Genomic DNA, 111084 nt, shown 5'->3' with positions numbered 1-111084 from the left:
GCGGACCAGCGGGTGGGCGGCCACGTCCTGACGCACCGCCTGACCCTGCAATTCGCTGTAAAGCAGGTCGCGAAATTCGGCCGGGCGCAGATCATGCCCCTGATCGGCATGGGCGGCGAGATGGTCCAGCACGCCGCGCGCCAGCCCGCCCGAGGCCTTGGCCCACAGCTCGGATGCATCCGCATCGCCACCCGGCCCGGCCGCCAGCGCCTCGGCCAGTGCGCGCAGATCCGCGAGCCGCGCGCGCAGCGGGCGCGGGCCGCGATCCTCGGCCAAAGGCAGGATCCGGTCCAGCAGACCGGCCAGCCACAGCGCCCAGGGCTTGCTTTTCTCATCCCCCCTGTCGGCCAGATCGCGCAGGGCGGCGCCATCGGGAAAGACCGGACCATGCGCGCGCAGATGCAGTTCCAGATCGCGCGTATGGCGGTTGTGTTCGCGCCGGTAATCGCGGCCCAGCCCGGTCGCCGTGACCGGGTGTTTCAACAGCACCAGAACCGCGTCCAAAGTCAGCGCCCGCCCGTAAAGATCGGCGATATGGCGCAGAAACAGGCCCGGCGCGGTCAGGGGCAGCGGCTGGCCGGCGGAATCGTCGGGAATGATGCCCCAGCGGTCCAGCGCCGATTGCACCCGCCGCGTCAGCATGCGGTCGGCCGCGATCAGGGTGACGGGCCGCGCCTCTTCCACCGCCTCGCGGATGATCAGCGCGATGGCCTCGGCCTCTTCGCCGGGCTTTTCGGCCTCGATCAGGGTCAGCCCCTCGGTGGCGGGGATCAGCGGGCCAAGGCGCGGCCCTTCCTCGATCCACTGATCGGTGACCGGCGCCGGCCGCAGCGCCAGCGATATCAGCCGGTTGCGCGCCGGGTCGGGCGCCGCATCCGCCACCCAGTCGGCGGGCGGCCCGAATTCGGCCAAAAGCGGCGCATAGCGGGCCTGGGGGTGATCCTCGGCCCGGGCGTCCAGACCGTCCCAGACCGCCTGTGGCATGTCGGGGTCATAGCCCGGCAGCACCACCGCACCCATGGGCAGGCGCGCGACGGCGCGGATGAAATCCCGCGTCGCCCCGTGCGATCCGGTCGAGCCTGCGACGATCACCGGCCCATCGGGCAGCGCCTCGCCCCGCGCCCAGCGCGCGGCCAGCGCCTCGGCCTCGGCGCGCTGGCGGGCTTCGCGGTCCTGGGGCGGGTCGGTCAGGTAATAGCCCGCGGCGATTTTCAGAAAAGCCAGCGCGCGCGCCCAATGCTGGGCGTGATCGCGGGCGTCGATGGCATCGAGCGCGGTGACATCCAGCCCCTCAAGCTGCATCTCGGCCATCAGCCCGGCCAGCGAGGCCGCCAGTTCCGGCACCGACTGTCCCTGCGCCAGATCGGGATCGGCGCGCAGCGCGGCATCGATCAGCCGGCCCAGCTCCAGCCGCCGGGCAAGGGCCGGGGTGGCCGCCCCGCCGCCCAGATCGGCGATCAGCCGCAATTGCGGCAGGATCAGCGGGCCGCGCCAGATCAGCGCCTCGCGCAGCGCCATCAGCGACTGGCCGGAATTGGCATAGACGGTCACCCGGGCCATGTCCTGGGGTGGCCTGCCGCGCATCCGGGCGATCAACCCATCAGCGAAAGCCCCGGCAAAATCGGCCCCGCAAGGCAGCGCGAAAAGGCCGTTTTGCCAATCAGCCATCCAGCAATGCCTCGGCCAGCGGGATACAGTCGGGGCGCCCGACATCGCACCATTCGCCCCCGTGGATCAGGCCATGGGCGCGGCCCTCGGCGATCATCAGATCCCAAAGCCGGTTCAGCGAAAACACCTCGTCCCCGATCCCGGCCAGCCGGTCGGTGCGGATGATCTGTGCCCCGCCATAGACCAGATCGCCCTTGCGGATCAGGCGGCCCGCCTGATCCAGGCTGAAATCGCCGCCACCCTTGCGGCCATGCGTATGCGCCAACGGCACCAGCATCAAAAGCGCGTCCATCCGGTCGTCCCAGGCCGCAAGCAGCGCCGCGAGCGGGTTCGACCCGGTCCAGATCACATCCGGGTTCATTGTGATCACAGGCCCCGGCCCCAAGAGCGGCAGCGCCTTGCGCAGCCCCCCGCCGGTTTCCAGCAAAAGGTCGGATTCGTCGGAAATGGTTATATCCGGTCCGGTCGCCAGTCCGGCGATGTGATCACGGATCTGACCGCCCAGATGATGAATGTTGACGACCACCCGGTCCAGCCCGGCCCCGCGCCCCAGATCCAGCGCCCGGTCCAGCAGCGTCCGGTCGCCCACCCGGATCAGCGGCTTGGGCGTCACATCGGTCAGGGGCGCCATGCGCGTGCCCTTGCCCGCGGCAAAGATCATCAAAGGCAGGCTCATGCTTGCGCGATCCTGTCGGTCACCCGGGCCGAAGGGGCGGGCACCCCCTCAAGCGCGGCGGCCAGCGGCGCCAGCGCCGGATGGGTCAGGTTGCGCTGAATGGCGTCCCAGACGCGCGGCATGAAGGCCAGATAGCGCCGCTTGCCGTCGCGCTGCGCCAGCCGGGTGAAAATCCCCATGATCCGCAGGCTGCGCTGTGCGCCCAAAAGCGCATAGGCGGCGCGGAAACGGTCGCCATCGACCCCGGTCGCGGCGATATAACGGGCGATCTCGGCCGCCTCGATGGCGGGGTCGACATCGCGGCGGGCATCCTGCAACCCCGAGACCAGATCATAGGCCGGATGCACGGCCACCGCGTCCTGAAAATCCAGCAGGCCCAGCGGCGCGTCCCCCCGCCAGACAAGGTTCTCGGCATGGAAATCGCGCAGGCCAAGGACGGCGGGCATGTCCTCGGCCAGTTCGGCATGCAGCGCCTCGATCACGGCGGCCACATCCGCGCCCTTGCCGGGCGCGCCGGCGGCGGCGGGGTAATATTCGGCGAAAAGCCCGACCTGACGCGCCAGCTCCGGCCCGTCCAGCCGCAGCACCCAATCGGGCGGCGCATGGCCGTGCAGTTCGATCAGAAGGTCGGTCATGCGGCCATAGATCCGGGGCGCCAGCGCCGGCTCGGCCGCCAGTACGCGCGCCACCAGATCGTCGCCCAGATCCTCGATCAGCAGCAGCCCCTCGACCTGATCGGCGGCGATGATTTCCGGCGCATGCAGATCGCGGTGGCGCAGCCATTGCGTCATCGCCACATAACTGTCGGTCGTGCCCGGTGCCGCATCCATCAGGACCGCGCTGCGATCCCCGTCCTGCAGCCGGAAATAGCGCCGCGACGAGGCATCGCCCGCCAGCACAATCAGCCGCGCTTCGGCCCATTGCGCGCGATGGATCAGCCGCGCAATGGCGGGCAGGCGGGCCATTCCCCCCCAGCGCGCATCCGATCCCGAAAGCGCGATCCGGCGCAGATCGGGAAAACCGGCGATGGGTTCAAGCCCAAGGATCAGCGGATCGGACAGCGGGCCGCCATGATCGGGCCATTCGATCAGGACGATGCTGTCGCGCATCGCCTCGTCCAGACCCAGCTCGACCAGCTCGTCGGGGTGGCTCAGGCGATACAGGTCCGCATGCCAGATTTCGGTGCCCATGGGGTCGTCATAGGTCTGAACCAGGGTAAAGGTCGGGCTGGGCACGTCCTCGGCCGCCGCGCCCTGACGCGCACGGATAAAGGCGCGGGCGAAATGGGTCTTGCCGGCGCCGACCGCGCCTTGCAGCGCGATCACGTCACCGGGTTTCAGAACCGCCGCCATCACCCGCGCCAGACAGGCGGTCAGATCGGCATCGGCATGATCAAGCGTCGCAAGCAGGGTCATGGCACGAATTTATGCCCCCAAAGGGTCAAAGTCCAAGCACATCGGCCATGTCATATTCGCCCGGCCCCTTGTCCTGACCCCACAGCGCCGCCCGCAACGCGCCGCGCGCGAAAATGGCGCGGTCGGTCGCGACATGGCGCAGGATCACGCGCTCCCCCGCCGTGGCAAAGATCACGTCATGTTCGCCGACGATATCGCCGCCGCGAATGGCGGAAAATCCGATGCTGCCCGTCTCGCGCGCGCCGGTGATGCCTTCGCGGGCGGGGGTGCGCAGATCGTCAAGGCTGTGGCCGCGTCCTTCGGCCGCGGCCTCGCCCAGCATCAGGGCGGTGCCCGACGGCGCATCCACCTTGCGGCTGTGATGGGCCTCGACCACCTCGATATCCCAATCCTCGCCCAGGGCGGCGGCGACCTTGCGGGTCAGCCCGACCAGCAGGTTGACGCCAAGGCTCATATTGCCGGCACGGATGATCGGGGCGTGGCGGGCGGCGGCCTTGATTTTCGCCAGATCGTCAGGCTCCAGCCCGGTGGTGCCGATCACATGCACGGCGCGGGCCTGCGCGGCCAGTTCGGCGAATGCGACCGTCGCGGCCGGGCTGGTGAAATCGATCACCGCCTGCGCCGTGGCAATCGCCTGAACCGCATCATCGGTCACGGTGATGCCAAGGGGGGCGCCGCCCATCGCCTCGCCCAGATCGCGGCCGATCCATGGGTTTCCCGGACGCTCGATGGCGCCGACCAGACGCGCCTGATCCGAGGCCAGAACCGTGCGCACCAGCATCTGTCCCATGCGCCCCGAGGCGCCCGTGATGACAATTCCCGGTTTTTCCATGTTGAAACCCCCGCATTCCCGGCTTTGCCCCCTCTGTAGCCCGTTGCGGCGCGGGCCGCGACCCCCTACATCTGCGACCATGGCACAGAACCGCTTTCATTCCGGCACCGGCCCCTCGCAGCGACAGCTGCGCGTGGGGGAGTTGATCCGCCGCACCCTGTCCGACGTGCTTTTGCGCGCCGATGTCCATGACCCCGACCTGAACCGCCATTCGATCACGGTGGGCGAGGTCCGCACCTCGCCCGATCTCAAGGTGGCGACAGCCTATGTGCTGCCCCTTGGCGGCCATGACGCCGAGGAGGCGCTGGCCGCGCTGCGCCGCAACGCGCCCGAGCTGCGCCATCTGGTCGCCAAGGCGATGACGCTGAAATACGCGCCGCAGCTGCGTTTCGTGCTGGACGAAACCTTCGACCGCATGGACGACACCCGCCGCCTTTTGTCCGAAGACCGCGTCCGCCGCGACGTCGAATCGCCCGATGACGCGGACGATGAGGATTGATCTGAAGCGCCGGCTGGGACTGGCGTTCGGCGCGCTGATCGCGATGACCCTGCCGGCGGTGGCGGATATCTGCGAAAGCCGCGATTTCGATGGACAGGGATATGTCATCTGCACGCTGAACGCGGCGCAGGAACCGGGCCTGCGGCTGTGGCTGAACGGGCCCGACGGGCAGGTGCTGGGTGATTTCACCGCCGTGCGCCGCACGCTTGGCGCGGGCGAGGTGCTGGGTTTTGCGATGAACGCGGGCATGTATCATGCCGATTACAGCCCCGTCGGGCTATATCGCAGCGATGGCGTCACGGCGGGCGAGCTTGTGACCGGGGCCAGCAACGACAATTTCGGCATGCTGCCCAATGGCGTTTTCTGCACCGGCGGGGCGCGCCCCTATCAGGTCGTGGAAAGCCGGGCCTTTGCCAAGGCCAGCCCGGATTGCCGGTTGGCCACGCAATCGGGGCCGATGCTGGTCATCGACGGCGCGCTGCATCCGCGTTTCCTGATCGACAGCGACAGCCGCTATATCAGGAACGGCGTCGGCGTCTCGCCCGACGGACAGACGGCCTGGTTCGCGATTTCCGACCGCGCGGTGACATTCCACGAATTCGGCCGGCTGTTTCGCGACGGCCTTGGGGCGCGGGACGCGCTTTACTTTGACGGCTCGGTCTCGCGGCTATATGCGCCTGCGCTGAACCGGGCCGATTTCGGCCGGCGGCTGGGGCCGATCATCGGATATACGGAACAGAAATAATGGCACGCAAAAAGGGACGCGAGATCCACGGTTGGCTGATCGTGGACAAGCCCGCAGGCATTGGCTCGACCGATGTCGTCAGCAAGGTCCGCTGGGCGCTGGACGCGAAAAAGGCGGGCCATGCCGGCACGCTGGATCCCGATGCGACCGGGGTTCTGGCGGTGGCCTTGGGCGAGGCGACAAAGACCGTGCCGATCCTGACCGACGCGCTCAAGGCCTATGACTTCACCGTCAACTGGGGCGCCGAGACCACGACCGACGATGCCTCGGGCGAGGTTGTTCAATCCGCAGAAAACCGGCCATCTGCGGATATGATCCGCGATGCGCTGCCCGCATTTACCGGTGAGATCATGCAGGTCCCGCCGACCGTTTCCGCCGTCAAGGTCGATGGCGCCCGCGCCTATGACCTTGCCCGCGAGGGCGAGACGGTCGAACTGGCCGCGCGCCCGCTATGGGTCGAATCGCTGGAATTGCTGGCGACGACCCCGGATAGCGCCGATCTGCGCATGGTCTGTGGCAAGGGTGGCTATGTCCGCGCCATCGCCCGCGATCTGGGCCGCAAGCTTGGCTGTCTGGGCCATGTCGCGCATCTGCGCCGGATCTGGTCGGGGCCGTTCGATGCCGAGGGCGGTTTCGCCTTTGACCGCATCGACCGCGCCAATCAGGCCGAGATCGAGGCGGCGATCCTGCCGATCCAGTCGGCCCTGGCCGACCTGCCCGAGATGGCCGCGACCGAAATCGGCGCGACGCGCATCCTGAACGGCAATCCCGGTCAGGTGCTGGGTCACGCCGAATTCGGCGAAGAGGTCTGGGTCAGCCGCAATGGCCGGGCGCTGTGCATCGGCCGCTATATGGGCGGCGAGGTCCAGCCCTCGCGCGTCTTTAATCTGGGCTAGGCCATGCTGCGCCGCATCCATCACGCCGCGATCATCTGTTCGGATTATCAGCGGTCAAAGGATTTCTACACCCGCATCCTTGGCCTGCGCATCATCGCCGAAAACCTGCGCGCCGCGCGGCAGTCGTGGAAGCTGGACCTTGCGCTGCCCGATGGCGGCCAGATCGAGCTGTTTTCGTTTCCCGCCCCGCCGCCGCGCCCCTCGACCCCCGAGGCGCGGGGTCTGCGGCATCTGGCATTCGCGGTGGACGATCTGGACGCCGCCTGCGCGCATCTGGTGGCGCAGGGCGTCACGGTCGAGCCGATCCGGGTCGACGAATTCACCGGCGCCCGCTTTACCTTTTTCCCCGATCCGGACGGATTGCCGCTGGAACTTTACGAGGTCCGACAGGCCGTGCCTGTCACTTGCTCAGGGTGATCGGCTGATAGGGGGCCAGCACCTCGGTCCAGACCCGGGCAGCCGGGGATTGCGGGTCCAGCCTTTCCATGTGCGCAAGAAACTCCAACGGCACGCTTTTCCAGACGTCCATGATGCCGGTGTTCCCCAAGACCAGACGCGGCTGGCCAAAGGTCGCCTTTGCCAGCGCGGTCTTCAGATCGCGCCTTGCGGCCTCGTCCCGGCCAAGATCGGCGCGGGCAATGCCGCGCTGTGCATAAAGCGGCGCGCGCTTGTATTCTTCGCCGATGAACGGGGTCAGGACGGTCAGCGCCAGCGCGCAAGAGACGATCTGTGCACGGCCGGGATGCGATGCGCCCAAACAGGCCCGCGACGAGGCCATACCGATCAATGCGCAGGAAAATGCTATGAATATCAGTGTCTTGGCGATGGCGCCATATCTGATATTGGCCAAAAAGCTGACAAGGCGATCATGACGGGCGGACATGATCGCCTGATAGGATGCGCCGCCGGGCCGTGTCAATCAGCCCCGCCGCGCCAACGGGTCGGGCCGGCCCACCCGGGGACAGGCCGGCCGGGGATCAGCCCGCGAATTGATAGGTCGCCGGAACATAGCGGTATGACCCCTGACCCGCCGGGGCGATGAAGCCAAGCGCCGGAAAGGGCATATGATAGCCGATGCAGGGAATGCGTTCGCTGGCCAGTCGCGCCAGCACCTTGGCCCGCGCGGCCGCGCCCGCATCCTTGTCGATGTCAAAGCGCACATGCCATTCGGGATGTTCGACCGAATAGACATAGTGATTGAAGCTGTCCCCGGTGATCAGCAGCTTTTGCCCGTCGCTTTCCAAAAGATAGGTGGTGTGGCCGGGGGTATGGCCATAGGCGGCCTCGGCCCGGATGCCGGGCAGCACCTCATCGCCATCGGCGATCTGGCGGGCGCCCTCGACCAGCGGGGCGACATTGGCGGTATAGGCCTCGCTGGGATTGGCGGCCCAATGGTCGTTTTCGACCTTGGGAAAGATCAGCTGGGCATTGGGGAAATTCCGCGCGCCCCCCGCCATCAGCCCGGTGATATGGTCGGGATGCATATGCGTCAGAACGAGATGCGTCACATCCCCGGGCGCATAGCCGGCAGCGGCCAGCGAGGCCTTGTTGTTTTCGGGGGTCATGCCGGCGTCGAACAGGACCAGCGCATCGGGCGTCTTGACCAGCGTCAGGGTAAAGGAACTTCCGCTGCGGTCGGCGGGAATGAAGTTTTCGGCGCTGACCCTTTCGAATTCGGCCGGATCGACGCCAATGCCAAAGGTCGCGATCGGATCCTCGCGCATGCTTTCGCCGCCCAGAAGCGTCGTCACCTCGAACGCGCCCAGCTTGATGGTATGGGCCTGACCGGGAAATTCGGGGGCCTTGGCCGCGGCGGTTTGCGCCTGTGCCGGCAGGGCCAAGAGCACGGGCAGGCCGCCCATCATAAGGGCTGCGCGGCGGCTGATCTGGATATCCGTCATCTCTATCGCTCCTTTGGTTGTGACGGGTGCAACCTTAGGCAGTGTTGGCGGGTTTCGGGATGAAACCTGCGTGACCGGCGGCTAGAACGGGACGGACGCCACGTAATTGTGGCTGATGCCGGTTTCGGGATGCTTGAAGCGCAGCGACTCGGCATGCAGCATCAGGCGCGGGAAATCGGCCGCCGCGCCGCTGGCATAAAGCGGATCGCCCAAAATCGGGTGGCCCAGTTCCGCCATATGAACGCGCAGCTGATGGCTGCGCCCGGTCAGGGGCATCAGCCGCACCCGGGTCTCATTGTCGTCGGCGCGGATCACCCGCCAGTCGGTCTGGGCCGGGCGGCCCTGATCGTGATCGACCTTTTGGCGGGGCCGGTTCGGCCAATCCACGATCAGCGGCAGATCGACGGTCCCGGTGCGCGGCTCAAGCCGGCCGGCAAGGCGGGCGACATAGACTTTTTTCGTGCGCCGCTCTTCGAACTGTTTGGACAGATTGCGCTGCGCATGCGGCGTCAGGCCGAACACCATCACCCCCGAGGTGTCCAGATCCAGCCGATGCACCAGCAGTACGGTCGGAAACGCCCCGCGCAGACGCTCGATCAGGCAATCGGCGCGATCCTCGCCCCGGCCCGGCACCGACAAAAGCCCCGAGGGCTTGTTGACGACCAGCACCTGATGATCCGCATGGATCACCTCTGCCTCGTCAGAGGTGGGGATATAGACGAAGCTCACTTTGCGACAAGCCGGATGGCAAGTCCCGCAAACATGACCGCCGCGATCTTGTTCAACAGGCCCAGACGCTTGCCCAGCATATGGCCGGCATAGCCCGCGACCACGCCGTAACCCATGGTCACCAGCGTGCCGGTGAACGCGAAAATCAGGCCAAGGCCCAGGATCTGTTGCCAGATCGGACCATAGGCGGGATTGGTGAACTGCGGCAGAAACGCCACCAGAAACAGCACCGGCTTGGGGTTCAGGATATTGGACAGCGCGCCACGCCGGATGATGCTCCACGGCCGTCGCGCGCCCTGCGCCTGTGGCTCGACCGGCCCGGCGGTCCAGCTTTTCCACGCCAGATAAAGCAGATAGGCGGCCCCGATATATTTGATCGCCGACAGCGCGCCGGGATGGGCGGCAACAATCGCCCCAAGACCCGCAGTCGCCAAGGTCAGGTGAAACAGCACCCCAAGCCCGACGCCGAAACCGGCCAGCGCACCGGCGCGCGGCCCGCCCTGAATGCCGCAGGCGCTGGCAAAGAACACGTCCTGACCCGGCGCGAAATTCAGCGCCAGCCCGCCAAGGACAAAGGCGATCAGTTGCGCCACGGGAATATTCGCAAGCGTGTCCCAGATCATGTCAGCCAACCCAGTTGATGGTAATCGCCCCGCAATCGCGGATGGCTGTCCGAACCAAGCCGCAATCCCGTCGGTGCATCCAACGCCCCGGCGGAAACGTCAACCCTTGCGCCGCCGTCGCGGCGCCAGAACAGCGGCGATCCGGATCACTCTTGCGGGTCCTGGGGCAGGCCATCGGTAATGTCGTAATAGTCGCCCTTGTCCGCGACAAAGATATGGCCCAGCAGCCGCAGCCCGGTCGGGCTGTCGATCGCGCCGGCCGCCACGTCGATGATGGGCGATCCGTCGCGTTGCCAGAACAGCGAGGATCCGCAATCGCCGCAAAAGCCGCGCCGCGCGAAATCCGAGGCGCGATACCATTTCGGGGTGCCGCCAATCTCCAGCGAGCTGGGCAGGATCGCCGCCCAGATATGGCCCGACCAGCGCCGGCACTGTCCGCAATGACAGGCCTGCAAGTCGTTCGTGGCGTCATAGGTGCCGCGAAAGCTGATCTTGCCGCACAGGCAATGTCCGGTGAATTCGGTCTCTGCGGGCTGGGTCATGCGTAAGCCTTTCCTGCCGGTCGGTTCTGAATTGCCCGGCAAAGTCTGACGCAGATCGGGAAGGCTGTCCAGAAAACCCGGACAGCCGTGATTATCAGCCGGCGACGCGCCAATAGCTCATCGGCATCCGCACCAGCGGGGTCAGCGCACAGCCCGCCGCCGCCATGCACAGCACCGTGCGCATCTGATTGAACAGCGACCAGTCGCGCAGATAGTCAAGCCAGACCCCCGCGCCATGCGCCGATTGCGGCGACAGCACCGCCAGCTCGTCGCTGAGCGGCGTGATCACCACCAGGCTCAGCAAAACCCCGCCGATCAGGTAAAGCATGCAGCCCGTGAATAGCGCCACCCAGCCCTCGCAGCGCGAGGTAAGCGCAAGCGCGGCACTGACCAGCGCCAGAATCGCACCGCCCCAGAACCCCAGACCGAACAGGGGATTCGCGCCGAACTGATTGAGCGACTGCATGATGGCCATGCCGGTGCTGCCGGGCACCATTTGCAATCCTGGCATGACGGCAATCGAAAAAGCGAAGAAAAAACCCGCCATTACGGCGAACCACAAACCGCAGAGTATGGAAAGGATACGCATATATACACCACGATAAAATAGACAAATCTGGGCAAGAACGATCCAGAGCGACGCCCTTGACGGCGGCGGAAGGCAGCTCAGGCTGGATACCGTCTAACGTGTAGCATGGTTAATAATCCGGGGCAAATCGGCAAGCAAGATTCCGCCACCCCCCGGACGCCAGCCCAGTCGGGACAGCCGCGCACATATCGGACGTTTCAAAGCCGAAGCATCCGCCCGCTCGGGCAAGGGCGTCCCGCACCCCGTCAGGCGGGCCACCGCCGCCAGCAGATCGCGACGATCCAGCACCAGATCGCTGATATTGTAACTTGAACGCATGTCCGGGTCGTTCAGCACCAGCATCGCGGCGGCGCCAAGATCGGCGCCATGCACCTCGGTCGCGACGGCGGGGGCGGGGGTCGTGCCGGCCAGAAAGCCGTCGATCAGCCCGGCCCATTTCTGCGGCGTGCCGGGACCATAGACGCCGGTCGGCCGCAGGCTGGCCGTGCGCAGGCCGGGGCCGGCCATGTCGGCCAGCGCGGTCTCGGCCATGGCCTTGACCTCACCATAAAGCGTTGATGGAAAAGGAGAAAGCTCATCGGGCAGATCCATCCCCGGCGGATGCCCGTCATGGACCGCGCGGGATGACAGAAAGATCACCCGCCCGACGCCACTGTCCCGCGCCGCCCGGAACAGGGTCAGCGTGCCGTCCAGATTGGCGCGGATGAACCCTTGCGGATCGTCGCCTTCGCCGCCGCGATAGCGGCCGGGAACGTGCTGAAACGCGGCATGGACAAGGGCGTCGCAACCGCGCAGATCCGGCGCATCGCCCAGCGCCCAATCCGGGCGGGACAGGGCCCGCACCTGATGCCCGGCCTGGCGCGCGGCGGCCGCAATCCACCCCCCAACCAGACCCGAAGCCCCGGTCAGCGCGATCTTCATGCCCGCCCCGGACCCGCCCCGGGCGGCGGCGGAAGGGTCGCGGGATCGGGCACCGGACCATCGCCCGCATGCGCGCGCCACAGCTCGATCAGCACGTTCAGATCATCAACCTTTGCGTGTATCTGCCAGGGCTTTTCATATTGAAAATGCAGAATGCGGATATCCTGCCAACGCCACAGATCCGGCAGGTTCATCCAGACATATTGTAGCATATTGTCAAAGACCGGCAGCCCGTGCCAGTTCGGGAAATAGCTTTCCAGAAAGGTCTGATCGGTGCGCCGCCAGAACTGGCCGGGGCGGTCCAGATGCGCGAGCATGGCGTCAAAGGTTGCGGCCCCCGGGCGCGCCGTGAACACCCCCGAATTCAGCCGGTGAAAGTCGCCCAGCGATTCATAGACATTCGGCGCGGCCGAAAATTCCGGGTAATCGAACAGCCGGTCGATGTTTTGCAAGACAATCGCATCGGCGTCGATAAAGACCACGCGCTCATAATCCAGCTGCCAAAGCCGCAGCTTGGCGAAATTGTCCAGAGGCGTGTGAAAGGGCGGCTTTTCCCCCTTGGTAAAGGGTGCCGCGCCATGCAGCCGGTCGCGGCCATGCAGCGCGTTGAACGCGTCCGAGGTCGGCAACAGATCCACCTGTACCAGCCGCGCGCCCAGCGCGGAGATACGCGCCAGATCACCCCCCGGCAGATCGGTATACATCACCACCAGATCGGCCGTGGTGCCCGTCCGGCGCAGCGACCGGATCAGCGCCGCCGCCCCGATGACGTAATCGGAATTGGTCGCCAGCGTGACAAAGGCGCGGTTCGACCGCGCCCTGCCATCGGCCCGGATGCCGCCGGTCACGACACCGAACGCAGCCGCTTGCCCTCGGGGTCGTGCTCGACCCGCGTGGCGATGTCCTTAGTCCATGCCGACACCGCCGGCACGCGGGTCCGGTCGATGCGATGGGCGTATTTGCGCGCCACCTCGACCACCTCGGACAACAACCCGTCGGCAAGGGTGATCGGTTGCAGGCCCAGCGCCAGAAACTGGTCGTTCCTGACGATCAGGTCGTTCTCATCGGCCTCTTTGCGGGGGTTGGGCAGATAGGCGACCTTGGCCCCGGTCAGCCGCGCCACCATCTCGGCCAGATCGCGGACGCGGTGGGTTTCGGTCATCTGGTTGAAGATGCGCACCCGTTCGCCCGATTGCGGCGCATCTTTCAGCGCAAGCTCGATACAGCGCACAGAATCCTGGATGTGGATAAAGGCGCGGGTCTGGCCCCCGGTGCCATGCACGGTCAGGGGATAGCCGATCGCCGCCTGTATCAGGAAACGGTTCAGCACGGTCCCGTAATCGCCATCATAGTCGAAACGGTTGATCAGCTGTTCATGGCGCCGGGTCTGGTCGGTATGGGTGCCCCAGACGATCCCCTGATGCAGGTCGGTGATGCGCAGCCCGTCATTCTGGGCATAGAATTGGAACAGGATCTGATCGAGGCTCTTGGTCATGTGATAGACCGAGCCGGGCCGCGTCGGATAAAGGATCTGTTGGTCGCGCGGACCGGTGGGCGTGTCGATCCGAATGTCGAGATACCCTTCCGGGATCGGCGCCCCGACCGAGGAATAGCCGTAAACCCCCATCGTGCCCAGATGGACCAGATGCGCGTCGATGCCGGTTTCCACAAGCGCCGCCAACAGGTTATGCGTGGCGTTGGTATTGTTGCTGACGGTATAGACCTTGTGGCGGTCGGTTTTCATCGAATAGGGCGCGGCGCGCTGTTCGGCGAAATGGATCACCGCGTCGGGACGCTGTTCGGAGAGCCAGCCTTTCAGCCGCTCATATTCGGTGGCCAGGTTCAGCAGGTGGAAATGGATGCGCTTCCCGGTTTCCTGATGCCAGATGCGGCAGCGTTCCTGAATCGAATCCATCGGCGTCAGCGATTGCACACCAAGTTCGGTATCGATCCAGCGCCGCGACAGGTTGTCGACGATATGAACGTCGTGACCCAGATCCGAAAGATGCAGTGCCGTCGGCCAACCGACAAAACCATCTCCGCCAAGAACTGCTATGCGCATGATCTTCTCCTTCTGCTGCGCGGCAGGAATGCGCAGGGAATGTGTCAGAACCGTGACGCTTTGGCGATAGTTCCTTGGCAATGCAGCGCCAAGCGCGAAATTCTGCCGAAAGCGTTGCAGAACCGGCGCGCGCTGACTAAGGATTCACTATGATCTCTCAGAAAACCAAATACGCCATCAAGGCCTTGATGACGCTCGCGGATGAGGTGGCAGCCGGCGGAAACGCGCTGACCATCGAGGAAATCGCGCAACGCTCGGGCGCCCCCAAGCGGTTTTTGGAACATATCATGCTGGATCTGCGCAATGCGGGCTATGTCGGGTCGCGCCGGGGCAGGGCCGGGGGCTATGTTCTGGTCGCGCAGCCCAAGGATATTTCGCTGGGCACCTTGCTGCGTCAGGTGGACGGTCCGATTGCGCCACTGCCTTGTTTGTCGCGCCATTCCTATCAGCGCTGCGAGGATTGCAGCGACGAGGCCAGCTGCCGGCTGCGCAAGATGTTCGGACAGGTGTTCTGGTCCTATCTGCTGCTAATCGAATCGCTGACGCTTGAGGATGTGCTGAACACCGGCGAGCTGCCCGAGATCGGCGTGCCATGATCGCATCCCGGGGTGACATTCCTGCCATGTCGCCGCAACGCAGTGACCAAAGCGGCTTGACCCCGCAGCGGGCGGGCGGCACTTGTCAATCCCAGCCCGAGCCCGCCATTCCGGGGTCCGGGCCCCTCGACCGCCATGATCGCCAGCCCCGCCAAGACTGACACGCCATGACCGACACGACCCAGCCACCGCAACCTCATCACGCCCCGATTGCCGGGGTGATCGGCTGGCCGATCGCGCATTCGCGTTCCCCCCGGCTGCACGGGCACTGGCTGAAACGCTATGGCATCAACGGGCATTACCTGCCCCTGCCGGTCATGCCCGAACATCTGGCCGAGGTGCTGCGCGCCATGCCGCGCATGGGCTTTGTGGGCGCCAATGTGACCCTGCCGCACAAGGAATCGGTGCTGGTGCTGGCCGATGTCGTGACCGATCGCGCGGCGCTGATCGGGGCGGCGAACACGCTGATCTTTCGTCCCGATGGCAAGATTCACGCCGACAATACCGATGGCTATGGCTTCATCGCCAATATCCGCCAGAATGCGCCGGGCTGGATCCCCGATCTTGGGCCGGCGGCGGTGATCGGCGCGGGGGGCGCGGCGCGGGCCGTCGTCGCCTCGCTTCTGGAAAGCGGGGTGCCCGAGCTGCGCATCGCCAACCGCACCCGCATCCGGGCCGAACAGATCAAGGCCGAATTCGGCGCCAAGGTCGTGGTCTATGACTGGGCCCAGGCCGGCAATATGCTGGAAGGCGCGATGACCGTCGTCAACGCCACCTCGATGGGGATGGAGGGCAAGCCACCGCTGCGCGTGCCGCTTGACGCGCTGGCGCCGGGCACGCTGGTCACCGATCTGGTCTATACGCCGCTGATCACGCCCTTTCTGGCCGAGGCGCAATCGCGGGGATGCGAGATCGTCGATGGGCTGGGCATGCTCTTGCATCAGGCCGCGCCGGGATTTGAACGCTGGTTCGGTCAGCGCCCCGAGGTGGACGACGCCCTGCGTCAGGCCGTTCTGGGATGAGCTTTCGGCTGGGCCTGACCGGCGGGATCGGCATGGGCAAGTCGACCGCCGCACAGATGTTTCGCGAGCTTGGCCATCCGGTCTGGGACGCGGATGCGGCGGTGCATGAACTTTACGCGCCCGGGGGCGGTGCGGTCGCACCGGTGGCGGCGGCCTTTCCGGGCACCGAACGGGACGGCGGCATCGACCGCGCCGCGCTGCGCCGGGCACTGGCCGCGGACCCTTTGGGGTTTCAGCGGCTCGAAGGGATCGTGCATCCGCTGGTCGCCGCCGATCGCGCGGGTTTTGTGGCCCGTCATGCGGATGCGCCCATCGTCGTGCTGGATATCCCGCTCATGTATGAAACCGGCGCCGATGCGGCCATGGACGGGGTCGCGGTGGTCTCGGCCCCCGCAGGGGTACAGCGCGCCCGCGTCATGGCCCGCCCCGGCATGACCGAGGAAAATTTCCAGATGATCCTGTCGCGCCAGATGCCGGATGCGGAAAAGCGCCGGCGCGCGGACTGGATCATCCCTTCGGACACGATGGCGGATGCGCGGGCGGCGATCATGGACATCTGCGACCGCATCATGGCAGAAAAGCCCCATGCGTGAGATCGTTCTTGATACCGAAACCACCGGCTTCGACCCCGAAACCGGCGACCGCATCGTCGAAATCGGCGCGGTCGAGTTGATGAACCACCTGCCCACGGGCCGGACCTATCACCAATATATCAATCCCGAACGCCCAATGCCGAAAGAGGCATTCGACGTTCACGGGCTGGGCGACGATTTCTTGCGTGACAAACCAAAATTCGCGCAGATCGTTCAGGATTTCGTCGATTTCATCGGCGATGACGCCAAGCTGGTCATTCATAACGCCCAGTTCGACATGAAATTCCTGAACGCGGAACTGAAATGGGCGGGACACAGGGTGATGCCCTATTCCCGCGCCGTCGACACGCTGGAAATCGCCCGCAGCAAGTTTCCCGGCGCACAGAATTCACTCGACGCGCTGTGCCGGCGGTTCCGCATCGACAACTCGAACCGGACGCTGCACGGCGCGCTTTTGGACAGCGAGCTGCTCGCCGAGGTCTATCTGGCGCTGATGGGGGGTCGTCAGCCGGGACTGGTTCTGGATGTCGGGGCCGGTCTGGGCCTTGGCGATGGCGGGCGCGGCGGGGCAGCGGGGGCGACACCCCGCGGGCCGCGTCCACGCCCGCTGGACGTCCGCCTGACCCCGGCCGAGGCCGAAGCGCACGCAACGTTCATTGCAAAAATGGGCGACAAGGCGGTGTGGCTTCGCTACAAGTCGGGCAAGGCCTGATGCCGCATAAAGACGGCGAAACCATCAAGAGGCCGCCCCATGGGCAGGTCGGTCGGGTAAAGGTCGGTCGGGCAAAGACGGAGGCAGGCGGTTGATCCGGGATATCTGGCTGTTCATTCAGGCGATATTCGAGCGGATGGACAAGATCCATATCAGCCTGATCGCCGCCGGGATCGCCTTTTACGCCATGTTCGCGGTCTTTCCCGGGTTGGCGGCGCTGTTCGCGCTATGGGGGCTGTGGCTCGATCCCGCGCTGATCGAGGGCTATATCCACACCACCGACGAATTCATCCCCGAAGGCGCGGGCCAGATCATCTATGGCCAGATCAATTCGCTGATCGCGGCGGGGCGGACGCAACTGGGCTGGACCACGGCCATTTCCTTTCTGATCGCGACCATTTCGGCGCGGCAGGGGGTCGGCGGGCTGATCCAGGGGTTGAACGCCGCGCATGGCGTGCGGTCGCATTCCACGGTCACCGGTTTCATCCTGGCCTATGTGCTGACGCTGGCGATTGTGGGGGTGATCGTGCTGGGGCTGGTGACGATCATCATCGTGCCCATCGCCTTTAACTTTCTGCCCGAAACGCCGATGCGGGACTGGCTTCTGGGGTCGCTGCCATGGATGGCGGTGTTCTTTATCGTGATGGTGGTGATCGGCATCATCTATCGCTATGGCCCGAATGTGAAAGCGCCGCGCACGCCGATCTTTACCTGGGGCGCGCTGTTCGCGGCGCTGGCCTGGGCGGTCGTGTCCTATGGGTTCTCGTCCTATCTGAGCAGCTTCAACAGCTATAACCGCATCTATGGTTCGATCGGGGCGGTCGTCGCCTTGTTGATGTGGTTCTTTCTGGGCGGGTTTTCGGTGCTTCTGGGGGCGCTGATCAATCTGGAACTGGCCCGCCGCCGCCGCTTTATCGCCGCGCGCGCCCTGCGGCAGGGGGCACGGGAAAGCGCCGGGAAATAGCCGCTAGCCGGCGCCCCCCGACAGACCAAGCTCGGCCCGCACCCAGTCCAGATATTGCCCGATCGCGGCATCGTCGCGTTTGCAATAGGACCATTTCAGATGCCGGCGCACGGTGATGAACCCGGCCTGACGCAGAATATCCAGATGCCGGCTGGCGGTCGGCTGGGTCACGGTCAGCGCCTCGGCCAGCAAGGTCATGCAGACACCGAATTCGACCGGATCGGCCGATTGCTGATGACCGAAATGCCGCCCCGGCGCCGCCAGAAGGCGCAGGATCTTCATCCGGGGCGGGCTGGCCATGGCCTTGATTTGGGTTGCTCTGTCCATGTCTTTCATCATATCGTTAATTAGCTAAATGACAATGTGATTCCCGCCATGCTGGATCTGCCGAACACGACCGTCATCGACGGAAATGCCATCCGCTGGGGCAGGATCGGGGCCGGCCCGCCGCTGGTTGCCATTCACGGCACACCGTTTTCGTCGCAAGTCTGGCGCCGGATCGCGCCGCAGCTCGCGGATCGCAGGACGGTCTATTATTTCGACCTTGCCGGTTATGGCCTGTCCGAGATGCGCGACGGACAGGATGTGTCGCTTGCCGTGCAGAACCGGCTGCTGGCGGCGCTGTTCGCGGAATGGGGGCTCTCTCGGCCCGATGTTCTGGCCCATGATTTCGGCGGGGCGACGGCGCTCAGGGGGCATTATCTGAACGGGCTGGATTATGCCTCGTTGACGATCTTTGACGCGGTGGCGCTGGCGCCATGGGGTTCGCCTCTGGTTCGTCATGTCCGCGCGCATGCGGCGGCGTTTTCGGGAATGCCCGATTACATGCATCGCGCGGTGCTGCGCGCCTATCTGCAAACGGCCGCGCATCACCCCCTGTCCGACGAAGCGATGCAGATCTATTCCGCGCCGTGGCTTGGCCCGGTCGGCCAGCCGGCATTCTATCGCCAGATCGCCCAGATGGATCAGCGCTATACCGATGAGGTCGAAAACCTGTACGGACGGATGGATTTTCCGGTCACCGTTCTTTGGGGGGAACAGGATGGCTGGATCCCCCATGCGATGGGCGAAAGGCTGGCGGCCAGAATCTCGGACCGCGCCGCGATCCGGATCCCCGAGGCCGGCCATCTGGTCCAGGAGGATCGCCCCGAGGCCATCGTCGCGGCGGTTCTGAAACAGATCGGCCCGCCGCCCGGCTAATGCCGCGCCCCCGGCCGCGCGGCCGAGGTCAGCACCACCTGCGCGGGTTCCGCCCCATCGCCGCGCGGATGCGGATGATCGACCCCGAACCGCAGCCGCAACAGGAAACGGCCATCGGCCAGCTCATGCTCGGCCTCGCCCTCAAGCTGGGTGGCAAAGGCCTCGATCAGCTGGCTGCCAAGGCCCGTGCCCTCGGCATCGGGGCTTTCGGCGACCGAGTTCTCGACCTCGAGCACGGCGGTCGACGGCCCCTCCATCCGCAGGGTGACCCGCACCCAGGGCTGGGCCTCGGGGTCCGAGGCGCCGGAATATTTCAGCGCATTGGTGATCGCCTCGGTCGCAAGCAACGTCAGCGGCACCGCCTGATCGGGCATCAGCACCAGCGGCGCGAGCTTGGTGTCGATGCGCAAGCCCGCGCCCGGCCCGACGGATGCATTGGCCATCTGGTTGATGATGTCACCGATCAGCCGGTCGGCCTCGACGGAATCCAGATGCTCGGCCTGATACAGGTTGCGATAGATGGTGGCCAGCGACGCCACCCGATCCTGAACTGAGCGCAGGACCCGCTTGGCATCGGCATGGTCGATCACCCGGATCTGCATGTTGATGATCGAGGCGATCAGTTGCAGGTTGTTCTTGACCCGGTGATGGACCTCTTTCAACAGCACGGTCTTTTCGTTGACCGAGGCCTCCATCGCCTCTTCGTCGCGGATCAGGATGCGGGCCATGTTATGGAAGGTCTGGCTCATGTCCTCGATCTCGGCGGGGGCGTCGGCCAGCACCGGCGGGGGCGTCGAACGATCGCCGATGGCAAAGCGCCGCATCTGGCCGCGCAGCTCGCGGATATGGCGCAGCACCAGCCGATAGACCGCGAAATAGGCCACCACCAGCGAGGCCGCCCACAGGATCAGCGGCAGGATCAGCGCCGTGCGCCGGGTGATGTCGATACCCCCGATGCCGCTATCGGCGCGGTTCCACGATCCCAGCGCATAGACCAGCCCCGGCACCACCGGGACCACGCTGAACACCCGCCTTTCGCCGGAATTGGACATGTCGCGAAACGCCGTCTCGCTGCGCGACAAAAGCGAGGGCAGGGTTTGCCCCTTGGGTAGCACGCTTTCCAGATCCTCGGGGCTGTCGCTGTCGGATGACAGGATCTGTCCCTGGCTGTTGAAGGTCAGAATGCGCGCGCCCTCGGTCCCCATCCCCGAGACATGCGTCGAACGCAACAGGTCATGGGTCATCGCCACGCCGATATAGCCCAGCAGATCGACCCCGCGATAAAGCGGCTGGATCACCACGACAATCGAGCGGTCGGTGATCAGCCCGTCGGTGCTGGTCGTCACCAAGGTGCCGGGGCTGGCGATGAACTGTTTATAAACCGCGTCCTGCGACAGGTCATAGACCCCGGGAACCGACGAACATTCCGTCGTCCCGTCCAGCCGGGTGAACCCGGCATAGACGAAATTCACCGTGCGCTGGACAAAGCCGCGCATGATGTCGGAACAGGCCTTGGGCTTGTCCATGGTTTCCAGAACGGCCGGACCCAGCGCATCGGCGGTGCCAAGCGCGCCTTGTAACAGCGCGCGTTCCCCCGCCGCCGCCGTCGCCGTCCGCCCCAAAAGCGCGATTTCCGACGAGCGTTCGTATTCGCGCGACAGATGCAGCGTCTGAATGACCGAAATCAGGCCGATGGGCAGGATCGCCACCGACAACAGCCCGCCCAGGCGAAAGCCCAGCCTTTTGGTGAATTCCAGTCGGTCGAACAATCGCCGCAGCACGACGGCTTTCCCTTCAGCGCATGGTCGGGGCGTTTTGCGCCATGACCGCCAGCGTGGCGCGGTCGGTCATCTCAAGCTCTTCGCCATCCTCAAGGTGCAAAAGCTCGGCCAGACGGCGGCGGCCGCGATTGGCGCGCGACTTGACGGTGCCCACGGCGACGCCGGTCATCGAGGCGGCCTCCTCATAGGAAAAGCCCGAGGCACCCACCAGGATCAGCGCCTCGCGCTGTTCATCGGGCAGCTTTTCAAAAGCGGCGCGGAAATCGTTCAGCGCAAGACGGCCGTCATGTTCGGGCCGCGTCGCCTGACGGGCGGCATGGATGCCGTCGCTGTCGCTGACCTCGCGGCGGGTCTTGCGACGGGCGGAATAAAAGGTGTTTCGCAAAATCGTGAACAGCCAGGCCCGCAGATTGGTGCCGGGCTGGAATTTATCGATATGCGTCCATGCCTTGACGATGGTGTCCTGCACCAGATCGTCGGCCGATGCGCCATCGCGCGTCAGTGACAGGGCAAAGGCGCGCAATGCGGGCAGGTGCTCGACCAACTCGTCCCGGGGATCGCCATGGTCACCGGCACGCGCGGCTTGCGCCGCCTTACGATCAGTCATGCAGTTCACTCCTGCTCGCGCAATTTGTCGAGCAATTGCAGAAATCGATCGGGGATCTGCTGCGTTGTCTCTTGCTCATAAACCCGTCGCAAATTCTCGTCTATCTGCTTTTCGATGGCCGCTCTCTTGCGTTCCTTACGCCTGGTATTCATTTTTTAGTTATTCCCGAAATCTTGTGCGCACGTTGTGTAACGGATAGGTATCCGAAGAGGTTCCAACCTAAGACGCTTTTTTGAGGCCACCATGACCGCAGATCTCGCCCAGTCGATCAGCCGGGAGCTGCCCTATCTTCGCCGCTATGCGCGCGCGCTGACCGGCAGTCAGACCGCCGGCGACAACTATGCCGCCGCCACGCTTGAGGCGATCCTCAGCGATCGCAGCCTGGCCGAGGGCGCAGAGATGCGCATCGCGCTGTTTCGCACCTTTCACGCCATCTGGCAAAGCTCGGGCCAGCCGGTCGAACAGGGCGCCCAAGGCACCCGCGAGGCGCGCGCCCAGGCCCATCTGCAAGGGCTGACCCCGAATTCGCGCGAGGCGCTGCTTTTGCGCACCATCGAGGAATTGCGCTATGACCAGATCGCGCTGGTCATGCAATGCCCGCAGGCCGAGGCCGAAGAACTGGTCCAGATCGCACTCAATGAAATGGGTCAGTCGGTGTCCGGCAAGGTCATGGTGATCGAGGACGAAACCATCATCGCCATGGATCTTAAGGGCATCGTCCAGACCCTGGGCCATGAGGTGACCGGCGTCGCCCGCACCCACAAGGCGGCGGTCGAACTGGCCCACAAGATCCGGCCCGACCTGATCCTGGCCGATATCCAGCTCGCCGACGGCTCGTCCGGGATCGATGCGGTGAACGAATTGCTGGCCGATATGGGCGAACTGCCGGTGATCTTCATCACCGCCTTCCCCGAGCGGCTTTTGACCGGCGACCGGCCGGAACCGGCCTTCCTGATTTCGAAACCCTATTCCGAGGAACAGGTGCGTTCGGCGGTCAGCCAGGCGATGTTCTTTGCCTCGACCGAGGGGCTGACGGTCTCGTAACCCGGCACCCGGCGGATAAGCGAAAAGCGCGGCTTTGGGGCCGCGCTTTTTTCGTTCGGGATATGGCGGCATGTCCGCTTTGCGGGACGATGCGGACGGTCATCCGAATTGTTGACGCTATAGCTGTGTGTAACCTGTTTCAGTTGCCGCGCCGGTGACTTTGGTGATCATCGCCCCGGTGTGGATCGTCGAATAGATCGGCTTTGGGGGGCGCATCATGTCGTCGACGCTGCGGCGAATCCACGATCGCTCTTCCATGGATTGCAAGGACTGCGACAGCGCGCGATCCGAGATGGTCAGCAGACGCCGCTTGATCTCGGTGAACTGGCTTGGTCTGTGCAGGACGGTCAGCACCGGGACCGTCCATGACCGCCGAAGCAGGTCCTGATTCTCATCCCCCGACAGGTGCTGGATTCTGCTCGCCAGTTCGGCCACGCCCGCCCCTTGCTTCGTCAGGCGGAACTCGGGACGCAGCGGATGTCCGTGGCCGGGATTGCGCTCCAGAAGACCGATATCGATCAGGTGATCCATGCTTTGCGCAAAGGCGGTCCGGCTGGCGCCCGTGGCTGTCAGCAAGGGGGCCTGACGACCCGGAACCCCGTCATGCAGGCTTGCCAGGATCGGCAATGCCCATGCGCGCGAGGTGACATTGACAAGAAATTTTATGTCCATTAAGTATAGTTACTAAATTTAGTTTTTAAAGGGAAGCCATGTCACTTGTCAAATTGATGGACACGATCACAATCGCGATATCAGTCACGGACAGGCACGCAAGCGCAAGGTGGTACAAGGACATGCTTGGGTTTGAGGCGCTGTACCATGCCGATGATGCCGGCTGGTCGGAATTGCAGACCAATACCGCCGGTGTCACGATTGGCCTTGGCGAACACACCAAGCCGGCGCCGGGCAACAGTGTCCCCGTCTTCGGCATAGCCGATCTTGTTTCGGCCCGGCAGCAACTCGAACAGGCCGGGGTGCGGTTTGACGGCCCGAACGACGTGATCGAGGGCATGGTCCAGACGGCCACCTTTTACGACCCCGATGGCAACGCACTCATGCTTGCCGAAGATCTGACGGGGCGCGCGTGATCATTGCGCGCTTGTCCAGAACTGCGGCGGCTCTTCTGGCGATGACCGGATTTGCGGCGGCTGAGCCCTTTCAGGAAGTCACCGTCGGCATCCCGGTCGCCGACCTAGCCAAGGCTGAGGTCTGGTACGCAAGGCTTCTTGGCCCGGGCGCTGAAATCCTGCGCCCCTATCCGGGCGCTACAGAGTTCAAGGTCGCGCCCGGGGTCTGGCTTCAGCTTTTTGAGCCAGAGGGTGATTTGGCCGCGAAACACGTTTTGCGCTTCATGGTGGACGATATCGCAACGGTGCAGGCGGCGCATGCCAGTATGGGGATCAATTCGGGCGAGGCCATCAAGGTGCCCGGTCTGGTGACATTCTCGGAATTCAGCGATCCCGACGGAAACTTGCTGGGTCTTTACGACCTTCCATAGAGATGCTGCCGCAATCCCGGCAAGTGGCCGCGTCGGGCTGATCGCCGCCCATCACATCGCCGCAACTGCCGCCTTGGCCGCCGCATATTCCCCGGCCAGCCGGTCCACCAAGGCACCCGCCGGCACGACATCATGCACGGCGCCGATGCCCTGACCGGCGCCCCAGATCTGGCTCCAGGCTTTGACCGAGGTCATGCCAAAATTCATCGAGGACGCGTCCGCCCGGTCCAGATTGTCGGGGTCCAGCCCGGAATTCTTGATCGACTGCGCCAGATAGTTCCCGGAAACCCCGGTAAAGAGCGACGTGGTGACGATATCCATCGCCCCGCTGTCCACGATCATGCGCTTGTAATCGGGCTGGGCGTTGGCTTCTTCGGTCGCGATGAAGGGGCTGCCGATATAGGCCAGATCGGCGCCCATCACCTGCGCCGCCAGCACCGCGCGCCCGGTCGCAATCGCCCCCGACAACAACAGGGGGCCGTCGAACCATTCGCGGATTTCCTGAATCAGCGCGAAAGGCGATTGCGGGCCGGCATGGCCGCCGGCACCGGCGGCAACCGCGATCAGCCCGTCGGCACCCTTTTCGATCGCCTTTTTCGCGAAGGTGTTGTTGATGATGTCATGCAGCGCGATGCCACCGCAATCATGGGCGGCGGCGTTCACCTCGGGGCGGGCGCCAAGGCTGGTGATCCAGATCGGCACCTTGTGGCGGTGACAGATTTCGATGTCGCGTTCCAGCCGGGCATTGGAACGATGCACGATCTGATTGACCGCAAAGGGCGCGGCGGGGCGGTCGGGATTGGCCTGATTGTGGCGATCCAGTTCCTCGGAGATGCGGGTCAGCCATGCCTCAAGCTGCACCGGCTCGCCATCCTTTTCGCGCGCGTTCAGCGCCGGAAAACTGCCTACGATCCCGGCCTTGCACTGGGCAATGACAAGTTCCGGCCCCGAGACGATGAACATCGGCGAGGCAACAACGGGAATGCGCAGATTGGCAAGGATGGGCGGCAGCATGGGTTCTCCTCCGATCAGATGGCGGCAGACTGCATTCGCCATGCCCACCTGCCAATCCGTTCCGTTACGTCGAATCAGAAGGGCCAGGGATATTCGCGGTGAAATTGCGAAATCCGCGACAGCGCCTCATCCGTCAGCCGCAGGCTCAGCCCGGCCAGAATATGGTCCAGCTGCGGGATATCGGTCGCACCGATGATCGGGATCACGGGGAACGGCCGCTGCCGGGTAAAGGCGATTGCGGCATGGACCGGGTCCAGCCGCAGATCGGCCATCAGCTTGTGCCATGCCGCGACGGCCTCTTCGGCGCGACGGGTGCGGCGGCCGCCGATATTGCCCTGACCGCCATTGGCGCGGTCGACGGCGGCGCGGCTGCCGGCCGGTTCGGCCCCGCGCAGATATTTCCCGGTCAAAAGCCCGCCGGCCAGCGTCGAATAGGCCAAAAGGGTCACGTTCTCATTCACCGCCAGTTCCGCCAGATCGGTGTCGAACTGTCGGTAGAGCGCCGAATATTCGTTCTGGATCGCGACCACGCGCGGCGCGCCGATACGCTCGGCCACGTCGATCCAGCGCGCGGTCCCCCAAGCGGATTCGTTGGACAGGCCAAAGGCGCGGATCTTGCCGGCCTTATGCGCGTCGGCCACCGCCTCAAGGACATCGGCCATATGGTCCAGCGTCCGCGCCTTGTCCTGGCGCGAGGGGTCGAAATTCCAGTTCTGGCGAAAGGCATAGCTGTCGCGCAGCGGCCAGTGCAGTTGGTAAAGATCGATCACATCGGTTTTCAGCCGTGCCAGCGACTGGTCCAGCGTCTGACGCAGGATGCGGCCGCTATAGCCTTCGCGGCGGACCATATCGCCCGGGCCGCTGATCTTGGTCGCGATCTGAACCCGGTCGCGCACCCCGCGCGCGGCGATCCAGTCGCCGACGATTTCCTCGGTCCGGCCGATGGTTTCGCGCCGCACCGGGTTCACCGGATACATCTCGGCGGTGTCCAGGAATGTGATGCCGGCATCAAGCGCGCGGTCCATCTGGCGATGGGCATTCTCGGCGCTGGTCTGGTTGCCGAAGGTCATCGTTCCCAGACAGATATCGCTGACCGAAACCCCGCTATCCCCAAGCATCATGCCTTGCATCTGTGTCCTTTCCCCGGGTCCGGTCGCCCGACCTCTTTTCTAGGGTTCACGCCTAAGACCCGTCCGGCGTGAACAGGTCGATCCGGTGGGGATTGATGCGCCGAAGATCGCCACGACGCAAGGTCAGTCCCAGCCGGTCAAAGAAATCCAGCGCCTGAATCGCGACCTTTCGCCCGTTCTGCAACCGATCACGAAAACCCGGCGCGGTAAACCATCCCTCGGGCGCGGCGGTGGCAAGCTCACGCAGGATGGCGACCATTTCGACCGTGGTCGCGCGCAGAAAGAAATGGTCATGCGCGATCTGATCCACGCGCCCCTGTCGCGCCGCCATGCGCAGGATGCGGCGCAGATCCGTCTCATCCGCCGCCAGATTCCCGGCCAGATCGCGCACCCGGGGCGGGCGAAAGCGTTCCTCGCCGCCCAGCCGGGGCAGAACCTGCGCCAAAAGCGCCTCATCCGTCGGGGTAAGCTGGGGGATATGACCGGGCAGACGGACGAACGCCCCGTCCAGCGTGATGCGCCCGGCCTCGGCCTCGGCGCGGATGAAGCCGGCAAAGCCCTCGCGCGGCAGACGCGGGCGCAGCATCAGGCGCAGACGCTCGCGGCCCAGCCCCTGAAGATCGGGGTTCTCGTCGTGAAAACCCGCAAGCCCCGCCTGCACCCCATCCCGCAGCGCCATCAGCGCGGTCGGCGCCAGCGCAAGCCGCGTGCCCGCGATCACCGCAACGGCGGAATCGGCAATGGCACGGTCCAGCTGGGCCGGGGCCATGGCGCGGTCATGGGCGAAATCGTCCAGATCGACGGGCGCGTGACCGGCCAGTTCCGCCAGCGCCCGGGCCGGATCTGAAAGCGCCATGGCCCGCAGCGCAGCCAGCCGTTCCGGCGCGGCGCGGCGGCGCAGGGGCGCGCGCAAATCGACGACCCGGCCGCCGCCGATGGTGCGCCGGGCCGATATGTCGCGCAGAATGAAACGGTCGCCCACATTGGCGGCGATGGGATGATCCAGCGCGATCTGGGCCAGCCCCGCCCCGCCGGGCAGCAACGGCCCGTCCAGCGCGATCACCCGCGCGCTGGTTTCGGCCGCGCCCAGATGCAGGTGGACCGGTTGCCAGGGTTGCAGCGCCCGCGCCTCGGTCGCCAGCAGCCGCAGCTCGACATCCATGCGCTGGGTGGGCGCATGCAGGGCCGGATCCAGCGCCACCTGACCGCGCGAGATCGCATCGCGGCTGATCCCGTCGCCGGTCAGGTTCAGCGCACAGCGCTGGCCGGCAAGCCCCTGTTCCGCCTTGCGATTCTGGGCATGAATGCCGCGCACCCGCGCCGACAGGCCCGAGGGGCTGATCAGGATCTGATCCCCCAGCGCCACCTGTCCCGAGAGCACCGTTCCGGTGACCACGGTCCCGGCACCGGTCAGGGTAAAGCTGCGATCCACCGCCAGCCGGAAGCGGCCATCGCTGGCGCGGCGGATCGCCTGTGCCTCGGCCTGCGCCAGCGCATCGCGCAGATCGCCGATCCCCGCCCCGCTCAGCGCCGAGACCGGCAGCACCGGCGCCCCCGCCAGCGTGGTCGGCGCCAGCAGCGCCGCGATCTCGGCGCCAAGCGTCGCGATACGCGCGGCATCGGCCAGATCGGATTTGGTCAACGCGACAATGCCCCGCCCGATCCCCAGCAGATCGAGGATCGCCAGATGTTCGCGGGTCTGCGGCATGATCCCGTCATCGGCGGCAATGACCAACAACGCAAGATCGATACCGCCCGCCCCCGCCAGCATCGTATGCACAAAGCGTTCATGCCCCGGCACATCGACAAAGCCAGTCACCGCGCCGGCGCCCAGATCGGCATAGGCAAAGCCCAACTCGATGGTGATGCCGCGGGCCTTTTCCTCGGCCAGGCGGTCGGCATCGGTGCCGGTCAGCGCCTTGACCAGCGCGGTCTTGCCATGGTCGATATGGCCGGCCGTGCCGACGATCATGCGCCCAGGGCGTCCAGAAGCGCCGCGTCATCGGGCAGACAGCGCAGGTCCAGGATCAGCGCGCCGTCATGGATGCGGCCAATGACCGGGGTGGCCAGCCCGCGCAGGCGCGCGCTCAGCGCCTCGGCGCCCGGGGTCAGGGCCAGACCGGCGCTGGCGATGTTTTCCGTGGGCAGCGCGCCCGATCCGATCTGGCTGGCGCAATCGCGCACCGCCACCTGACAGTTCAGCAGCGTCGCGACGCGCGGGGCCAGACGCTCGGCCTGGGCGCGGATTTCGGCCTGCGGGCGGGCCAGCATGCGCAGCGTCGGCAGACGTTCGGCCAGCCGGTCGGGGTCGCGATAAAGCCGCAGCGTCGCCTCGGTCGCGGCAATGCGGATCTTGTCCATGCGCAGCGCGCGTTTCAGCGGATTGGCGTTGATTTTCGCAATGATCTCGCGCCGGCCGACGATGAAACCGGCCTGCGGCCCGCCCAAAAGCTTGTCGCCCGAAAAGGTCACCACATCCGCGCCCTCGGCCACGGCCTCGGCGACGGTGGGTTCGGGCGAAAGCCCCCAGCGCCGCAGATCGACCAGCGTCCCCGAGCCCAGATCGTTGACCAAAGGCAGCCCCGCCTGATGCGCGATTTCGGCAAGTTCGGGGGCCAGAACCTCTTTGGTAAAGCCCTCGATCCGGTAGTTCGAGGTATGCACCTTCATCAACAGGCCGGTTTCGGGGCCGATCGCGGCGCGGTAATCCTTGGCATGGGTGCGGTTGGTGGTCCCCACCTCGCGCAGGCGGCAGCCGGCCTGTTCCATGATCGCGGGCATGCGGAATGCGCCGCCGATCTCGATCAGCTCACCGCGCGACACCACCGCCTCGCGGCCAAGGGCCAGCGTGTTCAGCACGATCAGCACGGCGGCGGCGTTGTTGTTGACGATGGTGGCGTCCTCGGCCCCGGTCAGCTCGCAAAGCAGTCCGCGCAGATGATCGTCACGCTGACCGCGGCCGCCGCCATCCAGATCGAATTCCAGCGCGGCGGGCGCCCGCATGGCGGCAATCGCGGCATCAACGGCGTCATCGGCCAGCAGCGCGCGGCCCAGATTGGTGTGCAGCACCGTCCCGGTCAGGTTCAGCACCGGCCGCAGGGCGGAACGCGCCCGATCCTCCAACGCCGCCGATACGCGGGCCAGAATGCCCGCCATATCGGGCAGGGGGTCGGGACGGGTGGCCCGGATCGCCGCCAGCTCGGCGCGCAGCGCATCCGTCACCGCCGCACGGCCATGCCGGTCCAAGATCGGCCCGCCGGCGGCCAGCAGCCGGTCGACCGAGGGCAGCCCCCGCAAATCGCCCATCAATACCCCATCAGGAACGGGTTATAGCCGCCGCGTTCCCATTCCGTGTCCCGCATCAGCATGTCCAGCCCAAGGCTGGCGACATCGTCGGCAATGGGTTCCAGCGTCGGGTTCTTGTTCTGATACAGGATCTTGACCCATTTGCCGCATTCGCGACAGCATTCCGCCTTGACCGTCGCCTCGCCGGTTTCGACCGAGCGATAGGTGATCCCCTTGGTCGAGCCGCAGCAGGTGCATTTCACCCGCACCTCGTTCCAGAGCGTCTGGCAGGTGGCGCAGGAACAATAGCGCGCGCCCTCGGCCCCGATGTTTTCGGTCACGAGCGAGGCGGCGGCACGACCGCCGCAGGCCGGGCAGATGCCGGTGCGGATCGGCACCAGCCGGTCCAGCGGCAGGGTGGCGGCGGCCATCGCGGCATGGACTTGCAGCGCGGCGGCGGCAAAGAGATGCGGCGCCACGCTGTCGGCGGGAATGGTGTCGGTCAAGACATTGGTCAGCACCCAGTCGCGATCCTCGGGCGTGGCGTCGCGCAGCGCGACCAGCGCAAGGCGCGCCGGCTCGGGCATGTCCAGACCCGCCAGCCGGTCCAGCAGCGCATCCAGCGTGGCCGAAAGCCCGGCCCGCATCTGATTGCGGTCCAGCGGCGGCATCCGGCTTGAACGCGCAAGTTCGATCCGTTCGGCCGGCAGCGGCGCGGGGGCGGGCAGATCGCGCACCAGCCCGGCCTGAACCCGGCTGATCGCGGCCAGAAATTCCAGATAGGGCGCAAGATTGGGGTTATAGCCGGCCAGAAAGGCAAAGCGTTCGGCGCGGGTTGCAAAGACCGCCTCGGGATCGGGCAGGCGCGCCAAGGGAACCTTGGCGACGCCACCGATGATCGAGGGGTCGGGTTTCAGACTTGCAGACATGTCATCCTTTGGGCCGACCGGCCACTTGTGGGTGTCGGGCGCTACTCTGCCGGGCCGCGTCCTTCGCGTCCAGCCAGTTCACGCAACCATTTGCGATGGTGCCGCCATGCCCAGCCACCGGTGACGGTGCCGCGCGTCATGGCGCGGATCGTGCCCCGGGTCCAGATCGCCGCATAGACATGCAGGATAAACACCAGGATGATCGCCACCGCCGCCAGCGAATGGACCAGAACCGCCCAGCGCCGGACCGGAATGGTGACCAGATCGGGGAAATACTGTTCCCAGATCATCACCCCCGAACCGATCAGGATCAGGATCAGCCCCGCCATCGCCCAAAAGATGAATTTCTGCCCGGCATTGTATTTGCCGATCTCGGGCAGCTTTTCCTCATCCCCCTTGATGACGTCGCCGATATTTTCGACCCAGGTCACATCCTCGGGCTTGGGCAGGTTCAGCCGCCAAAGCTGAAGGAACAGGATGAGGAAGCTGAAAAACAGCACGATGCCCACGATCGGATGCAGCCAGCGCGTCGTCTGGCCGCCACCGAACAACCCGGTCAGGAAATAGAGATAGGGCGAAAACAGCGCCATGCCCGACAGCAAAAGCACGATCAGGCTGGCCGCGGTGACCCAGTGATTGGCGCGGGTAAAGCCGCGATAGCGGCTGACGATCACCGGATCGATTTCCTCGATCCGGTCGCCGCTCTGGGAATAGTAGCGTTTGGCCATCACCCCCTCCTGTCTTCGGTTGGAAGGCTGTTTTCGACCAGCTCCTCGGCCTCGTGATCATCCTCGGCCGAGACGGTATTGGGGCGCGCAAACAGCCCGTGCAGCACCGATCCGATGGCCGCGACGCTAATCGCGGCAAGGCCGATGGTCTTGGCCGGCCCCTTCCAGCCCTCGACCACACCCGAAATCTTGGGATCGGCGGGCAGGTTGGAATAGAGCTGCGGCTTGTCGGCATGGGGCAGCACATAGAACACATGCGTCCCGCCCACGCCCTGGGGATCATAGATGCCGGCATTTCCATAGCCGCGCGATTTCAGATCCTCGACCCGGGTTTCGGCATGGGCGACCATGTCGTCCTTGGTGCCGAAAACGATGGCCTCGGTCGGGCAGGCCTTGGCGCAGGCCGGCCCCTGACCCACGGCGACCCGGTCCGAACAGAGCGTGCATTTCTTGCTGACATGCGCGGTCTTGCTGATGCGGGGGATGTCAAAGGGACAGCCGGTGACGCAATAGCCGCAGCCGATGCAATTGTCGGAAATGAAATCCACGATGCCGTTCGAATATTGCACGATGGCGCCGGGCGCCGGGCAGGCCTTGAGGCAGCCCGGATCGGCACAATGCATGCAGCCATCCTTGCGGATCAGCCATTCGAACTCCCCGGTTTCGGGGTTTTCGTATTCGTTGAACCGCATCAGCGTGAACATCTGGTCCGACAGGTCGGCCGGGTTCTGATAGCTGCCGACATTTTCGCCGATTTCGGGATGGGTGTCGTTCCATTCCGCACAGGCCGATTGGCAGGCCTTGCAGCCGATGCATTTGCTGACATCGATCAGCTTGGCGACCGGCGTCAGTTCCCGTTCCGGCGCCGGCAGATCGGGCATGGCCGAGGCGCGGACGACATCGCCCGGCCCCAGATTGGCCTTCATCGGCTGGATCGGCGGGTTCGATACCGCCGTGCGCGGGCTGTCAAGGTTCGGATCGGTGCTCATGATACCGCCTCCCCGGTGCTGGGTTCGATATTGATCAGGAACGCCTTGTATTCCGGCGTCTCGATATTGGCGTCACCCAGGAAGGGCGTCAGGCTGTTCGGCCCGAAGCCCTTTTTCGCCGCACCCATAAAGCCCCAATGCAGCGGGATGCCGACGACATGGACCAGCTTGTCACCGCATTGCAGCGGTTTGATCCGCCCCGTCACCAGCGCCTTTGCCTTGACCGATCCGCGCTTGGACCAGACCCGCACCCAGCCGCCATTGGTGATGCCGCGTTCCTCGGCCAGCTGATGGCTCAGCTCGACGAAGAATTGCGGCTGCAAGGCCGAGTTGATGCGGTTGTGCTTGGTCCAATAGTGGAAATGCTCGGTCAGCCGGTACGAGGTCGCGACAAAGGGGAACTCGGCGCTGCCGGTTTCGGCCAGCTGCGCGGCATCATCGGCAAAGACCCGGGCCACCGGGTTGCCGCGCAACTCGGGGTTAAGGGCATTGGCCAGCGGGCTTTCGAACGGCTCCATATGGGTCGGGAAGGGTCCGTCCCGCATCATGCCGCGCGTGAACAGCCGCGATACGCCCTCGGGGTTCATGATAAAGGGCATGACCTCTTCGGGTTTGGCGGTCACGGCGGTGTCGGGCACGTCGTAACCGACCCATTTTTCGCCGTTCCATTCGATCAGCTTGCGCGTCGGATCCCAGGGCTTGCCCTGCAAATCCGCCGAAGCGCGGTTATAGAGGATGCGCCGGTTCAGCGGCCAGGCAAAGGACCAGCCCAGATAGGCGCCGGTCTCATCGGGATCGGCGGTATCGCGGCGGGCCATGTTGTTGCCGTCTTCGTTCCAGCAGCCGGAAAAGATCCAGCAACCGGCCATGGTCGAGCCGTCATCGCGCAGCTGGCTGAAATTCAGAAGCTGCTTGCCACTGGCGGCGACGACCTTGGTCGCATCCTTGGGATCATAGACATCCGAAAGCGCGCGGCCGTTCATTTCCTTGGCCAGTTCCTCGGCCGTGGGTTCATGGGGATCGGCATAATCCCAGGTCAGATTCAGGATCGGATCCGGGAAAACCCCGCCCTCGTCCTGATACAGTTTTTTGACCCGGTTAAAGATGCCGGCCATGATCCAGGTGTCGCGCTGTGCCTGACCCGGGGGGGTTCCCGCAGCCCAGTGCCATTGCATCCAGCGGCCCGAATTGACCAGCGAGCCGTCATCCTCGGCAAAGCTGGTGGTGGGCAGCTCGATCACCTCGGTCTGGATCGAGGCCGAATCCACGTCGTTGAATTCGCCGTGGTTTTCCCAGAAATGCGCGGTCTCGGTTTCCAGCGGATCCATGACGACCAGCAGCTTCAGCTTGCTCAGCGCCGAGGTCAGCTTGCCCCGGTTCGGGAAAGACAGAAGCGGGTTGAAGCCCTGACAGAAGTACAGGTTCACCTCGCCCTTGGCCATCATGTCGAACATGCGCAGGATGTCATAGCTGGGCACGTCCAGCTTGGGCAGGTAATGATAGGCCCAGTCGTTTTCGACGGTTGCCGCATCGCCCCACATGGCCTTCATGAAGCTGACCATGAATTTGGGATAGTTCTGCCAATAGCTGATCTGACCGGGCCGCAGCGGCTTATAGGTCCGGCTGGCCATATAGGTCGTCCAGTCGGCTTCCTTTTCGGTCGGGATGTTCAGATAGCCCGGGATCAGGTTCGACATCAGGCCAAGATCGGTCAGGCCCTGAATGTTGGAATGCCCGCGCAGCGCGTTCATGCCGCCGCCACGCACCCCGATATTGCCCAGGATCAGCTGCAACATCGCCATGCCGCGAATGTTCTGCGAACCCTTGGAATGCTGGGTCCATCCCAGCGCATACATCGAGGTCATGGTCTTGTCGGGCGCCGAGCATTCGCCGATCATTTCGGCGATATGCAGGAACTTGTCCCTGGGCGTGCCGCAGATCTGTTCGACCAGCTCGGGCGTATAGCGCGAGACATGCTCTTTCAGCAGGTTCCAGACACAGCGCGGATGCTGCAATGTCGGGTCGACCTGGGCAAAGCCATCCGCGCCGATGACGTAATCCCAGCTGGATTTGTCGTAATCGCGCTTTTCGGCGTCATAGCCGGAAAACAGCCCGTCGCTCCAACCGAATTCGTCTTTCACGATGAACGACGCATTGGTGTAGTTGCGGACATAGTCCCACTGCACCTTGTCGTTCTGGATCATCCAGTTGATCATCCCCATCAGGAAGGCGATGTCCGAGCCGGGGCGGATCGGGGCATAGTAATCCGACACCGCGGCCGTCCGCGTGAACCGCGGGTCGACGACGATCAGCTTGGCACCGCGATGGGCCTTGGCCTCGGTCACCCATTTGAAGCCGCAAGGATGGGCCTCGGCGGCATTGCCGCCCATGACGATCACAAGGTCGGTATTCTTGATATCAGTCCAGGAATTCGTCATCGCGCCGCGACCGAACGTAGGAGCCAAACTGGCCACCGTAGGTCCGTGTCAAACGCGTGCCTGGTTATCGAAACCGACGATCCCCATGGACCGGACCGCTTTATAGGTCAGCCATGCGGTTTCGTTGGTGGTTGCCGATGCTGCCAGAAAGCCCGTCGTGGTCCAGCGGTTGACGGTCACGCCCGCCTCGTTCTGCTGGATCAGGTTGGCGTCGCGGTCATCCTTGAGGGCGCGGGCGATCTTGTCGAGCGCCTCTTCCCAGGTGATTTCCTCGAACCGGTCGGAACCGGGCCGGCGGATGCGCGGCTGGGTCAGACGGGTCTGCGAATGCACCGTATCTTTCAGCGCCGCACCCTTGGGGCACAGCGTGCCACGGTTCGTCGGGTGATCGGCATCGCCTTCGATATGGACGATCTGGGCGGTCTCGCCGGCGGCAAGATCGCCGTCGGAATAGATCAGGATGCCGCAGGCGACAGAACAATATGTGCAGGTGTTGCGCGTTTCCGTGGTGTTGAACAGCTTGAAGGCGCGCACATGCGCCTGTTCCGCCGCCTCAGCCCCGCCGAAGCCCAAGGCCCCCAGCGATGTCGCCGCAACCCCCGCACCCGCAAGCCTTAGAAAGCCGCGCCGCGAGAGGTCAATGTTCATCATGCCCTCCTGCTGCCTGTCAAAAAGATAGGTACGCGGAAAGGATGCGCCGTGCTGCGACATCTTGTCAAGCAGCCAGATCGGCGCATCAATCACATCTTTGCGGTTAGAACTTTATGATTTTCTTTGTTTTTAACGGATCACACCTCGACCGCGACCGCACCGATCGGGTGCGAACAACAGGCCAGGATATAGCCTTCCTCGATATCCTCGTCCGAGATGCCGCCGTTATGGACCATATGCACCTCGCCGCCGGTTTTGCGGATCTTGCAGGTCCCGCAAAGCCCGAAGGTACAGCCCGAGGGGATGTTCAGCCCATTGGCCTTGGCCACGGCCAGAACGGTATCGGTTTCATGGCATTTCGCCGTCACGCCCGAGACGGCAAAGGTGATTTCGGCGCGCGTATCCTCATCGGGGACGACATCCTCGATCACCGGGGCCTCGGCCTCGTTGCGAATCGGGGCGCCAAAGCTTTCCTGGTGATAGTGCTCCATATCGAAGCCCAGCGCGACCAGCATGTCGCGCACCGCCTGCATGAAGGGTTCGGGCCCGCAGCAGAACACCTCGCGTTCCAGATAGTCGGGCGCCATCAGGCCCAGCATGATCTGGTTCAACCGGCCCTGATAGCCGTGCCAGGTGCGAAAGGGATCGCCCTCTTCGACGGTAAAGCGCAGTTGCAGGCCGGGCACGCGGTCGGCCATCCCCTCAAGCCGCTGGCGAAAGATGATGTCGCTGGGCGTGCGCGCGGCATGGACGAAAACGATGTCGGGCATTTCGCCCGAATCCCAGGCCCAGGTGGTCATCGACATCAGGGGCGTCACCCCCGACCCGGCCGAGATGAACAGGTATTTCGGCGCCTCGTGCCGGACAAAGCTGAAAATCCCCGCAGGACCGTAAGCTTTCAGCCGCATGCCGGGGCGCAGATGGTCGATCATCCAGCGGCCGCCCACGCTGCCCGGCTGGGCCTTGACCGTGACCGAAATCGACAGCGGCCGCGACGGGCTGGAACTGATCGTATAGGTGCGCTGCACATTTCCGCCGGGCGTGGGCAGGTCCAGCGTGATGAACTGTCCGGGTTGATAGTCGAACCATGCCCCCGAGGGCGCGCGGAATGTGAAGGTGGCGGTGTCCGTCGTTTCGGGCACCACCATCGCGCATTCCAGCGGCTCGTCATCCTTCCAGGGCGTATCGCCAAAGGCCTTGATCAGCGTCGCCATTATTCCGCCGCCATCGCCGGACGCGGGGAAAGGCGGTCCTGCATGGTGCGCACATACCAGTCCACGAAATGGATCACGCCCTCTTCCTGATTGGGGGAATAGGGGCCGGGCTCATAGGCAGGCGAGCGGATGCCCTTCTGGTTTTCCTCGACCACGCGGCGATCTTCGTCATTGGTGTTGATCCAGACCTCGGTCAGGGCCTTCAGGTCGTAATCCTTGCCCTCGACGGCATCCTTGTGGACCAGCCATTTGCTGGTCACCTCGGTCTGGGTCGGGCTGATCGGCAGCAGGCGGAAGACGATGGCGTGATCAGGCAGGAAGTGGTTCCAGCTCGACGGGAAGTGATAGAACATCAGGCTGCCGGCATCGTTCCACGGGATCGTGCCCATACGCCGGTTCACCGCCGCCTTGGTCGACATGGTAAAGCTTTCGGCATTGTTCAAAAGCGGCACCCGCGCGAACCGCCATTGCATGCCCGGATCGTTGACGAAACGCGCCGCCAGCCCGGCCTTGTCGCAGCGGTCCCAATGGGAAAGGATTTCCGGCGAGGCGGCATTCGGCCCCTCCATCACCGTCATCAGCGGGTTGTCGGAATAGGTCCGGCAAAGCGAGGGGTGAGAGCCGCCGCAATGATAGCATTCGCGGTTGTTTTCGATCACCAGCTTCCAGTTGCCCTGTTCGACGATGGTCGAGGTAAAGGCGACCTTGGCATTCGACAGGTCAGAGGCGCCGACATAATCGTCCATGAAGCCGCCGAGACGGTCGAATGCCGGCGGATCCTCGGCCAGACAGACATAGACCAGCCCGCCCCGGTCCTGAACGTGAACCGGTTTGAGGCTGAATTGCGAGGCGTCGAAATCCGCGCCCATGTCGCGCGCGAACAAAAGCCGGCCGTCCAGATCATAGGTCCACTGATGATAAGGACAGACCAGCTTGGGCGAGGATCCGTTCTCTTTGGGGCAAAGCCGCTGGCCGCGATGGCGGCAAACATTGTGGAATGCCCGGATCTGGCCGTCGGCGCCGCGCACGATCACGATGGGATAGGCGCCGATCTGCAAGGTGGCATGGTTGCCGGTCTTGGGAATGTCGCAAGACGGGATCGCGAACACCCATTCGCGATACCACAGGTTTTCAAGATCGGCCTGATAGACGCCTTCGTCGCAATAAAGATCGCGGCTCAGCGAATAGTTGCGGCGACGCTGGTCAAGTTGGGTCAGGATATCGGCAGTGTTCAGCATGGCTGGGGTTCCGGTGGCTGTCTGGGTCCGCTTTCATGCAGGATTGCACGCGTTTGGCCCCGCACAATCCTTCAAATGCGACGCTCGGATGACGGAAACGAACCTTGTCTGTCACAGCGGTGCGACCACGCGCGTCAGGGCAAAGGCAAAGCGAAAGATCGTACAAGGTTGTCTTGTGGGCGCAGCAATGTCTAACCTGCCCCAGAAGAGCAAAGCAAAAAGGGGAGTAATCCATGTTCTCGAAACGCATTCTTGGTATCGCGGCCGCGATCGCCGTCACCGTGGGCGGATTTGCCAATGCCCAGGAAATGAGCTTTTTCCGCATCGGCACGGGCGGCACGGCGGGCACCTATTATCCCATCGGCGGCCTTCTGGCCAATGCGATCTCGGCGCCGCCCGGCTCGCGCGCCTGCGAAGATGGCGGAGCCTGCGGGGTGCCGGGTCTGGTTGCATCGGCGCTGGCCTCGAACGGATCGGTTGCCAATGTGAACGCAATCGAGGGTGGAACGCTGGAATCCGGCTTTGTTCAGGGCGACGTCGCCGCATGGGCACAGACCGGCACCGGCATCTGGGACGGCAAGCCCGCGGCGGAAAAGCTGCGCGCCATCGCCAACCTTTATCCTGAATCGATCCATCTGGTGGCCAGCAAGGAATCCGGCATCGCCTCGGTCGCCGATCTCAAGGGCAAGCGGGTCTCGCTGGACGAGCCGGGCTCGGGCACGCTGGTCGATGCGCAGATCATCCTGCAAGGTGCGGGCCTGACGGAAAAGGACATCACCGCCGAATATCTCAAGCCCGATCAGGCGGCCGACCGCATGAAAGACGGCGCCATGGACGCCTTTTTCTTTGTCGGCGGCTATCCGGCCGGCGCCATTGCCGAACTGGCCAGCCAGCATGAGGTGACGATCGTCCCGATCGACGGCGCAATCGCCGACAAGATCACCGGCGATTACAAGTTCTTTGCCAAGGACGTGGTCCCCGCCGGCACCTATGAGGGGCAAGAAGGCGACGTGAACACCATTTCGGTCGGCGCGCAGTGGATCACCTCGGCCGATCAGCCCGAAGAGCTGATCTATGGCATCACCAAGGCGCTGTGGAACGACAATACCCGCAAACAGCTGGATGCCGGCCACGCCAAGGGCAAGGTCATCGTCAAGGAACACGCGCTGGACGGGCTGGGCCTGCCGCTGCATCCGGGCGCCGAGCGATTTTACAAGGAAGCAGGGCTTCTGAAGTAACGATCAACGGGGGCGCGGCGCATGAGCCGCGCCCCTTCCATCAGCAGGGACAACAATAATGGCTGAAAACAAGCGACCTGAACATTACGATGAGCCCGATCTGCTGAGCGCCGATCAGCTTCAGGAAATCGAGGAGAAATTCGATCCCGAACTGCGGTTCCGGGATTTGCTGCGGCCGGTCGCCATTCTGGCCGGGGCCTTGCTGTTTCTGCTGTCGTGCTATCACTTCTATACTGCGGGCTTCGGCATTCCGCAGGCGGTGGTGCATCGCGGGCTGCATCTGGCGGTGACGCTGTTTGTCGTCTTTCTGTCCTTTTCCGCCTTTGGCCGTTCCGAGGTGGCGCGCGGGCCGCTGGCCTTTCTGGGGCTGCCGCTGGGCGACTGGGCGCTGGCATTCGCCGGTGCGATCACCGCGCTTTATGTGCCCTATATCTATGATCAGCTGGCGTTCCGGGTCGGCAATCCGATGACCATCGACATCATCATGGGCACGATCCTGATCGTCGTCCTGTTGGAGGCGGTGCGCCGTTCGATGGGCTGGCCCTTGCCGGTCATCGCCATTCTGTTCATGGCCTATGCCTATTTCGGGCAATACATGCCCAGCATCTTTGTCCATCCGGGCGCCAGCTGGTCCAATATCGTCAACCACCTCTATCTGACCAGCCAGGGCATCTATGGCACCGCGCTGGGGGTGATTGCGACCTATGTGTTCCATTTCGTGCTGTTCGGCGTCATGGCCACGCGCATCGGGTTGGGACAGCTGTTCATCGACGTGGCCAGTGCACTGGCCGGGCGTTATGCGGGCGGGCCGGCCAAGGTTTCGGTCCTGTCCTCGGCGCTGCTGGGGTCGATCTCGGGGTCGTCCATCGCCAATACGGTCACGACCGGCGCGCTGACCATCCCCGCGATGATCCGCGTGGGATATCCGCGCCATTTCGCGGCGGCTGTCGAGGCCGCGTCATCCACCGGCGGACAGATCACACCCCCGGTCATGGGCGCCGTCGCGTTCCTGATGATCGAATATCTGGGGGTGCCGCTGACCACGATCCTGACCGCCGCGCTGGTCCCGGCCTTCATGCATTTCTTTGGCGTGCTGGTGCAGGTCCATCTTGAGGCAAAGCGTCTGGGTCTGCGCGGTCTGCATCCCAGCGAATTGCCCAATGCCTGGCGGGTGTTCAAGGCCGGCTGGCTGTCGGTCCTGCCGTTGATCATTCTGGTTGCGGTGCTGGTGTCGGGCTATACGCCCTTTGCCGCCGCCTTCTATTCGATCACCGCCTGTATCGTCGTGCTGTTGATCCAGGAGGTCATCGCCCGTGGCATTCCCGAAGGGATCAAGGCCGCCGCCCATGGCGTCTATGAGGGCTTTGTCCTTGGCGCCAAGCAATCGCTGTCGGTGACGGCGGCGGCGGCGCTGGTCGGCGTGGTGATCGGCGTGGTGACGCTGACGGGTGTCGGCTTCAAGATCGCCTATATGGTCACCGGACTGGCCGCCGGCTGGGCGGAATCGGTCCATGCGGCGCTGGCTTTCCTGCCCTTTGAGGTGATGACGATCCCGAACTGGACGCTGCTTTTCACGCTGTTGCTGACGGCGGTGGTCTGCGTGCTGATGGGTTGCGGCATTCCGACGACCGCGAACTATATCATCATGGTCGCGGTGGCGGCGCCGATCCTGGGGCTTTTGGGCGTGCAGGACATCGTCGCGCATTTCTTCGTCTTCTATTACGGCGTGCTGGCGGATGTGACACCGCCCGTGGCACTGGCGGCCTATGCCGCGGCGGGGATTGCCAATGCCAATGCCTTCAACGCCGGCAATACCGCATTCCGGCTGTCCATGGGCAAGGCGCTGGTGCCATTCGTCTTTGCCTTCCAGCCGGCGCTGTTGCTGGTCACCGACGGCTTTACCTGGTCGGCCTTTTTCCTAGCGGCCGGGGGCGCGGTTCTGGGCATCTGGGCGCTGTCCGCGGCCATCACCGGCTGGCTTTTCGGGCCGCTATGGCGGACCGAACGCGCGGCATTGGTGATCGCGGCGGTTCTTTTGGTGGCGCCGCAGCTGATCGCGACATTGATCGGCATCGCCATCATGGCCCCCATCGCGGCACGTCAGCTGATGGGGGAACGGCGCAGCACTGCATAACTCTGTGGATAAACAGGGGCGACTCAGGGGGCGGGATCTGTGGGGATCCCGCCCCCTTTTTCATGCCTGTGGACGAGCCCCCGGAACAGGTCAGGAACGCGGACCACTCTTCCACATGTCCAAAACTGCGACAATCTTGCCCACAGGCTGTGGACGAATCATCACTCCACAAACTTATCCACAGAGGATGTTCCTATATTCATTTGAAACACATGAGAAAATTCAGATTCTGAATAATTCGCGAATCTTATGCACAGATGGGGTCAGTCGTGGATTTCATGGCTGAAACCGGGTTTTCCAGTCATCCACAGGCCCAACAACAACATCATCCTTCTTTATCTTCATCTTATTTTAAGAGAGGTAAGGCACAGAGGTGCCCATGAGCGATTTCCTGAGCCTGTCCTATCCCTGGATCAAAGCCTTTCATGTGATGGCGGTGATTTCCTGGATGGCGGGGCTGTTCTATCTGCCCAGATTGTTCGTCTATCACGCCGAACGCGGACAAAAGGGCGCTGAACCCGCAGAGTCGTTCCAGATCATGGAAGACAAGCTTCTGCGCCTGATCATGAACCCGGCCATGATCGCGACCTGGCTGGCCGGTCTGGCGCTGGTGATGACGCCGGGGATCGTCGACTGGTCGCAGATCTGGCCCTGGACCAAGGCGGTGGGTGTCCTTGGCATGACCTGGTTTCACATGTGGCTTGCCGGACAGCGCAGGGCGCTGCGTGACGGGCGCGGGCTTGGCGGGCGGCAATACCGGATGATGAACGAGGTGCCGACGCTGTTGATGGCGGTGATCGTGCTGTCGGTGATCGTACGCTGGTAGGGCGTCTGGATCATGAAACCGGCTTGGAATTGACTCGGGCGCTGGAAATCCCTATCTGATGCGCACCCGCCGTCCGGCGAGGTTTTTCCTGATACAGTTTCCCGCGCGATCCGAACCTGTCGGAGCATTGCGCCCATAGGTCCAAGCATGAGCGAAGAACGCCTTAACCTGTCCGATCTGAAAGCCAAGAGCCCGGCCGACCTGCTGGCCATGGCCGAGGAATGGGAAGTCGAGAACGCATCAACCATGCGCAAGGGCGAGATGATGTTCTCGCTGCTCAAGGAACATGCCGAAGACGGCTGGGACATTGGCGGCGACGGCGTTCTTGAGGTGGTGCAGGACGGTTTCGGTTTCCTGCGCTCGACCGAGGCGAATTACCTGCCCGGCCCGGACGACATCTATGTCAGCCCCGACATGATCCGTCAGCACAGCCTGCGCACCGGCGACACGGTCGAGGGTGTGATCCGCGCGCCCGGCGAGAATGAGCGTTATTTCGCCCTGACCAAGGTCGAAAAGATCAATTTCGAGGACCCGGAAAAGGCCCGCCACAAGGTCGCCTTTGACAACCTGACGCCGCTTTATCCCAATGAGCGGCTTAAGATGGAAATCGAGGATCCGACCATCAAGGACCGCTCGGCCCGGATCATCGATCTGGTCGCGCCCATCGGCAAGGGTCAGCGTTCGCTGATCGTGGCGCCGCCGCGCACGGGTAAGACGGTGCTGTTGCAAAACATCGCCCATTCGATCGAAAAGAACCATCCCGAATGCTATCTGATCGTTCTGTTGATCGACGAGCGCCCGGAAGAGGTGACGGACATGCAGCGCAGCGTGAAGGGCGAGGTGATTTCCTCGACCTTCGACGAACCCGCCAGCCGTCACGTCGCCGTTTCGGAAATGGTCATCGAAAAGGCCAAGCGTCTGGTTGAGCATAAACGAGATGTGGTTATCTTGCTGGATTCGATCACAAGACTTGGTAGGGCCTTTAATACCGTGGTGCCGAGCTCGGGCAAGGTGTTGACAGGTGGTGTCGATGCGAATGCGTTGCAGCGTCCCAAGCGGTTCTTCGGTGCGGCCCGCAACATCGAAGAGGGAGGATCGCTGACCATCATCGCGACCGCCCTGATCGATACCGGATCGCGCATGGATGAGGTGATCTTTGAAGAATTCAAAGGCACCGGCAATAGCGAGATCGTTCTGGATCGCAAAGTCGCCGATAAGCGCGTGTTCCCGGCCATGGACATTCTGAAATCCGGCACCCGGAAAGAGGAACTGCTGGTCGATGCCAAGGATCTGCAAAAGACCTATCTGCTGCGTCGGATTCTGAACCCGATGGGCACGACCGATGCGATCGAATTCCTGCTGTCCAAGCTGAAACAGACCAAGACAAACTCGGAATTCTTCGATTCCATGAACGCCTGACGGCGCGGGGGATGCGATGGATACCATCTTTGCCGAGGCGACGCCCCCCGGACGCGGGGGCGTTTCAGTAATCCGGCTGAGCGGGCCGCAATCGCGGCAGATTCTGGAACAGCTCGCCGGCCCTGTGCCAGAAGCTCGAAAAGGCCACCTCCGCGCCCTTCGCGATGAGGGGGATCTTATCGATCATGCCTTGGTTCTGTGGTTTGAGGCCGGACACAGCTTTACCGGCGAAGAGGTCGCGGAATTTCAGCTTCATGGCGCGCCGGTGATTGTGAACCGGCTGTCCGATGCGCTGCTTTCTCATGGCTTGCGCCGTGCTGAGGCGGGCGAATTCACGCGCCGCGCCTTTTTGAACGGGCGGATGGATCTGGCCGAGGCCGAGGGGCTGGCTGATCTGTTATCCGCCGAAACCGAAGCCCAGCGAAAGCTTGCCATGCAAGCGACCAATGGTGCGCTTGGCCGCAAATCGGAATCGCTGCGCGCGATGCTGATCCGCGCAGGCGCGCTGATCGAGGCCAGCATCGATTTCGCCGATGAAGACGTTCCCGAGGATGTACCGGCCGAGGTCTTTGCCCTTGTTGCCAAGGTTCGGGATGAAATCGGCGAGATGTTGGCCCGCTATCCCGCGACGGAACGGCTTCGCCAGGGCTATGAGGTGGCGATCATCGGCCCCCCGAATGCGGGAAAATCGACCCTGCTCAACCGCATTGGACAAAGAGAGGTGGCGCTTGTGTCGGACATCGCGGGTACGACGCGCGATATTCTTGAACTGCGCACCGATCTGCGTGGCCTTCCGGTGACCTTTCTCGACACCGCCGGGTTGCGTGAAAGCCATGATCCCGTTGAAGCAATGGGCGTCGCGCGCGCGATGGAACGTGCCGGGAATGCCGACCTGCGGATTTATTTGTCCGAAACAGGCAACTTTTCGGGTATGGAACACGCAGAGGATATCCACGTCCGTTCCAAGGCCGATCTCGGTGAGGGGCAAGGCATCGCGATTTCGGCCAAGACCGGGGCAGGGGTCGCGGCGTTGCTGGATATGGTTTATGATCGGTTGCGACTCAGGGCCGCTGGTTCCGGTTTGGTTGGTCACCAGCGACAGGCCGAGGCACTGGCCAGGGCGCGAGATGTCCTGGAAATCGATGCGACGATGCCGCCCGAGTTTCTGGCAGAATCGTTGCGACAGGCTGCGCAGTCATTGGCGATGATGGTGGGACGTGTCGGGGCCGAGGATTATCTGGACGAGATCTTTGCCTCATTCTGCATCGGGAAATAAGGGTTTCACGTGAAACATTACGATGTGATTGTTGTTGGCGGCGGGCATGCGGGCGTTGAGGCCGCGATGGTATCCGCGCGCATGGGGGCCAACACCGCGCTGGTCACGCTGAGCCGTGACGATTTGGGAACCATGTCCTGCAACCCGGCAATTGGCGGGCTGGGAAAGGGGCATCTGGTTCGTGAAATCGATGCCTTGGACGGTGTCATGGGGCGGCTGGCGGATGAGGCTGGGATCCAATTTCGCTTGCTGAACCGCCGCAAAGGACCAGCCGTACAAGGCCCCCGTGCCCAGGCGGATCGCGCGCTTTATCGAGGTGCCGCGCAGCAGGTGGTTGATGCGCAGCACGGGCTGGAGGTTGTTCTTGGCGAGGTCGCTGCGGTTCTGCACGATGGCGGCCGGGTTCATGGAATCAGACTTGCCGACGGGAATGAATTGTCCGGGACTCAGGTCGTTCTGACCACCGGCACCTTTCTCAATGGTGTCATCCATATTGGCGATGTCAGTCGTCGAGCCGGGCGTTGGGGCGCCGCCGCCTCGGTTAGCCTGGCCGAGTCTCTGCGGCCTTTGAATCTGCCTTTGGGGCGTCTGAAGACCGGAACGCCCCCAAGAATCCTGCGTTCAAGCATCGACTGGGATAGTCTGGAAAAGCAACCGGGCGACGAGGATCCGGTGATGTTTTCCTATTTGAACACCGCACCGCAAGCGCGGCAGATCAGCTGCGCTATCGCCTATACCAACCAGACAACGCATGGAATTATCAGGGATAATCTATCCCGTTCGGCGATGTACGGCGGCCATATCGATGGAGTAGGGCCGCGCTACTGCCCCTCGATCGAGGATAAGATCGTTCGCTTTGCCGATAAGGAACAACATCAGATCTTTCTTGAGCCTGAGGGGTTGGAAAGCGATCTGATCTATCCGAATGGTATTTCCACCTCACTGCCCGAGGATGTCCAGCTGGCCTATGTTCGCTCCATCCGCGGCCTGGAAGAGGCGATTATCCAGCAGCCGGGCTATGCGGTCGAATATGACTATGTCGATCCGCGCGCTTTGACACCATCGCTCGAGGTGAAAAGTCTTTCCGGGCTGTTTCTGGCTGGTCAGATCAACGGCACCACCGGCTATGAAGAGGCCGCGGCGCAGGGGTTGGTTGCTGGCATGAATGCCGCGCTAAGGGCGCAGGGTCGTCCGGCAACGCATTTCAGTCGGTCGCAAAGCTATATCGGCGTGATGATCGACGATCTGGTGACGCGGGGCGTCAGTGAGCCCTATCGAATGTTCACCTCGCGAGCGGAATTCAGGCTCTCACTGCGTGCCGATAATGCGGATCAGCGCTTGACGCCGCTTGGTATTGAGCTGGGCTGCGTCGGCACAGAGCGCAAGGATATGTTTGCGGCAAAGATGACTAGGTACCGGGCGGCAAGGGATCGCGCAGAATCGGTCACATTCACGCCAAATGACCTGGGCAAGGTCGGGATCGAAGTCCGGCAGGATGGAGCCCGGCGCAGCCTGTTCGCGTTGTTGGCCCAGGCCGATGGGAACAGGGACAAGATCCTGTCTTTGGATTCAGAGCTTGCTGGTTTTGATGATCAGGTCATCAACCAGTTGAGTATAGATGCGCTCTATCAACAATATACAGATCGGCAAAGCCGCGATGCCGAGCTTCTGCGTAAGGAAGAGGCTGTCGCGATTCCGGCCAATTTCGACTATCAAAGCCTTTCCGGCCTTTCGAACGAGTTGAAATCGAAACTTGAACACCTTCGACCCGCGAACATTGCCGCCGCCGCCACGATCGAGGGGATGACCCCTGCGGCGCTAACCCTTCTGCTTGCGGTGATTCGGGCTGGAAAGCGTGCCAGCGCATGATTGATGTTTCACGTGAAACAGAGGCGCTGGCGGCTTATGCGGCGCTTCTGAGAAAATGGAATCCCGCGATCAATCTGGTTTCACCAAAGACACTTGATCAATTGGAACTTCGCCACATCGCCGATAGTCGCGCTTTGGTGGAGGTTTCTCGTTTCGCAAATGATACATGGGTCGATCTGGGGAGTGGGGGCGGGTTACCGGGCGTGGTTGTGGCGATTTTACGCCCCGATCTGGCCGTGACCATGGTTGAAAGCGATCAGCGCAAGGCCAGTTTTCTGCGTTCCGTGATACGTGAGCTCTCGCTTGGCAATGCAAATGTCGTCACCGGACGCATCGAACAGATTTCTGGGCTGAATGCCGCCAATGTTAGCGCGCGAGCGCTTGCCCCGCTTCCGCAGCTCATGGCATATGTTGTGCAGCATCTGGATCATGCTGGAAAGGCTTGGCTGATGAAGGGCCGAAACTGGCAAAACGAGGTCGCGGAAGCGCGCCGCGATTGGGTTTTCGACCTTCGGACACATCCAAGCACCACCGACCCTGATGCCGCCATTCTGGAAATCACGGGGATCCGTCATGTCTGAGACACGCGTTATTGCAGTCGCAAACCAGAAGGGGGGGGTCGGAAAAACGACGACCGCGATCAATCTTGGTGCGGCACTGGCCGAAAGTGGTCGTCGCGTTGCGATCATCGATCTGGATCCACAGGGGAATGCCTCAACCGGGCTAGGTGTGCCGCCCGAAGAACGCAATTTGACCTCTTATGACCTTTTGGCCGGTGAGCAGGGGTTGGCGGAAACGCTGCAAAAGACGGCTATCGACAATCTCTGGATCGTGCCTTCCAACAGCGATCTGTCCTCGGCGGATTTCCAGTTGTCGTCCCGGGCCGGGCGGACGCAGTTGCTGCGCCGCAAGCTTACAGCGGAAAAGGGTTTCGACTATATTCTGATCGACTGTCCGCCGGCATTGGGGCTTTTGACCATCAATGCGATGGTCGCATCGGACAGCGTTCTGGTGCCGCTTCAGGCGGAATTCTATGCGCTGGAAGGCCTGTCGCAGCTTTTGATGACTGTGCGCGAGGTGCGCCAGACCGCAAATCCCGACCTGCGCATTGACGGAGTGCTGCTGACCATGTCGGACAACCGCAACAACCTGTCCCAGCAGGTCGAGGCAGATGCCCGCAGCACCCTAGCCGGGCTGGTTTACCGTACGGTGATCCCCCGCAACGTCCGCCTGTCCGAAGCGCCGTCGCATGCGATGCCGGTCCTGCAATATGATCCGCTGTCCAAGGGCAGTGCGGCCTATCGCGATCTGGCCGAGGAATTTCTGTCACGTCAAATGGCGCCCGCCTGAGGAGAGCATCAATGTCAGAGAACAAACTGGAAAAGCGCGGGCTTGGGCGGGGCTTGTCGGCCCTGATGGCGGATGTCGATCTTATCCCTTCGGAACGCCCGGCGCCGCGACAGGTTCTGCCTGTCGAGCAGATGACGCCCAATCCCGATCAGCCGCGGCGCAGTTTTGCCCCTGAAGCCTTGCAGGAACTGGCGGATTCGCTGCGCAGTCGCGGCATGTTGCAGCCGCTGATCGTGCGCCCCCATCCCAGTGACAAGGGACTTTATCAGATTGTCGCGGGCGAACGGCGTTGGCGTGCCGCACAGATCGCGCAACTGCACGAAGTGCCGGTGATCGTTCGCGAACTGAGCGATACCGAGGTTCTGGAAGTCGCGATTGTCGAGAATATCCAGCGCGCCGATCTGAACGCGATCGAGGAGGCAGCCTCATATCGGCAGTTGATGGATCGTTTCGGCCACACGCAAGAACGACTGGCGGACGCGCTGAACAAAAGCCGCAGCCATATCGCGAACCTGTTGCGCCTGCTGAACCTGCCCGATCAGGTTCAGATCTGGTTGAAAGAGGGCAAGCTGACCGCCGGCCATGCGCGGGCGCTGATCACGGCCCCGAATGCGGTTGAGCTGGCGCGCAAGGTGATCGAAAAGAACCTGTCCGTCCGCGAAACCGAGGAATTGGTGCGCCGGCAGGCCGAGGCCAGGCAAGCCAAACAGACCAGCCGCCGGCCGGAAAAGGATGCCGATACCCGCGCCCTTGAAAGCGACCTAGCCGCGCATCTCAAGATGAAGGTGGCGATCAATCACTCGGGCAAGGATGGCGGCCAGCTGGTGATTTCCTATCGCGATCTGGAACAGTTGGATCAGCTGTGCCAGATCCTGGCGGTGGATCGCTGATCACAAGATTTGGTGGATAATAATTGCTCCACCACAACCGTTTGATCCAACAGGCCATCAACACGCCAATAAAAAACCCCGGGCAGGCCGGGGTTTTTTCATGCCTTGGCCGGAAAATCCCGGTCTCAGCTGGCCGGGGTCGAGCTGACGCCGACCTTGGCGGGACGCAGCAGCCGGTCATGCAGCATAAAGCCGTTATCCATGACCTGAATGATATTGCCGGCGATGGTGCCCGGCACCGGGGCCTCGAACATGGCCTCATGCAGCTGGGGATCGAATTTCTCGCCAATGGCGGGGGTGATGACGGTGATGCCATGCTTGGCAAAGACGTTCTTCAACTCGCGCAGCGTCAGTTCGACCCCCTCGATCAGGGCCGAGGTCGCGGCGCGCTGTTCGTCGGTCACGGTGGCCACGGCGCGGCTTAGCGCGTCATAGACCGGCAACAGATCGCGCGCGAGCCGCGAGCCACCATATTGCTCGGCATCGCGGCGCTCTTTGTCGGCGCGTTTGCGGGCGTTTTCGGCATCGGCCAGCGCGCGCATGAAACGGTCGCGATAATCGTCGCGTTCGGCCACAAGGGCCTCGACTTCGGGCGAGGGCACATCCTCGGCAAGCGGGTCAATGAAAGCGTCTTGGTCCATGGAGCTGCCGTTTGGGTTATCCTTCGTCATCATCCTCATCCTTTCCGGCCAGAAATGATCCGGCCGACAAGCTGCGCGGTATAGTCGACAATCGGCACGATGCGCCCGTAATTGAGCCGCGTCGGACCAATGACGCCAACCGCGCCTACAATCTTTCGGTCGGCATTCATATAGGGTGAAACCACCAGAGAGGAACCGGAAAGTGAAAAAAGCTTGTTCTCGGATCCTATGAAAATCCGCACGCCTTCGCCTTGCTCGGCCAGTTCCAGGAATTCGGCGATGTCGCGCTTGCGTTCCAGATCGTCAAAGAGCGTGCGGATACGGTCCAGATCGGCCAGCTCGTCGGCCAGCAGATTGGCGCGGCCCCGCACGATCAGCCGGTCATTGGCATCGCCGTCCCACATGGCAAGACCGGCGGCGATCAGGGCGGCGGCGACATCGTCCAGCTGACGGCGGGCGGTCTGGACCTCGTGGTCGATGCGCCCGCGCAGATCGGCCAGCGTGCGCCCCTCGGCCATGGCGTTCAGAAAATTCGCGGCCTCGCGCATCGAGCTGGCGGTGTGGCCGGGGGGCGGGGTAAAGACCCGGTTCTCGACCCGGCCATCGGCAAAGACCAGCACGACCAGCGCCCGGTCGGGGGCCAGACCGACAAATTCGATATGGCGCAGGGGCGCCTCTTGCTTGGGCATCAGGACCAGCGACGCGCCATGCGTCAGCGCCGAAAGCGCCATGCTGACCCGGCCCATCATCGCCCCGGTATCGTGGCTGTCATGGCCCAGCGTCTCGTCGATCATTTCGCGGTCGGTGGCCGAAACCGGGCCCGCCTCCATCAGCCCGTCGACAAAAAGCCGCAGCCCCAGCTGCGTTGGCATCCGCCCGGCCGAGACATGCGGATGATCCAGCAGGCCCAGATGCTCAAGATCCTGCATCACGTTGCGGATGGTGGCGGCGCTGACCTTTTGGGACATGTCGCGCGTCAGGGTGCGCGAGCCGACCGGCTCACCCGTGGTCAGATAGGCCTCGACCACACGGCGGAAAACCTCGCGCGAGCGGTCGTTCAGGTCGGAAAGCAGGGCGTTCTCGGTCATGGGTGACGCTCGCGGCACTCTCGGGTTGCGAAATGGGGTCCTGCACCTGTATCTGGACAACAAAACCCCGGAAAGGAATGAATGATGCGCCCCTCTGGCCGGAATTTAAGTGATATGCGCCCGATTTCAATCGAAACGGGCGTGATGCGCCATGCCGAGGGCTCGTGCCTGATCGCCTGTGGCGACACCCGCGTGCTGTGCTCGGCTAGCATCGAGGACAAGGCCCCGCCATTCCTGAAAGGCTCGGGACAGGGCTGGGTGACGGCGGAATATGGCATGCTGCCCCGCGCGACCAATACCCGCAACCGGCGCGAGGCGGCGGCCGGCAAGCAATCGGGCCGCACCCAGGAAATTCAGCGCCTGATCGGCCGCGCGCTGCGGGCGGGCGTTGACCGCCGCGCCCTTGGCGAACGTCAGATCGTCGTCGATTGCGACGTCATTCAGGCCGATGGCGGCACGCGCTGCGCCTCGATCACCGGCGGCTGGGTCGCGCTGCGGCTGGCGGTGAACAAGCTTCTGAAGGCCGGGATCATCACGACCGATCCGATCATGGATCACGTCGCCGCCGTATCCTGTGGCGTCTATGCCGGCCAGCCGGTGCTGGATCTGGACTATGCCGAGGACAGCGAGGCCGGGACCGACGGCAATTTCATCATGACCGGCAGTGGCCGCCTGATCGAGGTGCAGATGTCGGCCGAGGGCGCGACCTTTTCGCGCCCCGAGATGAACCAGCTCATGGATCTGGCCGAAGGCGGCATCGCCGAACTGGTCCGCGCCCAGAAAGAGGCCCTTGTATGAGGAAACTCACCGAAAAGCGTCTGTTGGTCGCGACCCATAACAAGGGCAAGCTCGACGAGATCCGCGCCATGATGGCGCCCTATGGGATCGAGGTGACATCCGCGGGCGAAATGAACCTGCCCGAGCCGGTCGAGACCGAAGACAGCTTTATCGGCAATGCCCGCATCAAGGCCCGTGCCGCGATGCTGGCGACCGGCCTGCCGGTGCTGGCCGATGACAGCGGCATCACCGTGGACGGGCTGGACGGGGCGCCGGGCGTCTATACCGCCGATTGGGCGGAAACGCCCAATGGCCGCGATTTCATGCAGGCCATGAACCGCACCTGGGCCGAGCTTGATGCGCGCGGCGCGCCCGAACCCCGCACCGCCCAGTTCCGCGCCACGCTGATCCTGATGTGGCCCGACGGGCATGAGGAAATCTTTGAGGGCGTCGCGCCCGGCCATCTGGTCTGGCCGCCGCGCGGGGAATTGGGGCATGGCTATGACCCGATTTTCATCCCCGACGGCCATGACCTGACCTATGCCCAGATGGACCCGGCGGAAAAGAACCGCATCAGCCACCGCGCCCGCGCGTTCCACAAGCTGGAGTCGGTTTTTGCATAGGATCTCGTCCGGGTCGCCGTTTGAATCGGCGCTGGGTTACAGCCGGGCGGTGGTCAAGGGGCCGTGGTGTTTCGTGTCGGGCACCACGGGCTATGACTATGCGGCCATGGTGATGCCCGAAAGCGCCGCCGATCAGGCCCGCAATGCATTCGCCACCATCTTTGCCACGCTGGCCAAGGCGGGTTTCGCGCCCGCCGATATCGTGCGGGTGCAATACACCGTCACCGATGCCGCGCTGGTCGATGAAATCGCCCCGGTTCTGAGCGCGGCGATGAAAGATGCGTTACCGGCCGCGACCATGGTTGTCGCCGGCCTGATCCGACCCGAAATGAAGGTCGAGATCGAAGTCACCGCGTTCAGGGAATGATGCCCGACCAGCCCGCCACCACCGCCGCCCTGACCGATGACTGGCGGGCAGGGGGATTTGCGCTTTACGTCCATTGGCCGTTCTGCGCCGCGAAATGCCCCTATTGCGATTTCAACAGCCATGTTGCGGCGGCAATCGACCAGCCGCGCTGGCTGGCTGCCTATCGCACTGAGATCGCGCGTCTGGGAGCGGAATTGCCGGGCAGGGTGCTCAACAGCATCTTTTTCGGCGGCGGCACGCCCAGCCTGATGGCGCCCGAAACCGTCGCCGGCGTGATCGAGGCGGCGCGCGCGGCATGGCCCTTTGCCAATGACATCGAAATCACGCTTGAGGCCAATCCGACCAGCATCGAGACGGGGCGTTTCCGCGCCTATGCCGAGGCGGGTGTGAACCGCGTCTCGATGGGGATGCAGGCGCTGAACGATGACGATCTGCGCCGGCTGGGCCGCATGCATTCCGTGGCCGAGGGGCGCGCGGCCTTTGACATCGCCCGCGACTGTTTCGCGCGGGTCAGTTTCGACCTGATCTATGCCCGGCAGGATCAGGACCGCGCACATTGGCGGCGCGAGTTGACCGAGGCGCTGGCCATGGCCGTCGACCACCTGTCCGCCTATCAGCTGACCATTGAGCCGGGCACCGCCTTTGGCGCGCGCCATGCCAAAGGCGGCCTCAGGGGCCTGCCCGATGACGATCTGTCGGCCGATATGTATCTCGACACGCAAGAGATCTGTGCGGCGGCGGGGATGCCCACCTATGAGATTTCAAACCACGCCCGCCCCGGCGCCGAAAGCCGGCATAATCTGGTCTATTGGCGACAGGGCGATTGGGCGGCGGTCGGCCCCGGTGCGCATGGCCGCCTTAGCCTGTCTTCGGGCCGCTGGGCGACCGAGGCGCATCTGGCGCCCGGGGCATGGCTGACGGCGGTCGAGACGCGCGGCACCGGCGACAGCCTGCGCGAGGCGCTGACGCTGTCGGATCGGGCGATGGAATACCTGCTGATGTCGATGCGCCTGACCGAGGGGATGGAGATCGCGCGCTATCTTGCCCATGGCGCGGAATTGCCGCAGCGTGGGGTGGCGGATCTGACCGCGCTGGGTCTGGTTCGCCGGGAAAACGGGCGGCTGATCGCAACCGAACAGGGGCGGCCGGTGTTGAATGCGATCCTGCGCGAATTGGCGACCTGAAACTTGGCGGATTGAAATGCGGTTATTGTGGTTGATCCTTGGCTGGGTCGCGGCGATTCTGGGTGCGATCGGGTTGTTTTTGCCGGTCGTGCCCACCGTCCCCTTTCTGCTGGTCGCGGTCTTTTCCTTTGCGCGATCTTCCCCGCGGCTGGCGGCGCGCATCATGCGCGATCCGCGTTTCGGCCCGCCGATCCGCGCATGGCGCAAGCGCGGCGTGATCGGGCGCACGGCCAAGATCTGGGCTATCGCTGCGATGGCGACGGGGGTCGGCTGGACGCTGTGGCTGGGTCTGGATCCGCGCATCATCATCTTTCAGGCGCTGACCTGCGCCATCGTCGGGGCCTGGCTGATCACCCGTCCCGAAACCTGACGCGGCCGGCGGTTACAACCTTTTGCCCACTTGTCCGCCGCCACGCGCGGCGCGAACCTTGCCGCAATCGCTCTTTTGGGGAGGGGAGGATCATGGCAAATACATCCGGGGTGAAAATTCATCCCGCAGTCGATGACGGGGTCAGGCCGGGCAAAGCCGGTTTTTCCGGCGGGACGCTGCAATATCATTGCAGCAGCAACCCGGTGCGCGTGGCGGTCAAGGCCCAGACCGCGCATAACCATGTCTGCGGCTGCACCAAATGCTGGAAGCCCGCAGGCGCCATCTTCAGCCAGGTCGCCGTCGTCGGCCGTGACGCGGTCGAGGTGCTGCAAGGCGCCGAAAAGCTTGAAATCGTCAACAAGGACGCGCCGATTCAGCGCCATCGCTGCAAGGAATGCGGCGTGCACATGTATGGCCGCATCGAAAACAAGGACCATCCTTTCTATGGCCTCGATTTCGTCCATACCGAGCTTTCGGGCGATGACGGCTGGTCGGCGCCGGAATTCGCCGCCTTTGTCAGCTCGGTCATCGAATCGGGCGTCGATCCCAGCCGTATGGACGGCATCCGCGCCCGCCTGCGCGAGCTTGGATTGCAGCCTTATGACGCGTTGTCGCCGCCGTTGATGGATGCCATTGCGACGCATATCGCCAAGCGAACTGGCGCATTGCCGGCTTGACCTGCCGGCCATGACATGGATCAGCTGAGGGGGCCGGTTATCCGGCCCCTGCGCCGTATCAAAAGACCCGATCAAAAGACCCGGCCGAACGGCCCAATGCCAAGGAGAGCACATCATGAGAACCCGCGCCGCCGTCGCTATGGAAGCCGGAAAACCGCTGGAGGTCATGGAGGTCAACCTGGAGGGCCCCAAGGCCGGCGAGGTGATGGTCGAGATCAAGGCCACCGGCATCTGCCACACCGACGACTTTACCCGTTCGGGCGCCGACCCCGAGGGGTTGTTTCCCGCCATCCTGGGCCATGAGGGCGCGGGCGTGGTGGTCGAGGTCGGCCCCGGCGTCACCTCGGTCAAGGTGGGCGATCATGTGATCCCGCTTTACACCCCCGAATGCCGTCAATGCGCGTCTTGCCTGTCGGGCAAGACGAACCTCTGCACCGCCATCCGTAACACCCAGGGACAGGGGCTGATGCCGGACGGGACCAGCCGTTTCAGCATGCTCGACGGCACGCCGATCCACCACTACATGGGCTGCTCGACCTTTTCGAACTATACGGTTCTGCCGGAAATTGCCGTGGCCAAGGTCCGCGAGGACGCGCCCTTTGACAAGATCTGCTATATCGGGTGCGGCGTGACCACCGGTATCGGCGCGGTCATCAATACCGCCAAGGTGGAAATCGGCGCGAAAGCCGTGGTCTTCGGTCTGGGCGGCATCGGGCTGAACGTGCTCCAGGGCCTGCGTCTGGCCGGGGCCGACATGATCATCGGCGTCGATCTGAACGACGACAAGAAGCCGATGGCCGAACATTTCGGTATGACCCATTTCATCAACCCCAAGAACACCGAAAACGTGGTTCAGGAAATCATCAACCTGACCAAGACGCCCTTCGACCAGATCGGCGGCGCCGATTACAGCTTTGACTGCACCGGCAACGTCAATGTCATGCGGCAGGCGCTGGAATGCACCCATCGCGGCTGGGGCCAGTCGATCGTCATCGGCGTGGCGCCGGCGGGGGCGGAAATCAGCACGCGTCCGTTCCAGCTGGTTACCGGCCGGGTCTGGAAGGGATCGGCCTTTGGCGGCGCGCGCGGCCGCACCGACGTGCCCAAGATCGTCGACTGGTACATGGACGGCAAAATCGAGATCGACCCGATGATCACCCACCTTTTGACGCTGGACGATATCAACAAGGGCTTTGATCTGATGCATTCGGGCGAATCCATTCGCTCGGTCGTCCTTTACTGATCGTAAAGGCCTGCTTAGTTAAAAGGACGGCGGAGGCGGGCGACCGTTTCCGCCGTCAACCTGAAAGGACCGATGAATGGCTAAGCATTTTCACCTGGACGACGATGATGACGACGATGACGACGAGCCCCGGCGTCCGGATTCGCCCAAGGACGAAGGGCTGGGCCTTCCCGAAGGGGACAAGATCGGCAAGCTGTATTTCAAATCCCGCACGGTAATTGTCGCCGGCCCGATCAACGACAGGCTGGCGCAGCGCACCGTCGCCCATCTTCTTGCCCTGGCCGAGGACAGCGACGATCCGATCAACATGCTGATTTCCTCGCCCGGGGGGCATGTGGAATCGGGCGACATGATCCATGACGTGATCAAGTTCATCCGCCCGACCGTGCGCACCATCGGCTCGGGCTGGGTCGCATCGGCGGGCGCGCTGATCTTTGTCGGTGCGGACAAGGAAAACCGCTACTGCCTGCCCAATACCCGCTTTCTGATCCACCAGCCCTCGGGCGGGATCGGCGGCACGTCCTCGGACATGATGATCCAGGCCGAACAGGTGCGCCAGATGCGCGACCGGCTGAACCAGATCTTTGCCGAGGCCACCGGCCAGAGCATCGAACGGATCGAGGCCGACACCCATCGCGATTTCTGGCTGAACACGCAACAGGCGCTGGATTACGGCCTTCTGGGCAAGGTGATCCGTTCCGTGGACGAATTGAAATGAGCACCGGCGGGACGACAGAAATCGTGATCCGTCCCGCCACGTCCACCGACCACGCGGCGATCTGGACGATCCTTGAGCCGGTCTATCGCGCGGGCGAAACCTATTGCATCCCGCCCGATATTTCGCGCGACGCGGCGCTGGCGGACTGGTTCGCCGCGCCCTTTACCGCCTTTGTGGCGGAACTCGATGGCCGCGTGCTGGGCATCAGCCATGTTGGCCGCAACCGGCCCGGCCCGGCGGCGCATGTCGCCAATGCAAGCTTTGCCACCCACCCGGATGCGCGCGGCAAGGGCATTGCCCGCGCGCTGGTCGCCCATGCCAAGGATTGGGCGCGGGATCAGGGCTTTCGCGCGATGCAGTTCAATTTCGTCGTCTCGACCAATGCCGATGCCGTCCATTCGTGGCAAAAGGCCGGGTTCGACATTGTCGGCCGGCTGCCCGGCGCGTTTCTTCACCCCCAGCATGGCTATGTCGACGCTCTGGTCATGTTCCACGATCTGACAAAAGGGAATCAGCCATGACCCTGGCCTATGAAACCGTGTCCGAAAACCGCAGCTTTGGCGGCGTGCAGGGCGTCTATCGCCATCAGTCGCAAGCCACCGGCACCCCGATGACCTTTGCCATCTATATGCCGCCGGCGGCCGAACATGGCCGGGTGCCGGTGCTGTGGTATCTGTCGGGGCTGACCTGCACGCATGAAAACGCCATGACCAAGGCCGGGGCGCAGGAATGGGCCTCGGAATACGGGATGGCGGTGATCTTTCCCGATACCAGCCCCCGCGGCGAAGGCGTCGCCGATGACGAGGCCTATGATCTGGGCCAGGGCGCGGGCTTTTACGTCGATGCGACCCAGGCGCCCTGGGCGCCGCATTTCAGGATGTGGCATTACATCACCCATGAACTGCCCGAGCTGGTCTTTGGCAATTTCGCGCTGGATCGCGATGCACAGGGCATCACCGGCCATTCCATGGGCGGGCACGGCGCGCTGACCATCGCGCTGACCATGCCGCATGTCTATCGCTCGGTTTCGGCCTTTGCGCCGATCGCCAATCCGACCGAATCCGACTGGGGCCGCAAACAGCTTTCGGCCTATCTGGGCGAGGATCGCGCCGCCTGGGCCGGGCATGACGCGACGCTTTTGATGCGCGAACGCGGCTATCCGCGCGAAATTCTGATCGATCAGGGGTCGGCCGACCAGTTCCTGCACCTGCTCAAGCCCGAGGCGCTGGCCCATGCGATGACCGAACGCCGCCAGCCCGGCACCTTCCGCATGCAACAGGGCTATGACCACAGCTATTTCTTCGTGCAGACCTTTATGGGCGATCACATGCGCTGGCACGCCGAACAGCTGGCCTAGGGCGCGCGGGTCGCGCGAACCCATACCTAAGGCCGAAGCCCATCAGACTTTAGTCCCAAGGTCCGGGCAGTTGCGTTGACGCATCCGTGAGCGGGGCCGAACCTTCCCAGCGGAGGACGGGCGCCTTGATGCGCCCATCTGCGATGGGAGGAAATTTCATGAGACAACTGATGAAGGGCTTCGGCATCGCGTTGCTGATGTCGGGCGGTTCGGCCTTGGCCAATGACAGCGTGATGGCCGAGATCGGAAAGCCGCAGCAATGGGCGATCCAGACCGGCGATTACGCGAATTCGCGCTATTCGTCGCTGGATCAGATCAATCGCGACAACGTCAAGGACATGCGCGTGGCATGGACCTTTTCGACCGGCGTTCTGCGCGGGCACGAGGGGTCGCCCCTGGTGATCGGGGACATCATGTATGTCCACACGCCGTTCCCGAACAATGTCTATGCGCTGGACCTGAACGATGGCGGCAAGATCCTGTGGAAATACACGCCCCAACAGGATCCCAACGTCATCGCGGTGATGTGCTGCGACACCGTTTATCGCGGCGTCGCCTATGCGGACGGCATGATCCTGTTGCATCAGGCCGATACCACGCTGGTGGCGCTGGACGCCAAGACCGGCGCCGAGAAATGGAAGATCAAGACCGGCGATCCCGCCATCGGCGAGACGAACACCGCCACCGTGCTGCCGGTCAAGGACAAGGTGATCGTCGGCGTTTCGGGCGGCGAATATGGCGTGCGCGGCCGGGTGACGGCCTATAGCCTCGCCGACGGCAAAGAGCTGTGGAAGGCCTATTCCACCGGGCCCGACGCCGAAATGCTGGTCGATCCCGAAAAGACCACGCATCTGGGCAAGCCGATCGGCAAGGACAGCTCGCTGAGCAGCTGGGAAGGGGATCAGTGGAAGATCGGCGGCGGCACCACCTGGGGCTGGTATTCCTATGACCCGGAACTGAACCTGATCTATTACGGGACCGGCAACCCCTCGACCTGGAACCCCGGCCAGCGGCCCGGCGACAACAAATGGTCGATGACGATCATGGCCCGCGACGCCGATACCGGCATGGCCAAGTGGTTCTATCAGATGACGCCCCATGACGAATGGGATTACGATGGCGTCAACGAAATGATCCTGACCAATCAGACCATCGACGGCAAGGATCGCAAGCTGCTGACCCATTTCGACCGCAATGGCATCGGCTATACGCTGGACCGCGAAACCGGCGAGCTGCTGGTGGCCAAGAAATACGATCCGGCGGTGAACTGGACCACCGGCGTCGACATGGATCCCAATTCCGAAACCTATGGCCGTCCGGCCGTGGTGGCGCAATATTCGACCGAACAGAATGGCGAGGACACGAACTCGACCGGGATCTGTCCCTCGGCGCTGGGCACCAAAGACCAGCAGCCGGCGGCCTTCTCGCCCAAGACCAACATGTTCTATGTGCCGACGAACCACGTCTGCATGGATTACGAACCCTTCCGTGTCGCCTATACGGCCGGTCAACCCTATGTCGGCGCCACGCTGTCGATGTATCCGGCCCCCAACAGCCATGGCGGCATGGGCAACTTCATCGCCTGGGACAACACCACCGGCGAAATCAAATGGTCGCTGCCCGAACAGTTCTCGGTCTGGTCGGGGGCGCTGGCGACTGCGGGGGACGTGGTCTTTTACGGCACGCTGGAAGGTTACCTCAAGGCCGTCGATGCCGAAACCGGGGCCGAGCTTTACAAGTTCAAGACGCCCTCGGGGATCATCGGCAACGTGATGACCTATGAGCATGCCGGCAAGCAATATATCGGCGTGCTGTCGGGTGTCGGCGGCTGGGCCGGCATCGGGCTTGCGGCCGGCCTGACCAACCCGAGCGAGGGTCTGGGCGCGGTCGGCGGCTATGCGGCGCTGTCGGATTACACCGCGCTTGGCGGTCAGCTGACGGTGTTCGAACTGCCGGGCGAGGTTGCGGCCGCCAAACCGGCCGCGCCGGCCACCGGCAGCGGCGGCTGACGTCATCGCTGCATGCAGGTGCAGCCGAAACAGCAGGAATTCGCCCCAGCGACTGGCTGGGGCGGTTCCGTCTGAAAAAACGAGCAGCGGAGGAATACATGAAATCCATCACTAGCCTTGCGGTGCTGAGCATGTGTCTTGGCCTGGCGGGTACGGCCGGCGCACAGGACGCGGCCAAGCCCGATGCCGCCAAAGACGCCCCACCGGCAGAGGCCGCGCCCGCGGCGGGCGGCCATGTTCTGGCCAATGGCATGGACACCACCGCCGACCATATGGAAAATGGGCGCTGGTATAACGCCGATGGCGTTCCGACCTTCAAGGTCGAGAACGGGGTGGTCGATTACGCGGTATTTTCCGGCTATCGGCGGTATCATTCCGAATGCCATGTCTGCCATGGGCCGGATGGCGAGGGCTCGACCTATGCGCCGGCGCTGAAGGATTCGGTGCTGCGGATGGATTACTACGACTTTCAACAGATCGTCGCCTCGGGCAAACAGGACGTGAACGCGGCCCAGAACCAGGTGATGCCGGCCTTTGGCACCAACAAGAACGTCTGGTGCTATATCGATGACATCTATGTCTATCTGCTGGCGCGTGGCACCGATGCCATCCCGCGCGGGCGCCCGGCGAACAAGGAAGCGAAATCCCCCGAATTCACCACGCAGGAAAATTCCTGCATGGACGGATGACGGGCCGCATCGCCATCGCGGCGGCGCTTGCCTGTCTTGGCGGCGCGGCCCAGGCGCAGGTCGCCGATCTGCGCGCCCATGACGCGTTGCGGGTCTGTGCCGATCCGGCGGCGGTGCCGATGTCGTCACAGGATGGCACCGGCTTTGAAAACCGCATCGCCGAACTGATCGCGGAAAAGCTGGGCGTGCCGGTGGCCTATACATGGTTCCCGCAAGGGCCGGGTTTCATCCGCAAGACCCTGCGCGCCGGGCTGTGCGACGTGGTGATCGGCTATGCCCAGGGCGACGAGATGGTTCAGAACACGAACCACTATTACACCTCGGCCTATGGGATCGTGACCCGCCGCGACAGCCCTCTGGCGGGGGTCGACCTGCTTGAGGATCCGGCGCTGAAGGGTCATCCCATCGGCGTCGTCGCCGGCACGCCGCCCGCGACCAATATGGCCCGGGCGGGGCTGGCCAAGGATATGCGCGGCTGGGACCTGTTCGTGGACCGGCGCGTTGAAAACCCGGTGGGCGACATGCTGGCGCAGGTGAAGTCGGGGGACCTGGCGGCGGCGGTGATCTGGGGCCCGCTGGCCGGGCCGCTGGTCAAGGCCGATCCCGAATTGCAGTTCACGCCCCTGCTGCACGAAACCACCGGCCCGCGCATGTTTTACCGCATCACCATGGGCGTGCGCCCCGGCGAACAGGAATGGAAGCGACAGCTCAACAGCCTGATCCGCCGCCATCAGGATGAAATCGACGCCATCCTGCGCGATGCCGGGGTGCCGATTCTGGACGATTACGGCAAAGAGCCAAAGACATGAAACCCGCCGCCGTCCTGATCGCGATCCTTTTGGCGGCGCCCGCGCATGGGCAAACGGTGGCCGAACCGGATGGCTATCGCGGCGAACCTTACCGCGCGCCGGTGCCGGCGACGCTGGCCGGGGCGCAGGTAATCGACACCGCGCGGGCGATGGATCTGCATGGGCAGGGGGTGCCGTTTCTGGATGTGCTGCCGCGCAAGAAACGGCCCGAGAACCTGCCCCCCGGCACGCTTTGGGTCGAAGAGGTGCATCGCACCATCCCCGGCGCGGTCTGGCTTTACGATACCGGCTATCAAGAGCTTGCGCCGGCCGAGACGGCGCGCCTGACCGAGGGGCTGGCGGCCGCGACCCATGGCGATCCGTCCGCGCCCGTGGTGATTTTCTGCAAGGCCAATTGCTGGATGAGCTGGAACGCCGCCCGACGCGCCGTCGCGCTGGGTTACAGCGCCGTCAACTGGTATCCCGAAGGGGTCGATGGCTGGACCGCCGGGGGCGGCGAATTGGTGGTTGCGACACCCGATCCGCTGCCCTGATCGGATCGGCGCATATCATACATTGGTGGCACAAATCCGCGTCTGCACCCCCTCGGGCTTGGCGGCGCGGCCTTCCTTGGTCATGATGCCCCGCGGAGGAGGCTGTCCATGCATCATGGAATCATCAGCAATCTTGCAGGGTTAGGCGCGGCGATGCTGTTGCTTGTCCAGCCTGCATGGGCCCAGCAGGCCCCGCCCCAGACCGTGCGGGCCGCCGTGCTGCGCGTCGATGTGCCCGCGCTGCCGCCGATCTCGCGGCTGGATGCGCCGCCCGTCGATCTGGGCTTTGCCGGGGCAAGGCTCGCGATTCAGGACAATGACACCACCGGCCGCTTCATGGGTCAGGATTTCGAGGCGCTCGAAATCGTCGCCGGTCCCGATACGGCCGCCGCCGAGATGCAAAAGCTGCTGGATCAGGGCATTCCCTTTATCGTCACCCTGGCCGATGCGGATCAGACGCTGGCGCTGGCCGATCAGGCGGGCGACCGGGCGCTGATCCTGAATGCGAAAGCGCGCGGCGACCGGCTGCGCGGCGTCGATTGCCGCGCCAATACCGTTCATGTCGCCCCCAGCCAGGCGATGCTGGCCGATGCGCTGGCGCAGTTTCTGATGTGGAAGAAATGGCCGGAATGGATGCTGGTCGAGGGCAGCCACCCCCAGGACACCGCGCTGGCCGATGCATACCGCCGCGCGGCGACAAAATTCGGGGCCGAGATCGTGGAAACCCGCATCTATGAGGATACCGGCGGCGGTCGCCGCACCGATACCGGCCATGTACAGGTTCAGGCACAGATGCCGGTCTTTACCCAGCGCGCGCCCGATCATGACGTGCTGATCGCCGCCGATGAAACCGGCGTTTTCGCGCAATGGCTGCCCTATCAGACCTGGGATGCGCGCCCCGTCGCCGGCTCGGCCGGACTGGTGCCGCGCAGCTGGCATCCCGCGCTTGAGGCATGGGGCGCGACCCAGTTCCAGAACCGGTTCGAGGAACTGGCCCATCGCCGCATGTGGGAAGAGGATTATCAGACCTGGCTGGCCCTGCGCATGATCGGCGAGGCCGCGACCCGCGCCCAAAGCACCGATCCGGCGGCCCTGCGCGATTTCATGCTGTCGCCGAATTTCGAGATCGCCGGCTTCAAGGGACAGAAACTGACCCTGCGCGACTGGGACCATCAGCTGCGCCAGCCGATCCTGCTGACCACCGGGGATGTGACCGCCTCGGTCAGTCCGCAGGATCAGTATCTGCATCAAAGCTCGGCGCTGGATACGCTGGGCATCGACCGCCCCGAAACCGAATGCAAGTTCTGAGGCCAAGGATGACCCGTCTGAGCATATTTTCCGCCCTTGCGCTGTTGCTGGCGGCGGCACCCGCGCTGGCCAATCGCGTCTTTGTCAGCAATGAACGCGGCAACGATGTCACCGTGCTGGACAGCGACACGTTGGAGGTGATCGGCCATTATCCGGTCGGTGCCCGCCCGCGCGGCATCGCCATCAGCCCGGATGGCAAGGAGTTGTATGTCTGTGCCTCGGATGACGATCTGGTGCGGGTTTTCGATCCGCAGACCATGCAGGAAACCCATACCCTGCCTTCGGGGCCGGACCCGGAACTTTTCGTGCTGCACCCGTCCGGCAACCCGCTTTACATCGCGAACGAAGACGACAATCTGGTCACCGTGGTCGACACGAAGACCCACAAGATGCTGGCCGAAATTCCCGTGGGCGTCGAACCCGAGGGCATGGGCATCAGCCCCGATGGCAAGGTGGTCATCAACACCAGCGAGACCACCAATATGGCCCATTTCATTGACAGCGAAAGCTTTGAAATCGTTGCCAATGTTCTGGTCGATTCGCGCCCCCGCTTTGCCCAGTACAACGATCAGGGCACAAAGCTTTATGTCAGTTCCGAAATCGGCGGCTCGATCAGTGTGATCGACCCCGCCACCCAGCAGATCACGAAAAAGATCGGCTTCGAAATCCCCGGCGTCCTGCCCGAGGCGATTCAGCCGGTGGGCGTGCGCGTGACCGCCGATGGCAAGCGCGTGTTCGTCGCGCTGGGCCCGGCGAACCGGGTCGCGGTGATCGATGGCGAAACCGACGAGGTGCTGGATTACCTGCTGGTCGGTCAGCGCGTCTGGCAGCTGGGCTTTACGCCGGATCAGAAATACCTGTTCACCACCAACGGCAATTCCAACGATGTTTCGGTGATCGATGTCGCGGCGATGAAGGTCGTCAAATCCATCCCCGTGGGCCAACAGCCCTGGGGCGTGGTGGTGGCCCCGAACTGAACGACCGAAAGGAAAAGACGATGACCCGCCTTGTGACCGTGCTCATGCTGATCCTTGGGCTGTCTGTGCCCGCAGCCCTTGTCGCGCAAGAGGCCGCGCCCGATCCGGCGCCCGCCGCCCCAAAGGGCGAAGACGGCGGTGACGATGCCGCCGCGGCGGATGCGGGCGTACATGAGGCCGGCGCAAAATTCGATTACGGCTTTTCGGGGATGCTGGCGCGGGATAACCGCACCCAGCTTGCGCCGCTGACGCTGGCCTCGGGCAAGGCGGTGGCCAGCGCGGAATACAAGCTGAAATCGGGTGGATATTACCGCATGGACATCAATGCCGATGGCAGTGCCGAACTGGCGTTGTCGGGGGGCGATTTCTTTCGCGCCATCTGGGTCGATGAAATCATCATCAACGATATCGAGATCCGGCCCATGGGCGTGCACAGCCTGGAATTCGACGATGCCGGCACCGCCACGATCAGCTTTGTCGCCATCGTGCCGGGACGCTATACATTGTCGATCCCGGGCAGTTCCGGGGCAACCCAACAGGCCATTTTCAACATCCAGTAATCACCGTGACCGCCGCGCTTGAAATCGACCGGGTCAGCCACAGTTTCGGCCGCGTTCAGGCATTGGATCAGGTGTCGCTGGTGGTGCCGCGCGGTGGTTTCACCGCGCTTTTGGGGGTGAACGGGGCGGGCAAGACGACGCTCTTTTCGCTGATCACCCGGCTTTACGACAATCGTTCGGGCCATATCCGCGTTGCCGGCCACGACCTGCGCCAGACGCCCGGCGCGGCCCTGGCGCAGCTCGGCGTGGTGTTTCAGTCGCGCGCGCTCGACGCCGATCTGACGGTGGCGCAGAACCTGACCTATCATGCCGCCTTGCATGGCATCCCCCGGCAACAGGCCCTGATCCGCGCCGCCGAGGTGCTGGCGCAGGTCGGCCTGTCCGAGCGGATCCATGACCCTGTCTCGGCGCTGTCGGGGGGGCAAAGCCGGCGCGCCGAAATCGCCCGCGCGCTGATCCATCGCCCCCGGATCCTGCTTCTGGACGAGGCGACGGTGGGGCTGGACGTGAAATCCCGGGCCGAGGTGCTGGCCCTGACCCGCGATCTGACCGGGCAGGGGGTGTCGGTCCTGTGGGCCACGCATATTCTGGATGAAATCGCCCCGGGCGACGGGCTGGTGATCCTGCATCGGGGCCGGGTGCTGGCGCAGGGTGTGACCCGCGACATTGCCGGGGGCGATCTGACGGGCGCGTTTCTGCGTCTGACCGGGGGCGCGGCATGAGTGACGCGCGGGTCCCCGAAATTGTTCCCCGCCTGACCGCCCGGATGTGGCTGACCGCGTTTCTGGGCATCACCCGGCGCGAGGCGCTGCGCTTTGTGCGTCAGCGCGGCCGGTTTCTGGCGGCGCTGGTGCGGCCCTTGGTCTGGCTTTTCATCTTTGCCGCCGGGTTCCGGGCGGTGCTGGGCCTGTCGATCACGCCCCCCTATCAGACCTATGTTCTTTACGAGGTCTATGTGACCCCCGGCCTTTGCGCGATGATCCAGCTGTTCAACGGCATGCAATCGTCGCTTTCCATGGTCTATGACCGCGAAACCGGGGCGATGCGCACGCTTTTGGTCAGCCCGTTTCCGCGCTGGTTCCTGTTGGGATCCAAGCTGGTGGCGGGCGTGGTCGTGTCGATCATTCAGGTCTATGTGTTTCTGGCCATTGCCTGGCTCTGGGACGTCGATCCGCCGGTCTGGGGTTATGTGACGGTGCTGCCGGCGCTGGTCCTGTCGGGGCTGATGCTGGGGGCGATGGGGCTTTTCCTCAGCTCGGCGATCCGGCAGCTGGAAAACTTTGCCGGGGTGATGAATTTTGTCATTTTCCCGATGTTTTTCGCCTCGACCGCGCTTTATCCGCTGTGGCGTATGGCCGAAAGCTCGACCCTTTTGCATGATATCTGCGCGGTCAATCCCTTTACCCATGCGGTCGAACTGATCCGTTTCGCGCTTTACGGACAGGTCAATTTCCTGTCGCTGGCGGTGGTGTCGGGCTGTCTGATCGCGTTTTTTGCCGGGGCGGTTTTCATGTATGATCCCGCCAAGGGGCTGTGGATGCGACGACGGGGGGATGCATGAAATACCTGCTTCTGGGGATGGCATTGCTGGCCGGTGCGGCACAGGCACAGGACCATGCCGATCCCGACTGGCCCTGTGTTCAACGCAAGCAGCCGCATCTGTCGCTGGGCCAGATGTGGTCCGGCCCCGCCCCGGACGAGGCCGTGCAGGCGCTGGCGCAGAGCCCCGAGATCGCCGCCCTTGCCGACCGGCTGGAACAGCGCCGCCTGCCCGTGGCCGAGGCCGAGGCCGAGATCGCGGCCTTTGCGCAGGGCGCGGACAATGCGCGGCTGACCGCGTTGATGGTCGCGATCTTTGACCGGGTCGAGCCGGATCGCAGCGCCCTGATCGAGGGCATCGCGCGTTATGGCCACAAGCAGGTGGCGCTGGCCGCCCGGATCGAGGATGATCGCCACAAGATGGCCGCGCTCGAGGCGGCCGCGACACCCGATTTCGACGCCATCGACGCCCAAGAGGAACAATTGGACTGGAACACCCGCATCTTTCAGGACCGCCAGCAGGCGTTGACCTATGTCTGTGAAACCCCGGTCCTGCTGGAACAGCGCGTATTCGCGCTGGCCCGGGCCATTGCCGCGGGGTTGAAATGAAAAGACCGATTCCGGCCGTCATTCTGGCCGGCGGATTGTCGCGGCGCATGGGGGGCGGCAACAAGGCGCTGAGCCTTTTGGCGGGCGAGACGCTGTTGACCCATGTGCTGCGCCGGCTGCGGCCGCAATGCGGCGCCATCGCCATCAACGCCAATGGTGACGCCGAACAGTTCGGGGAATACGGCCTGCCGGTCATCGCCGATGGGTTTACCGGCTATGCCGGGCCGCTGGCCGGGGTGCTGGCGGGCATGGAATGGGCCGCCGGGCAGGGCGCGGATCGGGTGATCAGCGTCAGCGTCGATACCCCGTTTCTGCCCGATGACCTGGTCTGGCGGCTGCGCGAGGCCGAGGGCCGTTCGGGCATCGCGCTGGCCGCCAGCCCGGATGAGGGGGGGCGGCTGCGCGATCATCCGACCTGTGCGCTGTGGCCGGTGGCGATGGCCGGGGCGTTGCGCGCCGCGCTGGAATCCGGGCAGCACCGGATCGGGCAATTCGCGGCCAGTCACGATCCGGGCCGCGCCGTCTATGACAGCCAGCCATTCGATCCGTTTCTGAACATGAACACGCCGCAGGATCTGGGCCGTGCCGCCCACCTGATCTGAACGCCTCAGACCCCGTAGCGCCGCCAGATCCGCCGCACCGCCAGCGCCACCCCCTGGGCAAACAGTACCGTCATCAGCGACAGGACGACCAGCGCGGCAAAGACCAGATCGGTTTTCATCCGCCCGTTGGCGTGGATCATCAAGGCGCCAAGCCCGCGCGCGCCGCCGACCCATTCGCCGATCACCGCGCCGATCGGGGCATAGACCGCCGCCAGTTTCAGCCCGGTGGCCAGCTGCGGCAGCGCGGCGGGGATGCGCAGATGCCACATGATCCGCGACCGGCTGGCGCCCATGACCTGTGCCAGATCCAGCGTCGCCTGGGGTGTGCGGCCCAGCCCGTCAAGAAATGCGCTGGCCACCGGAAAGAACACGATGAGCACTGTCATCGCGATCTTGGGCGCCATGCCAAAGCCCAGCCAAAGGGTCAGGATCGGCGCAAGCGCAAAGACCGGGATGGTCTGGCTAAAGGTCAGGATCGGCCGCAGGACGCCGGTCAGCCGGGCCGAAAACCCCATGGCGACCGCCAGCCCCGCGCCGATCCCCGCGCCAAGGACAAAGCCAAGCGCGACCTCGGTCAGGGTAAAGCCGGTATGGGTCGCGATCTCGGCGCGGTTGATCCAGAGCGAGCGGGCGACGGATATGGGCGAAGGCAGCAGAAAGCCCGGCATATCCGCAAGCCAGATCACCCCCTGCCACAGAATGAGGATGGTGGCGATCAGCGCGAGGATGGTTTTCATGCCATCATCCCCCGCATGAGATCGGCCTGAAGCGCCAGTACCTCGGGCGCGTCATAGGGACGGGTGGCGGCGGTCGGACGCGGCGGCGGGGCCGGCCATTCGGTCAGCCCGTTTTCGCGCAAAAGCAGGATCCGGTCGCCGAGGCGGGCGGCCTCGGCCGGGTCATGGGTGACCAGAAGCACGGCGCGGTCGGCCAGAAGATGGGCGGAAAGGTCCTGCATCTGCGCCCGGGTCCGGGCGTCGAGCGCCGAGAAGGGTTCGTCAAGCAGCACGAGCGGGTGGTTTTCGAACAGGGTGCGGGCCAATGCCGCGCGCTGGCGTTGACCGCCGGACAGGTTGTCGGGGCGGTGATGGGCGCGGTCGGCAAGGCCCACCGCCGCAATCAGGGCATCGGCGCGTGCGGCGGGGTCGGCCGGGGGCTCTGCCCCCCGCCGCGCCGACCCCTTGATGGGGTCAGCGCGGCGTCCCCCGGGATATTTGGGCATGAAAGATGTGGGAAGTTCGCCGCGCAGCCGCGCGCCAAGGGTGACATTGTCCGTCACGTCGAGCCATGGGATCAGCCCCGGATCCTGTGCCATCAGCGCGACAGGTTGGTGGCATTCGACCCGGCCTTGAAAGCGGGCGCCGGTTTCCAGCCCCGCGATCAGCCGCAGGATCGTCGATTTGCCGACGCCCGAGGGGCCAAGCAGGCAGGTCCAGCCCTCGCTGTCGAGCACCAGATCGACGGGGGCGAATAGCGGCTGGTCGCCAACCCAGGCGCGGCCGCTGAGGCTGGCGATGACGCTCATGCCCGGCCGAGGCCCCAGAAGCCGACCTCAAGCCGGGTGGCGGTGGCGAAGCGGTCGCCGAGCGTGGCCCAGCGGGGGCTGGATTGCGGGGCGTTGCCAAGCCGTTTGGCGATGGCGCGGTCCAGCAATTCGCCCGCCGAATGGCAGGCGGCCTGATATTCCGGGCCGGCATAGGTGTCGATCCAGTCGCGATAGGGGGTGTCGGGCGCCGCCTCGGCCGCCAGACGGCTGCCGATTTCGCCATAGCCCAGCACACAGGGCATCAGCGCCGCCAGCAGGTCGAGGAAATCACCCGAAAGCCCGGCATCCAGCACATAGCGGGTATAGGCGATATTGGTCAGCGCCTCGGGCGTCGCCAGCATCGCATTCGTGTCGATCCCGGCCGCCGCGCAGGTTTCGACATGCAGCGCCATTTCATGGTCGATGAGCGTATGCACCACCGCCGAACAGGCGCGCATTTCATCCAGATCGCCGGCCTTGACCACCGCCAGCGCCCAGGCGCGGGCGAAATGGATCAGGAACAGATAATCCTGAACCAGATAGTTCAGAAAGGCATCGCGGGGCAGGCTGCCATCGGCCATGCCCTGGACAAAGGGGTGGCGGGTATAGGCATCCCAATCGGGTGCCTGTGCCCGCCATTCGGTGAAGGTGCGGCCATAGCTCATGGTTGCGCGCCAAGGTCGATCGCGATGTCCGAGACCGGCCGGACCTTGTCGATCAGCCCGGCTTTGAGCAGGAATTCCTCGAACTTGGCATAGCGGCCCTGATCCAGCGCGGCGGGGCTTTGGGCAAAGCGGGGCAGTGTGTCTTTCCACGCCTGGCTGTTCAGTTCGTCCTGCAAATCGGGGGCGGTGGCGGAAAAGATCTGCCATGCCTCATCGGGGTGGTTGACCATGTATTGCGCGCCGCGTTCGACCGCATGCAGGAAGCGGCGGCTGCGCTCGGGGTCGAGATTGGCGGGATTGGCGACAAAGATCAGCTCGTCATAGGTCGGCACGCCCTGTTCCTCGACAAAGAAACAGCGACCTTCGGAGCCTTCGAGCCGCATCTGGGTCAGCTCGAAATTGCGATAGCCGCCGATGGTGGCGTCGACCTGGCCGGCGATCAGCGCGGGCGACAGCGACCAGTTCACATTGATCATCTCGACATCGTCAAGGCCCAGCCCGGCATCGGCCAGCATGGCGCCGACCAGTGCGGTTTCGACACCCGACACCGAATAGCCGATCTTTTTGCCCTTGAGATCGGCGATCTTCTGGATCGGGCCGTCGGCCTTGACCATCAGGCAGTTCAGGGGCGTCGCGATCAGCGTGCCGATGCGTTTCAGCGGCAGGCCCTCATGGACCTGAAGATGCAACTGCGGCTGATAGGTGATGGCGTAATCGGCCTTGCCTGCGGCGACCAGCTTGGGCGGATCGGCGGGGTCGGCGGGGGCGATCACCTCGACCTCAAGGCCTTCGTCGGTGAAAAAGCCCTTTTCCTGGGCGATGATGATGGGCGCATGATCGGGGTTCACGAACCAGTCGAGGATCAGCGAAACCTTGTCTTGTACCAGCGTAGGTTGGGCCAGCGCGGGCTGGGCCAGCAGGGCGAATGCCGCGGCCAGGGTAAAGCGGGTCATCAGTCGTCTCCTAGTGCCAAAAGGGTGATTTCGCCGTCCCAGCGGCGCGAAAGCCGGTCCGCCGCCCGCCACGCGCGCAGCCCCGACCGGCAGGTCAGCACCACCCGCTGACCGGGATCGGGCAACGGGCCGATATCGCCATAGCCGGGCATGCGCAGCGCGCCGGGCGTGGCCTTGCGCGGCGCCTCGTCCTTGGGGCGCAGGTCGATGACCATGTCGCGGGGGGTGATATCCTCGGGTGCGATGAAACGGGGGCCGGGGGTTTCGGGGGCGGTGTCAAAGCGGAACTGGGTAAAGCGGCCGCCATCAAAGCGGGTGAACTGACCCAGCGACGAGGGGCTGAGGCCCAGCACCACCGCCAGCGCCATCTGCGCCTGAAGACAGCCGAGCATGCCGACCACGGGGCCCAGCACGCCCGCCGTGGCGCAGGTCTGGCCGCCATCGGGCGCGTCGGGGAAAAGCGCCCGCAGGCTGGGCGCGCCGCCCCGATCCGGGTCGCCGCAGAACCCGCCGACATAGCCCCCCAGCCCCAGCGCCGAAGCCGAAATCAGCGGCGTTCGCGCCGTCAGGCAGGCGTCGGACAGGGTATAGCTGGCGGCGTAGCTATCGGCGCAATCCAGAACAAGATCGGCATTGTCGATCAGCGCCGGCGCATTGGCGGGCGTGAGCCGGTCCACCAGCGCCTCGATTTCGACCGCCGGGTTCAGCCGCGCCACGGCCATGGCGGCGGCGCGGACCTTGGGCATGCCCAGATCCTTCATGCGATAGATCGGCTGGCGGTGCAGGTTCGTTTCCTCGACCGTGTCGGGATCGATCAGGGTGATATGTCCGATCCCCGCGCCGGCCAGATATTGCAGCACCGGCACACCCAGCCCGCCGGCGCCAACGATCAGCACCCGCGCGGCGGCAATGCGGTCCTGACCCTCGGCGCCGAGTTCCGGCAGGACCATCTGGCGGATATAGCGGTTCATTGCGTGACCCGCAGCCATTCGCGGATGCGGCCTTCGGGGTCGGGGTTCAGCGTGATATCGGTCACCGCCGAGGCGATGTCGGCCCCCGCCGCGAATGCCTGCAAGGCGCGTTCCGGGGTCACGCCGCCGATGGCCACCAGGGGCGTCGTGCCGACCAGCTTGCGCCATTCGGTCACCCGCTCAAGCCCCTGCTGGTCCCATTTCATCTTTTTCAGGATCGTCGGCCAGACCGGCCCCAGCGCGATATAATCGGGCTTCAACGCCAGCGCCCGGTCCAGTTCGTCATGATCATGGGTCGAAACGCCAAGCCGCATCCCCGCACGGCGGATCGCGGCGACATCCGCGCGGTCCAGATCCTCTTGGCCCAGATGCACGAAATCACAGCCCAGATCGATGGCGGCGCGCCAGTGATCGTTGACGACCAGCGTCGCGCCATGTTCGCGGCATAATTCCTGGCACAGGGCCAGCTCACCCATCAACAGGGGCGGCGGCATGTCCTTGATGCGGACCTGAACCAGCCGCACCCCCAAAGGCAGCGCACGGCGCAGCCAGTCGGCGCTGTCAAAGATCGGGTAGAATCGGGGAAATGTCGTCATCAGAGCATCGCCATGCCAAAGATGGGGGTGGACGGCGCGGCCATGTCGCGCGCCTCGATCGCGCCGGCGCGATGGGCCAGCTGGCCGGCGCGAATGGCCTGTGCCATGGCATCGGCCATGGCGACCGGGTCGCCGGCCTTGGCCACGGCGGTGTTCAAAAGCACCGCGTCAAAGCCCAGCTCCATCGCCGCCGCCGCATGGCTGGGCAGGCCGATCCCGGCATCGACGACAAGCGTGACATCCGGGAAATGCGCCCGGACCGAACGCAGGCCATAGGGGTTGTTCAGCCCCCGGCCCGAGCCGATGGGCGCCCCCCATGGCATCAGCACCTGACAGCCCGCATCCAGCAAACGGCCACAGACCGACAGATCCTCGGTGCAATAGGGAAAGACCTGAAAGCCGTCATCGCTGAGGATCCGGGCCGCTTCGATCAGCGCCACCACGTCGGGGCAAAGCGTGTCGTCGTCACGGATGACCTCAAGCTTGATCCAGGGCGTGCCGAACAGCTCACGCGCCATCTGGGCCGTGGTCACCGCCTCGCGCACGGAATGACAACCGGCGGTGTTGGGCAGGATGCGCACCGACAGGCTGTTGATCAGGTTGAAGAAATCCTGACCCGCCCCGCCTTCGCGGCGCAGCGATACGGTGGCGATGCCCGCATCCGAGGCGCGGAACGCCTCGGCCATGATCGCGGGTGAGGGGTATTGCGCCGTGCCCAGCATCAGCGGGCTTTCGACATGGGTTCCGTAAAAGACCGGCATCTCAACCCCCCTGCATGGGCGCCACGACCTCAAGCGCGTCGCCATCCTTTAGCGTGGTGGCGGCGCGTGTGGCGGCGGGCAGGAAATTGCCGTTCAGCGCGGTGGCGACCTTGGCCGTGCCCAGCCCGATCTCGCTCAGGACGTCCTGCACGCTGGGGCCGGTCAGCTCGCGCGCCGCGCCGTTAAGGGTGATCTTCATCCATGAACTCCGGTTTCTGGCCCGTTTGCAGATAGTCGGCGGTCATCCGGGCCACGGCGGGGGCCAGAAGATAGCCGTGGCGGTAAAGACCGTTGGCGTAAAGCGTGTTCCCGCGCCGGCGCAGGCGTGGCAGATTGTCGGGAAAAGCCGGCCGCGCGTCGGATCCAAGTTCCAGAATCTCGGCCTCGGCAAAGCCGGGATGCAGGGCATAGGCGGCGTTCAGCATTTCGACGGCGGAACGCACGGTGACCCGGTACTTGCCCCCGGTTTCCAACATCGTGGCCCCGATCATGTAGATACCCTCACCACGAGGCACAATATATAGCGGTATCCGCGGATGCAGCATCCGCACGGTGCGGGTCAGGTTCACCTCGGGACAGCGCAGGACCAGCATTTCGCCGCGCACGCCGCGCAGATCCTTCAGCTCGTCGCGGGCGCCATAGCCGCGCGCGTCGATGGTCAGGCCGGTGGGCGTGCCCTCGGGTTCGATGACGATGTCCTGTTCGGCCAGCCGGTCGCGCAGCGTCTGCAACGCCGCGCGCGGGTTCAGATGCGCCTCGGTCTCAAAGAACAGCCCGCGCGGAAAGCGGCCCTGCAATTCGGGTTCGAGCGCGGCGATTTCGTCGCCGTCAAGGCTGCGATGGGTCTGGGTCATGCGGGCAAAGCGGTCCAGATCGGCGCGGTCGCGCGCCGGCGCCAGCACCAGCGTGCCGCGACGCGTGACCTCGGCGCCGTTTCCCTGCCACCAGTCGGCGGCGTCCTGACCCAGACGCAGGACGACGGGTTCGGCGCTTTCCGCCTCGCACCAAGGGGCCAGCATCCCGCCGGCCCGCCAGCTACAGGCATGGGCGCCGGGCTTGCCGGCCGGGTCGATGATGCGTGGCCGGAACCCGCGCGCCACCAGTTCGGTCGCAATGCTCAGGCCCATGACGCCTGCACCAAGGATAGTTGCTTGGGTCATTTCTGCCCCCATATTTTGTGGAAATGATGGACCGGCCCATGGCCCAGCCCGACCGACAGGTCATCTGCGGCGGCAATCGCCCCTTGCAGCCAGTCATGGGCGCGTGTCGTGGCCTGCGCCACGGTCAGGCCGGCGGCCAGCCCCGCCGCGATGGCCGATGACAGCGAACAGCCGGTGCCATGGGTGTTGCGGGTGTGCTGGCGCCGCGCGCTCAGCGTCAGGCGCTCTGGCCCGACCAGATGATCGGTGCAGACCGAATCCGCACCATGGCCGTCCTTCATCAGAACGTAATCCGGGCCAAGCGCGCACAGATCCAGCCCCTGCCGGATCATGTCGCCGGGTTCGGCAGGCGCGCGGTTCAAAAGCCGCGCCGCCTCGGGCAGGTTGGGCGTGAGGACGGTGGCCAGCGGCAGCAATTCGTCGCGCAGCGCGGCGACCGCGCCGTCATCAAGCAGCGCGTCGCCCGACTTGGCCACCATCACCGGATCCAGCACCACCGGGATCGGATTGGCCGAAAGCGCCGCCCGCAGCCGCTCGGCCACGGTTGTGATCACATCCGCGCCGCCGACCATCCCGATCTTGATCGCGCGCACGTCCAGATCGCCGAGAACCGCGTCGATCTGGGCCGCGACCATGGCCGGGCTGACCATTTCCACCGCCGCGACCGTGCGGGTGTTCTGGGCGGTGATTGCTGTGATCACAGAGGCGCCATAGACCCCCAGCGCGGAAAATGTCTTGAGATCGGCCTGAATGCCGGCCCCGCCGCCGCTGTCCGAGCCGGCGATGGTCAGGGCGATGGGATGGGACATGGCCGGCCTTTCACGTCGGACGGGCCAGCGGCATCGGGTGGGGGTGAGGGGTTGCGATCCGGTCGGACGGTCGCGACACTCTACCCTTCCCTACGCCGGTATGACCCGGATCAGGTTCGATGGGTCGGTGCCTGGCACCTCTCAGCCCCGTACGAGGCCCCCCAAGTGTATGAGTTCGTGGCGACAAGATTAGGCCGGTCGCCCCCGGCTTTCAAGAGCTAGAGATAATAGCTGCGGAACCAGTCCACATATTCGGCCACGCCCTTTTGCACCGGGGTCTGCGGGGCATAGCCGGTCAGGCGGCTGAGCAGTGCGGTATCGGCCCAGGTGGCGGGTACGTCGCCGGGCTGCATCGGCAGCATCTGTTTGATTGCGGGCTTGCCGGTCGCGGCCTCGATGGCGGCGATGAAATCCAACAGCTCGACCGGCGCGCCATTGCCGATATTGACCACCCGAAACGGTGCGACGGGGGACAGGCTGTCCTTGGGGCCCACGGGCGTATCGCCGGGTGCGGCATCCATCAACAGCCGGATCGCGCGCACGAGGTCGGTCACATAGGTGAAATCGCGGCGCATGTCGCCGTGGTTGAACACCTTGATCGGCTGGCCGGCCATGATCGCGCTGGTGAACAGCCACGGCGCCATGTCGGGCCGCCCCCATGGGCCATAGACGGTAAAGAACCGAAACATCGTCACCGGCAGGTGGAACAGATGCGCATAGCTATGCGCCATCGCCTCGGTCGATTTCTTGGTCGCGGCGTAAAAGGACATCTGGGCATCGGCCTTGTCCGTTTCGCGATAGGGCATTTCGGTGTTCGCGCCATAGGCCGAGCTGGTCGAGGCCAGAAGCAGATGCCGGGGCGGATGGGCGCGCGCGGCCTCAAGCAATTCGAAGGTGCCGATCAGGTTCGATTCCAGATAGGCGCGCGGATTTTCGATCGAATAGCGCACGCCCGCCTGCGCGGCCAGATGCACCACGATGTCGGGTTTGTGGCTGGCGAAAAGCCCGGCCAGAACGCCCGCATCCTCGACCCGCGCACGGATGGGGGTAAAGCCTGGATGGGCGCGCAGCCGCGCCTCGCGCGCCTCTTTCAGCGCCGGATCGTAATAGGCGTCATGGGCATCAAGGCCGATCACCTCGGCGCCTTCGGCCAGCAGAAGTTCGCACAGATGATAGCCGATGAACCCGGCCGAGCCGGTGACCAGAACGCGCATCAGTCGACTCCGAACAGGTCGCGGGTAAAGACCTTGTCGGCCACATCCGCCAGCTCGGCCGTCTGGCGGTTGGTGATGATCAGATCGGCCTGTGCCTTGAAATCGGCAAGGTCGCGGACGACCGGGCTGTGAAAGAAATGATCCTCGGTCAGGACGGGTTCATAGACGATGCAGGGGATGCCCTTGGCCTTGATCCGTTTCATGATGCCCTGAATCGAGCTGTCGCGGAAATTGTCGGATCCGGCCTTCATCACCAGCCGATAGACGCCGACCAGCTTTGGCCGGCGGGCGATGATCTGATCGGCGATGAAATCCTTGCGGGTGCGGTTCGATTCCACCACCGCCGCGATCAGCTGCTGGGGCACCTGATCGTAATTCGCCAGCAATTGCTTGGTGTCCTTGGGCAGGCAATAGCCGCCATAGCCAAAGCTCGGGTTGTTGTAATGTTCGCCGATCCGGGGGTCGAGGCCGACACCGTCGATGATCTCGCGCGTGTTCAGCCCGCGCGCCACCGAATAGCTGTCGAGTTCGTTGAAATAGGCCACGCGCATGGCAAGATAAGTGTTGGAAAACAGCTTGATCGCCTCGGCCTCGACGGGGCCGGTGAACAGGATCGGCATATCCTTGCGGATCGCGCCCTCGGCCAACAGATCGGCCAGACGTTTCGCCGCCGGGCTGTGATCGCCGACCACGATGCGCGAGGGGTGAAGGTTGTCGTAAAGCGCGCGCCCCTCGCGCAGGAATTCCGGGGAAAACAGGATGCCGTCATAGCCGGTTTCGGCCCGCATCTGGGTGGTAAAGCCGACCGGGACGGTGGATTTCACCACGATGGTGGCCTCGGGCGCGTATTGGCGGGCCTGGTGGATGACGGCTTCGACGCTGGATGTGTCGAAATGATTGCTTCGCGCGTCGTAATTCGTGGGCGTCGCGATGATGACGAATTCGGCCCCGGTCAGCGCCTCGGCCGCGTCGGTGGTGGCCTTCAGGTCCAGCGGCTTTTCGGCCAGCCAGCGGGTGATTTCGGCATCCTCGATGGGCGAGCGGCGGTCATTGACCTGCGCGACGCGCTGGGCGCTGATGTCGAGGGCGCGGACCTGATTGTGCTGGGCCAGCAGAACGGCGATGGACATGCCGACATAGCCCAGGCCTGCAACTGCGATTGTCATGTGACACCTGCCGGTTCTTTACGGTTGCGCCCGGCTTAGCACGGCTTGCGCGGCGGCAGAAGAACCGAGCCGCGTTATTTCCAGCCGCTGGCCGCCTGCGGGATGGCCGCGTCCCGCACCTGTCGCAACAGGGCGATCATGCCCGCGACCTGATGCGCGGCGGTGGCGCGGCCCTTGTCGGCGGTGGCCAGATGCGCCTCGCCGGCCACGCCCGCAGGGTTCAGGTCCGCGGAAATCCAGCCATAGCTGAGCGGCCCGACGGGCGGGATCGCCGCATCCTCGGCCGAGGAACGGAAATCGCGCGCGGCCGCCATGTCCACGCAGTCGGGATGAAATTCCAGCATCAGCGAGGTTTCGACATCGCCGCCATGAATGCCAAAGCTGCGTTCCTGTGCGGAATACATGCCCACGGGCAGGCCAAAGCCCATCCATTGGCATTTCACGGCCAGCATTCCCGCCTGTACCCGCAATTCGCGCGACAGGATCGAAACAAGGTCCAGATTGCCGCCATGGCTGTTGACGATGACGATTTTCCGCACGCCCGCGCGCGCCACCGACAGCCCGATCTGGGTCCATGCCGCCAGCGCCGTGGGCGCGTCCAGCGTCAGCGTGCCGGCGGCCCAAAGATGTTCGGTCGACTTGCCGACCGCCTGCACCGGCAGGATGCGGATATCCAGATCGTCGGGACAGTTCCGGCGCAGCGTGGCAAGCATCCCCTCGGCGATCATGGTGTCGGTGCCGACGGGCAGATGCGGCCCGTGCTGTTCCACCGCCGCCGTGGGCAGGATGGCGATGGTGCGCGCGGGGTCGATCGCGGCATATTCCGGGGCGCGATATTCGGCCCAGTCCAGTCGGCGGGTCATGGCACATCCTTTCGCGGGACCGGTTTCCGCGCAAAGCCCGTCACAGCGGCGCCAGAAGCTTGTCCATCTTGCGCTCGACATGATCCAGATGCCGGTCGCGGGTTTCAGGGGTCGAGCTGTCCATCAGGTAATGCGCGGCGAATACGCTGCGCCGGTTCGGGGCGCAGAGATAGCCCACCCCGCGCAGCAGCGTGCGCTTGCCCGGCGCCCCGATCAGCGAGGTCAGCCAATAGCTGGCGCCGCAGGTCGTGAACACGCCCAGACGGGTGATCTGTTGCAGGGCGGGGCGGATGGTGACGTTGTCGGGATCGGGCATCAGAAAGGCGACATCGGGCAACATGACCCTGTCAAGCCACCCTTTCAGCATCGCCGGCGGCCCGTACCACCATGTCGGATAGACAAAGATCAGCGTGTCGCACCAGCGCAGCGCCTCGGCATCCCATGCCACCGGCTTGGCGTTGTGTTCGGGGTCGAGATAGTTTTCCAGCTCTTGCTGGGTCAGGATCGGCTGAAACCCTTCGGCATAAAGATCGCGCAGCCGCACCTCGGACCCGGCCTCGCGCAGCTTGGCGCAAACCACGTCGCGGACCGCCGAATTGAAGCTGCCCGGCGAAGGATGACAATAAATGACCAGCGCACGCATCAGCGGCGCATCCCGGCATAGTCATAGGCGCGGCTGTAATCCCAGTCCGGCCTGTCCCATGCGATCATCTTTCCGGGGTTCAGCAAGCCCTTGGGATCGGCCTGGCGTTTGAATTCCAACTGTCTGTCGTCCACCGTCTGACGCCCCCCTTCTTCCAAAGTATAGCGATGCGGGTTGAAGACCATGCAGCCCATATCCTCGTGAATGCGGATGATTTCGTCCAGTCGCGCCTCGGTCGTGTAATGCACCAGCGTCAGGCCGGCGGCGGTCATTACGCCATTTTCGCGCAAAAATTCAAGATGTTGTATCAATTCGTCGCCAAAACGGGCGCGGATCGCCGCCACCTTGTCCAGAAGATCGGGCCCGGCATAGCGCACTTGCAGATAGGTGATCGCGGGATCCACCTTGATCGCGCGCAGCGTGGTGTGGTTCCAGCCATATTCATAGGCCGGGCCGGGATCGCGCGGCCAGTCATTGGCGTCGCTGCGATAGATCAGCCGCGCCATGGGTTCCTGGGCCAGAAACGACAGAAAGCCGTCCATGGAATGGGGCGCGACCATCAATGCGACCACGCTGTCCTGATCGGTGACATATCCCCTGAACCGCTGGAAATATCGCGCGGCGGTCGGCGCCTCGCAGACGGTGGCCAGCTTGAGCAAAAGACCGTCCTGCAGGGCCAGATCCTGTGCCAGTCTGGCGGCGCGGGTGAAATCGGGCAGGCTCAGGAAAATATGAACCCAGTCATAGGCCGGGGCCAGCGGCATCTCGATTTCGGTCACCACGCCATTGGTGCCGTAAGCGTGGCTGACCCGGGCCAGATCGGCGCCGGTGAAATCCAGGATGCGCGGCTCGGCCTCCATGGTGGCGACGCGGATGCGCAGGATATTGCCGTAATCGCGCAGAAACCCCCAGCGGACCGAGCCGACCCCGCCCGAGCCGCCGCAGACAAAGCCGCCGATCGTCGCCGTCCCCGCCGTCGAGGGCATCATCCGCAACTCTTGCCGCGACTCCTCGCGGGTGATGCGGTCCAGCTCGCGGATGATGATGCCGGGCTGGGCGGTGACGCGTCCGGGGGCGATGCCGACCACCTCGGCCATGTTCTGCATATGCAGGATGCAGCCCCCGGCCAGCGGCATGGCCTGACCGTAATTCCCGGTCCCCGAACCGCGCACGGTCACCGGCACGTCATGGGCGTGACAGGCGCGCAGGATCTGGATCACCTCGTCCTGATTGCGGGGCATGGCGACGAAATCGGCGCTGACATGTTCCAGCCGGTCCTTGAGCACCGGCGAGTACCAAAAGAAATCCCGGCTTTTCGCCCGAACGGCGGCGGGGTTGTCGTCGATCTCAAGGTGTTTCAGCGCGGTTTTGGCGGCGGCGATGTCCATGGTCACCTCATCAGGTGGTCGAGTTCGGCGTAATCGGGCAGGCTGCGGTCGATCTGGCGACCCGCGCGCAGCACGATCCGGTCGGATTGCGGCCGGGCGAAAAGCTCGGTCCAGTCGCGCGCCCGGCAGATGACCAGATCGGCCGGCGCACCGGGAACAAGGCCGGGTGCGTCAAAGCCGCAGGCCCGCGCCGGACTGGTCAGAAAGGCATTGGTCCAGTCGGTCCGGGAATGGTCCAGATGGGCGATGCGCGTGGCCTCGCGCATGACCTCGATCATGTCCAGATCGCCATAGGCATAGAACGGGTCGCGGGTATTGTCCGAAGCAAAGCTGACATTGATCCCGCGCGCGGCCATTTCATGGACCAATGTCACCCCGCGCCAGCGGGGCGTGCGGCCCCCCACGCGGTCCTGAAGATACTGGTTGCACATGGGCAGGCTGACGATGTTGATCCCGGCCCGTGCCACCAGATCCAGTGTATGCCGCCATTCCGCGTCCGGCTGCATGGCCAGCGAACAGCAATGGCCCACGGTGACCGGCGCGTCAAAGCCGGTTTCCAGCACGGTTTCGGCGATTACGCGCAGGCTGGCGCTGTCGGGATCGCCGGTCTCGTCGCTGTGGAAATCGGTCTCAAGCCCGCGACGGCCGGCATGGTCGAAAAATGCCCGCAGCCGGTCGCGCAGCCGCGCGTCGGGAAAGGTCACGCAGCCCAGCACACCCCGGCTTTGCGCGACCAGATCGACCAGATCGGCGAATTCGCCGCCGCCATCCGGGTCGATGCGGTCAATAAGCGTCAGGCAGGCGGCCTGCAATTCGATGCGCCCGGCCCATTCGTCGCGCAGCCGGGTGAATTCGGGAAAGCTGATGGCGGCCTGCGGGCCGATGCTGTCCAGATGCGTGCGGATGGCGCGGGTGCCATGCGCCCAGGCACAGCGCAGCGCGAAATCCATGCGCGCCCGTATGTCGGACCCGGACCAGTTGGCGGTCCGGTCGGCCTCGACCGCCGCCAGCGCGCCGTCGAAGGTGCCATCGGGATTGGGCGCGCGGCGCCAGATATGGCCCTTGTCCAGATGGGTGTGCATGTCGACAAAGGCCGGAAACACCATGGCGCCGCGCATATCCACCGCGGGCAGATCGGCGGCCGGCGCGCAAAGCATGCCGTCCCGGATGCCCAGTGAAATCGTGCTCAGATCGGTGTCGTCCCCGCACAGACAGCCCGGCGCGGTCAGATTGGTCAGGGTCAGGTTGCCGCTGGGCAGAACGCGAAAATCCAAGCCATCAGTTCTCTCTTTTCAAGGCGCTTTCGTGCCAGCGCCGCAATGCCAGATGCGATACAAGCGACAGGACCGCAAAGATCAGAACGCCAAGCGCCGCAATCAGCGCCAGCGCCGCGAACATGCGCGGGATGTTCAGCCGGTACCCCGCCTCAAGGATGCGGAAGGCCAGCCCCGAACCGATCCCGGCCGTGCCCGCGACATATTCGGCGACCACCGCCCCGATCAGCGACAGCCCGCCCGCGATCCGCAGCCCGCCCAGAAAATAAGGCAGCGCCGAGGGCAGTTGCAGATGGATCAGCCTTTGCCAGCGGCTGGCCCCATAGATGCGGTAAAGATCCGCCAGATTGCGATCGACCGAGCGCAGCCCCAGCGAGGTATTCGACAGGATCGGAAAGAACGCCACGATCCACGCGCAAAGCAAAAGCCCGACCGTGCGGTTTTCCACATAGATAAAGATCAGCGGCGCGATGGCCACGACCGGCGTCACCTGCAAGATCACCGCAAAGGGATAAAACGACATCTCGGCCCAACGCGACAGGCTGAACAGCACGGCAAGACCGACCCCGCCAATCACCGCCACGGTCAGCGCCATCATCGCGATTTTCAGCGTGACCCAGGTGGCGGGGCCCAGAATCGACCAGTCCTTGACCAGCGTCTTTGCCACCAGACCGGGGCCGGGCAGGATGTAATGCGGGATCTGGTTCCAGACCACGATCCGGTCCCAGATCACCAGCGCAGCCACCACGGTCAGCATCGGCATCAGCCAGCGCCCGATGCGTTCGGCGCGGGCGCGGCGCAGGCGGCTTGTTTCTTCGGCATCAAGGGCTTGGGTCATGCATCCCCCGTGGCGCGGTGCAGCGCGGCCGAGACGGCGCGGCATTGGGCGGCATATTCGGCCGAGGTGCGGAATTCCTCGTCCCGCATGGGCGCGGTGACGGTCATTTCCTCGGCCACGCGGCCGGGGCGCGGGGCCATGACCACGATCCGGTCGGACAGATAGACGCTTTCAAAGACCGAATGGGTGACAAAGATCACCGTACATCCCAGCCGGTCGCGCAGCGCCAGCAGGTCGTCGTTCATGCGGTTGCGGGTGATTTCGTCCAGCGCGGCAAAGGGTTCGTCCATGAGGATCATCCGCGGCTGGGTGACCAGCGCGCGGGCGATGGACACCCGCATCTTCATGCCGCCCGACAATTCGCGCGGATAGGCATGGGCAAAGCTGCCCAACCCGACCATGTCCAGCGCCTGCACGATCTGCGGACGGGATTCGGTCAGGCGTTCACCGCGCAGGCGCAGCGGCAACCAGACATTCTGTTCCACCGTGGCCCAGGGCATGAGCGTCGGTTCCTGAAACACCACGCCCAGATCGCCGGTATCGTGATCGCCATGCCATATGACCTTGCCGGTGGTCGGCTGCATCAGCCCCGCGATCAGCCGCAGCGCCGTCGATTTGCCGCAGCCCGACGGACCCAGCAATGACACGAACTCGCCCCCCGCCACGCGCAGGTCCATGCCCTGCAACGCGGTGACGCCGCCGGCAAAGACCTTGCCGACGGCCTCCATGCGCAGCAGTTCGCGCGTCGTGCCCACGCTTATTTCTTAAGATCCATACCGACGCCCTTGCCCACGAAATCCAGCGTATAGGCGCTGGAATAATCCAGATCGGGCGCGATCGCACCCGCATCGGCCATGGACTTGAAGAAGGCGTCGATATGTTCCTTGGTCATCACGCCGATACCCTTTTCCAGCGCGTCACCCGAATCGACGATGCCATAGGCTTTCAGCTGCTCGCGCGCGAAGGCCAGCTGTTCGTCGGTGATGTCGGGGTTGTCGGCCTTGATCCGGGCATCGGCCTTGCTGGAATCGCCGTAAAGGTAATTGTACCAACCCTTGGCCGAGCCATCGACAAAGCACTGCACCACCTCGGGGCGGGTGGCGACGGTATCGGCCATGGTCTCGATCAGCGTCGAATAGGTGGCGTAACCGGCATCCGCCAGAAGCAGCGCGTCGGGTTTCCAGCCGGCCTCTTTTTCGACCATCAGCGGCTCGGACGAGACATAACCCTGAATGGCGGTGTTCTCGTCGGCGATGAATGGCGCCATGTTGAAGGTATAGACCTCGCGCTGTTCGTCGGTGAAGCCGTAGGCCGACTTCATCCACAGATAATACGAGGCGAAACCTTCGTCGCTGACATAGATTTTCAGCTTTTTCAGGTCGTCGAAGGTCTTGCCCTTGCCGGGATGGGTCAGAAAGACCTGCGGTTCCTTTTGAAAGCTGGCGGCGACGGCGACGACCGGCACGCCCTCGGCGGCGGCGTTGAAGGTGGAAAGCAGGTTGCCCGCCATGTTGAAGTCGATCTTGCCGGCCAGCATCATGGCGCGGTTGTTCACCTGTGGCCCGCCGGGCACGATGGTGACGTCAAGGCCGCATTCCTTGTAGGACCCGTCCTCGACGGCCTGATAATAGCCGCCATGTTCACCCTGTGCGACCCAGTTGGTGCCGAACTTCACGGCCGTTTCGGCCATGGCTGCGGGCGCAAGGCAAATGCCTGCCGCCGAAGCGATCATCAGTCGTTTCATGGATACTCCTGTTGGCGCGTGAACTTGTGGTTCGATTTCGCGTCATGGTGCAATGGACCGGACAGTATCGCAATCACAAGTTTCGTAAGAAAGCACGGATTTGGCCGTCTGCTTATCTTGACCGCATCGGGGTGCTGGATCAGGATCGCGGCCATGCAGGCCCTGAACCCCAGATTGATCGCGGCGCCTTTCGGTCGCTATTCGCATGGCGTGGCAGTGCCCGTGTCCGGGCGGCTGGTGCTGACCTCGGGGCAGCTGGGGGTGCGGCCCGATGGCAGCCTGCCCGAGGGAGCGCTGGATCAGGCGCGGCAATGCTTTGCCAATTGCGCCGCCATCCTGGCCGAGGCGGGCCTTGGTCCGGGTCATGTGCTGCGCGTCAACGGCTTTGTCACCGAACGTGCGCATTTTCCCGATTACATGGCGGCGCGGGACGAATTTCTGGCCGGGGTCGCGGTCTTGCCGGCATCGACGCTGGTGATCGTTTCGGGCTTTACCCAGCCGGAATTTCTGGTCGAGGTGGAATTGACGGCAATGGAAAACACCTGATGAAAAACGTGATTTTCGACCTTGGCGCGGTGCTGATCGAATGGGACGCGCCGCTGGCATTCGCGGATGCCTTTACCACCCGCGAGGCGGCCGAGGACTGGATGGCGCGCATCGATTTTCACGCATGGAACCGGTTGCAGGATGGCGGCCGCAGCTTTCAGGACGGGCTGACCGCCGCGCGCGAACAGCATGGCGACGCGGCGCGCCATCTTGCCGGCTATCTTGCGGCCTTTGCGCTGACCATCGACCGGCCGGTGCCCGGGACATGGGAAATCGCCGAGGCGCTTCTGGCGCGGGGCGTGCCGATGTATGCGATCACCAACTGGTCGGCCGATACCTGGCCGCATGCGCTTGAGCTTTATCCCCGGCTGACGGCGCTGTTTGGCGATATCGTCGTATCGGGGCAGGTCCGCCAGCTGAAACCCGAGCCGGCGATCTATCGGCTCTTGATGGACCGCAACGGGCTTTCGCCGCAGGATTGCATCTTTATCGACGACAGCCTCGCCAATGTCGAAGGTGCCCGCGCGCTGGGCATGGACGGCATCCATTTCACCGGTGCCGGGGCATTGGCCCGGGAATTGACCCTGCGGGGGCTGTTCTAGCGATTCGTTTCGGGCGGTCCGGGCCGGCGCGCCCGGCATCGGGCCCGATTTTTTTCGCGGATGGCGACGTTTTCACGCTTTTGCGGCGATCCGATTCACGAATTGATCACGAAGACCGTGCTAGCTTGATCCCATGGCGCGATCAGCCGCACCCGGCAACGATGCGCAGACGGTTCGGTTCACGAGGTGTCGCAATGTTTATCAGTTTGAATCCTGTGAGCGTCCATAGCGAGAAGCCGGCGGGTCAGGGCGGTGTCCTGCCCCTCCCGGAACTGGTCAGGGTATCGCGTGGCGGCACGCGCCCCGACCCGGTGATCGACGGGAACGGCCCCGGTCTGGGCCGGGTCGTCGTCGCCGATCTGATCGGCTCGCTTTTGCCGGGTCCGATGATCAAGGCCGGCGCGGGCAGCCGACGATATCCGTTGCCCCCGCCTTCGCCGGGCTGAAACGGACCGGCCTTATCCCCCTTTGGCGGGTCGGGTTATCTGGAAGCGGCCATGCCCCTCCCCCCGCGACGTCGCAAACCCTGCCGACCCGCCATCGCGCACCGCCGTCCCCAGCCCCGGGGGCGGCGGTCTCGTTGCGGCCTGTCGCGCCCGGGCCGTCAGGTGATCAGCCGCGCCGCGTGGCGCAGCGCCAGCGCATAGCCATGGGTGCCAAACCCCGCCATCACCGCATCGGCGCGCAGGCTGACATAGGAATGATGGCGAAACGATTCGCGCTTGTGGACGTTCGAGATGTGAACCTCGATCACCGGGCCGTCAAAGGTGTTCAGCGCATCCATGATCGCAACCGAGGTATGGGTATAGGCGGCCGGATTGATGATGATGGCCTGGGCCTTGGTCCGCGCCTCGTGGATCTGATCGATGATCGTGCCTTCGTGGTTCGACTGGTAAAAGCCCAGCTCGACCCCGAGCGTGCCGGCCAGCGCGCGGCATTCGGCCTCGATATCGGCCAGGGTGGTGCTGCCATAGATTTCCGGCTGGCGCTGACCCAGCAGGTTCAGGTTGGGGCCGTTCAGGATATAGACCGTGGGCATCGCATCCTCGCATCGTCATGGGCCGGGCGGGGGACCGCCCGGCGATGGCTAAGGGGTTACTGCCCGGCCCGGGCCTTTTCAACAAAAGCATTGGTATAGGTCCGGGATAGGTCGATATTGGCCGCCGCCACATCGGGCGAGCCGGCGCTGAACACCGCAAGCACGGTTTCGGCGCCCTTGGGGTCCATCAGCCCGGTTTCCGAATACATCGGGATCGAACTGGTCAGCGCCGCCAGATAGGCCTCTTTCTCGGCGCCGATCATTTCGGCGGGCATTTGGGCCATGATCTCTTCGGGGGTGTGGCTGTGGATATAGTCCAGCGTTTCGGTGATGGCCGCGGCCAGACCCTGCACCGCCTCGGGATTGTCGTCGATCCAGCTTTGCAGCGTGTAAAGCGCGCCGCCGGGATAGCCGCTGCCGAACAAGGCCTCGGTATCGGCGGCGCTGCGGGTATCGGCCAGAAGCCGCAGATCGGGGTGACGCGCTTTCAGGACCGTCACCGCCGGGTCCAGCGTGACCACGGCGTCGACCTGGCCCTGTTCGATGGCGGCGACCGCGGTGGCGCCCAGCCCGACACCCACGACGGCGGCGGAATCGGGCGCCTGTCCGGCCTTGCCCAGCAGGTATTTCAGAAAGAAATCGGTCGATGATCCGGGCGCGCTGACGCCCACGGTCTTGCCGGCCAGGTCGGCGATGGTCTTGATGTTTTCGGTCTCATCGGGGGCGACGGCGATGACGATGCCCGGAAACTGGTCATAGGTCACGAATGCCGCCAGCTGCTGTTTCTTGGCGGCAAGGTTGATCGTGTGTTCGTAATAGCCCGAAACCACGTCCGCGCTGCCGCCGACCACGGCCTTCAGCGCCTGCGAGCCGCCCTTGAAATCGATCAGCTCGACATCGACGCCGTGCTTTTCGTAATTGCCCAGCTGTTTGGCCAGCACGGTCGGCAGATAGCACAGACAGGCGGCCCCGCCGATGGCGATCTTGACCGTTTCGGCCAGCGCCGCCCCCGGCAGCGCCGTCAGCGTGACTGCGGCGACCAGCGCCAGTTTGCGGATGTTCATGTCGTTTCCTCCCCTTCGCAGAATGCGCTATTCCTGACGGCTGGTGGCGGGTTGCCAGCGCAAGAGCCGGCGTTCGGTCAGCGTCACCAGACCGTCGATGATCAGCACGAATGCCGACAGCACGAACATGCCGGCAAAGACCCCCGCGATGTCGAACATGCCCTCGGCCTGCGCGATCAGATAGCCAAGCCCGGCGGCCGAGCCGAGATATTCGCCCACCACCGCGCCCACGACGGCAAATCCGATCGAGGTGTGCAGCGACGAGAACACCCAGCTCAGCGCCGAGGGCAGATAGACATGGCGCAAAAGCTGGCGTTCCGACATGCCCAGCATGCGGGCGTTTTCCAGCACGGTCCGGTTCACCTCTTTCACGCCCTGATAGACGTTGAAAAAGACGATAAAGAACACCAGCGTGAAGCCCAGCGCCACCTTGGACCAGATGCCAAGCCCGAACCACAGCGTGAAGATCGGCGCAAGCACCACCCGGGGCAGGGCGTTCGCCGCCTTGATATAGGGGTCGAACACCGCCGCCAGACGCGGCTGGCGCGCGAACCAGAAGCCCAGCACGATGGCCGCCACCGCGCCGATGACAAAGGCCAGGATCGCCTCGCTCAGCGTGATCCAGAGGTGATACCAGATCGAGCCATTGGCGAACCACGCCCAGATCTGGCGCGCGACGTCGACCGGCGTGGAAAAGAAGAATTGCAGCCGGTCCGGATCGCCGATCAGCGTCGTCGTGGTCAGGATATGCCAGATCGCGACGATTGCGACCGCGACACCGATTTGCAGGAGCAGCAGCAGGGTGCGGTTCATGCGCCGGCCCCCGCTTGCAGGCCATAGGTCTTTAGCACCTGTTCCTTGAGCAGGTGCCAGATTTCGCGGTGCAGCGACTGAAATTCCGGGGTCAGCCTGATTTCGGCAATGTCGCGCGGACGTTTCAGCGGGATCGGAAAATCGCCGATGATGCGCGCCTCGGGTCCGGTGGACATGATGACGACGCGATCCGACAGCGCGATCGCCTCTTCGAGGTCATGGGTCACGAACAGCACCGCCTTGCGGTCCTGCGACCACAGCCGCAGCAACAATTCGTGCATGATCAGCCGGGTCTGCGCATCCAGCGGGCCGAAGGGTTCGTCCATCAACAGGATATCGGGATCGCGGATCAGCACCTGCGCCAGCGCGACCCGCTTGCGTTGACCGCCCGACAGCATATGCGGATAGCGGTCGGTAAAGCCGCGCAACCCGACCCGGGTCAGCCATTCATGCGCGCGGGACAGCGCCTCGCGCCGGGGGATGCCGGCGATTTCCAGCCCGATGGCGACATTGTCGCCGGCGGTTTTCCACGGCATCAGGGCATTCGACTGAAACAGGTAGCCCGCGCGCGCGTTCAGCCCGCTGAGCGTCGCGCCCTCGATGCGCACATCGCCGGCGCTGGGCCGCAAAAGGCCCGCCGCCGCATTCAGCAGCGTGGATTTGCCGCAGCCCGTCGGCCCGACGATGGACAGAAACTCGCCCGGACCCACCGCAAGCTCGGCCCCCGATACGGCGCGAAAGGGCGGCTTTCCCGGCACGGCAAAGCTGATATCGACGGATCGCAGATGCACGGCCGGCTCCACGCGCCCCTCCCTGGTTTTGGTATACAATTCCGGGAAAGGATAACCGCCAAGCCCCTCATCGCAAGCCTTTAGGCCGCCGGATCAGGCGATTTCGGCCAGAAAGATATAGCCGGCACCGTATATCGTCTTGATAAGACGGGGGTTTTTCGGATCCTCGCCCAGCTTGGTCCGCAACCGTGAGATGCGCACATCCATGGCCCGGTCAAAGCTTTCCCCCGCCGTGCCGCCCAGCGTTTCCAGCATCTGCGCGCGCGAGATCAGGCGCCGGGGATTGTCCAGAAACATGCGCAGCACCTCGGCCTCGGCGTGGCTGATCGGGGTCTGCGCGCCCTCGGGCGAGGTTAGGGAGTAACGGTCGAAATCGGCCAGCCAGCCGGCAAAGCGGATCTGTTGGCGGCCGGCGCCGGCATCGCGCTGTGGCTTGCGCAGGCGGGCGCGGATGCGGGCCACGACCTCGGCGGGTTCAAAGGGTTTGATGATATAATCGTCGGCGCCCAGTTCCAGCCCGGTGACGCGGTCCTGTACCTGGGCCCGCCCCGAGATGATGATGATCGCCGCCCCGCTGTCGCGCGCCAGCCGGTGAACCAGCGCCAGCCCGTCGCGGTCGGGCAGGCCAAGGTCGATCAGACAGGCCTCGGGCTGAATGCGGCGCAGCGCGGCCTCGAATTCGGTGGCGCGGGCGAAAGAGGTGGTGCGAAAGCCCGCCTCTTCCAGCGCCGCAGAGAGCAGGCGACGGATTTCGGGCTCGTCATCGAGAATGGCGATCAGCGGCGCATCAGTCATTGATGCCAGCCAATGCCACGGCGAACTCGGTTTCGTCAAAAGGTTTGGTCAAGACCGGGCAATTCAGACCCGCACGCCGCGGATCGCCCGGCGGCAGCGCCGTCATCAGCACCGCCGGCAAGCCCAGATCCACCAGCGCGTCGCCGGTGCCATCGCCCAGTTGCAGATCCGACAGGATCAGCGTGAGGCCGGGCAGGTCGGTCAGCCCGCGCGCCTCGCCAAGCGATGCGGCCTCGATCACGGAATGGCCCTGCGCGGTCAGGAATTCGCGGGTATGGGTGCGGATGGCGTCGTCGTCCTCGACCAGCAGGATCAGATGCGGCCGCGCCACGCGCAGCGGCAGACGGATCGCGATGCAGGCCCCGGTCGCGCCATTGCCCAGCCGCAGCGTGCCGCCAGCCAGCTTGATCTGGTCATAGACCATCGGCAGGCCCAGCCCGGTGCCGCGGCTGCCCTTGGTGGTGAAAAACGGTTCCGTCGCGCGGGCCAGCGCCTCGGGCGAAAAGCCGGGGCCGGTATCGGCGACGATGATTTCCAGCCAGCGCCCCGCCGGCCGCGCCCGGATCGAGATGCGCCCGCGCCGCCCGTCGGGACCGGGCGCGGTCCCCTGCATGGCGTCGCGCGCGTTCAGCACCAGATTGAGCAGGGCATCCTGCAACGCGCCGGGATCCAGCATGATCCGGCACGAGAGTTCCGTCACCTCGGTTTCAAGGGCGAAATCCGCGCCCAGCGTGGGCCGGGTCATCGCCGCCAGCTCGTCCAGAAGCGTCCGCAGATCGACGGGCTGCGGGTGCTGTTCGCGCTTCTCGGTCAGCGCCGCGATCCCGTCCAAAAGCGTGACCCCGCGCCGCACGGCGGCCAGCGTGGCCTGCACATCCTCGGCCTGTTGGGGGGGCAGACCGGCGCGGGCCAGCCGCCCTTGCAGGCCCAGAATGATGGTCAGCAGATTGCCGAAATCATGCGCCAGCCCCGATGTCATCTGCGTCGCCAAGGCGCGCTTGGCGGCATGGGTCAGCGCCTCGCGGGCCTGTACCTCGGCGGTGACGTCGGTCGACAGGATATAGGCGCCGCGCCCGCTTTCATCCGGGGTCAGCGCCACCCGGATGCGCCGCCCGGACGGGGTATGGGTGATCTCGAACACCTGCGGCTGGCCGGCAAAGGTGCGTTCCATATGCGGGCGGATGCGGTCGAACGTGTCGCTGCCCAGCACCTTTTCACCGTCCTGGCCGACGATATCGGCGGCGGCACCGGGAAAGACCGCCGAAAGCTGGTTGTTGGAAAAGGTATAGCGATAGTCGCGGTCCATATGGGCGATATGGGCGGGAACCATGGCGGTGACCTGCCGGGTGCGGGCCTCGGATTCGGTCAGGATGCGCTTGGCCTCTTCCAGCGCGGCATTGGTCGCGGCCAGCGCGCGGTTGGCCGCCGCCAGCCGCTCGGCATGATCCAGCGCCAGCTCTGACAGCTCTGCCGAGCGGGCGCGCAGCAGCTGTTCCTGACGCTTGATCTGGGTGATGTCGGTATAGACCGCGACCCAGCCGCCGCCGCCCAAAGGCGCGCCCTCGACGGAAATCCAGCGGCCATCGGGGCGCTGGCGTTCCATGTAATGGGGCTGAAAGGCGCGGGCCTGTTCGACGCGTTCGCGCACGGCGGCCTCTGGGTCGGGCTGGGGGCCGTACTCGCCGCGCTGGACCAGATAGCGGATCGTATCCTCGAATGTGGTGCCGGGCCGGGTCAGCGCATCGGGCAGGTCGAACATGATCTGATAGGGGCGGTTCACCACCGCCAGCCGCAGATCGGCGTCGAAAATCGAAATCGCCTGCTGAATCAGATTCAGCCCGGACAGGGTCAGCTCGGCGTGGCGGGCATCGGACATGCCTTGGATTAGCATTGCCTTGTCGTCGTAACAATTCGTAGGATTCAGGAAAAATTAAGGAAAGAATTGCCGCCATAAGCTGCACATGCCGAAGGGAAGAGGAGCCCGAAGGCAAAGGGGGGATATATGCAGAACGTGCAGGCGGCCGAAACCGGATTGCAGTCGATTCCGGCGCTTTTGGCGCGCAATGCCGACCGGTTCGGCAATATGCCCGCCTATCGCGAAAAGGAATTCGGGATCTGGCAAAGCTGGACCTGGGCGGACACCGCGCGCCAGATCCGCGATCTTGCGCTGGGCTTTCTGGTGCTGGGTCTGCGCCCGGGCGATCACGTCGCCATCATCGGCCGCAACCGTCCCGCGCATTACTGGTCGATGATTGCCGCCCAGATGTGCGGCGCGGTGCCGGTCCCGCTGTATCAGGACGCGGTGGCCGACGAGATGGCCTATGTGCTGGAAAACTGTGGCGCGCGCTTCGTGGTCTGCGGCGATCAGGAACAGGTCGACAAGGTGCTTGAGGTGGGCGACCGCGCCCCGGCCGTCGAACATATCATCTATACCGACAAGCGCGGAATGCGGAAATACGACCATGCCCGCATGAACGCGCTGGCCGATGTTCAGTCCGAGGGCCGCGCCGCCGAGGCGCGTCTGGGCGCGGCACTGGACAGCCTTGTCGCGGGCCTTGGCTATGACGATACCTGTGTGATGCTGTATACCAGCGGCACCACCGGCAAGCCCAAGGGCGTGGTGCTGTCCAATCGCAACATCATCGAGACCGCCCGCAACACCGCCGGTTTCGACGATCTGCGCCAGCGCGAAGAGGTGCTGGCCTATCTGCCCATGGCATGGGTCGGCGATTTCATCTTTTCCGTCGGACAGGCCTATTGGACCGGCTTTACCGTGAACTGTCCCGAGGGCGCGCAGACGATGATGACCGACCTGCGCGAGATCGGCCCGACCTATTTCTTTGCCCCGCCCCGCGTCTTTGAAGGCCAGCTGACCAATGTGATGATCCGCATGGAGGATGCCGGGCCGGTGAAACGCTGGCTGTTTCGCCATTACATGGATCTGGCCCGCCGCATCGGCCCCCGCATCCTTGAGCGCAAGCCCGTGGGCCTTCTGGACCGGCTGCGCTATGCCTTGGGCGATCTGCTGATCTATGGTCCGCTGAAAAACACCCTTGGCTATTCGCGCATCCGCGTCGGCTATACGGCGGGCGAGGCGATCGGCCCCGAGATTTTCGATTTCTATCGCAGCCTCGGCATCAACCTGAAACAGCTTTACGGCCAGACCGAGGCATCGGTCTTTATCACCCAACAGCCCGATGGCGAGGTCAGGTCCGACACAGTCGGCGTACCATCGCCGGGGGTCGAGGTCCGCATCGCCGAAAATGGCGAGGTGTTCTATCGCAGCCCCGGCACTTTCGTCGAATATTTCCGCAATCCCGACAGCACCGCCTCGACCAAGGACGCACAGGGCTGGGTGGCGACGGGCGATGCCGGCTTCTTTGAAGAGGCGACCGGGCATCTGCGCATCATTGACCGCGCCAAGGATGTCGGCAAGATGGCGGACGGTCGGATGTTCGCGCCCAAATATGTCGAGAACAAGCTGAAATTCTATCCCAACATCCTTGAGGCGGTGGTTTTTGGCGCCGGGCGCGGGTTCTGCACCGCTTTCATCAATATCGACCTGAACGCGGTCGGAAACTGGGCCGAGCGCAACAATATCGCCTATGCCAGCTATCAGGAACTTGCCGGCCACCCACAGGTCTATGAGACCATCCGCCAGCATGTCGAGGCGGTGAACGAATCCGTCGCCCGCGATCCGATGCTGTCGGGGTGCCAGATCAGCCGCTTTCTGGTCCTGCACAAGGAACTGGACCCCGATGACGGCGAGATGACCCGCACCCGCAAGGTCCGTCGCAATATCATCGCCGAGAAATATGCCGATCTGATCACCGCGCTCTATGACGGTTCGGCCAGCGTCTATACCGAAACCGAGGTCACCTATGAGGATGGCCGCAAGGGCGCGATCAAGGCCACCTTGCAGATCGCGGATGCGCAGGTCTTTGGCGATGCGGCCCAGCAGAAGGTGGCGGCGGAATGAGCATGCAGGATGGCTATATCACCCCCGACGGCCGCCAGATCGGCCCGGTGCTGCTGGATCTGAAAAACATCACCCTGCGCTTTGGCGGCGTGACGGCGATCAAGGATATCAGCTTTGACATCCGCGAGGGCGAGATCCGGGCGATCATCGGGCCGAACGGCGCCGGCAAATCCTCGATGCTGAACGTCATCTCGGGCTTTTATGTCCCGCAAGAGGGCGAGATCTGGTTCAAGGGCTATAAGCGCGGCCCGATGAAACCCTATGAGGTGGCGCGTCTGGGCATGGCGCGCACCTTTCAGAACATCGCCTTGTTCGAGGGCATGTCGGTTCTGGACAATATCATGACCGGGCGGCTGAACATGATGAAGGCCCCGATCTGGAGCCAGGCGCTGTGGTGGGGCCGTGCCGAGCGCGAAGAGGTCGCGAACCGCGAACAGGTCGAAAAGATCATCGACTTTCTGGAAATCCAGAACATCCGCAAGACCCCGGTCGGCCGGCTGCCTTACGGCTTGAAAAAGCGGGTCGAGCTGGCCCGCGCGCTTGCGGCCGAACCGCGGATCCTGCTTTTGGATGAACCCATGGCCGGCATGAATGTCGAGGAAAAAGAGGACATGTGCCGCTTTATCCTCGATGTGAATGACGAATTCGGCACCACCATCGCGCTGATCGAACACGATATGGGCGTGGTCATGGATCTGTCGGACCGGGTGGTGGTGATGGATTACGGTCGCAAGATCGGCGACGGCACCCCCGACGAGGTGCGCAGCAATCCCGAGGTCATCGACGCCTATCTGGGCGTGGCGCACGAATAGGGGGCGGCGATGGAATTTCTTTACGCAAGCGAGGTTCTGGTCAACGGGCTGATGGCCGGGGTGATGTATTCGCTGGTCGCGCTGGGCTTCGTGCTTATCTACAAGGCGTCGGGCGTCTTCAACTATGCCCAGGGGGTGATGGCGCTTTTCGCCGCGATGACGCTGGTGGGCATCATGGAGGGGCGCGTGCCCTTTGCCCATCTGCTGAACGCGGCCTTTGGTTTGCATGCCGATAGCTTTGGCTGGACGGTGCCGGCGGCTCTGGCCATCGCGCTGACGGCGCTGGTGATGGTCGGCCTTGCCGTCGCCATCGAAAAGCTGGTGCTGAAACATCTGGTCGGGCAAGAGCCAATCATCCTGTTCATGGCCACCATCGGACTGGCCTGGTTCCTCGAAGGGCTGGGCGATGTGATGTGGGGCGCCGATGTCAAGGTTCTGGACGTTGGCCTGCCGCAGGGGATTTCCGAAACGGTCGAGACGGCGACCAACAACTGGTTCGGCTATGGCTTTTTCGTCGACCGGCTGGATATCTGGGCGGCGGTGATCGCGGCGGCTCTGGTCGCGGCCCTGGTCGGGTTTTCGCAATATACCAAACAGGGCCGGGCCATGCGCGCGGTGGCCGACGACCATCAGGCGGCGCTGTCGGTGGGCATCAGCCTGCAATTCATCTGGATCATGGTCTGGTCGATCGCGGGCTTCGTGGCGCTTGTCGCGGGCATAATGTGGGGCACGAAATCGGGCGTGCAGTTCAGCCTGTCGCTGATCGCGCTCAAGGCGCTGCCGGTCCTGATGCTGGGCGGCTTCACCTCGATCCCCGGCGCCATCGTCGGCGGGCTGATCATCGGCATGGGCGAGAAACTGTTCGAATATTTCGTCGGCCCCATGGTCGGCGGCGCGACCGAAAACTGGTTCGCCTATGTGCTGGCGCTGCTTTTCCTCGTCTTCCGGCCGCAGGGCCTGTTTGGCGAACGCATCATCGAGCGGGTCTGACGATGAAAGGATTCTATGCCTCCGGCGGGGATATTTGGACATGGAAGACGAGGGCGCGTCGCTCTTCATCTTCCATGGGAAAATATCCCGCGGGGGTGTGGGGGCGCGAAGCCCCCACGGCAAGGGTGATCGGGGGAGAATACGATGTTCTATCGTGAGGCGGGCGATTTCAAGACAAGCTATCGCGACGATGGCCAGACATTCCCGATCCGGCTGGATCGCTGGGGCTATTACGCGGTCCTTGCCGTGGCCTTTCTGGTCGTGCCCTTTGTCATCGACAGCTATTGGGCCAATGCGGTTCTGGTGCCGCTTCTGATCTATGCCATCGCGGCCATCGGGCTGAACATCCTGACGGGATATGCGGGACAGGTCAGTCTGGGGACGGGGGGCTTCATGGCTGTGGGCGCCTATGCCGTCTATAAGCTGATGACCGCCTTTCCCGGGGTGCCCATCGTCATTCATATCGTTCTGGCCGGGGCGATCACCGCCATGGTGGGGGTGCTTTTCGGCCTGCCCAGCCTGCGCATCAAGGGGTTCTATCTGGCGGTGGCCACGCTTGCCGCGCAGTTCTTTCTGGTCTGGCTGTTCAACAAGGTGCCGTGGTTTTACAACTATTCGGCCTCGGGTCAGATCAATGCCCCGGAACGCACCATGTTCGGCTGGGCGGTGACGGGTCCGGCGACCACCGCGCCGGCGAAATATCTGACCTGTCTGGTCTTTGCGGTCGTTCTGGCCTGGATCGCGCGCAATCTGACGCGCGGCACGCTGGGTCGCAAATGGATGGCGATCCGCGACATGGACATCGCGGCGGAAATCATCGGGGTGAACCCCCTGACCGCGAAACTGTCCGCATTCGCCGTTTCCAGCTTTTTCGTCGGCATTGCCGGGGCGCTGCTGTTTTCGGTCTATCTGGGCGCGGCCGAGGCCAGCGAGGCTTTCGGCATCAACAAAAGCTTTCTGATCCTGTTCATGATCATCATCGGCGGTCTGGGCAGCATCTTTGGCAGCTTTGCCGGCGCGGCATTTCTGGTCCTGTTGCCGGTGCTGTTGAAGAATCTGTTGGTCGCGCAGCTGGGCTGGCCGACCGATCTGGCCGCCCATATCGAGCTGATGATCGTGGGCGCATTGATCATCTTTTTCCTGATCGTCGAGCCGCATGGGCTGGCCCGGCTTTGGGCGCTGACAAAGGAAAAGCTGCGGCTTTGGCCATTCCCGCATTGAACGACCGGCGAACCGGCACATCACCCTTGGGAGGAGAACCAGGATGAAACTGAAACTTGCAAGCATCGCGTTGGGGGCCGTGATGGCCGCAGCGCCGGCCATGGCCGATCTGGTCGTGCCGAACCTTTCCTATCGCACCGGCCCTTACGGCGCGAACGGCACGCAATATGCCGATGGGTTCAACGACTATTTCACCCTGCTCAATGAACGCGATGGCGGGATCGGCGGCGAAAAGATCCTAACCCCGGAATGCGAGACCGCCTATAACACCGAAAAGGGCGTCGAATGCTATGAGGCGACCAAAGGCGACGGCGCACTGGTCTATAACCCCCTGTCTACCGGCATCACCTATCAGCTGATCCCCAAGGTTTCGGCCGACAAGATCCCGCTTTACACGCCGGGCTATGGGCGGACCTCGGCCAAGAACGGCAAGGTGTTCGAATGGGTCTTCAACGCGCCCGCGAACTATTGGGACGGGGCCTCGGTCGCGATCAAATACCTGCTTGAGCAGAATGGCGGCGATCTGAACGGCAAAAAGATCGCGCTCGTCTATCACAACAGCGCCTATGGCAAGGAACCGATCCGCACCTTGCAGGAGCTGTCGAAAAAGCACGGCTTTACCCTGAGTGAGCTGCCGGTCGATCCGCCGGGGCAGGAACAGAAAAGCCAATGGCTGCAAATCCGCCGCGACAAGCCCGATTATGTGATCATGTGGGGCTGGGGTGTGATGAACCAGACCGCGATTCAGGAAGCCGCCAATATCCGCTTTCCGATGGAAAACATGATCGGCATCTGGTGGTCGGGATCCGAGGTCGACGTGTTGCCGGTGGGTGCGGCCGCCAATGGCTACAAGGCGCTGACCTTTCACGGCGTCGGCATGGACTATCCGGTCTATGAGGACATGAAGAAATTCGTCATCGAGCCGGGCAAGGCGTCGCAGGGCGGGCCGCATGTCGGTTCGGTTCTGTATTCGCGCGGCATGTATGCGGCCGTCGTCATCGCCGAGGCGATCAGAAAGGCGCAGGAACTGGCCGGCACCTCGGCGATCACCGCCGCTCAGCTGCGCGACGGGTTCGAGGCGCTGGACATCACCCCCGAGCGTCTGACCGAGCTGGGCCTGCCGGATTTCGGCCCCGAGGTAAAGATGACCTGCGACAACCATGGCGGAAGCGGCATGTCGCGCATGCAGCAATGGGATGCGGCCGCCGGCAAATGGACCCTGATTTCCGACTTTACCGAGCCGGATCAGGAAATCCTCGCCCCGCTGATCCTTGAGGACAGCGAAGCCTATGCCAAGGAAGCCGGCATCACGCCGCGCTGCTGAGACCTTTGACCCCGGCGGTGCGTGCCGCCGGGGCATCCGGGACAGGGGGAAGCCATGCTCGACACCGCGCAGGACCACGAGACCTTGCTGGAGGTCAACAATATCGAGGTGATCTATAATCACGTCATTCTGGTGCTGAAGGGGGTCAGCCTGTCGGTGCCCAAAGGCGGCATCACCGCGCTTTTGGGCGGCAATGGTGCGGGCAAGACCACCACGCTCAAGGCGATCTCGAACCTTCTGCATTCCGAGCGCGGCGAGGTGACCAAGGGATCGATCAGCTATCGCGGCGCACCGATCCAGAACATGGATCCGGCCAGTCTGGTGAAAAAGGGCGTCATCCAGGTGATGGAGGGCCGCCATTGCTTCGAGCACCTGACGATCGAGGAAAACCTGCTGACCGGCGCCTATACGCGGACCGATGGCGGCGCCGCGATCCGCCAGGATCTTGAGATGGTCTATACCTATTTCCCGCGCCTCAAGGAACGGCGCAGGTCGCAGGCGGGCTATACCTCGGGTGGGGAACAGCAGATGTGCGCCATGGGACGCGCGCTGATGTCGCGGCCCGAAACGATCCTTCTGGACGAGCCCAGCATGGGTCTTGCGCCGCAGCTGGTCGAACAGATCTTTGAAATCGTCAAGGCGGTGAACGAAGGCGAGGGGGTGACATTCCTTCTGGCCGAACAGAACACCAATATCGCCCTGCGCTATGCCCATTACGGCTATATCCTGGAAAGCGGCCGGGTGGTGATGGACGGCCCCGCCGACGCGCTGCGCGAAAACCCCGACGTCAAGGAATTCTATCTGGGCATGTCCGACGAGGGCCGCAAAAGCTTTCGCGACGTGCGCAGCTATCGCCGCCGCAAGCGCTGGCTGGCGTGAGGGGCGCGGCCCCTTTTTCGCCGGGTGCGGCTTCTTGAATAACAACAATCCGGAGCTTTCATGACCGGCCATTATGACGAGTTGGAAACCCGCAGCGGCGATGAGCGTTTTGCCGATCTGGCGCGCGATCTGCCCGATGCGATCGGACGGGCAAAGACCGCGCCGGCGCTGGCGCGCATTCTGCAAGGCGTCGATGCCGATCTGGTGACCAGCCGCGCGGCGCTGGCGGAACTGCCGGTGATCCGCAAATCCGAACTGTCCGAGGCACAGCGGAAATCGCCGCCCTTTGGCGGCTTTACCACCCGCCGTCCGCATGAATTCGAGCATGTCTTTCAAAGCCCCGGCCCGATCTATGAACCCGGGATGCGGGGGGGCGACTGGTGGCGGCTGGGGCGGTTTCTGTTCGCGGCGGGTGTGGGCGCGGGCGATATCGTGCAGAACTGCTTTGGCTATCACCTGACGCCGGCGGGGATGATGTTCGAATCCGCCGCCCGCGCCGTCGATGCCGCCGTCCTGCCCGCCGGCACCGGCCAGACCGAATTGCAGGTCCGCGCCGCCGTCGATATCGGCACCACGGTCTATGCCGGCACGCCCGATTACCTGAAGATCATCCTCGACAAGGCCGATGAGATGGGCGAGCGGCTGGTGCTGAACCGCGCCGTGGTTTCCGGCGGCGCGCTTTTTCCCGCCCTGCGCCAAGCCTACGCCGATCGCGGCATCGCCACGACGCAATGCTATGCCACCGCCGATCTGGGGCTGATCGCCTATGAATCCCCGGCCATGGAGGGGATGATCGTCGACGAGGGCGTGATCGTCGAAATCGTCCGCCCGGGCACCGGCATCCCGGTTCCCGATGGCGAGGTGGGCGAGGTCGTGGTGACCACGCTGAACGGGGATTATCCGCTGGTGCGCTTTGCCACCGGCGACATGTCGGCGGTCCTGCCCGGAACAAGCCCCTGTGGGCGCACCAATATGCGCATCAAGGGCTGGCTGGGGCGTGCCGACCAGACGACCAAGATCAAGGGCATGTTCGTCCGCCCCGAACAGGTGGCGGCACTGGTGGCCCGCCATCCCGAAATATCACGCGCTCGTGTCGTGGCGGAACGGGCTGGCGACATGGATGTGATGACGGTTCAACTGGAAACCGACGCGCAAGATGCGGCAAGGTATGCGGGAACGGTGTTGGACACACTGAAACTTCGCGGCCGGGTCGAACTGGTTGCGCCGGGGTCGCTGCCCAATGATGGCAAGGTGATCGAGGATCGGCGCAGCTACGATTGATTCCCGCCGCTTCGGCGGAATAGGAATTGATCATGCGCCTTATCCCGATCCTGCTGGCCGCCCTGATCGGCGCCACGCCCGTCTGGGCCGAAAAGCGTGCGGTCGTGATCGGCAATGCCGATTATCGCGATGCCCCCGATCTTGCCGGCTCCGATACGGCGGCGCTGGCGGCGGCGCTGCGCGAGGCGGGGTTTGACACCACCGACGGGATCGATCTTGCCGCCGACGCGCTGCGCGAGCGGCTGGCCGTGCTGGCCCGTCCCGACGCCGCGCCGGGCGCCCGTATCGTGACGCTGAACGGGCGGTTCCTGCGCGACGGGAACGAGACCTGGTTCATGGGCACGGATGCGCGCGACACCGACCGGCTGAACGCCGATCTGCAAGGCGTTCCCATGTCGCTGGTGCTGCGGCTGATTTCCGGCGCCCGGCCGGGGGCGGTGCTGCTTCTGGGGACGGATGGCCAGCAGATGCCCCATGGCGGCGGGCTGGATGACGGCATCGGGACCTTTCCGGTGCCGGCCGATATGGCGGTGATCTCTGGCACGCCCGAGGCCACGGCCCGCGCGCTGGCCGAATTGCTGCGCGGCAGTTCGGCGGCCCAGGCGGCAATGGTGGATCCGACGCTGCGGCTCATGGCCGGCAGCAAGGGCGATCTGGTGGCCCTGCCGCGCGATACGGGTGCCCAGCCGGCGGATCCGCTTGGCGATGACCGCGCGGCCTGGACCCAGGCGGCGCGCGCCAATACCGCCGCGGGCTATCGTGAATATCTGCGCCAATTCCCGCGCGGCATCTTTTCGGCGGCGGCGCGGGAACGTCAGGCGCGGATCGAACAGGGGCCGGCCCATGCGGGCAGGGCGGACGATCCGGCCGTTCCGGTCCCCGCGACCCGCCCGCAATCCACCCCCGAGGCACAGGCCGAGGCCGCGATGAACCTCGACGCCGCCGCGCGCGCGGGACTTCAGCGCAGCCTGTCGCGGCTGGGCCATGACAGCGGCACGGCGGACGGCATCTTTGGCCAGCGCACGCGCGCGGCGCTGATGGCATGGCAACGCGCCAACAAGCACGCCCCGACCGGCTATCTGACCCCGCCACAATTGAAATCGATCAACCAGCAGGTCGCCTATCTGGACGGCGACAATGGCAGCCGCGACCGCGACTATTGGCGCAGGACCGGCGCACAGCGGGATGCCAAGGGGCTGCAAACCTATCTGCGCCGCTATCCGAACGGCATCCATGCCGATACCGCACGACGCATGCTTGCCGAACTGACCGGCGCGGTGCCGCCCCAGGACGTGCCACGGGGCGACGATGCGACCTGGGCCTGGGCCCGGCGCCAGGGTTCGGCGGCGGCCTATGAAACCTATCTCGAACGCTATCCGCGCGGCCGCCACGCCGCCGAAGCCCGCACCGGATTAGAGACCCTGCGCGCCGGAACCGAGGCCGCCCGGCGCGAAGAATCGGCCCTGCGGCTGGATTCCTCGACCCGGCTCCTGATCGAGGAACGGTTGCGCGCCGCCGGCCTGCGCCCCGGCCCGGTCGATGGCGAATTCAACGCCGAAACGCGCTCGGCCCTGCGCCGCTATCAGGCGGCGCGCAACCTGCGCGTCACCGGTTATGTGACCCAGGAAACCGTGGGCCAGATGCTGCAAGACGTGCTGACCCCGTGATTCGCCGGGCTCTTGTCTTTCATGTCCAAATATCCACGGGGGGTGTCCAGCGGTCCCCGGACCGATGGACAGGGGGGCAGTCAGCCCCCCTTGCCGTGCCGGATGCCGGGCGCGGCGATCCGGCCCCGGAACGGGCCTAAAACCGCAACAGGGCCGGAAAAATGAAAAACGCCCGCATTGCGGGCGCTTTCGAACGTCGACTTTCCGATCTCTCAGCCCTGACGGGCCTTGAAACGCGGGTTGGTCTTGTTGATGACGTAGATGCGGCCTTTGCGGCGCACGATCTGGCAATCGCGGTGGCGGCTCTTGAGCGAGCGGAGCGAATTGCGAACCTTCATCGGTCTTCTCCTATCGCGGCGCATCGCAAGTCGCGCCTTGGAACTGAAATGCCCCCGGTTAAGCCCCGGGGGCGCGAAAAATGGTGGGCGGTACTGGGATCGAACCAGTGGCCACTACGATGTCAACGTAGTGCTCTACCGCTGAGCTAACCGCCCCTACCTGGTGATTCTGTCAGCAAAAGCTGGCGTCTCGCCGTGGTCCGCGTGTCTATATCCATGTCACCCGGGGGTTTCAAGCCCCCATTCGCCGGGTCTTGGCCCCAACTGAAGATGCTTTATAAACCTATCTGTTCTAGCCTGCCATGAACCGGCGCCCACCCGCGCCTGTGGAGCGTCGAATGACCGACATGGATCAGACCTTCGACCTGATCAGGCCGCCGCATTGGCGGAGCGGGGTGATTTTCGCCTCGCCGCATTCGGGACGGGTCTATCCTGACTGGTTTCTGGCCGAATCGCGGCTGGATCCGCTGTTGCTGCGCTCCTCCGAGGATGCCTTTGTCGACCGGCTGATCGCCCCGGCGCTGGATCATGGCGCGGTTCTGATGACGGCGCGGGTGCCGCGCTGTGTCGTCGATCTGAACCGCGGGCCTGATGAAATCGACCCGCTGGTGGTGTCGGGCGTGGCGCCGGCGGCGCTCAATCCGCGAATCATGGCCGGTCTGGGGGTGATTCCCCGCGTCGTGTCGCAGGGGCGCGCGATCTATGATCGTCCGATCCCGCTGGCCGTGGCCCAGCAGCGGATCGAACGTCTTTGGCACCCCTATCACCGTGCGCTGGCCGGGCTGATCGACGAAGCCGTGGCGCGGTTCGGGGGCGCCATCCTGATCGACATGCATTCCATGCCACGCGACGCGCTGGCGCATCTGCCGCGCCCGCGCCCGGATTTCGTGCTGGGCGACCGCAATGGCGGCTCGGCCTCGACGCGGATCACGTCCGAGATCGCCTCGGCCGTCCAGGCCGAGGGTTTCCGGCTGCGCCGCAACTCGCCCTTTTCGGGGGCCTATATCGCCACGACCTATGGCCGTCCGCGACAAAACGTCCATGTCGTGCAGCTGGAACTGGACCGTTCGCTCTATATGAATGAACGCATGGTCGAGCCGCGCGTCGATTTCGGCGCCTTTGCCCTGCGCCTTGAACGCATTCTGAAACGGCTGGCCGGCTTGCGCCCGGACGCCTGCGATAGTTCTATCGCGGCGGAATGACCGACGAAAGGAATAGCCATGCCGCCCGCCCTTATCGACCTGCTGAGCCGGAACCTCGCGCTGATTGTGCTGGCGGTGGTGATCTTTTACGCCATCAGCTCGGCCGTGCGCATCGTGCCGCAATCGGAAAAATATGTGGTCGAACGGTTTGGCCGGCTGCGCGCGGTTCTGGGGCCGGGGATCAATTTCATCGTGCCGTTTCTGGACCGGGTCGCGCATAAGATTTCGGTGCTGGAACGCCAGCTGCCGACCTCGCGTCAGGATGCGATCACCGCCGACAACGTGCTGGTGCAAGTCGAGACCTCGGTCTTTTACCGCATCATAGAACCGGAAAAGACCGTCTACCGGATTCGCGATGTCGATGCGGCGATCAGCACCACGGTCGCGGGGATCGTGCGGTCGGAAATCGGCACGATGGAGCTGGATCAGGTTCAGTCCAATCGCGCCCATCTGATCGAACGCATCCGCGAATCGCTGGCCAATATCGTCGACGATTGGGGGATCGAGGTGACGCGGGCCGAGATTCTGGACGTCAATCTGGACGAGGCCACGCGCGCCGCGATGCTGCAACAGCTGAATGCCGAGCGCGCCCGCCGTGCCCAGGTCACCGAGGCCGAGGGCCGCAAGCGCGCGGTCGAGCTGGCCGCCGATGGCGATCTTTACGCCGCCGAACAACAGGCCAAGGCCACGCGCGTGCTGGCCGATGCCGAAGCCTATGCCAACAATGCCATCGCCTCGGCCATCCGCGAAGGCGGGATCGAGGCCGCGCAGTATCAGATCGCCATGCGACAGGTCGACGTCCTGAACACCGTCGGCAAGGGGCAGGGCAAGCAGACCATCCTGTTGCCCACCGCCGCGATCGAGGCGTTCGGCGATGCCTTCAAGCTGCTCAGGGGCGGCAAATGAACCGGCCGGGCAAGGCGGCATCGGTGCAATGCAAGGGGGCGGAGGCATGATCTGGGCGAACGGTTGGCTCTGGATCATTGCCGCGCTGCTTTTGGCCGCGCTGGAACTGGCGATGCCGGGCTGGTTCTTTCTGGGCATGGCGGTTGCCGTGCTGGTGATGGGCGCCGCGCTTTTGCTGGGGCTTTGGGGCGGCGGATTGCCGATGGCGCTGGTGGTGACGGCGGTGCTGACCGGGGTGATCTGGGTGGTCCTGCGCCGCTTTTTCGGCACCGGCGCGGATGAGGTGAAGATCTGGACACGCGACATCAACGACAACGACCGCTAGGATTTACCGGCGCCAAGCTGTTGCTGATCCATGGTGACCGGCTTTTGACCTGTCTGCGCGACGATTATGACTGGATCCCGTTCCCGGCGCATTGGGATCTGCCCGGCGGTGGCGCGGAACCGGACGAGACGCCCGTGGAATGCGCGCTGCGCGAATTGACCGAGGAATTCGGCCTGTCGCTTTCGGGCGACCGCCTGACCGGGCACCGGTTTCCCGGCCTGAACGACGCGGTGCGGGCCTCCTGGCTGTTTCGGGGTTCGCTGACCGAGGCCGAGATCGCCGCGATCCGCTTTGGCGATGAAGGACAGGAATGGCGGATGATGCCGCTGGACGAATTTCTGGCCCATCTCCGCGCGGTGCCATATCTGCGCCAGCGCGTGGCGCGGATGCTGGGCCGGGATTAGCGATCCGGTCCGGCCGCTCTAATGCGGGCGCACCATCGCGGTCATGGCGCGCACGACCGGACGCAGCGCCTTGCCCTTGACCGCCCAGCTGGTGGCAAAGGCGAATGTGGCCAGCGCCTCGAGCCAGAAGATCGGGCGCAGTGGCGCCAGACGCATATCCAGCCCGGTCACGATCATCAGCCCGATGGCGCCGATGGCCGCGATGATGGTCCAGCCACAAAGCCGATAGATCACCTGCGCGGCATGTTCATCGCCGGTGATGTCCCGGCCGCGCCGGAACAGGACCAGACAGTAAAAGGCCAGCGCCGCGAAAAACATCGCAGTCGCCACGGCATGCAGCGCCGCGCTGGGACCATCGGACAGCAGGCATTGCAACAAGGTGCAGCCCGGCGCGGCCCCGCCCGGCGGGTTGGTCGGGGCCAGCGCGATCAGCGCCGCCGCGACCGAGGCGATGCGCGCCACCAGCTTGTCGGTGATCATCCGGCCGGGGTCGCGATAGCCCTCATAGCTCCAGAGAAAGACGGCCTGCGCGCAGAGCGTGCCGACAAAGATCTCGCGCATGGGGGAATAGAAATAGGCCGACATGCTGGCCCGCAGATTCCCCGCGATCAGCCCGTAAAGCGCCAGCGCGACGGGCAGGAAAAACCCCAGCGCACCGATGGCGCGCCGCACCGAAAGAAAGGACAGCACAAGATCGTTCTGCGCCGCCTGCCGCGCCCGGCTTGCCCCGTCCTGCATCGTTTCCCCCCAAGGCTGTGCCCTGCCCGGCGAGGCTGGGGCAGGGCGGGGCCGGGGTCAAGCCCGGGGCAGTTCGGCGGCGATGGCCAGGGCCGCCGCGCGGGGATCCGCCGCCTGCCAGATCGGGCGACCGACGACGATATGGTCGGCGCCGTTGGCGATGGCGGTTGCGGGGGTTTCGATCCGCTTCTGGTCGCCGGCGTCGCTGCCGGCCGGGCGCACGCCGGGGGTGACGATCAGCCGGCCCGCCGCCTCGGGCAGGGCGCGGATCAGCGCCGCCTCGCGCGGGCTGGCGATGACGCCATCGGCGCCCGCCTCGAGCGCACGCGCGGCGCGGGTGGTGACGATTTCGGTCACATCGCCCGGCACGATCATGCCGGCATCCAGATCGGCCCGGTCGAGCGAGGTCAGCACCGTCACGCCCAGGATTTTCAGCCCCGATCCGGCCGCGCCCTCTTTGGCGGCGCGCACGACATGGGGGTCGCCATGCACGGTCAGGAAATCCAGATCGTATTGCGCGATGCCGCGCACCGCCGCCTCGACCGTGGCGCCGATGTCAAAGAATTTCATGTCCAGAAAGATGCGCTTGCCATGTTCCTGTTTCAGCTTGTTGGCGAGCGCAAGGCCGCCCCCGGTCAGCATGCCGAGCCCGATCTTGTAAAAGCCGACCGCATCCCCGATCCGCTCGGCCAGCGCCAGCCCCGCCAGCGCGTTCGGCACGTCCAGCGCCACAATCAGACGATCATCCATTTTCCACCTCGGCTTGCGACAAACGGCCTGCTTATAATGGGGAACCCACAGGCTTGAAACCCCGTTTGTTCCTGCCCATTTGTGATCACGGACCCGAACCGGGCCGTGCCGAAACGGGCGGTCCAAGGCGGGGGCTTATAAGGGAAAATCTTCATGGATATGGAAAAATTTACCGAACGGTCGCGCGGATTTCTGCAAGCGGCGCAGACGATCGCGATCCGCGAGGAAAATCAGCGCGTGATGCCCGAGCATCTTTTGAAGGCGCTGATGGATGACGAACAGGGTTTTGCCAGCAATCTGATCACGCGGGCCGGGGGCGATGCGCAGGCCGTGCGCAATGCCGTCGATCAGGCGGTGTCGAAGCTGCCCAAGGTGTCGGGTGGCCAGGGACAGGTCTATATCGACCCCAGCATGGTCCGCGTTCTGGACGAGGCCGAAAAGCTGGCCAAGAAGGCGGGCGACAGCTTTGTTCCGGCCGAACGCGTGCTGACCGCGCTGGCCGTGGTCAATACCCATGCCCGCGACGCGCTGAGCGCCGGCCATGTGACCGCGCAGGCGCTGAACGCCGCGATCAACGACATCCGCAAGGGCCGCACCGCCGACAGCGCCAGCGCCGAGGACAGCTATGAGGCCTTGCAGAAATATGCCCGCAACCTGACCGAGGCTGCCGCCGACGGCAAGATCGACCCGATCATCGGCCGGGACGAAGAGATTCGCCGCGCCATGCAGGTGCTGTCGCGCCGCACCAAGAACAACCCGGTGCTGATCGGCGAACCCGGCGTCGGCAAGACCGCCATCGCCGAAGGGCTGGCCCTGCGCATCGTCGATGGCGACGTGCCCGAATCCCTGCGCAACAAGCAGCTTTGGGCGCTGGACATGGGCGCGCTGATCGCCGGGGCGAAATATCGCGGTGAATTTGAGGAACGGCTGAAGGCCATTCTCAAGGAAATCGAGGATGCCGCCGGCGAGGTGATCCTGTTCATCGACGAGCTGCATGTTCTGGTCGGTGCTGGCAAGACCGATGGCGCCATGGATGCCGCCAACCTGATCAAGCCCGCGCTTGCCCGGGGCGAATTGCATTGCGTCGGTGCCACCACGCTGGACGAATACCGCAAGTATATCGAAAAGGACGCGGCGCTGGCCCGGCGTTTCCAGCCCGTTCTGGTCGAGGAACCGACGGTCGAGGACACGATCAGCATCCTGCGCGGCATCAAGGAAAAATATGAGCTGCATCACGGCGTCCGCATCAGCGACGCCGCGCTGGTGGCTGCCGCGACGCTGTCGAACCGCTATATCACCGACCGTTTCCTGCCCGACAAGGCCATCGACCTTGTGGATGAGGCCGCGTCGCGTCTGCGCATGGAGGTCGACAGCAAGCCCGAGGAACTGGACGCGCTGGACCGTCAGATCCTGCAAATGCAGATCGAGGCCGAGGCCCTGAAGAAAGAGGATGACGCCGCCAGCAAGGACCGTCTGGAAAAGCTGGAAAAAAGCCTGTCCGAATTGCAGGAACAGTCGGCGACGATGACCGCCCGCTGGCAGGCCGAGCGCGACAAGCTGGAGGGGTCGCGCAACCTGAAAGAACAGCTGGACCGCGCCCGCGCCGAGCTGGATCAGGCCAAGCGCGAGGGCAATCTGGCCCGCGCGGGTGAGCTGTCTTACGGCATCATCCCCGGGCTTGAGAAAAAGCTGGTCGATGCCGAAGGCAGCGATGACGGCCCCATGGTCGAAGAGGCCGTCCGCCCCGAGCAGATCGCCGAGGTGGTCGAGCGCTGGACCGGCATCCCCACCAGCAAGATGCTGGAGGGCGAGCGCGAGAAGCTGTTGAAGATGGAAGAGGTGCTGGGCAAGCGCGTCATCGGCCAGTCCGAGGCGGTGACGGCGATTTCCAACGCCGTGCGCCGCGCGCGGGCCGGGCTGAACGACGAAAAGCGGCCGCTGGGCAGTTTCCTGTTCCTGGGCCCGACCGGCGTCGGCAAGACCGAGCTGACCAAGGCCATCGCGCAATACATGTTCGACGACGACAATGCGATGACCCGCATCGACATGTCCGAATTCATGGAAAAGCACTCGGTCAGCCGTCTGATCGGTGCGCCTCCGGGCTATGTCGGTTATGATGAGGGCGGCGTCTTGACCGAGGCCGTGCGCCGTCGTCCCTATCAGGTGATCCTTTTCGACGAGGTCGAAAAGGCGCATCCCGATGTCTTCAACGTGCTGTTGCAGGTGCTGGACGATGGACAGCTGACCGATGGTCAGGGCCGCAAGGTGGATTTCAAGCAGACGCTGATCATCCTGACCTCGAACCTTGGGGCACAGGCCTTGTCGGCGCTGCCCGACGGGGCCGACAGCTCACAGGCGCGGGCGCAGGTGATGGACGCGGTGCGGGCGCATTTCCGCCCCGAATTCCTGAACCGCCTGGATGAGATCATCATCTTCCACCGCCTGACGCGGGAAAACATGGATGGCATCGTCAAGATCCAGCTCTGGCTGTTGGAACAGCGTCTGGCGCAGCGCAATATCAAGCTGGACCTCGACGAGGCGGCGATGAAATGGCTGGCCGATGAAGGCTATGATCCGGTCTTTGGCGCCCGGCCGCTGAAACGGGTGATCCAGCGCAGCCTGCAAAACCCGCTGGCCGAGATGATTCTGTCGGGCGACGTGCTGGATGGTGAGACCGTTCCGGTCAGCGCCGGTCCCGACGGGCTGATCGTCGGCAACCGTGTCACCGGCACAGGGCTGGGCGAGGCGGGCGAAAAAGGGCCGCGCGCGCCCCTGCACTGAACCCGGGCGGATCCGGTAAGCAATTGAACGGGGCGGGAAAAACACCCGCCCCGATTTCGTTACAAGCTTTGGAATCACAAGTAATTTCATATGTCTGCGCGCCCGGTCATGGCATAATGCCGCCAACCTAAGGGGGAATGCAGATGAAGCTGAAATGGTCCGATGTCACGCCGAGGTCCGAATATCTCAACCGCCGCGCCTTTATCGCCGCCGGCATGGCATCGCTGGCGACGCCGGCGCTGGGGCTGACGGGGGCGCCGTCGGCGTTCTCGACGGACGAAAAGCCCAACAGCCTTGAAGATATCACCAATTACAACAACTTCTACGAGTTCGGCACCGGCAAGACCGATCCGGCCGAATATTCCGGCAGCCTGAAGACCAAGCCCTGGTCGGTGACGATCGACGGGCTGGTCGCGCGTCCCGGCAGCTATGCGCTGGAGGATCTGGCACCGGATTCCGCGCTTGAAGAGCGCATCTATCGCCTGCGCTGTGTCGAGGCCTGGTCGATGGTGATTCCCTGGCTTGGTGTGCCGCTGGCCAGCATCCTCAACAAGGCCGGCGTGCAGCCCGGCGCGAAATACGTGGCCTTCCGCACGCTGGAGGATCCCGACCAGATGCCGGGTCAGCGCAGCGCGATCATCGACTGGCCCTATCGTGAGGGGCTGCGCATCGACGAGGCCATGCATCCGCTGACGATCATGGCGACCGGGCTTTACGGCGAGGTGCTGCCCAATCAGAACGGCGCACCGATCCGGTTGGTGGTGCCGTGGAAATATGGCTTCAAGTCGATCAAGTCGATCGTCAGCATCACCTTGACCGACAAGCAGCCCGAAACCAGCTGGCAGATGCTGCAACCCAGCGAATACGGGTTCTATGCCAATGTGAACCCGCAGGTGGACCATCCGCGCTGGTCGCAGGCCAGCGAACGGCGGGTCGGCGCGGGTCTGTTGGCCGGGCGTCAGGAAACGCTGATGTTCAACGGCTATGGCGATCAAGTCGCCAACCTCTATTCCGGCATGGATCTGGCGAAATACTACTGATGGTACAATCACTGAACCGCGCGCTGCGCCATGTCCCGGTCTGGGCGGTCTGGCTGGTCGGGCTGATTCCGCTGGCGCTTCTGGTCTGGGACACGGTGCAGGGGCATCTGGGCGTCGACCCGGTGCGTGACATCGAACATCGTCTGGGCCGGACCGCGATCTATTTCCTGATCGCCACGCTGGCGGTGACGCCACTGCTGCGGCTGGCGCGGGTAAACCTGATGCGGTTCCGTCAGGCGCTGGGGCTGATCTGTTTCACCTATCTGGTCTGTCATCTGGCGGCGTGGGTGGTCTTTGACATGGGCCTGCTCTGGGGACAGATCGTCAAGGACGTGATCAAGCGCCCCTATCTGATCTTTGGCATGCTGGCCTTTGCGATGCTGCTGGCGCTGGCGGTGACCTCGAACCGGCTTTCCATCCGGCGCATGGGGGCGGGGTGGCGGCGGCTGCACAAGCTGATCTATCCGGCGGCGATCCTTTCCGCGGTGCATTGGCTCTGGGCGTTGAAGGTCTGGGAATCATGGCCCCTGATGATTCTGTCAGTGATTCTGACGCTTCTTTCCCTGCGTTTGCTGGGAATTTCGCGGTTCCGGCGTGCGCCGCGCCCGGTTCCGGGACGGGGATGATCCCCTGCGCCGGTCCGCGAAAAGGGCCGGCGCCACATCGCAACCCCGAAATAATCCCATAAATTTCAGTGCGTTGTATGTTTTTCTCAGTTTTCCTTCTTTTTTCACTTGCGGGCGGGTTCGGTGGGGCCTAGATACCCGCTCACCGAGACGGCGACGCTGGATCGGACGGCCTGGAAGGGGCGGCG

119 protein-coding genes, 1 tRNA gene and 1 riboswitch (1 of these 121 only partly in view) are annotated in these 111084 nt (G+C 64.2%); of the genes, 61 read left to right on the top strand and 59 right to left on the bottom strand.

All coding sequences use genetic code 11. The features are described 5' to 3' along the window. The 4 genes in view from addB to dapB are tightly spaced (at most 25 nt apart) and all read right to left on the bottom strand, a layout consistent with a single transcriptional unit that may run on beyond the window. A protein-coding gene (gene addB, locus ACFOMH_RS05200; protein ID WP_377743072.1) for a double-strand break repair protein AddB crosses the window boundary here: on the bottom strand, positions 1–1668 show its 5' portion. It extends 1272 nt beyond the left edge of the window; 1668 of the gene's 2940 nt are visible here — the first part of the coding sequence; it begins with the start codon at positions 1666–1668; its stop codon lies beyond the left edge, outside the window. Then, complete coding sequence (locus tag ACFOMH_RS05195; RefSeq protein ID WP_377743070.1) at positions 1661–2344, bottom strand: nucleotidyltransferase family protein; 684 nt, start codon at positions 2342–2344, stop codon at positions 1661–1663. The genes addB and ACFOMH_RS05195 overlap by 8 nt, the downstream gene beginning before the upstream one ends. Next, positions 2341–3759, bottom strand: a complete 1419-nt coding sequence (gene tsaE, locus ACFOMH_RS05190; RefSeq protein ID WP_377743068.1) for a tRNA (adenosine(37)-N6)-threonylcarbamoyltransferase complex ATPase subunit type 1 TsaE — start codon at positions 3757–3759, stop codon at positions 2341–2343. The genes ACFOMH_RS05195 and tsaE overlap by 4 nt, the downstream gene beginning before the upstream one ends. A gap of 25 nt (positions 3760–3784) precedes the next feature. Further along, on the bottom strand, positions 3785–4591 hold the full coding sequence (dapB, locus tag ACFOMH_RS05185; protein ID WP_377743067.1) for a 4-hydroxy-tetrahydrodipicolinate reductase: 807 nt from the start codon (positions 4589–4591) through the stop codon (positions 3785–3787). A 79-nt stretch (positions 4592–4670) separates the two neighbouring features. Between dapB and rbfA the strand changes: the two genes are divergently transcribed. The 4 genes from rbfA to gloA2 are packed head-to-tail and all read left to right on the top strand — an operon-like array spanning position 4671 to position 7148. Beyond that, positions 4671–5090, top strand: coding sequence for a 30S ribosome-binding factor RbfA (gene rbfA, locus ACFOMH_RS05180; RefSeq protein WP_374425713.1), 420 nt, complete (start codon positions 4671–4673; stop codon positions 5088–5090). Continuing rightward, positions 5080–5835 carry a phosphodiester glycosidase family protein gene (locus tag ACFOMH_RS05175; protein ID WP_377743066.1) on the top strand — a complete coding sequence of 252 codons (756 nt, stop codon included), beginning with the start codon at positions 5080–5082 and terminating at the stop codon, positions 5833–5835. The genes rbfA and ACFOMH_RS05175 overlap by 11 nt, the downstream gene beginning before the upstream one ends. Further along, the gene (gene truB / locus ACFOMH_RS05170) at positions 5835–6731 is read left to right on the top strand and encodes a tRNA pseudouridine(55) synthase TruB (RefSeq protein WP_377743064.1); all 897 of its coding nucleotides are present in this window, start codon (positions 5835–5837) and stop codon (positions 6729–6731) included. The genes ACFOMH_RS05175 and truB overlap by 1 nt, the downstream gene beginning before the upstream one ends. Positions 6732–6734: 3 nt before the next feature. Further along, positions 6735–7148 (top strand): SMU1112c/YaeR family gloxylase I-like metalloprotein, encoded by a 414-nt coding sequence (gene gloA2 / locus ACFOMH_RS05165; RefSeq protein WP_377743063.1) that lies wholly within the window; start codon positions 6735–6737, stop codon positions 7146–7148. On the opposite strand, the gene ACFOMH_RS05160 is transcribed toward gloA2, so the two are convergent. From ACFOMH_RS05160 to ACFOMH_RS05120, 9 genes are all read right to left on the bottom strand, one after another. Then, positions 7132–7614 carry a hypothetical protein gene (locus tag ACFOMH_RS05160; protein ID WP_377743061.1) on the bottom strand — a complete coding sequence of 161 codons (483 nt, stop codon included), beginning with the start codon at positions 7612–7614 and terminating at the stop codon, positions 7132–7134. The genes gloA2 and ACFOMH_RS05160 overlap by 17 nt on opposite strands. 94 nt (positions 7615–7708) lie before the next feature. Beyond that, complete coding sequence (locus tag ACFOMH_RS05155) at positions 7709–8632, bottom strand: MBL fold metallo-hydrolase (protein WP_377743059.1); 924 nt, start codon at positions 8630–8632, stop codon at positions 7709–7711. A gap of 81 nt (positions 8633–8713) precedes the next feature. Beyond that, on the bottom strand, positions 8714–9361 hold the full coding sequence (locus ACFOMH_RS05150; protein ID WP_377743057.1) for an RluA family pseudouridine synthase: 648 nt from the start codon (positions 9359–9361) through the stop codon (positions 8714–8716). Then, entirely contained in the window at positions 9358–9984 is a 627-nt protein-coding gene (locus ACFOMH_RS05145; RefSeq protein ID WP_377743424.1) for a LysE family translocator, read from the bottom strand. Before ACFOMH_RS05145 ends, ACFOMH_RS05150 begins: the two co-directional genes overlap by 4 nt. Positions 9985–10130: 146 nt before the next feature. Continuing rightward, complete coding sequence (locus tag ACFOMH_RS05140; protein ID WP_374425721.1) at positions 10131–10526, bottom strand: GFA family protein; 396 nt, start codon at positions 10524–10526, stop codon at positions 10131–10133. Positions 10527–10620: 94 nt separating this feature from the next. Next, positions 10621–11037 carry an anthrone oxygenase family protein gene (locus ACFOMH_RS05135; protein ID WP_374425722.1) on the bottom strand — a complete coding sequence of 139 codons (417 nt, stop codon included), beginning with the start codon at positions 11035–11037 and terminating at the stop codon, positions 10621–10623. 171 nt (positions 11038–11208) lie between these two features. Then, the gene (locus ACFOMH_RS05130; RefSeq protein ID WP_377743056.1) at positions 11209–12036 is read right to left on the bottom strand and encodes an NAD-dependent epimerase/dehydratase family protein; all 828 of its coding nucleotides are present in this window, start codon (positions 12034–12036) and stop codon (positions 11209–11211) included. After that, positions 12033–12884, bottom strand: a complete 852-nt coding sequence (locus ACFOMH_RS05125) for a glycosyltransferase (protein WP_377743054.1) — start codon at positions 12882–12884, stop codon at positions 12033–12035. Before ACFOMH_RS05125 ends, ACFOMH_RS05130 begins: the two co-directional genes overlap by 4 nt. Continuing rightward, positions 12881–14098 carry an NAD-dependent epimerase/dehydratase family protein gene (locus ACFOMH_RS05120; protein WP_374425725.1) on the bottom strand — a complete coding sequence of 406 codons (1218 nt, stop codon included), beginning with the start codon at positions 14096–14098 and terminating at the stop codon, positions 12881–12883. The genes ACFOMH_RS05125 and ACFOMH_RS05120 overlap by 4 nt, the downstream gene beginning before the upstream one ends. A 149-nt stretch (positions 14099–14247) precedes the next feature. Between ACFOMH_RS05120 and ACFOMH_RS05115 the strand changes: the two genes are divergently transcribed. The 5 genes from ACFOMH_RS05115 (at position 14248) to ACFOMH_RS05095 (ending at position 17985) form a co-directional block, all read left to right on the top strand. Continuing rightward, a complete protein-coding gene (locus ACFOMH_RS05115) occupies positions 14248–14694 on the top strand; it encodes an RrF2 family transcriptional regulator (protein ID WP_377743053.1) in 447 nt (148 codons plus the stop codon). A gap of 167 nt (positions 14695–14861) precedes the next feature. Continuing rightward, positions 14862–15716: a shikimate dehydrogenase gene (locus ACFOMH_RS05110; protein ID WP_377743051.1), complete on the top strand. Its 855-nt coding sequence runs from the start codon at positions 14862–14864 to the stop codon at positions 15714–15716. Continuing rightward, positions 15713–16309, top strand: coding sequence for a dephospho-CoA kinase (gene coaE / locus ACFOMH_RS05105; RefSeq protein WP_377743050.1), 597 nt, complete (start codon positions 15713–15715; stop codon positions 16307–16309). The genes ACFOMH_RS05110 and coaE overlap by 4 nt, the downstream gene beginning before the upstream one ends. Next, positions 16302–17021, top strand: a complete 720-nt coding sequence (gene dnaQ, locus ACFOMH_RS05100; RefSeq protein ID WP_377743048.1) for a DNA polymerase III subunit epsilon — start codon at positions 16302–16304, stop codon at positions 17019–17021. The genes coaE and dnaQ overlap by 8 nt, the downstream gene beginning before the upstream one ends. Before the next feature lie 91 nt (positions 17022–17112). Further along, the gene (locus tag ACFOMH_RS05095; protein ID WP_374425730.1) at positions 17113–17985 is read left to right on the top strand and encodes a YihY/virulence factor BrkB family protein; all 873 of its coding nucleotides are present in this window, start codon (positions 17113–17115) and stop codon (positions 17983–17985) included. A 3-nt stretch (positions 17986–17988) separates the two neighbouring features. Here ACFOMH_RS05095 and ACFOMH_RS05090 read toward each other — a convergent pair whose 3' ends face one another. Beyond that, complete coding sequence (locus tag ACFOMH_RS05090) at positions 17989–18312, bottom strand: ArsR/SmtB family transcription factor (protein ID WP_374425731.1); 324 nt, start codon at positions 18310–18312, stop codon at positions 17989–17991. Positions 18313–18360: 48 nt separating this feature from the next. On the opposite strand from ACFOMH_RS05090, the gene ACFOMH_RS05085 reads away from it, so the two are divergent. Next, positions 18361–19185, top strand: a complete 825-nt coding sequence (locus tag ACFOMH_RS05085) for an alpha/beta fold hydrolase (protein WP_377743045.1) — start codon at positions 18361–18363, stop codon at positions 19183–19185. Here the strand turns inward: ACFOMH_RS05085 and ACFOMH_RS05080 are convergent. Genes ACFOMH_RS05080 through ACFOMH_RS05070 form a run of 3 tightly spaced genes read right to left on the bottom strand, consistent with a single transcriptional unit; the run spans position 19182 to position 21725 of the window. Continuing rightward, positions 19182–20954: a sensor histidine kinase gene (locus ACFOMH_RS05080; RefSeq protein WP_377743043.1), complete on the bottom strand. Its 1773-nt coding sequence runs from the start codon at positions 20952–20954 to the stop codon at positions 19182–19184. The two genes, ACFOMH_RS05085 and ACFOMH_RS05080, sit on opposite strands and share 4 nt — an antisense overlap. A gap of 25 nt (positions 20955–20979) precedes the next feature. Further along, positions 20980–21573, bottom strand: coding sequence for an RNA polymerase sigma factor (locus ACFOMH_RS05075; protein ID WP_374425734.1), 594 nt, complete (start codon positions 21571–21573; stop codon positions 20980–20982). Positions 21574–21578: 5 nt separating this feature from the next. After that, positions 21579–21725: a NepR family anti-sigma factor gene (locus tag ACFOMH_RS05070; protein WP_377743041.1), complete on the bottom strand. Its 147-nt coding sequence runs from the start codon at positions 21723–21725 to the stop codon at positions 21579–21581. Positions 21726–21816: 91 nt separating this feature from the next. Here ACFOMH_RS05070 and ACFOMH_RS05065 point away from each other — a divergent pair, with 91 nt between their 5' ends. After that, positions 21817–22617 (top strand): response regulator, encoded by an 801-nt coding sequence (locus ACFOMH_RS05065; RefSeq protein WP_374425736.1) that lies wholly within the window; start codon positions 21817–21819, stop codon positions 22615–22617. 117 nt (positions 22618–22734) lie between these two features. Here ACFOMH_RS05065 and ACFOMH_RS05060 read toward each other — a convergent pair whose 3' ends face one another. Beyond that, complete coding sequence (locus ACFOMH_RS05060) at positions 22735–23289, bottom strand: winged helix-turn-helix transcriptional regulator (RefSeq protein WP_377743039.1); 555 nt, start codon at positions 23287–23289, stop codon at positions 22735–22737. 38 nt (positions 23290–23327) lie between these two features. Here ACFOMH_RS05060 and ACFOMH_RS05055 point away from each other — a divergent pair, with 38 nt between their 5' ends. Together ACFOMH_RS05055 and ACFOMH_RS05050 are read left to right on the top strand one after the other, a co-directional pair. Continuing rightward, complete coding sequence (locus ACFOMH_RS05055; protein WP_377743038.1) at positions 23328–23705, top strand: VOC family protein; 378 nt, start codon at positions 23328–23330, stop codon at positions 23703–23705. A 41-nt stretch (positions 23706–23746) separates the two neighbouring features. Then, positions 23747–24115, top strand: a complete 369-nt coding sequence (locus tag ACFOMH_RS05050; RefSeq protein ID WP_377743036.1) for a VOC family protein — start codon at positions 23747–23749, stop codon at positions 24113–24115. Between the two features lie 51 nt (positions 24116–24166). Here ACFOMH_RS05050 and ACFOMH_RS05045 read toward each other — a convergent pair whose 3' ends face one another. The 10 genes from ACFOMH_RS05045 to ACFOMH_RS05000 form a co-directional block, all read right to left on the bottom strand. Then, on the bottom strand, positions 24167–25129 hold the full coding sequence (locus tag ACFOMH_RS05045) for an NAD(P)H-dependent flavin oxidoreductase (RefSeq protein ID WP_377743034.1): 963 nt from the start codon (positions 25127–25129) through the stop codon (positions 24167–24169). Positions 25130–25203: 74 nt separating this feature from the next. Further along, positions 25204–26259 carry an aldo/keto reductase gene (locus tag ACFOMH_RS05040; RefSeq protein WP_374425741.1) on the bottom strand — a complete coding sequence of 352 codons (1056 nt, stop codon included), beginning with the start codon at positions 26257–26259 and terminating at the stop codon, positions 25204–25206. Between the two features lie 52 nt (positions 26260–26311). Beyond that, complete coding sequence (selB, locus tag ACFOMH_RS05035) at positions 26312–28231, bottom strand: selenocysteine-specific translation elongation factor (protein WP_377743032.1); 1920 nt, start codon at positions 28229–28231, stop codon at positions 26312–26314. Further along, complete coding sequence (gene selA / locus ACFOMH_RS05030) at positions 28228–29565, bottom strand: L-seryl-tRNA(Sec) selenium transferase (protein ID WP_377743031.1); 1338 nt, start codon at positions 29563–29565, stop codon at positions 28228–28230. Before selA ends, selB begins: the two co-directional genes overlap by 4 nt. Then, positions 29565–30473 (bottom strand): formate dehydrogenase accessory protein FdhE, encoded by a 909-nt coding sequence (fdhE, locus tag ACFOMH_RS05025; RefSeq protein ID WP_377743029.1) that lies wholly within the window; start codon positions 30471–30473, stop codon positions 29565–29567. The genes selA and fdhE overlap by 1 nt, the downstream gene beginning before the upstream one ends. 41 nt (positions 30474–30514) lie before the next feature. Continuing rightward, positions 30515–31201, bottom strand: a complete 687-nt coding sequence (locus ACFOMH_RS05020) for a formate dehydrogenase subunit gamma (protein WP_374425745.1) — start codon at positions 31199–31201, stop codon at positions 30515–30517. Further along, positions 31201–32190, bottom strand: a complete 990-nt coding sequence (gene fdxH, locus ACFOMH_RS05015) for a formate dehydrogenase subunit beta (protein WP_377743027.1) — start codon at positions 32188–32190, stop codon at positions 31201–31203. Before fdxH ends, ACFOMH_RS05020 begins: the two co-directional genes overlap by 1 nt. Beyond that, complete coding sequence (gene fdnG / locus ACFOMH_RS05010; RefSeq protein WP_374425747.1) at positions 32187–35276, bottom strand: formate dehydrogenase-N subunit alpha; 3090 nt, start codon at positions 35274–35276, stop codon at positions 32187–32189. Before fdnG ends, fdxH begins: the two co-directional genes overlap by 4 nt. Before the next feature lie 140 nt (positions 35277–35416). Next, positions 35417–36493, bottom strand: a complete 1077-nt coding sequence (locus ACFOMH_RS05005; RefSeq protein ID WP_377743025.1) for a 2Fe-2S iron-sulfur cluster-binding protein — start codon at positions 36491–36493, stop codon at positions 35417–35419. Then, positions 36493–37731: an aromatic ring-hydroxylating oxygenase subunit alpha gene (locus tag ACFOMH_RS05000; protein WP_377743023.1), complete on the bottom strand. Its 1239-nt coding sequence runs from the start codon at positions 37729–37731 to the stop codon at positions 36493–36495. Before ACFOMH_RS05000 ends, ACFOMH_RS05005 begins: the two co-directional genes overlap by 1 nt. Before the next feature lie 233 nt (positions 37732–37964). Between ACFOMH_RS05000 and ACFOMH_RS04995 the strand changes: the two genes are divergently transcribed. From ACFOMH_RS04995 to ACFOMH_RS04955, 9 genes are all read left to right on the top strand, one after another. Next, complete coding sequence (locus tag ACFOMH_RS04995) at positions 37965–38969, top strand: TAXI family TRAP transporter solute-binding subunit (protein WP_374425750.1); 1005 nt, start codon at positions 37965–37967, stop codon at positions 38967–38969. A 58-nt stretch (positions 38970–39027) separates the two neighbouring features. Further along, on the top strand, positions 39028–41103 hold the full coding sequence (locus ACFOMH_RS04990) for a TRAP transporter permease (protein ID WP_377743021.1): 2076 nt from the start codon (positions 39028–39030) through the stop codon (positions 41101–41103). 379 nt (positions 41104–41482) lie between these two features. Next, positions 41483–41929, top strand: a complete 447-nt coding sequence (locus ACFOMH_RS04985; RefSeq protein WP_377743019.1) for a CopD family protein — start codon at positions 41483–41485, stop codon at positions 41927–41929. A gap of 147 nt (positions 41930–42076) precedes the next feature. Then, positions 42077–43348, top strand: coding sequence for a transcription termination factor Rho (rho, locus tag ACFOMH_RS04980; protein WP_374425753.1), 1272 nt, complete (start codon positions 42077–42079; stop codon positions 43346–43348). A 16-nt stretch (positions 43349–43364) separates the two neighbouring features. Continuing rightward, positions 43365–44624, top strand: coding sequence for a tRNA uridine-5-carboxymethylaminomethyl(34) synthesis GTPase MnmE (gene mnmE / locus ACFOMH_RS04975; RefSeq protein ID WP_377743016.1), 1260 nt, complete (start codon positions 43365–43367; stop codon positions 44622–44624). A 9-nt stretch (positions 44625–44633) separates the two neighbouring features. After that, entirely contained in the window at positions 44634–46493 is a 1860-nt protein-coding gene (mnmG, locus tag ACFOMH_RS04970) for a tRNA uridine-5-carboxymethylaminomethyl(34) synthesis enzyme MnmG (protein WP_377743015.1), read from the top strand. Beyond that, the gene (gene rsmG / locus ACFOMH_RS04965) at positions 46490–47074 is read left to right on the top strand and encodes a 16S rRNA (guanine(527)-N(7))-methyltransferase RsmG (RefSeq protein WP_377743014.1); all 585 of its coding nucleotides are present in this window, start codon (positions 46490–46492) and stop codon (positions 47072–47074) included. The genes mnmG and rsmG overlap by 4 nt, the downstream gene beginning before the upstream one ends. After that, a complete protein-coding gene (locus ACFOMH_RS04960; RefSeq protein WP_374425757.1) occupies positions 47067–47843 on the top strand; it encodes a ParA family protein in 777 nt (258 codons plus the stop codon). Before rsmG ends, ACFOMH_RS04960 begins: the two co-directional genes overlap by 8 nt. Positions 47844–47854: 11 nt before the next feature. After that, positions 47855–48733 (top strand): ParB/RepB/Spo0J family partition protein, encoded by an 879-nt coding sequence (locus tag ACFOMH_RS04955; RefSeq protein ID WP_374425758.1) that lies wholly within the window; start codon positions 47855–47857, stop codon positions 48731–48733. 125 nt (positions 48734–48858) lie between these two features. Here the strand turns inward: ACFOMH_RS04955 and ACFOMH_RS04950 are convergent, their stop codons facing one another. Both ACFOMH_RS04950 and hrcA read right to left on the bottom strand, forming a co-directional pair. Then, a complete protein-coding gene (locus ACFOMH_RS04950; protein ID WP_377743011.1) occupies positions 48859–49374 on the bottom strand; it encodes a nucleotide exchange factor GrpE in 516 nt (171 codons plus the stop codon). Positions 49375–49409: 35 nt separating this feature from the next. Beyond that, entirely contained in the window at positions 49410–50462 is a 1053-nt protein-coding gene (gene hrcA, locus ACFOMH_RS04945; protein ID WP_374425760.1) for a heat-inducible transcriptional repressor HrcA, read from the bottom strand. Positions 50463–50546: 84 nt separating this feature from the next. Here hrcA and rph point away from each other — a divergent pair, with 84 nt between their 5' ends. The 21 genes from rph to mobA all read left to right on the top strand — a co-directional run bounded on the left by rph (position 50547) and on the right by mobA (position 67413). Beyond that, on the top strand, positions 50547–51260 hold the full coding sequence (gene rph, locus ACFOMH_RS04940; RefSeq protein ID WP_377743423.1) for a ribonuclease PH: 714 nt from the start codon (positions 50547–50549) through the stop codon (positions 51258–51260). Continuing rightward, entirely contained in the window at positions 51257–51862 is a 606-nt protein-coding gene (gene rdgB / locus ACFOMH_RS04935; protein ID WP_377743008.1) for an RdgB/HAM1 family non-canonical purine NTP pyrophosphatase, read from the top strand. The genes rph and rdgB overlap by 4 nt, the downstream gene beginning before the upstream one ends. Beyond that, positions 51855–52229, top strand: coding sequence for a RidA family protein (locus ACFOMH_RS04930; protein ID WP_377743007.1), 375 nt, complete (start codon positions 51855–51857; stop codon positions 52227–52229). The genes rdgB and ACFOMH_RS04930 overlap by 8 nt, the downstream gene beginning before the upstream one ends. After that, positions 52229–53413, top strand: coding sequence for a radical SAM family heme chaperone HemW (gene hemW / locus ACFOMH_RS04925; protein WP_377743421.1), 1185 nt, complete (start codon positions 52229–52231; stop codon positions 53411–53413). The genes ACFOMH_RS04930 and hemW overlap by 1 nt, the downstream gene beginning before the upstream one ends. A gap of 16 nt (positions 53414–53429) precedes the next feature. Continuing rightward, a complete protein-coding gene (locus ACFOMH_RS04920) occupies positions 53430–53783 on the top strand; it encodes a YbaN family protein (protein ID WP_374425764.1) in 354 nt (117 codons plus the stop codon). Between the two features lie 92 nt (positions 53784–53875). Then, positions 53876–54460, top strand: a complete 585-nt coding sequence (gfa, locus tag ACFOMH_RS04915; protein WP_377743005.1) for an S-(hydroxymethyl)glutathione synthase — start codon at positions 53876–53878, stop codon at positions 54458–54460. Between the two features lie 115 nt (positions 54461–54575). Continuing rightward, positions 54576–55703, top strand: a complete 1128-nt coding sequence (locus tag ACFOMH_RS04910) for an S-(hydroxymethyl)glutathione dehydrogenase/class III alcohol dehydrogenase (RefSeq protein ID WP_374425766.1) — start codon at positions 54576–54578, stop codon at positions 55701–55703. Between the two features lie 76 nt (positions 55704–55779). After that, on the top strand, positions 55780–56421 hold the full coding sequence (locus ACFOMH_RS04905) for an ATP-dependent Clp protease proteolytic subunit (protein ID WP_377743004.1): 642 nt from the start codon (positions 55780–55782) through the stop codon (positions 56419–56421). Beyond that, positions 56418–56942: a GNAT family N-acetyltransferase gene (locus tag ACFOMH_RS04900; protein WP_377743002.1), complete on the top strand. Its 525-nt coding sequence runs from the start codon at positions 56418–56420 to the stop codon at positions 56940–56942. The genes ACFOMH_RS04905 and ACFOMH_RS04900 overlap by 4 nt, the downstream gene beginning before the upstream one ends. After that, a complete protein-coding gene (gene fghA / locus ACFOMH_RS04895) occupies positions 56939–57778 on the top strand; it encodes an S-formylglutathione hydrolase (protein WP_377743000.1) in 840 nt (279 codons plus the stop codon). The genes ACFOMH_RS04900 and fghA overlap by 4 nt, the downstream gene beginning before the upstream one ends. 158 nt (positions 57779–57936) lie before the next feature. Beyond that, positions 57937–59787, top strand: coding sequence for a methanol/ethanol family PQQ-dependent dehydrogenase (locus tag ACFOMH_RS04890; protein WP_377742998.1), 1851 nt, complete (start codon positions 57937–57939; stop codon positions 59785–59787). Positions 59788–59885: 98 nt separating this feature from the next. Next, entirely contained in the window at positions 59886–60476 is a 591-nt protein-coding gene (locus tag ACFOMH_RS04885; protein WP_377742997.1) for a c-type cytochrome, methanol metabolism-related, read from the top strand. Further along, positions 60473–61285, top strand: a complete 813-nt coding sequence (locus ACFOMH_RS04880) for a substrate-binding domain-containing protein (protein ID WP_377742995.1) — start codon at positions 60473–60475, stop codon at positions 61283–61285. The genes ACFOMH_RS04885 and ACFOMH_RS04880 overlap by 4 nt, the downstream gene beginning before the upstream one ends. Next, positions 61282–61818 (top strand): PQQ-dependent catabolism-associated CXXCW motif protein, encoded by a 537-nt coding sequence (locus ACFOMH_RS04875; RefSeq protein ID WP_377742994.1) that lies wholly within the window; start codon positions 61282–61284, stop codon positions 61816–61818. The genes ACFOMH_RS04880 and ACFOMH_RS04875 overlap by 4 nt, the downstream gene beginning before the upstream one ends. A 153-nt stretch (positions 61819–61971) precedes the next feature. Then, positions 61972–63126 (top strand): ABC transporter substrate-binding protein, encoded by a 1155-nt coding sequence (locus tag ACFOMH_RS04870; protein ID WP_377743419.1) that lies wholly within the window; start codon positions 61972–61974, stop codon positions 63124–63126. A gap of 8 nt (positions 63127–63134) precedes the next feature. Continuing rightward, complete coding sequence (locus ACFOMH_RS04865; RefSeq protein ID WP_377742992.1) at positions 63135–64103, top strand: YVTN family beta-propeller repeat protein; 969 nt, start codon at positions 63135–63137, stop codon at positions 64101–64103. 20 nt (positions 64104–64123) lie between these two features. After that, positions 64124–64663 carry a hypothetical protein gene (locus ACFOMH_RS04860; RefSeq protein ID WP_377742991.1) on the top strand — a complete coding sequence of 180 codons (540 nt, stop codon included), beginning with the start codon at positions 64124–64126 and terminating at the stop codon, positions 64661–64663. Continuing rightward, the gene (locus ACFOMH_RS04855) at positions 64663–65385 is read left to right on the top strand and encodes an ABC transporter ATP-binding protein (protein ID WP_377743418.1); all 723 of its coding nucleotides are present in this window, start codon (positions 64663–64665) and stop codon (positions 65383–65385) included. The genes ACFOMH_RS04860 and ACFOMH_RS04855 overlap by 1 nt, the downstream gene beginning before the upstream one ends. Beyond that, positions 65382–66224, top strand: a complete 843-nt coding sequence (locus ACFOMH_RS04850; RefSeq protein ID WP_374425778.1) for an ABC transporter permease — start codon at positions 65382–65384, stop codon at positions 66222–66224. Before ACFOMH_RS04855 ends, ACFOMH_RS04850 begins: the two co-directional genes overlap by 4 nt. Continuing rightward, positions 66221–66811, top strand: coding sequence for a hypothetical protein (locus ACFOMH_RS04845; RefSeq protein WP_377742989.1), 591 nt, complete (start codon positions 66221–66223; stop codon positions 66809–66811). The genes ACFOMH_RS04850 and ACFOMH_RS04845 overlap by 4 nt, the downstream gene beginning before the upstream one ends. Continuing rightward, positions 66808–67413 carry a molybdenum cofactor guanylyltransferase MobA gene (mobA, locus tag ACFOMH_RS04840; RefSeq protein ID WP_374425780.1) on the top strand — a complete coding sequence of 202 codons (606 nt, stop codon included), beginning with the start codon at positions 66808–66810 and terminating at the stop codon, positions 67411–67413. The genes ACFOMH_RS04845 and mobA overlap by 4 nt, the downstream gene beginning before the upstream one ends. Positions 67414–67418: 5 nt before the next feature. Here mobA and ACFOMH_RS04835 read toward each other — a convergent pair whose 3' ends face one another. From ACFOMH_RS04835 to ACFOMH_RS04745, 19 genes are all read right to left on the bottom strand, one after another. After that, positions 67419–68150, bottom strand: a complete 732-nt coding sequence (locus tag ACFOMH_RS04835; protein WP_377742987.1) for an ABC transporter permease — start codon at positions 68148–68150, stop codon at positions 67419–67421. After that, a complete protein-coding gene (locus ACFOMH_RS04830) occupies positions 68147–68938 on the bottom strand; it encodes an ABC transporter ATP-binding protein (protein WP_377742986.1) in 792 nt (263 codons plus the stop codon). Before ACFOMH_RS04830 ends, ACFOMH_RS04835 begins: the two co-directional genes overlap by 4 nt. Beyond that, positions 68935–69603, bottom strand: coding sequence for a thiaminase II (gene tenA, locus ACFOMH_RS04825; RefSeq protein WP_377742985.1), 669 nt, complete (start codon positions 69601–69603; stop codon positions 68935–68937). The genes ACFOMH_RS04830 and tenA overlap by 4 nt, the downstream gene beginning before the upstream one ends. Beyond that, positions 69600–70556, bottom strand: a complete 957-nt coding sequence (locus ACFOMH_RS04820) for an ABC transporter substrate-binding protein (RefSeq protein WP_377742983.1) — start codon at positions 70554–70556, stop codon at positions 69600–69602. The genes tenA and ACFOMH_RS04820 overlap by 4 nt, the downstream gene beginning before the upstream one ends. Further along, positions 70556–71527: a ThiF family adenylyltransferase gene (locus ACFOMH_RS04815; RefSeq protein ID WP_377742982.1), complete on the bottom strand. Its 972-nt coding sequence runs from the start codon at positions 71525–71527 to the stop codon at positions 70556–70558. The genes ACFOMH_RS04820 and ACFOMH_RS04815 overlap by 1 nt, the downstream gene beginning before the upstream one ends. Next, positions 71524–72123, bottom strand: coding sequence for a thiamine phosphate synthase (locus ACFOMH_RS04810; RefSeq protein ID WP_377742981.1), 600 nt, complete (start codon positions 72121–72123; stop codon positions 71524–71526). The genes ACFOMH_RS04815 and ACFOMH_RS04810 overlap by 4 nt, the downstream gene beginning before the upstream one ends. After that, the gene (locus tag ACFOMH_RS04805) at positions 72123–72884 is read right to left on the bottom strand and encodes a thiazole synthase (RefSeq protein ID WP_377742980.1); all 762 of its coding nucleotides are present in this window, start codon (positions 72882–72884) and stop codon (positions 72123–72125) included. The genes ACFOMH_RS04810 and ACFOMH_RS04805 overlap by 1 nt, the downstream gene beginning before the upstream one ends. Position 72885: 1 nt before the next feature. Next, a complete protein-coding gene (gene thiS / locus ACFOMH_RS04800; protein WP_374425788.1) occupies positions 72886–73083 on the bottom strand; it encodes a sulfur carrier protein ThiS in 198 nt (65 codons plus the stop codon). After that, positions 73067–74044 carry an FAD-dependent oxidoreductase gene (locus ACFOMH_RS04795; protein ID WP_377742978.1) on the bottom strand — a complete coding sequence of 326 codons (978 nt, stop codon included), beginning with the start codon at positions 74042–74044 and terminating at the stop codon, positions 73067–73069. The genes thiS and ACFOMH_RS04795 overlap by 17 nt, the downstream gene beginning before the upstream one ends. Further along, positions 74041–74853, bottom strand: coding sequence for a bifunctional hydroxymethylpyrimidine kinase/phosphomethylpyrimidine kinase (thiD, locus tag ACFOMH_RS04790; RefSeq protein ID WP_377742976.1), 813 nt, complete (start codon positions 74851–74853; stop codon positions 74041–74043). The genes ACFOMH_RS04795 and thiD overlap by 4 nt, the downstream gene beginning before the upstream one ends. 70 nt (positions 74854–74923) lie before the next feature. Further along, positions 74924–75027: riboswitch (TPP riboswitch) on the bottom strand. A gap of 44 nt (positions 75028–75071) precedes the next feature. Then, a complete protein-coding gene (locus ACFOMH_RS04785) occupies positions 75072–76070 on the bottom strand; it encodes an NAD-dependent epimerase/dehydratase family protein (protein WP_377743416.1) in 999 nt (332 codons plus the stop codon). After that, positions 76067–77233, bottom strand: coding sequence for a nucleotide sugar dehydrogenase (locus ACFOMH_RS04780; RefSeq protein WP_377742974.1), 1167 nt, complete (start codon positions 77231–77233; stop codon positions 76067–76069). The genes ACFOMH_RS04785 and ACFOMH_RS04780 overlap by 4 nt, the downstream gene beginning before the upstream one ends. 74 nt (positions 77234–77307) lie before the next feature. Further along, on the bottom strand, positions 77308–78096 hold the full coding sequence (locus ACFOMH_RS04775; protein WP_377742972.1) for a creatininase family protein: 789 nt from the start codon (positions 78094–78096) through the stop codon (positions 77308–77310). A gap of 40 nt (positions 78097–78136) precedes the next feature. After that, positions 78137–78739 carry an NAD(P)H-dependent oxidoreductase gene (locus ACFOMH_RS04770; protein WP_374425793.1) on the bottom strand — a complete coding sequence of 201 codons (603 nt, stop codon included), beginning with the start codon at positions 78737–78739 and terminating at the stop codon, positions 78137–78139. Continuing rightward, positions 78739–80127, bottom strand: coding sequence for an FAD-binding oxidoreductase (locus ACFOMH_RS04765; protein ID WP_377743415.1), 1389 nt, complete (start codon positions 80125–80127; stop codon positions 78739–78741). Before ACFOMH_RS04765 ends, ACFOMH_RS04770 begins: the two co-directional genes overlap by 1 nt. Before the next feature lie 2 nt (positions 80128–80129). Further along, positions 80130–81401 carry a cytosine deaminase gene (locus ACFOMH_RS04760; RefSeq protein ID WP_377742971.1) on the bottom strand — a complete coding sequence of 424 codons (1272 nt, stop codon included), beginning with the start codon at positions 81399–81401 and terminating at the stop codon, positions 80130–80132. Between the two features lie 4 nt (positions 81402–81405). Further along, on the bottom strand, positions 81406–82239 hold the full coding sequence (locus ACFOMH_RS04755; protein WP_374425796.1) for an ABC transporter permease: 834 nt from the start codon (positions 82237–82239) through the stop codon (positions 81406–81408). Beyond that, a complete protein-coding gene (locus ACFOMH_RS04750) occupies positions 82236–82994 on the bottom strand; it encodes an ABC transporter ATP-binding protein (protein ID WP_377742969.1) in 759 nt (252 codons plus the stop codon). The genes ACFOMH_RS04755 and ACFOMH_RS04750 overlap by 4 nt, the downstream gene beginning before the upstream one ends. A 2-nt stretch (positions 82995–82996) precedes the next feature. Beyond that, entirely contained in the window at positions 82997–83983 is a 987-nt protein-coding gene (locus ACFOMH_RS04745; protein ID WP_374425798.1) for an ABC transporter substrate-binding protein, read from the bottom strand. Positions 83984–84136: 153 nt separating this feature from the next. Here ACFOMH_RS04745 and ACFOMH_RS04740 point away from each other — a divergent pair, with 153 nt between their 5' ends. The 3 genes from ACFOMH_RS04740 (at position 84137) to ACFOMH_RS04730 (ending at position 85577) form a co-directional block, all read left to right on the top strand. Continuing rightward, a complete protein-coding gene (locus tag ACFOMH_RS04740) occupies positions 84137–84529 on the top strand; it encodes a RidA family protein (RefSeq protein ID WP_377742967.1) in 393 nt (130 codons plus the stop codon). After that, positions 84529–85131 (top strand): HAD family hydrolase, encoded by a 603-nt coding sequence (locus tag ACFOMH_RS04735; protein ID WP_377742966.1) that lies wholly within the window; start codon positions 84529–84531, stop codon positions 85129–85131. The genes ACFOMH_RS04740 and ACFOMH_RS04735 overlap by 1 nt, the downstream gene beginning before the upstream one ends. Positions 85132–85346: 215 nt before the next feature. Next, positions 85347–85577, top strand: coding sequence for a hypothetical protein (locus ACFOMH_RS04730; protein WP_377742964.1), 231 nt, complete (start codon positions 85347–85349; stop codon positions 85575–85577). Positions 85578–85735: 158 nt separating this feature from the next. Here the strand turns inward: ACFOMH_RS04730 and aroQ are convergent, their stop codons facing one another. From aroQ to ACFOMH_RS04700, 6 genes are all read right to left on the bottom strand, one after another. Next, positions 85736–86170: a type II 3-dehydroquinate dehydratase gene (gene aroQ / locus ACFOMH_RS04725; RefSeq protein WP_374425802.1), complete on the bottom strand. Its 435-nt coding sequence runs from the start codon at positions 86168–86170 to the stop codon at positions 85736–85738. A gap of 56 nt (positions 86171–86226) precedes the next feature. Next, entirely contained in the window at positions 86227–87234 is a 1008-nt protein-coding gene (locus ACFOMH_RS04720; RefSeq protein ID WP_377742961.1) for an ABC transporter substrate-binding protein, read from the bottom strand. A gap of 27 nt (positions 87235–87261) precedes the next feature. Continuing rightward, on the bottom strand, positions 87262–88047 hold the full coding sequence (locus ACFOMH_RS04715) for an ABC transporter permease (protein WP_377742959.1): 786 nt from the start codon (positions 88045–88047) through the stop codon (positions 87262–87264). Further along, positions 88044–88838, bottom strand: a complete 795-nt coding sequence (locus ACFOMH_RS04710) for an ABC transporter ATP-binding protein (RefSeq protein ID WP_377742957.1) — start codon at positions 88836–88838, stop codon at positions 88044–88046. Before ACFOMH_RS04710 ends, ACFOMH_RS04715 begins: the two co-directional genes overlap by 4 nt. Before the next feature lie 93 nt (positions 88839–88931). Beyond that, positions 88932–89633 carry a response regulator transcription factor gene (locus ACFOMH_RS04705; protein WP_377742955.1) on the bottom strand — a complete coding sequence of 234 codons (702 nt, stop codon included), beginning with the start codon at positions 89631–89633 and terminating at the stop codon, positions 88932–88934. Then, complete coding sequence (locus tag ACFOMH_RS04700; RefSeq protein WP_377742953.1) at positions 89626–91509, bottom strand: PAS-domain containing protein; 1884 nt, start codon at positions 91507–91509, stop codon at positions 89626–89628. Before ACFOMH_RS04700 ends, ACFOMH_RS04705 begins: the two co-directional genes overlap by 8 nt. A 126-nt stretch (positions 91510–91635) precedes the next feature. Between ACFOMH_RS04700 and ACFOMH_RS04695 the strand changes: the two genes are divergently transcribed. The 8 genes from ACFOMH_RS04695 to ACFOMH_RS04660 all read left to right on the top strand — a co-directional run bounded on the left by ACFOMH_RS04695 (position 91636) and on the right by ACFOMH_RS04660 (position 101786). Further along, the gene (locus tag ACFOMH_RS04695) at positions 91636–93612 is read left to right on the top strand and encodes an AMP-binding protein (RefSeq protein WP_377742951.1); all 1977 of its coding nucleotides are present in this window, start codon (positions 91636–91638) and stop codon (positions 93610–93612) included. Positions 93613–93614: 2 nt separating this feature from the next. Continuing rightward, complete coding sequence (locus ACFOMH_RS04690) at positions 93615–94424, top strand: ABC transporter ATP-binding protein (RefSeq protein WP_377743414.1); 810 nt, start codon at positions 93615–93617, stop codon at positions 94422–94424. A gap of 9 nt (positions 94425–94433) precedes the next feature. Then, a complete protein-coding gene (locus tag ACFOMH_RS04685; RefSeq protein ID WP_374425809.1) occupies positions 94434–95414 on the top strand; it encodes a branched-chain amino acid ABC transporter permease in 981 nt (326 codons plus the stop codon). 144 nt (positions 95415–95558) lie between these two features. Beyond that, entirely contained in the window at positions 95559–96635 is a 1077-nt protein-coding gene (locus ACFOMH_RS04680; RefSeq protein WP_377742949.1) for a branched-chain amino acid ABC transporter permease, read from the top strand. 43 nt (positions 96636–96678) lie between these two features. Continuing rightward, positions 96679–97959: an ABC transporter substrate-binding protein gene (locus tag ACFOMH_RS04675; protein WP_374425811.1), complete on the top strand. Its 1281-nt coding sequence runs from the start codon at positions 96679–96681 to the stop codon at positions 97957–97959. Positions 97960–98013: 54 nt separating this feature from the next. After that, a complete protein-coding gene (locus tag ACFOMH_RS04670; RefSeq protein WP_374425812.1) occupies positions 98014–98838 on the top strand; it encodes an ABC transporter ATP-binding protein in 825 nt (274 codons plus the stop codon). Positions 98839–98898: 60 nt separating this feature from the next. Beyond that, a complete protein-coding gene (locus ACFOMH_RS04665; protein WP_377742947.1) occupies positions 98899–100119 on the top strand; it encodes a phenylacetate--CoA ligase family protein in 1221 nt (406 codons plus the stop codon). 32 nt (positions 100120–100151) lie between these two features. Then, positions 100152–101786, top strand: coding sequence for a peptidoglycan-binding domain-containing protein (locus tag ACFOMH_RS04660; RefSeq protein WP_377742945.1), 1635 nt, complete (start codon positions 100152–100154; stop codon positions 101784–101786). A gap of 212 nt (positions 101787–101998) precedes the next feature. On the opposite strand, the gene ykgO is transcribed toward ACFOMH_RS04660, so the two are convergent. Both ykgO and ACFOMH_RS04650 read right to left on the bottom strand, forming a co-directional pair. After that, complete coding sequence (ykgO, locus tag ACFOMH_RS04655) at positions 101999–102124, bottom strand: type B 50S ribosomal protein L36 (RefSeq protein ID WP_017998967.1); 126 nt, start codon at positions 102122–102124, stop codon at positions 101999–102001. An 81-nt stretch (positions 102125–102205) separates the two neighbouring features. Beyond that, positions 102206–102280, bottom strand: a tRNA-Val gene (locus ACFOMH_RS04650). A 182-nt stretch (positions 102281–102462) separates the two neighbouring features. Here ACFOMH_RS04650 and ACFOMH_RS04645 point away from each other — a divergent pair. The 4 genes from ACFOMH_RS04645 to ACFOMH_RS04630 are packed head-to-tail and all read left to right on the top strand — an operon-like array spanning position 102463 to position 104961. Continuing rightward, positions 102463–103326 (top strand): N-formylglutamate amidohydrolase, encoded by an 864-nt coding sequence (locus tag ACFOMH_RS04645; protein ID WP_377742943.1) that lies wholly within the window; start codon positions 102463–102465, stop codon positions 103324–103326. Between the two features lie 18 nt (positions 103327–103344). Beyond that, positions 103345–104232: an SPFH domain-containing protein gene (locus ACFOMH_RS04640; protein ID WP_374425816.1), complete on the top strand. Its 888-nt coding sequence runs from the start codon at positions 103345–103347 to the stop codon at positions 104230–104232. Positions 104233–104278: 46 nt separating this feature from the next. Next, a complete protein-coding gene (locus tag ACFOMH_RS04635) occupies positions 104279–104557 on the top strand; it encodes a hypothetical protein (protein WP_377742941.1) in 279 nt (92 codons plus the stop codon). A 20-nt stretch (positions 104558–104577) separates the two neighbouring features. After that, the gene (locus tag ACFOMH_RS04630) at positions 104578–104961 is read left to right on the top strand and encodes an NUDIX hydrolase (RefSeq protein ID WP_377742939.1); all 384 of its coding nucleotides are present in this window, start codon (positions 104578–104580) and stop codon (positions 104959–104961) included. An 18-nt stretch (positions 104962–104979) separates the two neighbouring features. On the opposite strand, the gene ACFOMH_RS04625 is transcribed toward ACFOMH_RS04630, so the two are convergent. Together ACFOMH_RS04625 and pyrF are read right to left on the bottom strand one after the other, a co-directional pair. Continuing rightward, positions 104980–105699: a hypothetical protein gene (locus ACFOMH_RS04625; protein WP_377742938.1), complete on the bottom strand. Its 720-nt coding sequence runs from the start codon at positions 105697–105699 to the stop codon at positions 104980–104982. Between the two features lie 57 nt (positions 105700–105756). Then, positions 105757–106449 (bottom strand): orotidine-5'-phosphate decarboxylase, encoded by a 693-nt coding sequence (pyrF, locus tag ACFOMH_RS04620; protein ID WP_377742936.1) that lies wholly within the window; start codon positions 106447–106449, stop codon positions 105757–105759. Positions 106450–106602: 153 nt separating this feature from the next. Here pyrF and clpB point away from each other — a divergent pair, with 153 nt between their 5' ends. The 3 genes from clpB (at position 106603) to msrQ (ending at position 110896) form a co-directional block, all read left to right on the top strand. Beyond that, positions 106603–109230: an ATP-dependent chaperone ClpB gene (gene clpB, locus ACFOMH_RS04615; RefSeq protein WP_377742934.1), complete on the top strand. Its 2628-nt coding sequence runs from the start codon at positions 106603–106605 to the stop codon at positions 109228–109230. A gap of 143 nt (positions 109231–109373) precedes the next feature. Further along, positions 109374–110270 carry a protein-methionine-sulfoxide reductase catalytic subunit MsrP gene (gene msrP, locus ACFOMH_RS04610; protein ID WP_374425826.1) on the top strand — a complete coding sequence of 299 codons (897 nt, stop codon included), beginning with the start codon at positions 109374–109376 and terminating at the stop codon, positions 110268–110270. Then, positions 110270–110896 carry a protein-methionine-sulfoxide reductase heme-binding subunit MsrQ gene (gene msrQ / locus ACFOMH_RS04605; RefSeq protein WP_377742931.1) on the top strand — a complete coding sequence of 209 codons (627 nt, stop codon included), beginning with the start codon at positions 110270–110272 and terminating at the stop codon, positions 110894–110896. The genes msrP and msrQ overlap by 1 nt, the downstream gene beginning before the upstream one ends. Positions 110897–111084 lie beyond the last annotated feature (188 nt).

Source organism: Paracoccus mangrovi (assembly GCF_042648425.1).
Taxonomy (GTDB): domain Bacteria; phylum Pseudomonadota; class Alphaproteobacteria; order Rhodobacterales; family Rhodobacteraceae; genus Paracoccus; species Paracoccus mangrovi.
The sequence above is the reverse complement of the archived record's forward strand: the minus strand, read 5'-3'. Positions and strand labels throughout refer to the sequence as shown.

Excerpts from the sequence above, each read along its gene's own strand:
- ACFOMH_RS05195 (WP_377743070.1), bottom strand. The coding sequence starts at position 2,344 with ATGAGCCTGCCTTTGATGATCTTTGCCGCGGGCAAGGGCACGCGCATG.
- tsaE (WP_377743068.1), bottom strand. The coding sequence starts at position 3,759 with ATGACCCTGCTTGCGACGCTTGATCATGCCGATGCCGATCTGACCGCC.
- dapB (WP_377743067.1), bottom strand. The coding sequence starts at position 4,591 with ATGGAAAAACCGGGAATTGTCATCACGGGCGCCTCGGGGCGCATGGGA.
- rbfA (WP_374425713.1), top strand. The coding sequence starts at position 4,671 with ATGGCACAGAACCGCTTTCATTCCGGCACCGGCCCCTCGCAGCGACAG.
- ACFOMH_RS05175 (WP_377743066.1), top strand. The coding sequence starts at position 5,080 with ATGAGGATTGATCTGAAGCGCCGGCTGGGACTGGCGTTCGGCGCGCTG.
- truB (WP_377743064.1), top strand. The coding sequence starts at position 5,835 with ATGGCACGCAAAAAGGGACGCGAGATCCACGGTTGGCTGATCGTGGAC.
- gloA2 (WP_377743063.1), top strand. The coding sequence starts at position 6,735 with ATGCTGCGCCGCATCCATCACGCCGCGATCATCTGTTCGGATTATCAG.
- ACFOMH_RS05160 (WP_377743061.1), bottom strand. The coding sequence starts at position 7,614 with ATGTCCGCCCGTCATGATCGCCTTGTCAGCTTTTTGGCCAATATCAGA.
- ACFOMH_RS05155 (WP_377743059.1), bottom strand. The coding sequence starts at position 8,632 with ATGACGGATATCCAGATCAGCCGCCGCGCAGCCCTTATGATGGGCGGC.
- ACFOMH_RS05145 (WP_377743424.1), bottom strand. The coding sequence starts at position 9,984 with ATGATCTGGGACACGCTTGCGAATATTCCCGTGGCGCAACTGATCGCC.
- ACFOMH_RS05140 (WP_374425721.1), bottom strand. The coding sequence starts at position 10,526 with ATGACCCAGCCCGCAGAGACCGAATTCACCGGACATTGCCTGTGCGGC.
- ACFOMH_RS05135 (WP_374425722.1), bottom strand. The coding sequence starts at position 11,037 with ATGCCAGGATTGCAAATGGTGCCCGGCAGCACCGGCATGGCCATCATG.
- ACFOMH_RS05130 (WP_377743056.1), bottom strand. The coding sequence starts at position 12,036 with ATGAAGATCGCGCTGACCGGGGCTTCGGGTCTGGTTGGGGGGTGGATT.
- ACFOMH_RS05120 (WP_374425725.1), bottom strand. The coding sequence starts at position 14,098 with ATGCGCATAGCAGTTCTTGGCGGAGATGGTTTTGTCGGTTGGCCGACG.
- ACFOMH_RS05115 (WP_377743053.1), top strand. The coding sequence starts at position 14,248 with ATGATCTCTCAGAAAACCAAATACGCCATCAAGGCCTTGATGACGCTC.
- ACFOMH_RS05110 (WP_377743051.1), top strand. The coding sequence starts at position 14,862 with ATGACCGACACGACCCAGCCACCGCAACCTCATCACGCCCCGATTGCC.
- coaE (WP_377743050.1), top strand. The coding sequence starts at position 15,713 with ATGAGCTTTCGGCTGGGCCTGACCGGCGGGATCGGCATGGGCAAGTCG.
- dnaQ (WP_377743048.1), top strand. The coding sequence starts at position 16,302 with ATGCGTGAGATCGTTCTTGATACCGAAACCACCGGCTTCGACCCCGAA.
- ACFOMH_RS05090 (WP_374425731.1), bottom strand. The coding sequence starts at position 18,312 with ATGGACAGAGCAACCCAAATCAAGGCCATGGCCAGCCCGCCCCGGATG.
- ACFOMH_RS05085 (WP_377743045.1), top strand. The coding sequence starts at position 18,361 with ATGCTGGATCTGCCGAACACGACCGTCATCGACGGAAATGCCATCCGC.
- ACFOMH_RS05075 (WP_374425734.1), bottom strand. The coding sequence starts at position 21,573 with ATGACTGATCGTAAGGCGGCGCAAGCCGCGCGTGCCGGTGACCATGGC.
- ACFOMH_RS05070 (WP_377743041.1), bottom strand. The coding sequence starts at position 21,725 with ATGAATACCAGGCGTAAGGAACGCAAGAGAGCGGCCATCGAAAAGCAG.
- ACFOMH_RS05065 (WP_374425736.1), top strand. The coding sequence starts at position 21,817 with ATGACCGCAGATCTCGCCCAGTCGATCAGCCGGGAGCTGCCCTATCTT.
- ACFOMH_RS05060 (WP_377743039.1), bottom strand. The coding sequence starts at position 23,289 with ATGGACATAAAATTTCTTGTCAATGTCACCTCGCGCGCATGGGCATTG.
- ACFOMH_RS05055 (WP_377743038.1), top strand. The coding sequence starts at position 23,328 with ATGTCACTTGTCAAATTGATGGACACGATCACAATCGCGATATCAGTC.
- ACFOMH_RS05050 (WP_377743036.1), top strand. The coding sequence starts at position 23,747 with ATGACCGGATTTGCGGCGGCTGAGCCCTTTCAGGAAGTCACCGTCGGC.
- ACFOMH_RS05045 (WP_377743034.1), bottom strand. The coding sequence starts at position 25,129 with ATGCTGCCGCCCATCCTTGCCAATCTGCGCATTCCCGTTGTTGCCTCG.
- ACFOMH_RS05040 (WP_374425741.1), bottom strand. The coding sequence starts at position 26,259 with ATGCAAGGCATGATGCTTGGGGATAGCGGGGTTTCGGTCAGCGATATC.
- selB (WP_377743032.1), bottom strand. The coding sequence starts at position 28,231 with ATGATCGTCGGCACGGCCGGCCATATCGACCATGGCAAGACCGCGCTG.
- selA (WP_377743031.1), bottom strand. The coding sequence starts at position 29,565 with ATGGGCGATTTGCGGGGGCTGCCCTCGGTCGACCGGCTGCTGGCCGCC.
- fdhE (WP_377743029.1), bottom strand. The coding sequence starts at position 30,473 with ATGTCTGCAAGTCTGAAACCCGACCCCTCGATCATCGGTGGCGTCGCC.
- ACFOMH_RS05020 (WP_374425745.1), bottom strand. The coding sequence starts at position 31,201 with ATGGCCAAACGCTACTATTCCCAGAGCGGCGACCGGATCGAGGAAATC.
- fdxH (WP_377743027.1), bottom strand. The coding sequence starts at position 32,190 with ATGAGCACCGATCCGAACCTTGACAGCCCGCGCACGGCGGTATCGAAC.
- ACFOMH_RS05005 (WP_377743025.1), bottom strand. The coding sequence starts at position 36,493 with ATGGCGACGCTGATCAAGGCCTTTGGCGATACGCCCTGGAAGGATGAC.
- ACFOMH_RS05000 (WP_377743023.1), bottom strand. The coding sequence starts at position 37,731 with ATGCTGAACACTGCCGATATCCTGACCCAACTTGACCAGCGTCGCCGC.
- ACFOMH_RS04995 (WP_374425750.1), top strand. The coding sequence starts at position 37,965 with ATGTTCTCGAAACGCATTCTTGGTATCGCGGCCGCGATCGCCGTCACC.
- ACFOMH_RS04990 (WP_377743021.1), top strand. The coding sequence starts at position 39,028 with ATGGCTGAAAACAAGCGACCTGAACATTACGATGAGCCCGATCTGCTG.
- ACFOMH_RS04985 (WP_377743019.1), top strand. The coding sequence starts at position 41,483 with ATGAGCGATTTCCTGAGCCTGTCCTATCCCTGGATCAAAGCCTTTCAT.
- rho (WP_374425753.1), top strand. The coding sequence starts at position 42,077 with ATGAGCGAAGAACGCCTTAACCTGTCCGATCTGAAAGCCAAGAGCCCG.
- mnmE (WP_377743016.1), top strand. The coding sequence starts at position 43,365 with ATGGATACCATCTTTGCCGAGGCGACGCCCCCCGGACGCGGGGGCGTT.
- rsmG (WP_377743014.1), top strand. The coding sequence starts at position 46,490 with ATGATTGATGTTTCACGTGAAACAGAGGCGCTGGCGGCTTATGCGGCG.
- ACFOMH_RS04960 (WP_374425757.1), top strand. The coding sequence starts at position 47,067 with ATGTCTGAGACACGCGTTATTGCAGTCGCAAACCAGAAGGGGGGGGTC.
- ACFOMH_RS04955 (WP_374425758.1), top strand. The coding sequence starts at position 47,855 with ATGTCAGAGAACAAACTGGAAAAGCGCGGGCTTGGGCGGGGCTTGTCG.
- ACFOMH_RS04950 (WP_377743011.1), bottom strand. The coding sequence starts at position 49,374 with ATGGACCAAGACGCTTTCATTGACCCGCTTGCCGAGGATGTGCCCTCG.
- hrcA (WP_374425760.1), bottom strand. The coding sequence starts at position 50,462 with ATGACCGAGAACGCCCTGCTTTCCGACCTGAACGACCGCTCGCGCGAG.
- rph (WP_377743423.1), top strand. The coding sequence starts at position 50,547 with ATGCGCCCCTCTGGCCGGAATTTAAGTGATATGCGCCCGATTTCAATC.
- rdgB (WP_377743008.1), top strand. The coding sequence starts at position 51,257 with ATGAGGAAACTCACCGAAAAGCGTCTGTTGGTCGCGACCCATAACAAG.
- hemW (WP_377743421.1), top strand. The coding sequence starts at position 52,229 with ATGCCCGACCAGCCCGCCACCACCGCCGCCCTGACCGATGACTGGCGG.
- ACFOMH_RS04920 (WP_374425764.1), top strand. The coding sequence starts at position 53,430 with ATGCGGTTATTGTGGTTGATCCTTGGCTGGGTCGCGGCGATTCTGGGT.
- gfa (WP_377743005.1), top strand. The coding sequence starts at position 53,876 with ATGGCAAATACATCCGGGGTGAAAATTCATCCCGCAGTCGATGACGGG.
- ACFOMH_RS04910 (WP_374425766.1), top strand. The coding sequence starts at position 54,576 with ATGAGAACCCGCGCCGCCGTCGCTATGGAAGCCGGAAAACCGCTGGAG.
- ACFOMH_RS04905 (WP_377743004.1), top strand. The coding sequence starts at position 55,780 with ATGGCTAAGCATTTTCACCTGGACGACGATGATGACGACGATGACGAC.
- ACFOMH_RS04900 (WP_377743002.1), top strand. The coding sequence starts at position 56,418 with ATGAGCACCGGCGGGACGACAGAAATCGTGATCCGTCCCGCCACGTCC.
- fghA (WP_377743000.1), top strand. The coding sequence starts at position 56,939 with ATGACCCTGGCCTATGAAACCGTGTCCGAAAACCGCAGCTTTGGCGGC.
- ACFOMH_RS04890 (WP_377742998.1), top strand. The coding sequence starts at position 57,937 with ATGAGACAACTGATGAAGGGCTTCGGCATCGCGTTGCTGATGTCGGGC.
- ACFOMH_RS04885 (WP_377742997.1), top strand. The coding sequence starts at position 59,886 with ATGAAATCCATCACTAGCCTTGCGGTGCTGAGCATGTGTCTTGGCCTG.
- ACFOMH_RS04880 (WP_377742995.1), top strand. The coding sequence starts at position 60,473 with ATGACGGGCCGCATCGCCATCGCGGCGGCGCTTGCCTGTCTTGGCGGC.
- ACFOMH_RS04875 (WP_377742994.1), top strand. The coding sequence starts at position 61,282 with ATGAAACCCGCCGCCGTCCTGATCGCGATCCTTTTGGCGGCGCCCGCG.
- ACFOMH_RS04870 (WP_377743419.1), top strand. The coding sequence starts at position 61,972 with ATGCTGTTGCTTGTCCAGCCTGCATGGGCCCAGCAGGCCCCGCCCCAG.
- ACFOMH_RS04865 (WP_377742992.1), top strand. The coding sequence starts at position 63,135 with ATGACCCGTCTGAGCATATTTTCCGCCCTTGCGCTGTTGCTGGCGGCG.
- ACFOMH_RS04860 (WP_377742991.1), top strand. The coding sequence starts at position 64,124 with ATGACCCGCCTTGTGACCGTGCTCATGCTGATCCTTGGGCTGTCTGTG.
- ACFOMH_RS04850 (WP_374425778.1), top strand. The coding sequence starts at position 65,382 with ATGAGTGACGCGCGGGTCCCCGAAATTGTTCCCCGCCTGACCGCCCGG.
- ACFOMH_RS04845 (WP_377742989.1), top strand. The coding sequence starts at position 66,221 with ATGAAATACCTGCTTCTGGGGATGGCATTGCTGGCCGGTGCGGCACAG.
- mobA (WP_374425780.1), top strand. The coding sequence starts at position 66,808 with ATGAAAAGACCGATTCCGGCCGTCATTCTGGCCGGCGGATTGTCGCGG.
- ACFOMH_RS04835 (WP_377742987.1), bottom strand. The coding sequence starts at position 68,150 with ATGAAAACCATCCTCGCGCTGATCGCCACCATCCTCATTCTGTGGCAG.
- ACFOMH_RS04830 (WP_377742986.1), bottom strand. The coding sequence starts at position 68,938 with ATGAGCGTCATCGCCAGCCTCAGCGGCCGCGCCTGGGTTGGCGACCAG.
- tenA (WP_377742985.1), bottom strand. The coding sequence starts at position 69,603 with ATGAGCTATGGCCGCACCTTCACCGAATGGCGGGCACAGGCACCCGAT.
- ACFOMH_RS04820 (WP_377742983.1), bottom strand. The coding sequence starts at position 70,556 with ATGACCCGCTTTACCCTGGCCGCGGCATTCGCCCTGCTGGCCCAGCCC.
- ACFOMH_RS04815 (WP_377742982.1), bottom strand. The coding sequence starts at position 71,527 with ATGAACCGCTATATCCGCCAGATGGTCCTGCCGGAACTCGGCGCCGAG.
- ACFOMH_RS04810 (WP_377742981.1), bottom strand. The coding sequence starts at position 72,123 with ATGACGACATTTCCCCGATTCTACCCGATCTTTGACAGCGCCGACTGG.
- ACFOMH_RS04805 (WP_377742980.1), bottom strand. The coding sequence starts at position 72,884 with ATGCCGGTCTTTTACGGAACCCATGTCGAAAGCCCGCTGATGCTGGGC.
- thiS (WP_374425788.1), bottom strand. The coding sequence starts at position 73,083 with ATGAAGATCACCCTTAACGGCGCGGCGCGCGAGCTGACCGGCCCCAGC.
- ACFOMH_RS04795 (WP_377742978.1), bottom strand. The coding sequence starts at position 74,044 with ATGACCCAAGCAACTATCCTTGGTGCAGGCGTCATGGGCCTGAGCATT.
- thiD (WP_377742976.1), bottom strand. The coding sequence starts at position 74,853 with ATGTCCCATCCCATCGCCCTGACCATCGCCGGCTCGGACAGCGGCGGC.
- ACFOMH_RS04780 (WP_377742974.1), bottom strand. The coding sequence starts at position 77,233 with ATGACAATCGCAGTTGCAGGCCTGGGCTATGTCGGCATGTCCATCGCC.
- ACFOMH_RS04775 (WP_377742972.1), bottom strand. The coding sequence starts at position 78,096 with ATGACCCGCCGACTGGACTGGGCCGAATATCGCGCCCCGGAATATGCC.
- ACFOMH_RS04770 (WP_374425793.1), bottom strand. The coding sequence starts at position 78,739 with ATGCGTGCGCTGGTCATTTATTGTCATCCTTCGCCGGGCAGCTTCAAT.
- ACFOMH_RS04765 (WP_377743415.1), bottom strand. The coding sequence starts at position 80,127 with ATGGACATCGCCGCCGCCAAAACCGCGCTGAAACACCTTGAGATCGAC.
- ACFOMH_RS04755 (WP_374425796.1), bottom strand. The coding sequence starts at position 82,239 with ATGACCCAAGCCCTTGATGCCGAAGAAACAAGCCGCCTGCGCCGCGCC.
- ACFOMH_RS04745 (WP_374425798.1), bottom strand. The coding sequence starts at position 83,983 with ATGAAACGACTGATGATCGCTTCGGCGGCAGGCATTTGCCTTGCGCCC.
- ACFOMH_RS04740 (WP_377742967.1), top strand. The coding sequence starts at position 84,137 with ATGCAGGCCCTGAACCCCAGATTGATCGCGGCGCCTTTCGGTCGCTAT.
- ACFOMH_RS04735 (WP_377742966.1), top strand. The coding sequence starts at position 84,529 with ATGAAAAACGTGATTTTCGACCTTGGCGCGGTGCTGATCGAATGGGAC.
- aroQ (WP_374425802.1), bottom strand. The coding sequence starts at position 86,170 with ATGCCCACGGTCTATATCCTGAACGGCCCCAACCTGAACCTGCTGGGT.
- ACFOMH_RS04720 (WP_377742961.1), bottom strand. The coding sequence starts at position 87,234 with ATGAACATCCGCAAACTGGCGCTGGTCGCCGCAGTCACGCTGACGGCG.
- ACFOMH_RS04715 (WP_377742959.1), bottom strand. The coding sequence starts at position 88,047 with ATGAACCGCACCCTGCTGCTGCTCCTGCAAATCGGTGTCGCGGTCGCA.
- ACFOMH_RS04705 (WP_377742955.1), bottom strand. The coding sequence starts at position 89,633 with ATGACTGATGCGCCGCTGATCGCCATTCTCGATGACGAGCCCGAAATC.
- ACFOMH_RS04700 (WP_377742953.1), bottom strand. The coding sequence starts at position 91,509 with ATGTCCGATGCCCGCCACGCCGAGCTGACCCTGTCCGGGCTGAATCTG.
- ACFOMH_RS04695 (WP_377742951.1), top strand. The coding sequence starts at position 91,636 with ATGCAGAACGTGCAGGCGGCCGAAACCGGATTGCAGTCGATTCCGGCG.
- ACFOMH_RS04690 (WP_377743414.1), top strand. The coding sequence starts at position 93,615 with ATGCAGGATGGCTATATCACCCCCGACGGCCGCCAGATCGGCCCGGTG.
- ACFOMH_RS04685 (WP_374425809.1), top strand. The coding sequence starts at position 94,434 with ATGGAATTTCTTTACGCAAGCGAGGTTCTGGTCAACGGGCTGATGGCC.
- ACFOMH_RS04680 (WP_377742949.1), top strand. The coding sequence starts at position 95,559 with ATGTTCTATCGTGAGGCGGGCGATTTCAAGACAAGCTATCGCGACGAT.
- ACFOMH_RS04675 (WP_374425811.1), top strand. The coding sequence starts at position 96,679 with ATGAAACTGAAACTTGCAAGCATCGCGTTGGGGGCCGTGATGGCCGCA.
- ACFOMH_RS04670 (WP_374425812.1), top strand. The coding sequence starts at position 98,014 with ATGCTCGACACCGCGCAGGACCACGAGACCTTGCTGGAGGTCAACAAT.
- ACFOMH_RS04665 (WP_377742947.1), top strand. The coding sequence starts at position 98,899 with ATGACCGGCCATTATGACGAGTTGGAAACCCGCAGCGGCGATGAGCGT.
- ACFOMH_RS04660 (WP_377742945.1), top strand. The coding sequence starts at position 100,152 with ATGCGCCTTATCCCGATCCTGCTGGCCGCCCTGATCGGCGCCACGCCC.
- ykgO (WP_017998967.1), bottom strand. The coding sequence starts at position 102,124 with ATGAAGGTTCGCAATTCGCTCCGCTCGCTCAAGAGCCGCCACCGCGAT.
- ACFOMH_RS04645 (WP_377742943.1), top strand. The coding sequence starts at position 102,463 with ATGACCGACATGGATCAGACCTTCGACCTGATCAGGCCGCCGCATTGG.
- ACFOMH_RS04640 (WP_374425816.1), top strand. The coding sequence starts at position 103,345 with ATGCCGCCCGCCCTTATCGACCTGCTGAGCCGGAACCTCGCGCTGATT.
- ACFOMH_RS04635 (WP_377742941.1), top strand. The coding sequence starts at position 104,279 with ATGATCTGGGCGAACGGTTGGCTCTGGATCATTGCCGCGCTGCTTTTG.
- ACFOMH_RS04625 (WP_377742938.1), bottom strand. The coding sequence starts at position 105,699 with ATGCAGGACGGGGCAAGCCGGGCGCGGCAGGCGGCGCAGAACGATCTT.
- pyrF (WP_377742936.1), bottom strand. The coding sequence starts at position 106,449 with ATGGATGATCGTCTGATTGTGGCGCTGGACGTGCCGAACGCGCTGGCG.
- clpB (WP_377742934.1), top strand. The coding sequence starts at position 106,603 with ATGGATATGGAAAAATTTACCGAACGGTCGCGCGGATTTCTGCAAGCG.
- msrP (WP_374425826.1), top strand. The coding sequence starts at position 109,374 with ATGAAGCTGAAATGGTCCGATGTCACGCCGAGGTCCGAATATCTCAAC.
- msrQ (WP_377742931.1), top strand. The coding sequence starts at position 110,270 with ATGGTACAATCACTGAACCGCGCGCTGCGCCATGTCCCGGTCTGGGCG.